Genomic DNA, 115343 nt, shown 5'->3' with positions numbered 1-115343 from the left:
GCGGCGCATGAACGGCAGGTACAGCACCGTGCCGGAAACGATCGCCACCACGAACAGAATCCCCATGAACGCCAGCAGCAACTTGCCCGGCAGCCCGGCGAACATGTCCACGTGCAGGCGCAGCATGGTCAGCATGAAACCGCCGTTGGCCGACGGCGTTTCCAGTGCTTCGCCGGTGCGAGCGTCGAGCATGAAGGTGTGGGACGAGTTCGGCTCGGTACCGGCGGTGGCGGCCATGATCGTCAGCACGGCATTGGGCTCATCGTCTTCGAAGCCGAAGTACTGCATGACTTCACCGGGACGGTGTTTTTCGGCCGCTTCTACCAACTGCTGCAAATTCAGGCGTGGAGTGTCCGCCGGCATCTCCTTCACTTGCGGCGCATCGCCCAGTAAGTGGTCGATCTCGTGGTGAAAGATCAACGGCAGGCCGGTCAGTGCCAGCAGTAACAGGAACACCGTACAAATCAGGCTGGTCCAGGTGTGGATCGTGGACCAGCGGCGGATTGTTTTACTTTTCATTTCAAAGCCTTCAGAAAAACCAAGGCCGTCCACGAAGGACGGCCTGGTCATTGGGCGTGTCAGCTCAACGCGTTACCACTTGTAGGTTGCACTGGCGACAACACTGCGCTGGTCGCCGTAGTAGCAGTAGAAGCTGTCGCAAGTCGAGATGTAGTCCTTGTCGAACAGGTTGGTCGCGTTAACGGCCAGCGAAGCGCCTTTGAGGCTGTTATCCAGGCGACCGAGGTCGTAGTGTACCGCGGCGTCGAAAACCGTGTAGGCGCCAGCCTTGCCCAGCCAGGTGTTGGCCTCATCGCCGTAGGTGTTGCCGGTGTAGCGCGCGCCGGCGCCGATGCCGAAGCCGTCGAGCACGCCGTTGTGCCAGGTGTAGTCACCCCACACCGATGCTTGCTGGTTAGGCATCAGTTGCAGGCGATTGCCCTTGAACGCGCCGTCTTGCACTTCGGATTTGGCCAAGGTGTAGGCCGCGGTGACCTTGAGGTTTTCGGTCACGTCGGAAACGGCTTCCAGCTCCAGGCCTTTGACTTTCACTTCGCCGGTCTGGCTGGTGACCGTCACGTTGCCCACGTTGTTGGTGACGGAAACGTTTTTCTGGGTCAGGTCATACACGGCCGCCGTCAGCAGGGTGTTGCTGCCCGGTGGCTGGTACTTGATCCCCAGTTCCCATTGCTTGCCCTCGGTCGGTTTGAACGAATCGGTCGGCGAGGCGACAGCATTGCTGGCCGGCTGGAACGATTCGGCGTAGGACAGGTAAGGCACGAAGCCCGAGTCGAACACATAGCTGATCGCTGCGTTGCCGCTGAAGTTCTTGTCGCGCTCGGTGTTGGTGGCATCACCCTTGTTGAAGAATTTGGTGCCTGTATGGACCCAGTCTTCACGACCGCCGAGTGTCAGGCGCCATTGGTCGAGGGCCATTTGGTCCTGGACGTACAGGCCGGTCTGGTGGGTCTTCTGGTCATAGTCATAAAACGCCGAGGAGCGTGGTGGCCGAGTGATCGGCAAGCCATAGACCGGGTTGTTGACGTTGATGGCCGGTGCGCCACCGAAGATCGAGGTGTAGTTGGTGTTGCTGCGCTGGTGGTCCAGGCCGATCAACAGTGTGTGTTGGATGTCGCCGGTGGCGAAGTCGCCCTGGAAGTTGTTGTCCACGGCGAACTGGCTGATGTCCTCATCGACATTGGTCGTGCCGCGCCCGGTGTTGCCTTCGTCGTCTACGACAAATCCGATAGAAGGAAAGTAGCTGTTGACGGTAACCGTCTGGAACGACAGGTCCGACTTGGTGTAGCGCAGGTTCTGGCGGAACTGCCATACATCGTTCAGGCGATGTTCGAAGGCATAGCCCAGTGCGTAGTAGGTGCGGTCGTAGAAGTCGTAGTCCGGATCACCCAGGTTCTTGTGGTGCGAGATCTTGCCGAACGGCATGTCGATCTTGGTGCCCTGAATCGGATAGAACTGGCTGGTAACGCCGGTATCGTCACGGGTGAATTGCGTCAGCAGGGTGAGTCTGGTGTCGTCGTCGATGTTCCAGGTCAGGCTTGGTGCAATGTTGTAGCGCTTGTCATCGATGTGGTCGATCTGGGTGCCACCGTCACGCACGACGCCACTCACGCCATAGAGAAACCGGCCTTCGTCGTCGATTTTGCCGGTGCTGGCGAAGTTGATCTGGCGATGATTGTCGCTGCCGTATTGCAGTTGGACCTCACTGCTGGCTTCGGCGCTCGGGCGCCTACTGACCATGTCCAGCAGGCCGCCTGGCGGGGTCTGGCCGTACACAGAGGAGGCCGGGCCGCGCAGCAACGCCAGGCGGTCGAGGTTCCAGGTCTCCTGTTTCGGGTTGGCGTACACGCCTTTTGGCAGTGGCAGGCCGTCGAGGAATTGAGTCGGTTCGAAACCACGCACGCGCAGCCAGTCGGCGCGGGTGTCGCTGCCGTAGCTGCTGGCGGTAATGCCCGGCAAGTAGCGCACGGCGTCATCGAGGGTATGTGCGTTGCGGTCGTCCATCTGCTCACGAGTGACGACCGAAATCGAGCGCGGTGCTTCGACCAGCGCGGTATCGGTCTTGGTGCCGGCGGCAGTGCGCTTGGCGACGTAGCCTTGTACCGGGCCCCAGGCGCTTTCAGCATCTTCCACGCCGATCACGCTGGTCGCTGGCAGGGCCATCACGCCCTCGGGCACGGCCACCAGGCTGTAGGTGCCTGCACTGCTTTGCTCCAGTTGCAACCCGGTGCCACGCAGGGCTTCGCGCAGGGCGCCGGTTGCGTCGAACTGACCGTTGACTGGCGCCGAGGTTTTGCCCGCCGCCAGGGATGGGTTCAACGACAAGGCCAGGCCGGCCTGGCTGGCGATCTGGTTCAGGGTGCTGGCCAACGGTGCGGCTGGCAGGTTGTAGGCGCGGACGCTGGATGCCTGTTCAGCGGCGAACAGTTGGCTGCTGGCCAAAGGGGTGCAAAGGGCAATGGCGACCGCCAGCAAACTGGGGCGCAACAAGGTGTCTAGCGAACGGGACATGACAGCGGCTCCTGAATGTAAATATTTCTCAATTGCCTGTGTGCCGAACGAAAATCAAAAAGTGATAGGGCTGGATGAAAATAATTTCGATTCAGTTATTCAATTGCGGCCAAACTACTTTCGGGATGCGCTTTTGTGGCGAGGGGGCTTGCCCCCGTCCGGCTGCGAAGCAGTCGTAAAGTCAGCGAACGCAGTCGGTCAGGAAAACCCAGAGGGCCGCTTCGCGACCCAACGGGGGCAAGCCCCCTCGCCACAGGGTTCTGTGTGGGGATTCAGGGCTTGGTATCGGCCTTGGCCACGACCTTCACCCACCATTGCGTGTGCTGTTCGATCTGCACCGGCAGGGTCGGTAGCAGGGCATTGAGCGCCAGGTCGGTGTCGCGCAGTGGGAAGCTGCCAGTGATGCGCAGGTCGGCCACTTCCGGCGCAACGCCGACGTAACCGCTTCGATAGCGACCGATTTCATGCACCAGGTCTTCCAGTCGCGTGTTATCCACCACCAGCATGCCGCGGGTCCAGGCATCCGCGCCGAGGTTGACGGCCAGAACCGGACCCAGGCCGTTATTGCGGATCAACACCTGTTGGCCTTCGCGCAAGATCTGTTCATCCGGGTTGGACTCGGGGTGAACCGCCACCGCCGACTGCAACACGCTCAGGCGCGTGCCTTCGTCTTCGCGCTTGACCAGAAACCGCGTACCCAGGGCGCGCATGCTGCCTTCACGGGTTTCGACGATGAATGGCCGGGGATCACCATGGCCGGTTTCAACCAGGATTTCGCCTTCTTGCAGCACGATGCGCCGCTGCTTCTCATCGAAGCGAATATCCAGGGCGCTGTGAGTGTTGAGATTGATCAACGTGCCATCGGTGAGGCGCAAAGTGCGTTGCTCGCCAACGGCGGTGCGCTGGTCGGCCAGCCAGTATTCGATCGGCAGGTAACGTGGTCCGGCAAATAGCGCCAGGCCGATAACTGCCACCACACTCGCCACGCCATTGCCGAGCTTACGCACCCGTCGGCGAATGCCTTCGCGCGATTGCAGCAGGGCTGTGCGGGCCGGGCCGCTGGCTACGCTGAAGCGCTGGTCGAGCATGCCCAGCTGGCGCCAGGCGCGGGCGTGCTCTTCGTGGGCAGCATGCCACTTGGCGAACTCTTCGCGCTCAACCGGGTTGGCGCCATCCATGGACAACTGCCAGGCAATCGCCGCGTCCAGCACGTTGGCCGATACCGGTTTGGAACTGAGCGGATTCATGTCGGCTCACCATACAGCGCGATGTAGCACTGGCGAATGCCTTGGGCCAGGTACTGACGCACCCGCGGCACCGACACGCCGAGGCGCTCGGCGATTTCTGCATGGCCGAGGCCGTCGAGGCGGTTATAGAGGAACGCCGCCCGGGCCTTGCTGGAAAGCTTGCCGAGCAAACGGTCAATGTTTTTCAGGTCTTCGAGGATCATTTGCTGTTCTTCCGCCGACGGTTGTTCGACTTCGGGAATCAGCATCAGCTCGGTGAGGTAGGCCTGTTCCAGCGCGGCGCGACGGAAATAATCGAACAGCAGGCCCTTGGCGATTGCCACCAGAAACGCCCGCGGTTCGCGTGGTTCCTTCAGTTCCTCGCGGCCCAGCAAGCGCACGAACGTGTCCTGGCTCAGGTCTTCGGCCCGCTGCGGGCAGGCGACGTTGCGTCGAAGCCAGGCCAATAGCCAACCGCGATGGTCGCGATATAACGCACCGACGAGCTCACTTTGAGGGCTTGGGACTGACGACACGCAACATCACCGCTTGGGAAGTGTTAACTAACGAGAATTGTTCGCGATTGTGGCAGAGGCGAGGGGGGGAAGCAATTGGCGTTGGTCGGGTGGGAAGTTGGTGACGGCCCCTGTAGGAGCGAGCCTGCTCGCGATGGACGTCAACGATAACGTTGGCTGCCTGACACCCAGCGGTGTCCTGGAGTTCATCGCGAGCAGGCTCGCTCCTACAGGGGGTGTGCGTATAGGTCAGAAGGAGGGCGCCTGCTGCCTCCGCTTCCACTGACTCAGGCGCTGCTGCAAATTCAACGGGCTATGAATCTGCTGTTGCCGCGCGCGGCTGAACAGGATCAACGCCAGTTCAGCGGTCGCCAGGGCGTCGGCGCTGGCGTGGTGGCGTTCGAAGACTTCGAGCTTGAACCAATCGATCCAGTCGTCCAGCCCGGCCTCGCGAATGTGCGCCTGCGGACACAGCAACGGTGCAATGTCCGCCACATCCAGAAACGGATGCTGCAACTTGCACCCCAGATGATCTTTCAGCGCACGGCCGAGCATGTGCTGGTCAAACGGCGCGTGGAAGGCCAGCACCGGACTGTCGCCAATGAACTCCATCAGGTCGAGCAGCGCTTCTGCCGGATCGCAGCCCGCCGCAATGGCGCTGGGGCCAATACCGTGGATCAGCACACTGGGGCCGAGTTTTACCTGCGAATATTGCAGGGTGCGTTCGAACTGCTGGCGAAAGTCGATGGCCCCGTCCTCGATCACCACCGCGCCGATGGACAGCACGTGATCCTTGTTCAGGTTCAACCCGGTGGTTTCCAGATCGAGTACCACCCAGCGCTGCTCGCGCAGGCTGCATTCGCTCAGGGCGGCGACGGTGGGCAAGCGTTCCAGGCGATGTTGCAGGTGGGCGGGCAGGGTGGGGCCCGGCGGGCGCAACCATGAAAACAGGCTCATAGCTGATACCGCAAAGCCAGGCTGCTTTGCAGGCGTTGTGCCTGGCGCAGGGATTCACGCAGGATGCGCCGGTCCAGATGATTGAGGCTGTCGGGGTCGACCCGGTTTGAGTAAGGAAAATTCTCCCGGGTCTGTAGTTGATGTTGCTGCATGCGGGTTTGCTGGATGAAGTGATAGGCCTCTTCGTACGCGGCGCCGTCCAAGGGCTCGATGACCTCTTTGATGACCAGCTGGCGAAAACGCTCCAGGGTGTTGTTCGCTTCGATACCGTGGGCCAGGGCCAGCAACCTGGCGCCGTCGACGAACGGTGCCAGGCCTTGGATTTTCAAGTCCAGAGTGGCCTTTTCGCCATTTTTGCGCGCCAGCACGAACTCGCGGAAACGTCCTACGGGGGGGCGATTGCGCAGCGCATTCTCGGCCATCATGCGCTGGAACAAACGATTGTCGCCGACCTGATCGAGAATGCCCCGACGCAACTGTTCGCAGCCTTGCTCGCTGCCCCAGACCACGCGCAAATCGAAATAGATGCTTGAACCCAGAAGGTTCTCCGGGGTTGCCTCGCGGATAAACGCCGCAAAGCGTCGCGCCCATTCGGCCCGGGACAGACACAGCTCGGGGTTGCCGGCCATGATATTGCCTTTGCACAAGGTGAAGCCACACAGTGCCAGGCTCTGGTTGATCTGCTGGGCGATGGGCAACAACCTGCCGCGAATCTCGGCGGCATGGGCTGCATCCCTGGCTTCGAACAGAATGCCGTTGTCCTGATCGGTGTGCAGGGTCTGCTCGCGACGGCCTTCACTGCCGAAACACAGCCAACTGAACGGCACGCCGGGGTCGCCTCTTTCGGCGAGGGTCAGTTCGATCACCCGGCACACGGTGTGGTCGTTTAGCAGGGTGATGATGTGGGTGATCTGCGTCGAAGATGCGCCGTGGGCCAGCATGCGTTCGACCAGTTGACCGATTTCGCCGCGCAGCGCCACCAGGTTTTCCACCTTCTGTGCGTTGCGGATAGTGCGCGCCAGGTGCACCAGGTCGATCCGCTGCAGGGAAAACAGATCGCGCTCGGAGACCACGCCGCACAAACGTTGGTCCTTGACCAGGCAGACATGGGCGATGTGCCGCTCGGTCATGGCAATCGCCGCGTCGAAGGCACTGTGATCCGGCGACAGGAAAAACGGTGCCCGGGTCATGTGCCCATCGATGGCTTCGTTGAAATCACTGCTGCCGTTGGCCACGGTCTGACGCAGGTCGCGCAGGGTGAAAATCCCCAGTGGCGCCTTGAGTTCGTCAACTACCACGATGCTGCCGACCTGTTGTTCGTGCATCAACGTCACGGCTTCGCGCAACGGCGTCAGCGGTCCGCACGTTACCGGGTGGCGCATGGCCAATTCACCCAGCCGGGTATTGAGCGAATACTGGGTGCCAAGGGTTTCCACGGCTTTTTGCTGCACTTGCTGGTTGACCTGATCCAGCAGACTGCTAACGCAGCGCAAAGCGAAGTTGCGGAAGGTGTCCGATAGCGAAAACAGGCGGATGAACGCCGGCTTGTTCAGTTGCAGGCAGAAGGTGTCTTCGCCTGCGAGGTGCTCGGTGCGGGTCGCCCGCTCACCCAGCAACGCCGCGAGAGGGAAGCACTCGCCGGTGGTGATCTCGAAGACTGTTTCGGTGCCGCCTTTGGCCGTATGCGGACGCTCGCCCACGACCCGGCCTTGTTTGACGATATAGAAGTGCTCGACCGGGCCGTCGGTGGGTTTGATGATGCTCTCGCCGGGAGCGTAAAAACGCAGTTGGCATTGCTCGACCAGATACGCCAGGTGAGCGTGTTCCATCTGATTGAAGGGCGGGAAGCGCTGGAGGAATTGCAACGTGCCCTGGATGTTCTGCAACACCGCGGTTTTCCCTGCCTGTGTGAAGGCGTCCGCTTTACTCATAACCATTACCGCTGTCTTTTTCGAATTGTTGTAGTCGGATGACGTGGACATGGTCGACCCCTGTGGCCGGGGTGCCCATTGGACGTAAGTCTAGGTAGGCAATCAGTGTGATGGAATGTCGGAAAAACCCTACGCAACTGTGAGAAAAACCTCCCTATTCTGCTATTGGAAAAATATCCGACGAGGTGCACATTGATGGTCTGCTTAGTGATGTCTCACCACTGTGCTAGGGAATTGAATTGAACATGTAGAGAAAGCCATGTCCGACCACGATATTTTGAGCGACGCCGAGCGCGAAGCGCTGAGTGCCGTCATGCTGGAACCTGACCTGCCGCTGCAACGGGTGCTCATCGTCGACGACGATAAAGACGCCCGTGAGCTGTTGTCAGAGATTCTCGCGCTGGAGGGCATTCGCTGCGTGACGGCAGCCAGTGGCGAAGCGGCACTCAAGATTCTGGTGACCGATGCAGAGATCAAAAAGCTCACCATCGGCTTGCTGATCACCGACCTGCGGATGGGCCATGTAGACGGGCTGGAACTGATCCGTCAGGTCCGCGAGTCAGTACGGGCAGCATTGCCGATCATCATTGTCTCGGGTGACGCCGACGTGAAGGATGCGATCGCCGCAATGCATTTGAGCGTGGTGGACTTTCTGCTCAAGCCGATTGATGCCAGTCATCTGCTGACACTGGTAAAACGCGAATTGGGTATTAAATAACGGGCCTCTTGTAATTGTTAGTTGCATGTTTTAATTGTTTTGGTGGATTTAACTTGTAATTAAGTTTGTGTCTCTGGTCTGCGAAAAAGCTACTCACAAATAGCCTGTTCTTTCTTTTGATTATTCAGCTATCGTCCAGTGCTTGAAAGCTGATGCAGGCATTATCCGATGTCGTGCTTTGTTTGATAATGCCTGTTATAGCACTGTCCAGGTTGCCGGTATGGCTCTCCAGTCTTAGTGGTTTGAGTATGTCGGTGGTTACCGTGTATTCAGTCTGCGGCCAGTTTCTGTAGATAACACTGATAAAGGTCAGGTCATTACTCTTCCTGGATTGTGTGGGTCTGTATCGCACTGAGGACGGAATGATGAAAAAAATGGAGTTTCGCGATCTAGTACTTATTATCGGTGTGACAGTCATGTGGGGCAGCAATTTTACGGTCATTGATATCAGTCTTGACGGTATCGATCCGTTCATATTGACAGCGTTGCGCTTTACTTTCTGTGCATTGCCACTGGTGTTCTTTATCCCGAAACCGAAAGGTGTCAGTACTTTTGTAACTATCGTCTACGGCTTGTTGTTTGGTATCGGAATGTGTTGGCTGATGAACTACGGCATGTTTCTCGGCGTCAGTGCCGGCGTGACATCCTTGCTCTTGCAGTTCAGTGCTTTTTTCACGGTCATCTGGGGAGTACTGCTGTTTGGCGAGAAAATGACGGCAATACAAGTGGCCGGAGTTCTCATGGCGCTGGTCGGGCTGATGTTCATTATTCATGTGACGCAAGGTGATGCCGAAAGCTTTGGTCTTTTTCTGATACTGCTCGGCGCATTGTTTTGGAGTCTTTGCAATGTGCTTGTCAAGAGAAGCAAAGTGGTTGATATATTTTCCTTTGTCGTTTGGTCCAGCCTGTATGCAACACCGCCTCTATATCTGATGACTTACTGGGTCAAGGGAGCAGCTCCTTTCCAGTCGTTGTTGACGGACATAACTGCTCCAGTGCTGGCATCTGTCCTGTTCCAGGCCTATGTGGCGACGGTGTTCGGGTATTGGGTGTGGAACCGAATGATTGAGAAGTATCCGGCGAGCCAGGTTGCACCCTTGTCAGTGATTGTTCCGATATCGGGTATCTTGACCTCGTGGTATGTACTCGACGAACCCATTGGTGGCGCAAAACTGTTTGCTCTCATCATCACTGTCCTTGGCATTGCCTTGTTCATGAATGCATCGAGAATAGGCCGCCACATCGCTGCCAACGCGTTGCGTTACAGGAGATAGTTGTGCATTTGCAGTAAGCAGAAACAAAAATCCCCCGGTTTTTCAACCGGGGGATTGCTGTGGAGAGCGCTGGTTTACAACCCGTTCTTCGCCTTGAACTCGCGACGACGACGGTGCAGGACTGGCTCGGTGTAGCCGTTTGGCTGTTTGGTGCCTTCGACCACTAGTTCGACCGCCGCCTGGAAGGCGATGTTGTTGTCGAAGTTCGGGGCCAGCGGACGGTACAGCGCATCGCCGGCGTTCTGCCGGTCAACCACGGGTGCCATGCGCTTGAGGCTTTCCATGACCTGCTCTTCAGTGACGACGCCATGGCGCAGCCAGTTGGCGATGTGCTGGCTGGAAATACGCAGCGTTGCACGGTCTTCCATCAGGCCGACGTCATTGATGTCCGGCACTTTCGAACAGCCGACGCCCTGGTCGATCCAGCGCACCACGTAACCGAGAATGCCCTGGCTGTTGTTGTCCAGTTCGTTCTTGATTTGCTCGGCGGTCCACTGCGGGTTTACCGCCAGCGGGATGGTCAGGATGTCGTCTACCGATGCATGGGCACGCTTGGCCAGTTCGGCCTGACGGGCGAACACGTCAACCTTGTGGTAGTGCAGCGCGTGCAGTGCAGCAGCGGTCGGCGACGGAACCCAAGCGGTGTTGGCACCGGCCAGCGGGTGAGCGATTTTCTGTTCGAGCATCGCTGCCATCAGGTCCGGCATGGCCCACATGCCTTTACCGATCTGCGCGCGACCTTGCAGGCCGGTGCTCAGACCGATATCGACGTTGGAGTTTTCGTAGGCACCGATCCATTTTTCTGCCTTCATGTCCGCCTTGCGTACCATCGGGCCGGCTTCCATGGAGGTGTGGATTTCATCGCCCGTGCGGTCGAGGAAACCAGTGTTGATGAACACCACACGCTCGCTCGCTGCCTTGATGCAGGCCTTGAGGTTGATCGTGGTACGACGCTCCTCGTCCATGATCCCGACTTTGAGCGTGTTGCGTGGCAGGCCCAGCACGTCTTCGATACGGCCGAACAGCTCGTTGGTGAACGCGGCTTCTTCAGGGCCGTGCATCTTCGGCTTCACGATATAGACCGAGCCGGTGCGGCTGTTCTTGCGTGAGCTGTTGCCGTTGAGGTTGTGGATCGCCGACAGGCAGGTCACCAGGCCATCGAGAATACCTTCCGGCACTTCATTGCCATCTTTGTCGAGGATCGCGTCGATGGTCATCAGGTGACCGACGTTACGCACGAACAGCAACGAACGACCGTGCAGGCTCAGTTCACTGCCATCGACAGCGGTGTAGGCGCGGTCGGCGTTCATGGTACGGGTAAAGGTCTGACCACCCTTGGCGACGCTTTCTGACAGATCGCCCTTCATCAGGCCGAGCCAGTTGCGGTAGATCACCACTTTGTCATCGGCATCGACAGCGGCAACCGAGTCTTCGCAGTCCATGATGGTGGTCAGCGCGGCTTCCATCAGGATGTCTTTGACGCTGGCCGCGTCGGTCTGGCCGACGGGGGTGCTGGCGTCGACCTGGATTTCGAAATGCAGGCCGTTGTTTTTCAGCAGGATCGCGGTCGGTGCAGCGGCATCGCCCTGGAAGCCGATCAGTTGCGCGTCGTTACGCAGGCCGGTGTTGCTGCCGCCTTTAAGGGCGACCACGAGTTTGCCGTCGACGATCTTGTAGCCGGTGGAGTCGACGTGGGAGCCGGCCGCCAAAGGCGCCGATTCGTCGAGGAAGGCACGGGCGAAAGCGATGACCTTGTCACCGCGCACCTTGTTGTAGCCTTTGCCTTTTTCCGCGCCGTCGGCTTCGCTGATGGCGTCGGTGCCGTAGAGCGCATCGTACAGCGAGCCCCAACGGGCGTTCGAAGCATTGAGCGCGAAGCGGGCGTTCATGACGGGCACCACGAGCTGTGGGCCGGCCATGCGGGCGATTTCGTCATCGACGTTTTGCGTCGTTGCCTGGAAATCGGCCGCTTCTGGCAGCAGATAACCGATGTCTTGCAGGAAGGCTTTATAGGCTTTCGGGTCGTGCACCTGGGCTGTCCCAAGAGCTTTGCGCTGTTGATGCCAGCCATCGATACGAGCCTGGAAATCATCGCGTTTGGCGAGTAGGGCTTTGTTCTTCGGTGCAAGGTCATGGATGACCTTGTCGGCACCGGCCCAGAACTTATCGGCGGTGAGGCCGGTACCGGGAATGGCTTCGTTGTTCACGAAGTCGAACAGGACTTTGGCGACCTGCAGGCCACCGACTTGAACGTGTTCAGTCATTGCTTGCCTCACTCTGCTCAGCTATTTCGCTTTTCAGCTCTTCAATTTAACAATGAAGCCTTTGGCCATTTAAACCACAAACCCCTCTACCAGTACATGCCCATGACGGGCGGCTGGGTTGGGACCAATCAACGGCTTAAGGCCTTGCTGACAGGGCTTTCAGGGTTGCGAACGTGCCTGCGGCAGACATCGATCCAACGTTATGTAGTGCGCGCTGCGGCATACTACATGATGAATTGCGGTTGTGAAAATTAGACTAATCACGTCGTTCTGCGACCCCATGACGCATTGCGGTCACGGCGCGGAACAGGATGTTCTCAAAAAACCAGTGGATTGTTCCAGTTAAATATCAAAAGTTGTACACGATTTGTTGGGTCAGGCAGATCGGCGGTGCACCCATTCGCGAGCAAGCCCGCTCCCACAAGGACGGCGCATGACCCTGTGGGAGCGGGCTTGCCCGCGAAGGGGCCAGCCGGAACACCTTTGATTCCGGATCTGCCCAGGCACCTCTCATCCCTTGCCTATACTTGATTCTCTATAACAAAAGTCATGACCAGAGGGCTGCGCCATGGACCACCTAGTACTCACTGTTTTTGCTCCGGACAAGCCCGGGCAAGTCGAGCGCATTGCCCAATGCATTGCCGAGCACGGCGGTAACTGGCTGGAAAGCCGTATGTCGCGCATGGCGGGACAATTCGCCGGGATTCTTCGCGTGGGCGTGCCGGCCGAGGCCTACGATGAATTGGTCGATGCCCTGCAAAGCTTGTCCGCCCATGGCATTCGCGTGTTGATCGCCGAAAGCGGCATCGAACAATCCTGCACCTGGAAGCCGATCGCCATGGAACTGGTGGGCAATGATCGCCCGGGGATCGTGCGGGACATCACCCGCTTGTTGAGTGAGCAGGGGGTGAACCTGGAGCGGCTGGTCACCGAAGTACGCCCGGCGCCGATGAGCAGCGAGCCGCTGTTCCATGCCGAAGCGATCCTTGCCGTCCCGCTGACACTGTCTCTGGACGTACTGCAATCACGTCTGGAAACCCTGGCTGACGATCTGATGGTTGAGTTGGTGCTGCGCAGCGACCCTTGATCAGGTTATCCAAGTTAAACGTGCACCGGCCTGTGGATAACCTGTAGAGACACCCCGCCAGGCCACGCCGGCCGGGGCTCTTGAGGATCTGATCAAAAAACCAGCAGTTTCAGCCACTTGCGCACAATCGGCGGGGATCACGCTGTGGATAACCTTGGGAAGGAATGATGCAGGCCACGGGAGACGTGGCCTGTAGATATTTGTGTGTTTTTTGATCAGTTGCGGCGACGCAAACTTATCCACGCATCGATGCTGTAAACCGCCAGACCGGCCCAGATAAAGATGAAGGCCACCAATGTGCTGGACGACAAGTGTTCGCCAAACAGCAGCACGGCTTGCAACAGCACCAGCGTCGGCGCCAGGTACTGGAGAAATCCGAGCGTGGTGTAGGGCAAATGCCGCGCGGCGGCGTTGAAACAGACCAGCGGCACCAGCGTGACCGGCCCGGCCGCCACCAGCCACCAGGCTTCTGACGTGGTCCAGAACTCGGCCTGGGCGCTGTGGGCGGTCGGATTGAACAGCAACCAGGCAATGGCGATCGGCACCAGCATCCAGGTTTCCACTACCAGGCCAGGCAATGCCTTGACTGGAGCCTGCTTGCGAATCAGCCCGTAGAAACCGAAGGTCAGTGCCAGCACCAGCGACACCCAAGGCAGACTGCCGACCTGCCACACCTGCTGCGCCACGCCGACGGCCGCCAGGCCCACCGCAATCCATTGCATGCGCCGCAGCCGTTCGCCAAGGATCAGCATGCCCAGCAACACGTTTACCAACGGGTTGATGTAGTAACCGAGACTGGCCTCGAGCATGCGGCCGTTGTTCACCGACCACACATAGGTCAGCCAGTTGGCTGCGATCAATGTACCGCTCAGGGCCAGGATCGCCAGCCGTCGCGGGTTCTCCCGCAACTCGCGCCACCAGCCCGGATGCTTCCAGACCATCAACAACAAGGCACCGAACAGCGCCGACCATAGTACGCGGTGGATGATGATTTCCACGGCGGGCACACTGGCGATGGCTTTGAAATAGAGTGGGAAAAGTCCCCAGATGATGTAGGCACTCAGGCCTAGAATGTACCCGCGGCGCGGGTTGGCGGCTTGCATGCAGAATCCTTGCTTAGGCAGCTAACAAAGAGGGGATTGTAAGGAGATTTGTCTACGAATGTCCTGACTGAATAGGTAGGTCATTTGTGAACATCGGTATCTGTAGGAGCGAGCCTGCTCGCGATGGACGTCAACGATAACGCGTGCTGTCTGGATAAACGCGTTGCCCTTGCGTTTTTCGCGAGCAGGCTCGCTCCTACAGGGGGGGCGGGTGGGTCAGAAGAGTTTTAGTGGCTCTTCTTGAAGTGCCGCCAGTTGCTCGCGCAACGCCAACACCTGATCACCCCAATAACGCTCGGTGCCGAACCACGGAAAGCTGCGCGGAAAGGCCGGGTCTTCCCAGCGGCGGGCGAGCCAGGCGCTGTAGTGCATCAGGCGCAAGGCGCGCAGCGGTTCGATCAAGGCCAGTTCACGGGGGTCGAAGTCGTGGAATTCGTTGTAGCCGTCCATCAGTTCCGACAACTGGCTCAGGCAATCCTGGCGATCGCCGGCAAGCATCATCCAGATGTCCTGTACCGCAGGACCCATGCGGCAGTCGTCGAGGTCGACGATATGGAACATCTCGTCGCGGCACATCATGTTGCCGGGGTGGCAGTCGCCGTGCATGCGGATGTTCTGGTGCGGCGTATTGCTGTAGGCATCTTCCACGCGCTTGAGCAGATCGCGGGCCACCGATTCGTAGGCTGGCAGCAGGCTGCGCGGGATGAAATTGCCGTCGAGCAAGGTGTTGAGTGAGTCGTGGCCGAAGTTTTTCACCGCCAGCGCTTCGCGGTGCTCGAACGGCCGGGTCGAGCCGACCGCATGCAGGCGCCCGAGCAACTGGCCCAGGCGATACAGTTGATCGAGGTTGCCAGGCTCTGGCGCGCGGCCGCCACGGCGAGGGAACAGGGTGAAACGGAAACCGTTGTGTTCGTGCAGGGTTTCACCGTTGTGGATCAACGGCGCCACGACCGGTACCTCGCATTCGGCGAGTTCGGCGGTGAACTGGTGCTCTTCCAGAATCGCTTCGTTGGTCCAGCGTTGCGGCCGGTAGAACTTGGCGATCAGTGGCTCGGCGTCTTCGATACCGACTTGATAGACGCGGTTCTCGTAGCTGTTGAGCGCCAGAATGCGCGCGTCGCTGAGAAAGCCAATGCTTTCGACAGCATCGAGTACGAGGTCTGGCGTGAGGGTTTCAAACGGGTGGGCCATGCTGACTCCTGCGCGCAGCAGGCTGCTGCGTCCGGCCAGGCATGGTAGCGCAGACGGCAGGGCTTTAGGGGTCGGGGTTTAGTTGTGTGGTGTTCGGGCTGACGTCTTCGCGAGCAAGCCCGCTCCCACATTGGATTGTCGGTGTGCATGCGATCGGCGGCACACCATGGATCTCCTGTGGGAGCGGGCTTGCCCGCGAAGAGGCCGGATCAGGCGCCGACGATCCCGCCGTCTTCCCGGGTAATCGCCATTACCGATGAGCGCGGCTTGCCATTGGGCAGATGCTCGGGGAAGGTCGAACCGCCGTTTTCGCCCGGATGCTGAATCCCGACAAACAGGGTTTTCTGGTCCGGCGAGAAGCTGACCCCCGTCACTTCACAACCTACCGGGCCAACCATGAAACGGCGAATCTCGCCGGTTACCGGGTCGGCACAGAGCATCTGGTTGTTGCCCATGCCGGCAAAGTCACCGGCGTTGCTCACATCACCGTCGGTGAGAATCCACAAGCGTCCGGCCTTGTCGAAGCCCAGGCCGTCCGGGCTGTTGAACATGTTCTGCGGGGTGATGTTCGACGAGCCGGCCTTTGGCGCGCCGGCATGCGCGGTCGGGTTGCCGGCCACCACAAACAGGTCCCAGGCAAAGGTGTGCGAGGCGTGATCGTCGCGTTCGGTGCGCCAGCGCAGGATCTGCCCGTAGACGTTCTTCTCGCGCGGGTTCGGCCCGCCCACCGGTTGCCCGTCTTCGCCGCGTTTGGCGTTGTTGGTCAGTGTGCAGTAGACCTGGCCATCCTTGGGGCTGACCACGATCCATTCCGGGCGGTCCATGCGCGTGGCTTTCACCACGCTGGCGGCGAGACGCGCGTGGATCAGCACTTCGGCCTGATCGGCAAAACCGCTGCTGGCGTCGATGCCGTTTTTGCCGTGAGTCAGTTCGATCCATTCACCCTGGCCTTTCGGGTGATCGGTATTGCCGTCCCCCGCATCGAAACGCGCCACGTACAGCGTGCCGTGGTCGAGAATGTCGCGGTTGGCCTTGGGGTTCTTGTGGTCGATCTTGTCGCGGCTGACGAATTTGTAGATGAACTCACCGCGCTCATCGTCGCCCATGTACACCACGGCATGGCCATCGCCGGTTTCGGCCAGGGCGGCGTTTTCATGCTTGAAGCGACCCAGGGCCGTGCGCTTGACCGGTGTCGACTGCGGATCGAACGGATCGATCTCCACCACCCAGCCGTGACGGTTGAGTTCGTTGGGGTTCTTGGCCAGGTCGAAGCGTTCGTCGTGCGGGTGCCAGTTGATCTCTTTGCTGGTGACCACCGCGCCGTAACGTTTTTGCGCCGGGTCGAATTTCTGCTCGGCGTTGCTGCTGCCGAAGCAGTCGGTGAAGTTCTCTTCACAGGTCAGATAGGTGCCCCACGGCGTCTTGCCGTTGGCGCAGTTCTGGAAGGTGCCGAGGACGTTCTTGCCGTGCGGATCGGCGCTGGTCTTCAGCAGGGCGTGACCGGCGGCCGGACCGCTCATGGTGATCGGCGCATTGCCGTGAATGCGGCGGTTGTAGCGCGAGCCCTGGACGAATTGCCATTGGCCATTCTTGCGCTGCACTTCGATCACCGACACACCTTCGCAGGCCAGTGCCTTGCGCACGTCTTCCGCCGATTGCGGCATGCCGCCGTGGGCGTAGAGGTAGCGGTAGTTGGTGTATTCGTTGTTGATCGCCATCAGCGCCCGGTCTTTTTCGCCCGGAAATTCGAACAGGCTCATGCCGTCGTTGTTGTCACCGAACTGGGCTTCCTGATGTTCGGCACTGCCGTTGCCGCTTGGGTCGAACGCCGGGCCGTCCTTGTGCAGGGGTTGGCCCCAGCTGATCAGCACCGAGGACTTGTAGCCCGCTGGCAGGGTGATGGCGTCGCTGGTGGCGGCGGCAATGCTGTCAAAACCCAGCAACTGGCTGTTACCGGCGCTGACGCTGGCGGCCATCACGCTGCGGCTCAGCAGATTGCCGCCGAGGAACATCGCGGCGCCGCACAGGGCACCTGCGCTGATGAAGCCGCGACGGCTGAGGCCGACCATGGTTTCGAGGTCGGTGGACTGGTTTTCTTCTAATAGGCTCATTTCAGGCTCCCTGCGGTTTTGCTGACACCTTAATGATGAGTAATGAACCTTTTGTTGCAGTTTGCTTAAAGCGGCGTACCCAGCAGAACCCTGGACGGCGAAAACTCCACGCGCACCGGTTTGCCGCAGGTCAGTCCCAATGCCTGCAGATGTTGAGGCTCGTCCAGGGCGCACAGTGTCAGACCGTTGGGCAGGGTAATGCGCACTTCGCTGGGGCCATCGTCGGCGTCGAGAATCTTCTCGATGGTGCCTTTCAGGCAATTGTTTCCCGGTGTTTCGGCGGAATTGATTTCCAACACATCAAGCCAGCCGGCCTTGATCAATGCCACGACTTCGGTGCCGATCTGCAGCTCCAGGCGCTCGGTGCTGTCGTGGGTGATTTGCGCGTCGACGATCACCCCTTCGGCGACTTCCAGGCGAATCAGGTCGTTGCGTCCCTGAGGCTCGATTGCGCTCACCTTGCCGTGCAACTGATTGCGCGCGCTGGTGCGCAGCATCAAACGCCCGAGCAGGTCCAGATCGCTCGCGTCCTCGGCGGCTTCCAGCACTTGAGCCTGCAAGGCTTGCAGCTTCTGGTACAGCCGCAACACCCGCTCACCTTCGATGGAGAGGCGGGCACCGCCGCCGCCCTTGCCGCCGACAATCCGCTCCACTAGAGGCTTCTGCGCAAGGTTGTTCAGCTCATCGATTGCATCCCAGGCGGCCTTGTAGCTCAGACCCGCGCTCTTTGCCGCGCGGGTGATCGAGCCCTGTTCGGCGATGTGCTGCAGCAGGGCGATGCGCTGCGGACGGCGGACAATGTGCTGGGACAACAAGGTTGGCAAAGACATGGCAAGTCGCTTTGGCTGGTAACGAGGGTGAGGACGTTGGCCGCTTGGGCCGCGTGAGTCAAGTCAGGGTGTCTCACCGGGTTTGGGTGTGCGGGCCAGGCAGTAGACGTCGACCCGTGCAGCACCGGCGTCCATCAGCAGGCGAGCCAGGGACTGGGCCGTGGCACCGGTGGTCAGGACGTCGTCGACCAGGGCCAGGTGCTGGCCTTTGACGACCGCACCGGGTGCGAGGGCGAAAGCGTTGCGCAGGTTCTTTCGGCGGGCTTCGGCGTTCAAGGCCTGTTGGGCGTCGGTGTCCTGGGTTCGTAGCAGCAACCGTTCGTCGCAAGAGATATCCAGACCGGCACCCAGCCAGTGAGCCAGCATTGCCGCCTGATTGAACCCGCGTTGGCGCAGGCGCCGGTTGGCCAGCGGTACCGGGATCAGCATATCGGGTCGCTGCAGATCGTTTTCGAAGCGATCTTGCAGGTATTGGACGAAAAGTTCGGCGAGTAGGCGGCCAAACGGCCACTTTGCGTTGTGTTTGAAGCGGGTGATCAGACTGTCTACCGGAAAGCTGTAGGTCCAGGGAGCAATCACTTGTTCGAAGGCCGGTGGCTGCTTCAGGCAATGGCCGCAGGTAAGGCCCGCGGCCGGAAGCGGCAGGGCGCAGGTCATGCAATGATCGCCGAGCCAAGGCAACTCGGTTTCGCAGGCCGTGCAGACAGGAGGGATGCCGTCGGCCGGCTCATCGCACAAAAGGCATGACTGTTTGTTTTTTAACCAGATGTAAACCTGTTCTGTGTATCGTGGTTGACAGCGCATCACTCTTCCTTAAATATGCCGAAACAACTGTGAAGCGGCTGTGAAATTTCATTACCCAGCCGCATGCCAAAGCATAATTCAAAGGAAACGCCCATGAGCGCCAGCACCACTGCAACCCTGCGTCATGACTGGACTTTGGCCGAAGTCAAAGCACTCTTCGTTCAACCATTCAATGACCTGTTGTTCCAGGCGCAGACGGTGCACCGTGCGCATTTCGACGCCAACCGCGTCCAGGTGTCGACCCTGCTGTCGATCAAAACCGGCGCTTGCCCGGAAGATTGCAAATATTGTCCGCAGTCCGGCCACTACAACACTGGCCTGGAAAAAGAAAAGCTGATGGAAGTGCAGAAGGTCCTCGAAGAGGCCGCTCGCGCCAAGGCCATCGGTTCGACCCGCTTCTGCATGGGCGCGGCGTGGAAGCACCCGTCGGCCAAGGACATGCCTTACGTACTGAAGATGGTCGAAGGCGTGAAAGCCCTGGGCCTGGAAACCTGCATGACCCTCGGTCGCCTGGATCAGGATCAGACCGAAGCGCTGGCTAAGGCCGGCCTCGACTACTACAACCACAACCTCGACACCTCACCCGAGTTCTACGGCAGCATCATCACCACCCGCACCTACGGCGAGCGCCTGCAAACCCTGGCCTATGTGCGTGAGTCGGGGATGAAGATCTGTTCCGGCGGCATCCTCGGCATGGGCGAGTCGCTGGACGACCGCGCCAATCTGCTGATCCAGCTCGCCAACCTGCCGGAGCACCCGGAGTCGGTGCCGATCAACATGCTGGTGAAAGTCGCCGGTACGCCGCTGGAAAATGCCGACGACGTCGACCCGTTCGACTTCATCCGCATGCTCGCCGTCGCGCGCATCCTGATGCCGCAATCGCACGTGCGCCTGTCCGCCGGCCGCGAAGCCATGAACGAGCAGATGCAGGCCCTGGCGTTCTTCGCCGGCGCAAACTCGATTTTCTACGGCGAAAAACTGCTGACCACCGCCAACCCGCAGGCCGACAAGGACATGCAACTGTTCTCGCGCCTGGGCATCCTGCCGGAAGCCCGCGAAGAGCACGCCGATGAAGTGCACCAGGCAGCTATCGAACAGGCGCTGGTGGAGCAGAAGAGCAGCGAGCAGTTCTATAACGCGGCCGTCTGAGTCTTTCACCGACTTCTCTGGTTGAAATGCAAAACACTTGTAGGAGCTGGCTTGCCAGCGATAGCGGTCTCTCAACTGATGGATATGTTGAATCTGACGCCCTCATCGCTGGCAAGCCAGCTCCTACAGGTTCGGTGTCTACCTTGATTGTTTGTCCGAGGCCTGCATGTCTTTCGATCTCGCCGCACGCCTTGCTGCCCGTCGTGCCGAAAATCTCTACCGTCAGCGCCCCCTGCTTGAAAGCCCGCAGGGGCCGCAAGTGGTGGTCGATGGCCAGCCGTTGCTGGCGTTCTGTAACAACGACTACCTGGGCCTGGCCAATCATCCGCAAGTGATCGAGGCCTGGCGCGCCGGCGCTTCGAAGTGGGGCGTGGGCGGCGGGGCATCACATCTGGTCATCGGCCATAGCGCCCCGCACCATGCCCTGGAAGAAGCGTTGGCCGACCTGACCGGTCGCCCGCGCGCATTGCTGTTCACCACCGGTTACATGGCCAACCTCGGCGCGGTCACGGCGCTGGTGGGGCAGGGCGATACGGTGCTCGAAGACCGGCTCAATCATGCATCGCTGCTCGATGCGGGTCTGTTGTCCGGTGCGCGGTTCAATCGTTACCTGCACAACGACGCTGCGAGCCTGGCCAAACGCCTGGAAAAAGCCACCGGCAATACGCTGGTGGTCACGGACGGTGTGTTCAGCATGGACGGCGATATCGCCGACTTGCCAGCGCTGGCTCGCGAGGCCAAGGCCAAAGGCGCCTGGTTGATGGTCGACGACGCTCACGGTTTTGGACCGTTGGGTGCCAACGGTGGCGGCATCGTCGAACATTTCGGTCTGAGCCAGGAGGACGTTCCGGTGCTGGTCGGTACCCTCGGCAAAGCCTTCGGTACGGCGGGTGCCTTTGTGGCGGGCAGCGAAGAGCTGATCGAAAGCCTGATCCAGTTCGCCCGGCCCTACATCTACACCACCAGCCAGCCACCGGCGTTGGCCTGCGCCACCCTGAAAAGCCTGGAACTGCTACGCAGCGAACACTGGCGCCGCGAGCATTTGCAGACGCTGATCCGCCAGTTCCGCCACGGCGCCGAACAGATTGGCCTGGAACTCATGGACAGCTTCACACCGATCCAGCCGATCATGATCGGTGACGCCGGGCGCGCGGTGCGCTTTTCACAAATGCTGCGCGAACGCGGATTGATGGTGACCGCGATTCGCCCGCCGACCGTGCCAGCCGGCAGCGCCCGACTCCGGGTCACGCTGACCGCCGCCCACAGCGAGGCCCAGGTACAGCTATTGTTAAACGGACTGGCCGATTGTTTTCAACAGCTGCAGCCGGAGCCAAGCCATGCGTGACCGTCTGATTCTGCTGCCCGGCTGGGGCCTTGGTGTTTCACCTTTGGAGCCCCTGGCAGCGGCCTTGCGCGGCCTGAATGAGCACCTGCGCGTCGAGATCGAGCCGTTGCCGGAGCTGGAGTCGAGCGATCTTGAAGAATGGCTCGATGAGCTCGATTCGACGTTACCGCAAGACGCCTGGCTGGGCGGCTGGTCATTGGGCGGCATGCTCGCCTGCGAGTTGGCGGCCCGACGCGGCGATCGCTGCTGTGGCGTGTTCACCCTGGCCAGCAACGTCTCTTTTGTCGCTCATGAACAATGGACGGCCGCCATGCCTGGCGAAACCTTCGATGCGTTTCTGACGGGATGTGCTGCCGACCCGCGTGCGACGTTGAAACGCTTTTCACTGCTCTGCGCCCAAGGCGCCGAAGACCCTCGCGGATTGTCGCGGTTGATGCTGGGTGGCGCTCCGAATACCGCAGCGCCGGTGCTGCTCAGCGGTCTGCAAGTGCTCGCACAACTGGATACCCGCCAGGCATTGCAATCGTTTCGCGGTCCGCAACTACATTTGTTCGCCGGCCTTGACGCACTGGTGCCGGCGGAAGCGGCGGGCGAGTTGCTGGCGATGCTGCCGGATGTCGAAATCGGTCTGATTGAACAGGCCAGCCACGCGTTTCTCCTTGAGGACCCCCACGGTGTGGCGGGGGCGATCCAGGCCTTTTTGCATGAGTGCGGCGATGACTGATTTATCCTTCCCCAAACTGCCCGGCGGCTTGCCCGACAAGCGTCAGGTAGCAGCGTCTTTCTCCCGCGCGGCGGCCAGCTACGACAGCGTGGCCGAGTTGCAGCGTGATGTCGGCAGCCAATTGCTCGCGCGATTACCGCAGGACTTCGTCCCGCAGCGCTGGCTGGATCTGGGCTGTGGCACCGGGCATTTCAGTCGTGCCCTGGGTGAGCAATTTGCGGGCAGTCACGGTGTGGCGCTGGACATCGCCGAAGGCATGCTCAACCACGCCCGGCCATTGGGTGGTGCCACGCATTTCGTGGCCGGCGATGCCGAGCATTTACCGCTGCGGGACTCGACCTGCGACCTGATCTTCTCCAGCCTGGCGGTGCAGTGGTGCGCGGACTTTGATTCGGTGCTCAGTGAAGCCTGTCGGGTGCTGAAACCGGGTGGCGTTTTCGCGTTTGCTAGTCTCTGTGTAGGGACGTTGTTTGAATTGCGCGACAGCTGGCGGGAAGTCGATGGCATGGTGCACGTCAACCGCTTCCGGGAGTTTGGTGTTTATCAGCAGTTGTGTGCGGCCAGTGGCTTGAGGGTCGTCAGTCTGCAAAACCTTCCCCACGTGCTGCATTACCCGGATGTGCGCAGCCTGACCCATGAGCTCAAGGCGCTGGGTGCGCACAACCTTAATCCTGGTCGACCGGGTGGCTTGACCGGCCGGGCGCGGATTATGGGTTTGATTGAGGCGTATGAGCAGTTTCGTCAGGCCCGGGGCCTGCCGGCGACTTATCAAGTGGTGTATGCCGTTTTGGAGAAACCCTTATGAGCGCAGCCTATTTCATCACCGGCACGGATACCGATGTCGGTAAAACCACGGTCGCCGCGGGCCTGCTGCATGCGGCGCGTTCGGCGGGTTTGAGCACGGCGGCGGGCAAGCCGGTCGCCTCCGGTTGTGATGTGACGCCCAAAGGCCTGCGCAACGCCGATGCGCTGGCGCTGTTGGCGCAGTGCTCGCTGCCGCTGACCTATGCACAGGTCAATCCGGTGGCTTTCGAACCGGCCATCGCCCCGCATCTGGCGGCACGCGAGGCGGGCGTGGCGTTGACGGTGCAGTCGTTGCTGGCGCCGATGCGGCAGATTCTGGGCATGCAGGCAGATTTCACCCTCATCGAAGGTGCCGGTGGCTGGCGCGTGCCGTTGGCGGATCAGGACAACCTGTCGGACCTGGCCATCGCGTTACAGCTGCCGGTGATTCTGGTGGTGGGCGTACGACTGGGGTGTATCAGCCATGCCCTGCTGACCGCCGAAGCGATTGCCCGGGACGGTTTGCAGCTGGCGGGTTGGGTGGCCAACATCATCGACCCGAAAACCTCGCGTCTGGAAGAAAACCTCGCCACCCTTGCCGAGCGCCTCCCGGCGCCGTGCCTGGGGCGAGTACCGAAACTCAAGTCAGTCACGGCGGAAGCAGTGGCAGAACACCTTCAGTTGGATCTGCTTGACTAGGCTTTGCCTATGACAAGGCACTGTGCCATTAGTGTTTTTGACGGGTGTTTTGCCGGTCACTCTGCTTCAATGACCGCTGTTGATCCTTTGAAAGGACGAGTTCTCCCATGGAAATCTCAGGTAACACCGCTTTTTATGCCGGTCTGAGCACCCTTCAGACAGGGCAGAACCGAGTCGATCTAGCCGCCGGGCAGATCGCCAACACCACGATCGAGCGTTCGGTCACCAGCCAGTCCTCCGAGGCGCAGGTCGATCGGCTGCGATCGGTTGATCGCAGCCAGCAATCGGATGTGGCCAGCAACATGGTCGAAATGGCCCAAGGCAAGATTCAGGCGGAGCTGGGCGTGAAAGTCGCCAAGGCCTCCGACGAAGTGCTCGGGACGTTGATCGATACCTACGCTTGATTCATTAAAGAATTTGCACCCTCCAGCGCCGCGCCTGTTCGCGGCGTTTTTCTGCGTAAGTCTTTCTTGTTCAACTAATCTTTTTCAGTGTGGCGGGCTGCTTCGCAAGCGCGGCTGCGTTGTCGCGTGCCTGTGTATCCAAGCCTGCGATGACGAACGGCAAAAGATCGACGCTTGACAAGATTTGGGCGTAAACGTATGTTTCAAACAACTGTTTGATCGCAACAACAAATCAATGCGGTCGTTCATTCCCGGTTACATCAGCAGAGGTTTATCGCTATGCCTGACTACAAGGCCCCCTTGCGTGATATTCGCTTCGTTCGTGACGAACTGCTCGGCTACGAAGCGCACTATCAGAGCCTTCCGGCTTGCGCCGACGCAACCCCGGACATGGTTGACGCCATTCTCGAGGAAGGCGCCAAGTTTTGTGAGCAGGTGCTGGCTCCGCTGAACCGCGTGGGCGACCTCGAAGGCTGCACCTGGAGCGAGTCCGGCGTTAAGACCCCGACTGGCTTCAAAGAGGCCTACAAGCAATTCGTCGAAGGTGGCTGGCCGAGCCTGGCTCACGACGTAGAGCACGGCGGCCAAGGCCTGCCGGAGTCCCTGGGTCTGGCCATCAGCGAAATGGTTGGTGAGTCCAACTGGTCGTGGGGCATGTACCCGGGCCTGTCGCACGGTGCGATGAACACCATCTCCGAGCACGGTACTCCTGAGCAACAAGAGGCTTACCTGACCAAGCTGGTTTCCGGTGAGTGGACCGGCACCATGTGCCTGACCGAGCCGCACTGCGGCACCGACCTGGGCATGCTGCGCACCAAGGCCGAACCTCAGGCCGACGGTTCCTACAAGGTTTCCGGCACCAAGATCTTCATCTCGGCCGGTGAACACGACATGGCCGACAACATCGTCCACATCGTACTGGCCCGCCTGCCGGATGCACCGGCCGGCACCAAAGGCATCTCCCTGTTCATCGTGCCGAAGTTCATGCCGAACGCCGATGGCTCGGTTGGCGCGCGTAACGCTGTGTCTTGCGGTTCCCTGGAACACAAGATGGGCATCCACGGCAACGCCACCTGCGTGATGAACTTCGACGGCGCCACCGGTTTCCTGATCGGCCCGGCGAACAAAGGCCTGAACTGCATGTTCACCTTCATGAACACCGCACGCCTGGGTACCGCGCTGCAAGGCCTGGCCCATGCCGAAGTCGGTTTCCAAGGTGGCCTGAAATACGCTCGCGACCGTCTGCAAATGCGTTCGCTGACTGGCCCGAAAGCGCCGGACAAAGCCGCTGACCCGATCATCGTGCACCCTGACGTACGCCGCATGCTGTTGACCATGAAGGCATTCGCCGAAGGCAACCGTGCAATGGTTTACTTCACCGCCAAACAGGTCGACATCGTCAAGTACGGCGTCGACGAAGAAGAGAAGAAGAAAGCCGACGCACTGCTGGCTTTCATGACTCCGATCGCCAAAGCCTTCATGACCGAAGTCGGTTTCGAATCGGCCAACCACGGCGTGCAGATCTATGGCGGCCACGGCTTCATCGCCGAGTGGGGCATGGAGCAGAACGTTCGCGACAGCCGCATTTCGATGCTGTACGAAGGCACCACCGGTATCCAGGCACTCGACCTGCTGGGCCGTAAAGTATTGATGACCCAAGGCGAGGCCCTGAAAGGCTTCACCAAGATCGTCCACAAGTTCTGCCAGACCAACGAAGGCAACGAAGCGGTTCAAGAGTTCGTCGCTCCGCTGGCTGCACTGAACAAGGAATGGGGCGAGCTGACCATGAAGGTCGGTATGGCCGCCATGAAAGATCGCGAAGAAGTCGGCGCGGCCTCCGTGGACTACCTGATGTACTCCGGTTACGCCTGCCTGGCCTACTTCTGGGCTGACATGGCGCGCCTGGCTGCCGAGAAACTGGCTGCCGGCACTTCCGAAGAGGCGTTCTACACCGCCAAGCTGCAGACTGCGCGCTTCTACTTCCAGCGCATCCTGCCGCGTACCCGCACTCACGTCGTAACCATGCTGTCGGGCGCCAACAACCTGATGGACATGAAAGAAGAGAACTTCGACCTAGGCTACTAAGCCTTAACGCAGTCCTTCAAAAAAACCGCCGCTTGTTTTCGCAAGCGGCGGTTTTTTTTGCTCTGTCACCAGACCCCGATCACCATGGCGTTGGAGCCAGAGGACCGACACCGCCGGGTGTACTGGCGCCTTCTCCGTTACGTATGAATGGCAGGTGCCAGAAGTCGTTCGGGACAACGGGATCACCAGGCTTGACGCCTTCCGGAAAGATGAACTCGAACACCGGTGCCACATACTGCCCAGCGACCAGCCCGTTGGCTACGGTCAGCCTGCTTGCGTTCTGGATGCAGCTGTCCACACCAGCCTGAGAGAGCGTTTGCTGTGGAACACACATCGAGCGCGCAACGACACGCAGGGTACGCGTTGGCTGGCTCAAGAGCCCGGCGGGTGCCTTGGTCGCCCGAACCCTGGCGCGTTGTGGCTGAGGACCCGTGTTCTGTGTGGTAATGCCACCCGTGGCGCCCAGGCAACTGGTCGCAAGGGCCAGCGCAGGATTGCACTCACCCGTCATCTCATAGGGTGTAATCCAGCGGTTGGTTTGTGCGCCAGTCGATGGGTTGACATCGATCAGATAAATGTCGACCGGGGTCTTGATGTCGGTGGTTGAAGCTTCAAGGAAAATCCGGTCCTGGGTTTCCTGGGCGACACCGCCGATTGCTGTTACCGCTGGGTCGGCAGTACCGACACCAAATTCCCCGATAGATAGATAGCTCGGTTGGGAGCCGGGCTGAGTGTAGATCCCTACGTTGGCCTCAATCGTGTGCGCAGAGATGAAGTCCGGGGCCCCCGTTGTCGCGGACTTGAACAAGGTGCCGGCCCAACTGATGAAGTCGCCGACTTCGAAGGGGGCCTGTTGAGACGGGTCGGGGTCCGTTGCCGTACGCGAAGCATCGCTGAGTCTCTTCATGACGAATTGGCTGCAATAGGCCTGTCCCGTCACCGGAGGAGAAAGGTCTCCGCTGGCCGGAGGCGTTACGCCGGCCTGGGCGAAGTTGCGGCAGTTGTTGGTCGTGGTCGGAGTGACCGCTTTTGGCCGGTTTTTTTGTGGGCAGAGCGCATCGTCCCCGGAAATCGTGCGCGGCACGCACATCGGGTACCCGGTTGCGGCGTGGATAGTCGGGTTTGCATCATCGACGGAGAAACGTGGGTCGGGGCTTTGAGCGCGGCCAAAACGTCCATTCGGGTCGTTGATCTGCAGGGTCGTGGGCAGCAGTGGATTACCGCTGTCAACTTCGATGTTGCCGTTGGTGTAGTCGATGCGGGTAATGACCCCACTCCCAGCATTCGCGGCTTGCTGGGAGACAAAAATCAGCCCGGCTATTTGTTTGTTGGACACAGAGTTACCCACCACGTGGATCTCGAACGACGGATATGACGTCGGTCCCTTGTTGAGCGCCAGCGTACCGCCCCTGACGAACTCGGCCCATGTCAGGGTATTGGCCGGCATTTGCAGGACCGTATTGCAAGGGACGGTAATCGTTACGCCGTTCAGTTGGACGGTACCTCCATAACGGCCAGGATCGGTGGTGCCAGGGCAATTCACATTGGTGGGATCGAGCGTCATGCTCTGGATAAAGCCTGTAACGTCGAACCCATGTATCGCAGTCGGGTTTGTGAAAACCGGATCGGGCAGTGTGGGAGTCGTGAATGGCGAGGTCGCCCCTGCTGGGGGCTTGGCAGTCCCGCCGCCACCACCGCCGCCACCTCCACCGCCAGCGCCGTTTTTGGCAAATGCATCCGCGCCACCACCAATGGCCAGTGCGACGGTAACGGCAGTGGCGAGCAGGGCATGACGACCGAAAATGCTGTTGAATCGCTTGTGGAGCAGCGGTATGGCGAGCGTTTTTTCGTACGAGGATAAGCTCATGGATCTCTCCAGAATATTGCAGGACCAGTGGCCGGCCAATCGACTCGCAGCTCTGCTGATGCGCTGAATCCTGCGCAAGAAAAGCGCAAAGCCGTGGGTGTCGAATTGGGGCTCGATCCACCGGGACAAGTGCCTGCGTCTGGCCCGACACTTCCCGCCTGGATGCTTTCAACCTGCGTTGCGCCGGCCGGTTACGGGCGCAATCGCGAGAGACATTTCCTTGAGCCTGAGGTGTACAAAGCAGTTGTCGTGCCTGTTACGAAATAATTTGATACAAGTCGCCGCCAATGCACTTGGAATGCGGGCTGCGCGGCCAGGGATGGAACTGCGCTCAACACTGCCGAATTAATATCCACCAACATAGGGGGGGATACATACCCAAGTTCGGGAGTGTGCGAAGTGAAGTTCAGATATTTGCGCGGTGCGTTCTGTCATAAGTACTGAATGAGAAATGTTTTCTATATCTACTCTGGGCGAAAAGACATCGCAAGAAAATGTATCGAAGTATTGGTCGTGTGGTTTTGTGTTGATATCAAATAAAATCCATAGCTCGCGCAGTGCAACTTGCGCACAAGCGGAGTAGTTGTGTTTTGTGATGGTTGACTCCTATTGGTTGTCTGGGCTTGCAGGCGATTATTGTAAGTGCGGTTAGCCCCGGCGAAGTATGAGTAAGCAATTGCTCTGCCAAACTCTCAAGCATTAATCTGTTCATATATTTTTCTTTAAAAACATGGGCTTAAGATTCTTGTGTGAGCCGGTATATGCAAGGCTTTGGGGGCGTTACCCAGTATTGGGGGAAAGTTCACCAAATGTGAGGTCAGTCTTTAGTCTTAGTTTTTTGTGTTGTCAGGTGTGTTTGCAAACACAGTTTTTAATTGTGCTGGCCTGGATAAAAAATTATTGTTTTTTTGCTGTTGAAATGTTTTGTTACAGCTAGAGTGTAGTTAAGCGCACCCGTCGGTGCGACAGAGCAATGTCTTAATCAAGCCTGAGCCAAGAGTGTACTTTTCCAGCCAAGCTTCGCCTTGCCCGAGCGATTTCGAGTAGGGGTAACTATTCGTGCAAGCAGCAAAGTTTCGGCGATGAGTTCATCTTCCAACAGGATAATTACGGAGTCTGGCGACTCCCTACTGAATCGAGAGTGTCATGATGGTCAAGTACTTGAGCCTCTTTCGAATCCCCCGTTTTACCTGTGCGATGGCGGGCGCTCTGCTTGTCATCGGTCTACCGGTCGCGAGTGCCTGGGCCGCTGACCCGGTAGTGGTCGAACCGGCCGTACCGTCCGTACCCGACGTGCCCACTCTGCAATCGCTACGTGGGCTGCTGCCGCCCGACCCTTCGGGAACCGAAGGCGGGCGCAAAGTCGACCTGATGACCGACTACGTGCTCAATCGCCCGGCGGCAGTGCTGCTGGGCAAGGCACTGTTCTGGGACATGGAGATCGGCAGTGACGGTTCTACCGCTTGTGCGTCCTGCCACTTCCACGCGGGTGCCGATCACCGCACCACCAACCAGATCAACCCGGGCCAGGCGAACACCAACGCGAACGTCTCGTCGATCTTCAACAAACCGTTCACCGCCTCCGACATTCCGGGCGATGTACCGACCTACACCACCAAATCCGGAGGCAAGGGCGGTCCGAACTACCAGCTGAAGAAAAGCGATTTCCCAACCCATGTGCTGGCCAATCCGCTGGATCGCAATTCGGCCATTCTCTTCTCGACTGACGATGTGATCGGTTCGCAAGGCGTGTTCGACGCCAACTTCGTCAAGCCCCATCAGGCGCGTTTCGACAAGTGCGTCCAGCAACCGGACGGCATCTTCCAGGTGGGCGGCATCAACGTTCGCCGCAGCACCGGGCGCAACGCACCGACGGTGATCAACGCCGCGTTCAACGTGCGCAACTTCTGGGATGGCCGGGCCAATAACGTCTTCAACGGTTTCTCACCGTTCGGCAATCGCGACCCTGACGCGGGGATTTTCGTGACCAGCGATCGCAGTGGCGTGGCGACCAAGGTCAGGCTGGCGCTCAAGGATGCCTCCGCCGCCTCGCAAGCGGTAGGGCCTCCCGGCAGCCCGGTGGAAATGTCCTGCGGCGGGCGTACCTTCGCTGATATCGGCCGACGCATGCTTGACACCTTGATGCTCAAGCAGCAACGGATCTCGTCCAGCGATTCGGTACTCGGGCCGGTTTCCGGTGCCCGTCGGCCGACTTACCGTGAACTGATCAAGAACGCGTTCCAGCCGCGCCTGTGGAATGCCACGCAGCAGGTCTCGCTGGGCGGCGCGCCATACACCCAGATGGAGGCGAACTTCCCGCTGTTCTTCGGGTTGGCGATTCAGTTGTATGAGTCCACGCTGATCTCGGACCAGGCGCCGCTGGATGCCTACTTACAGGGCGATCACACCGCCATGAATGGGCAGCAGGTCCAGGGCATGAACCTGTTCCTGGGCAAGGGCAAATGCATCAGTTGCCACGGTGGCGCGGAGTTGACCAACGCCGGCAGCCGCCTGCTCTTCCACCCGCGTGAGCGTATCGAGCGGATGGTCATGGCCGACAACCTGACCACGCTCTATGACAACGGCTTCTACAACACCGGGGTGCGCCCGACCTCGGAAGACCTGGCACTCGGCGGTACGGATGCCTGGGGCAATCCGCTGTCTTTCACTCGCGAGTACAACACCTTGCTCCAGGGCGGCCAGATCCCTGACCCGCTGGAAGTTGATGTGTGCACCTTCGAAGTGCCCTTGAGCCCGGCCATCCCTTGTGATGCGACGCTCAAGCCCAAAGTCGGTTTCCGCGACTCGGTCGATGGCGCCTTCAAGACGCCGACCTTGCGCAACATCGCGTTGACCGGGCCGTACTTCCACAACGGTAGTCGCGCAACGCTGCAACAGGTGATGGAGTTCTACAACCGCGGCGGCGACCGGCGTGGCGAAGATGCCAGCAACACCAGTGGCTTCGAGCACCCGGCGGTCAATCAGCACAACGGCTCCAATCTTGATCCGGACATGACCCAGCTGAACCTGACCCCGGATGAAGTGGATGCGCTGGTCAAGTTCATGGAGGTCGGGCTCACCGATCCGCGAGTGGCGTGGGAGCGGGCGCCGTTTGACCATCCTTCGCTGGTACTGCCACAGGGCGAAAAGGGTGATGAAAACTCGGTCGGGCAAAAACCGGCCAGTCCGAAGATCACTACCCGGCAGGCGCAGGACGCCGACATCCAGCTCAGACCGGTCGGTGCGGAGGGTCGCACACGTCTGGAGGGGCCGCTGCTACCGTTCAACAACGATCTGTAAGAGGATTTCCCCTTGCGCCACTGGCGGCTGATGGCCGCCAGTGGCGCCCTTTTTCAAATACCTCAGTATTTCACTCAGCAAATCGGGGTTTCTGCCGTTACAGTAGTGGGCACATTGCCATCTATTGGTCTGACGGGTCGGAGCTTTACCCTTGTTGCGTTCTTCCGCTGTGCGTTTCAGTCATTTCCTGCCGTCTTTACTGCTGTTGCTGGCGGGGCTTGCGGCTGCATACATCAAGGATCTGAACGTCTTCTTCACCTCGCTGTTCAACGTGCTGCCGACCCTGGTGTTATTGCTCGGTGGCGCCTATTGCGCGGTGTACCGACGTCAGCGTGAACTGTTTCTGATGGTCACGGTGTACATCGCCTACTTCCTGCTCGACACCCAGACTGACTACTACCGCGACAACGGCAAGGTGCGTGAAGATGCCGCCGTGGTCTTTCATTTGTGTTGCCTGCTGCTGCCGCTGCTGTTTGGTGTGTTCGCGGCGTGGCAGGAACGCACTCATCTGTTCCAGGACATGGTGGCGCGTTTCGCGGTATTGCTGGCGGTCGGCAGCGTGGCGCTGGGGCTTGAGCAAAGCTATCCGCACGCGCTGCTGATCTGGCTGTCGGAGATTCGCTGGCCCGCCTTGCATGGCGCCTGGATGAGCCTGATCCAGTTGTCCTATCCGGTATTCATTGCGGCGTTTTTGCTGCTGGCCTGGCAATACTGGCGCAACCCGCGACCGCTGCATGCCGCGCAATTGGTGGGACTGCTCGGGTTGTTCTGGATGTTGCCGAAAACCTTCATCCTGCCGTTCACGCTGAACATCATGTGCAGCCAGGTGATGTTGATGATCGCCGCCGCCGTTGCCCACGAAGCCTATCAAATGGCCTTCCGCGACGAACTGACCGGGCTGCCGGGCCGTCGTGCGCTGAACGAGCGCATGCAACGGCTTGGGCGCAACTACGTGTTGGCCATGAGCGACGTCGACCACTTCAAGAAATTCAACGACACCCACGGCCACGACGTCGGCGACCAGGTGCTGCGGCTGGTGGCCAGCAAACTGTCGAAAATCGGCGGTGGCGGTAAGGCGTATCGCTATGGCGGCGAGGAATTTGCCCTGGTGTTTGCAGGCAAGACCCTGGAAGAGTGCATGCCGCACCTGGAAGTCATCCGCGAGTCCATCGCCACTTACAACATTCAGCTGCGCAATCAGGAAAACCGACCGCAGGACGATAGTCAGGGACGCCAGCGGCGTGCCGGTTCCGGTGTGTCGAGCGTGTCGGTGACGGTCAGTATCGGCGTGGCCGAACGGATCGATCAACGCACCCCCGAAGTGGTGCTCAAGTCCGCCGACCAGGCGCTCTACAGCGCCAAGGGCGCCGGGCGCAACTGCGTGGTGGCGTTCGGGCAGAACCGACGTGGCGCCGTGCGCATGGACGCCGCTACGGTTGAGTGATGATGGCGCATTCAGCGAGCGCAAAGTGATTGTGAGGCAGGGTCGGCGGCAGTAGGTTGAAGAAATCTGCCGACGGAGAATGACCATGCCCGAGTACAAAGCTCCCTTGCGCGACATGCGCTTTCTGATTGACCACGTCTTCGACTTTCACGCTAACTACGCCGCACTGGGGGCCACCGATGCCAGCCCGGACATGGTCAATGCGATCCTTGAAGAAGGGGCGAAGTTCTGCGAAAACGTGCTGTCGCCGCTCAACCGCAGTGGCGATGAAGAAGGCTGCCATTTCGACAATGGCGTGGTCACCACGCCCGCGGGCTTCAAGCAGGCCTTCGCACAATACGTGGAAGGTGGCTGGCATGGTCTGGCGGCGGATCCGGCTTACGGCGGTCAAGGCTTGCCAATCTCTCTCGGTCTGGTCATCAGCGAGATGGTCGGTTCCAGCAACACCTCCTGGGGCATGTACCCCGGCCTGACACACGGTGCGATGTCGGCGATCCACGCCCACGGCACCGAGGAGCAAAAGCACACCTATTTGAAGAAGCTCACCGCTGGCCAATGGACCGGCACCATGTGCCTGACCGAAGCCCATTGCGGCACCGACCTTGGCATCATCAAGACCCGCGCCGTACCGGCTGCCGATGGCAGCTATGCGATTTCCGGCAGCAAGATCTTCATCTCTGCCGGCGAGCACGACATGAGCGCCAACATCATTCACCTGGTGCTGGCCAAATTGCCGGACGCACCAGCCGGGACCAAGGGCATTTCGCTGTTCATCGTGCCCAAGTTCCTGCCCGATGCGACGGGCGAGGCGGGCGAGCGCAATGGAGTGTCCTGCGGCTCGATCGAACACAAAATGGGCATCAAGGCCTCGGCCACCTGCGTGCTGAACTTCGACGAGGCCAAAGGCTTTTTGATCGGCGAGCCGAACAAAGGCCTGAACTGCATGTTCACCATGATGAACCACGCGCGGCTGGGCACGGGCATGCAAGGGCTGTGTCTGGGCGAGGCGAGCTTCCAAGGCGCGATCAAATACGCCAATGACCGTTTGCAGATGCGTGCGCTGACCGGACCGAAAGCGCCGGAAAAAGCCGCCGATCCGATCATCGTGCACCCTGACGTGCGGCGGATGTTGCTGACCATGAAAGCCTTCAACGAAGGCAATCGCGCACTGACCTACTTCACCGCGCAGTTACTCGACATTGCACACCTGAGCCCGGACGAAACGGCGCGCCAGGAGGCCGAAGACTTGCTGGCGTTCCTCACGCCGATCTGCAAAGCCTTCATGACCGACACCGGGCTGGAGGTGACCAACCACGGCATGCAGGTGTTTGGCGGCCACGGGTTCATTCGCGAATGGGGGATGGAGCAGCTGGTACGTGACTGCCGGATCGCGCCGATCTATGAGGGCACCAACGGCATTCAGGCGCTGGACTTGCTTGGGCGCAAGGTACTCGGCAGCCAGGGCAAGCTGCTGCGCGGGTTCACCAGAATCGTCCACAAGTTCTGCGCGGCGAACGCCGAACATCCGCAACTGGCCGGGTATGTGGCGCAGCTCAATCAACTGAATCAACAGTGGGGTGAGTTGACCACCAAGGTCGGTATGGCAGCGATGAAAAACCCGGACGAAGTTGGCGCCGCGTCGGTGGATTACTTGATGTACAGCGGCTACATCGTCCTCGGCTACCTGTGGTTGCGCATGGCGCTGGTGGCACAGGCGCAGCTCGATGCTGGCAGCGGCGATGGTGATTTCTGCCGGGGCAAACTGGCGACCAGCGAGTTTTACTTCAAGCGCTTGCTACCGCGCACCGCCGCTCATCGGGCGGCCATCGAAGCGGGTAGTGATTGCCTGATGCAACTGCCGGCGGAGATGTTTGCGCTCTGACATCGCCCTCTGTAGGAGCGAACTCTGCTCGCGATGGTCGTCAACGAAAACGCGTAAATCCAGATGCCCGCGGCGTCTTTGGGTTTTTCGCGAGCAAGCTCGCTCCTACACAATCAAATGACTAAAAATAACAAAACGGTCATGAGCTGACCCTATGTGTCACAAAAGTTGTTGAGGTACACTCCGACCCAACGAAAATACTCTTCCTGTGAATCACCTGTATAGATCTTGCGAGGTTTGCCATGGCTGACTACAAAGCGCCCCTGCGCGATATGCGCTTCGTCCTCAATGAAGTTTTCGAGGTCGCCAAACTCTGGGCCGAGCTGCCAGCGCTGGCCGAGACCGTCGATGCGGAAACGGTCGAAGCCATCCTGGAAGAAGCCGGCAAAGTCACCAGCAAAAGCATCGCACCGCTGAGCCGTGCCGCTGACGAAGAAGGTTGCCATTGGGCGGACGGTGCCGTCACCACGCCGGCAGGTTTCCCGCAGGCCTATCAGACCTACGCTGAAGGTGGTTGGGTCGGTGTCGGTGGCGATCCTGCCTACGGCGGCATGGGGATGCCCAAAGCCGTTTCGGCCCAGGTCGAAGAAATGGTCAACTCCGCCAGCCTGTCGTTCGGCCTGTACCCGATGCTGACCGCCGGCGCTTGCCTGTCGATCAACGCCCACGCCAGCGAAGCGCTGAAAGCCGCGTACCTGCCGAACATGTATGCCGGCATCTGGGCCGGTTCCATGTGCCTGACCGAGCCACACGCCGGTACGGACCTGGGGATCATTCGCACCAAGGCCGAGCCTCAGGCCGACGGTTCCTACAAGGTCAGCGGCACCAAGATCTTCATCACCGGTGGCGAACACGACCTGACCGAAAACATCATTCACCTGGTGCTGGCCAAGCTGCCGGATGCACCGGCGGGGCCAAAGGGCATCTCGCTGTTCCTGGTGCCGAAGTTCATGGTCAATGCCGATGGCAGCCTGGGCGCGCGCAACCCGGCAAACTGTGGCTCGATCGAACATAAGATGGGCATCCAGGCGTCCGCAACCTGCGTGATGAACTTCGATGAAGCCGTGGGTTACCTGGTCGGCGAGCCGAACAAAGGCCTGGCGGCCATGTTCACCATGATGAACTACGAGCGTCTGGGCGTCGGTATCCAGGGCCTGGCCACTGGCGAGCGCTCGTACCAGAATGCCGTGGAATACGCCCGTGACCGTCTGCAAAGCCGTTCGCCAACCGGCGCGCAGAACAAGGACAAAGTGGCTGACCCGATCATCGTCCACCCGGACGTGCGTCGCATGCTGCTGACCATGAAAGCCTCGAACGAAGGTGGCCGTGCGTTCTCCACCTACGTGGCGATGCAACTGGACACCGCCAAGTTCAGCGAAGACGCCGCCACCCGCAAGCGTGCGGAAGACCTGGTGGCCTTGCTGACCCCGGTGGCCAAGGCGTTCCTCACCGACCTCGGCCTGGAAACCACCGTGCACGGCCAGCAGGTATTCGGCGGCCACGGTTACATCCGTGAGTGGGGCCAGGAGCAACTGGTGCGCGACGTTCGCATCACCCAGATCTATGAAGGCACCAACGGCATTCAGGCGCTGGACCTGGTCGGGCGCAAGATCGTCGGCAGCGGCGGGGCGTTCTACAACCTGTTCGCCGACGAGATTCGTCACTTCACGGCGACCGCCAGTGCCGATCTGGCTGAATTCACCAAGCCGCTGAACGACGCCGTGACCACTCTCGACGAGCTGACAGCCTGGTTGCTTGACCGCGCGAAGAGCAATCCGAACGAGATCGGCGCGGCGTCGGTCGAGTACCTGCAAGCGTTCGGCTACGTGGCTTACGCCTACATGTGGGCCCTGATGGCCAAGGTGGCTTTCGGCAAGGAAGCGCAGGACGATTTCTATGCCAGCAAACTGGGCACGGCGCGCTTCTATTTCGCCCGCCTGTTGCCGCGCATTCACTCGTTGAGCGCATCGGTGAAGGCCGGCAGCGAGTCGTTGTTCCTGCTGGATGCCGGGCAATTCTGATGAAGTAACGTTTTGTAAGCATTCTCTTACATGACGTGCTGCTGTTCTCCCATAGAAGCAGATTGGATCCACAGCTAATCTACTTCACATGGACGTAGCGCAGGAAGCGCAAAGCAACAACAGGGACACGTAGGATTCTGCCAGGACGGCGGAGTGAAATGGATGTCAGGGAAACAGTCTGCAAAGCCCCGCTTCGGCGGGGTTTTCTTTTGCCCGAAGAAAAGTTTTAGCTATGTCCATCCAGAGCCTGCGCGCTGTTCAAGCGTCCATCCGGGCCATTTATCACGTCTTCCAGTAATGTCCGCAACAAAGCCAGCGAGGCCTGCTGCCTTTGTACATCCCGACAAACCAAACCGACTTTGAGCAGCACTCGCGGCTCGCTCAGGGGTTTCCACAACAGTTCGTGGTTGCCATGGGTCTTTTGTGAGCGACCGGGCAGAACCGTCGCCAGGCGCGTGTGCGGCAGGCTGTCGAGGATGCCGGCCATGTTGTTCAGTTCGGCTTGCACCTGTGGACGTCGCCCGAGGTTCGCCAGTTGGCTCTGCCAGATCTGCCTGATCTGGAATTCCTCGCCCAGCAGCAACATCGGCAGTTCGGCGGCCTGGCTCATGGAGACTTTCTTGAATTCTCGCAGCGGATGCTCCGCCGGGATGACCAGGGTCAGCTCATCTTCGTACAGCATCACGCCATGCAAACCTGGCTGGCGCGGCGGCAGGTAGCCGATGCCAATGTCCAGAGACCCGTTGAGCAGTCGCCGCTCGATTTCCAGGCCGGTCAGTTCATAGATCTGCACCACCAGATGCGGCTGCGCCTTGCGTACCCGCTCGAGCATCTGCGGCACCAGGCTGGTGTGCACGGTCTGCAATACACCAATGGCCAGGGTGCGCAGCGCCTGGCCCTTGAAGTTGCCGAGCGCCTCCCGTGCCCGTTGCAGGCCATCGAGCAAAGGCAGGGCATGGTTGTATAGCGTGTGGGCCGCGAGGGTCGGCAACAGGCGTTTGCTGCTGCGCTCGAACAGGCTCACATCGAGGTTTTGTTCTAGGTGGCGGATCTGCTGGGACAACGCTGGCTGGGAGATGGACAGACGCTCGGCAGCCCGGCCCACGTGGCCTTCTTCGTAGACCGCGACGAAATAACGCAGTTGCTTGAAATCCATAAGTGTTAGTTATCGAAAATGCTGGGAAATCGAAATGGCTCAACGCCTCGTCTGAGCCTAGTCTAACTGCATTCACAAGGCTTACAGGGCCACAGAGCGCGATGAATACCGTTTGTTTCGATGGTGTTTACATAGGTAAGGCAGAAAACCTCAAAAGAGGTTTTTCCAGATGAATCTGTTCAGTCTGCGCCGCAGTCCCCCCAGCCTCGATGATCTGGTCATGGACGCCTCCCTGCCATCCCAAGGCGATAACCTTTCCTGCGAGTACTTGATGCCCAGTGTCGAGCGGCCGAAACAAGTGTTTGTGCGTGGCCAGGGTTCATGGCTGTGGGACAGCGAGGATCGTGCGTATCTGGATTTTTCCCAGGGTGGCGGGGCCAACAGCCTTGGTCACAGCCCTTCGGTACTGGTCAATGCAATCACTGCCCAGGCTCAATCGCTGATCAACCCGGGTTTCGGCCTGCACAACCGCGGCATGCTCAGCCTCGCCGAACATCTGTGTGCCAGCACCGGTAGTGATCAGGCGTACCTGCTCAACACGGGCAGCGAAGCCTGTGAAGCGGCGATCAAACTGGCGCGCAAATGGGGTCAACAGCATCGCGCTGGCGCGTCGCGAATCATTGTCGCCAACAACGCTTGTCATGGCCGTAGTCTGGCGACGATTTCGGCGTCGGACAGTTCGACACTGGCCAACCGATTCGAGCCGCAACTGCCGGGCTTCAGTCATGTCCCGTTCAATGATCTGCCGGCATTGCATGCGGCCGTGGATGAGCGGACCGTGGCGATTATGCTCGAACCGATCCAGAGCGAAGCCGGCGTGATCCCGGCCACCGCGCATTACCTCAAGGGTGTCGAGCGCTTGTGCCGTGAGCTCGGCATTTTGCTGATCTTCGACGAAGTGCAAACCGGTGTTGGTCGTTGCGGCACTTTGCTCGCGGAACAGTCCTACGGCGTAAGGGCCGATATCGTCGTGCTTGGCAAAGGCCTGGGCGGCGGCGTGCCACTGGCGGCATTGCTGGCGCGGGGCAGGGCCTGCTGTTTCGAACCCGGCGAGATGGCCGGTACCCACCATGGCAATGCCCTGATGACCGCAGCGGGTCTTGCGGTGCTAGAGAGTTTGCAGGACAAGGGTTTGCTCAACCACATCGCGGAAACCGGCCAGCACATGCGCGAAGGCCTTGGGCGTTTGGCGCATCGTTACGGTCACGGCGAGTTGCGCGGACAAGGGCTGCTTTGGGGGCTGACGCTGTCGGACGATTCCGCTGACGCGGTGGTCAAGGCCGCGCTGTACGAAGGCTTGTTGCTCAATGCCGCGCAACCCGACTGCCTGCGCTTTACCCCGGCGCTGAATGTCAGCAACGCCAACATCGACGAAATGCTCCTGCGCCTGGCGCGCGCCTTCTCCCGAGTACGCACCGCGCAATTGCAGTGCCGCAAAGGGATTGCCGTCTGATCCGAGGCGCCTCACACAATTTCCAGAACCGTCTCGCGGTAAAACGCACGCCTCACGCCCGACACTTTTGGCGTGGGGCGTTTTTTTGGCTCGGGAGAAGAGGGACTGAACCCTGACAAACGGCACGGGTCGATTAGCTGTAGGGCTTGCATGAGCCCACCCCAATCAGGAGCTGCCCCATGGACTTTATTCGCATCATCATCGCCATTCTTTTGCCGCCGCTGGGTGTGTTTCTGCAAGTAGGATTCGGTGGGGCGTTCTGGCTGAATATCCTGCTGACGTTGTGCGGGTACATTCCGGGGATCGTGCATGCTGTGTACATCATCGCCAAGCGCTGAGTTTTTGTGGCGCTAGATAGATTGCTATCGCGAGCAAGCCCGCTCCCACAGGGTTTGTGCACGCCGCAGAACCTGTGGGAGCGGGCTTGCTCGCGAATGGGGCGGCACCGTTTCGGCAATGAACGCAGGCTTCAGTCCACTGAATCCATCACCCGCCGATAAAACAACCACTCCTGCTCCAGCGCATGGGCCTGGTTACCGGCCTTGCGAAAGCCATGGCGTTCGTCCGCATAGTAATGCGCTTCGACCAGGATGCCGTTGTCCTGCAGGGCCTCGACCATGTCGCGGGTCTGTTGAGGGACGACCACGGCATCCAGTTCTCCTTGAAAGAAGATCATTGGCACGCGGATATTTCCCGCATGCAAAAGTGGCGTGCGTGAGGCATAGCGTTCGACATCCAGCAACGGATCGCCGATCAGCCAGTCCAGATAGTCGCTTTCGAATTTGTGGGTCGCGCGGCCCAGCGCCACCGGGTCGCTGACCCCATACAGGCTGGCGCCGGCGCGGAACACGTTGTGAAAGGCCAACGCGCAAAGGGTGGTGTAGCCGCCGGCACTGCCGCCGCGAATGAACGCGTTGTCGCCATCGATCAAGCCACGCTCGGCGAGATGGCTGACCACCGCGCAAGCGTCTTCGACATCCACATCCCCCCAACTCAAGTGCAGTGCCTGACGATAGGCCCGGCCATAACCGCTGCTGCCGCGATAGTTAAGGTCGGCCACGGCGAAGCCCCGCTGTGCCCAGTACTGGATACGCGGGTCGAGCATCGGGTAGCACGCCGAGGTCGGGCCGCCATGGACGAACACCACCAATGGCGGTTTCGCCGCGCCGGTCATCGCCGGGTAGAAAAAGCCATGTGCTTCGCCTGAGCCACTGGGGTAGCGCAAGGTTTGCGGGCGGCTGATCTGTTCGGGAGCAAGCGGTGCAATACCGCCGGCCAGCACTTGCACTTGCCGGCTCTGGCGGTCGATGGCGATGACGGCGGTTGAACTGATGGGCGACGCGGCGATGCAATAGATGAACTGCTCATCCACGGCGAGATGGCGGAAGCGGCTGTAGTCGCCGGTGAAGTCGGCGCTGGAATCACCGCCTATGCCCAATCGGCCAAACCCGCCTTCGGTCCAACTGGCCAGAAAACGCTCGTCGCCCAGGGGCAACCAAGTGCTGCCGCCCAGTTGCCAGGGCGCGGGGCCATGGTCGGCGCTGGCACTTGGCAATGGACCCAGCCCTTTTTCAGTAGCTTTCCATGGCTGCCAGTAACCGGCGCGATCCGTCAGGCAATACAAGCGACCGTCGGCATCGAACCGCGGTTGTTGCACAGACTCTTGAGCGCCGTCGCCCGCCACACAACGAGCTTCGGCAAACCTGCCATTGGCGAGGCGTTCGGCAACCATCAAACGGGTCGCTGTCCATGGTTGATCCGGGCGACTCCATTCGATCCAGGCCAGGCGCCGGGCATCAGGACTGAGCGTCGGCGCCGCGTAGAAATCAGCCCCTTCGACCAGCAGGTGACGTGCGCCATCGAACAGGTCGATTGCCACCAGTCGGTGTTGATTGCGATGCTCCTCGACCGCCAGCACCTGCCCGTTGGCGAACTGCAGATCGCCATAACGGCACGCACCGGATGTCAGCTTTTCCGGCGCTTCGCCTTGCAGTGATTGCCGATACAGTTGCTGGTCGGCCTCGTTGACGAAAACGATACTGTCGTCCGTCAGACAAAATGCGCCACCGCCATATTCGTACACCCGGCTGCGCACGCTGAACCCCGGTGGCGTCAGGCATTTCGCTGCGCCGTCACGCCAGTGCCAGATCCGGCATGCCGCGTCTTCGGGGCGGTACTCGTTCCAGAACAGGCCCAACCGACCGGCCTGCAGTTCGGCAAAATCGATACCGGCAGCGACGGCTTTGGCAGCACTGAAAGGTTCAGCTTTTGGCGATGAGGCGTGAGTTTCGTTCATTGCGAAAGGCCAGTTGGTCGATGGTCTGGGTCGCGTGTTCGGCTTCTTCGCGAGCCTTGAGGATCACGCCGTGTTGTGGCGACTTGCTGCACACCGGGTCGGCGTTGCTGGCGTCACCCGTGAGCATGAACGCCTGGCAGCGGCAGCCGCCGAAGTCTTTTTCTTTCTCGTCACAGGAGCGGCACGGCTCGGGCATCCAGTCATAACCGCGAAAGCGGTTGAAGCCGAACGAGTCGTACCAGATGTGCTGCATGCTGTGGTCGCGCACGTTGGGAAACTGCACCGGCATCTGTCGGGCACCGTGACAGGGCAGGGCGGTTCCGTCTGGCGTGACCGTCAGAAAAATACTGCCCCAGCCATTCATGCAGGCTTTCGGGCGTTCTTCGTAATAGTCCGGGGTGACAAAAATCAGCTTGCACGGATGCCCTTCGGCTTCGAGTTTGGCGCGGTATTCGTTGGTGATGCGTTCGGCGCGCACCAGTTGCTCTTTGGTCGGCAATAGCCCAACGCGATTGAGTTGCGCCCAGCCGTAGAACTGGCAGGTGGCGAGTTCGACGAAGTCCGCCTCCAGGGCGATGCACAGCTCGATGATGCGGTCGATCTGGTCGATATTGTGCCGATGGGTCACGAAGTTCAGCACCATCGGATAGCCGTGGGCCTTCACCGCTCGGGCCATTTCCAGTTTCTGCGCGAAGGCCTTTTTCGAACCAGCCAGCAGGTTGTTCACCTGCTCGTCGCTGGCCTGGAAACTGATTTGGATGTGATCGAGGCCGGCCTTCTTGAAGTCGCTGATTTTCTGCTCGGTCAGGCCGATGCCGGAGGTGATCAGGTTGGTGTAGAAACCCAGCTGGCGGGCTTCGCGAATCAACTCTGCAAGATCCTGGCGCACCAGCGGTTCGCCACCGGAAAAGCCCAGTTGCGCCGCGCCCATTTCCCGCGCTTCACGGAACACCTTGATCCACTGTTCGGTGCTCAGCTCCTTGCCTTGTTCGGCGAAATCCAGCGGATTTGAGCAGTACGGGCATTGCAGCGGGCAACGATAGGTCAGCTCGGCCAGCAGCCACAGCGGCAAGCCGACTTCAGGTGTGGGCGGCACTTGCCTTGATGAATCAGGCAAGTTCGATCCAGTGCTGTGCACGGGCAACCTCCATGAATTGCTCGATGTCGTCACCGAGCTCGGGCACGCCGGGGAATTGTTGGTCGAGCTCGTTGATGATCGCCGCGACATCCCGTTCACCGTCGATCAAACCGCCGATCAGCGCGGCACTTTCGTTGAGCTTGATCATGCCTTCGGGGTACAGCAGCACATGGCCTTTCTGCGCCGGTTCGTACTGGAAACGGTAGCCGGTGCGCCAGGTCGGGGTCTTGCTGCGATCGAAACTCATAAGGTGATTCCTTTGTGCCAGACCCGTTCCCCGGTCACGCTGTGATACGGCGGGCGTTTCAGTTCGTAGGCCATGCTCATGGCATCGAGCATGCTCCAAAGAATGTCCAGTTTGAACTGGAGAATTTCCAGCATGCGTTCCTGGCCTTCACGGGTAGTGTAGTGCTGCAGCGTGATCGCCAGACCGTGCTCGACATCACGCCGTGCCTGGCCCAGGCGGGTGCGGAAATACTCGTAGCCGGCGGGGTCGATCCACGGGTAGTGCTGGGGCCAGCTGTCCAGGCGCGATTGGTGGATCTGCGGGGCGAACAGTTCGGTCAGCGAGCTGCTCGCGGCTTCCTGCCAACTGGCGCGGCGGGCGAAATTGACGTAGGCGTCGACGGCGAAACGCACGCCGGGCAGTACCAGTTCCTGGGAGCGCAGTTGATCCGGGTCGAGGCCGACGGCCTGGCCCAGACGCAGCCAGGCTTCGATGCCGCCGTCTTCACCCGGTGCGCCGTCGTGGTCGAGCAGGCGTTGAATCCACTCGCGGCGGATCTCGCGGTCAGGGCAATTAGCGAGGATTGCCGCGTCCTTCAGGGGAATGTTCACCTGATAGTAGAAGCGGTTGGCGACCCAGCCCTGGATCTGTTCGCGGGTGGCCCGGCCTTCGTACATCGCCACGTGGTACGGATGATGGATGTGGTAGTAGGCGCCCTTGGCGCGCAAGGCCGCTTCGAATTCGGCGGGGGACATCGGGGTGTCGGTCATTGCGGTTCTCCGGGGAACAACCGTTGAAATCTTTGGTGTCTGGTCGGACGTCTTCGCGGGCAAGCCCGCTCCCACAGGGGAATACGGTCAACTGTGGGAGCGGGCTTGCCCGCGAAGGGGCTCTCAGCTACAACACAATACTCATGCCGTCATAAGCCACTTCAACCTGGCGCCGATCCAGCTCCGCGCGCTGTGGTGAATCCTCATCGAGAATCGGGTTGGTGTTGTTGATGTGGATAAGTACTTTGCGCTGGTTGGGCAATTGCTCAAGCACTTCGAGCATGCCGCCGGGCCCGTTCTGCGCCAGGTGGCCCATCTCCCGACCGGTGCGGGTGCCGACCCCGCGACGCTGCATTTCGTCGTCATCCCACAAGGTGCCATCGACCAACAGGCAATCGCTGTCGGCCATGATCTCAAGCAGCGGCGCATCGACTTTGCCAAGTCCCGGTGCGTAAAACAGTTTGCCACCGGTGTTCAGGTCTTCAACGATCAGGCCGATGTTGTCGCCCGGATGCGGGTCGAAACGGTGCGGCGAGTAGGGCGGCGCGGCGCTGCGCAGTGGCAGCGGAGTGAAGCGCAGGTTCGGGCAAGCCGGGACGCTGAAGCTTTGATCGAGTTCGATGCGGTTCCAGTTCAGCCCGCCATTCCAGTGCGTCAGCATGGTGAACAGTGGGAAGCCACTGCTCAGATCCTCGTGGACCATGTCGGTACACCAGACCTGATGAGGGCAACCTTCGCGCAGCATGAGCAGGCCGGTGGTGTGGTCGATCTGGCTGTCCATCAGGATGATCGCACCGATCCCGGTATCGCGCAGGGCGCGACCCGGCTGCATCGGGGCGAAGCTCTGGAGTTGCGCGCGGATGTCCGGGGAGGTGTTGCACAGCACCCAGTTCACGCCGTCATCGGAAATTGCGATGGACGATTGTGTCCGAGCCGTGGCCCGCAGGCTCCCGTCGCGAAAGCCTGCGCAGTTCACGCAGTTGCAATTCCACTGGGGGAATCCGCCGCCGGCGGCGGAACCTAGAATCTGGACGAACATGGGCGCTCCATCATTTCAACGCTGAAAATAAAACGCCTCGGATAACCGAGGCGTTGTGCTGCACATCTGCCAAGGCAGAGATTAGCGGCTGGCGAAGTACATGGTGACTTCAAAGCCGATACGCAGGTCGGTGTAGGCAGGTTTGGTCCAGGCCATAAATTGAACTCCTTCGGTTGGGGTAGGACAGCGCTATCTATAGGTATAGGCCACCTCAAAGTCAAAGAGGTTCCAGATAGTTAGGTTGCTATGTTACTCAAAATTTCAAAGAGATTGCCCGTGAAACTTTGAGAAAGCTCCTTACAGCCCCGGTAATGATCATTTTGCCGCTTGCCATGGCGCGTCGGGTACAGCGCTGTTGGCAAGGCACCGCCGGCCACCTTCGGCCTGATTCAGGCGTTGGGCCGCAGCCAGTAGAGCGGTCTGGTCAATGCGCACAATGGCCTCGGGCAAGTGCATCAGATAATCCGACGAACGGCCGGCCAGCTTGCCCTGCCAGAGCAATTCGGCCGCTTGCCCCGTGGTAAGCGCAGCGCTGGAAAACTGATCCGCCAGGGCCTGGCGTTGAGCGTTGAAGGTGCTGTCGTCGAGCGAGTGGATCAGCTCCGGCAATGAATCCAGGAATTGCTCGATGTGTTGCAGCAGCTCCACAGGTGCAACGCTTGGCGATTGCACGCCGAACAGCAACCCGGTTTGCCCGTGGATTTGCCGCAGGGCGCTGAACACCGCATAGCCGAGTTGCAACTCCACCCGCAGGCGTTGGTAGAACGGCGTCTGGCAGACATGCGCGAGCAACCGCCACGCGGCTTCGTCGGCCATTTCCTGAGTGGCTGTCGGACAGAACAGCAGCAACGCGTGCTCGCTGGAAGTGGTATCGACAGTGCTCCACAGATGCTGTGCAAGGATCGAAGAGGGCGGCGTCGGTTGATTGTCCGGCGTGCCGGGTATGCGGCTCAAGGCCAGGCCCATGGCCGCTTGAGTCTGAGCCGATAACCCGATGGCCAGCCCATCCCAGCGTGCACTCGACCAGAGTTGCTGCACGTCATCCGAGTTCGCGGTGTGCCCGTGGCAGTGATCGGGCAATGTTTTGAGCAGTTGTCGAATCGGTATCAACGCAACGCTGGTCGATGCGGTTTGTGAGACAGCGGCATCGGGTTTTGTCAGTTCTTTCAGCACATGCTCGAGGACGGCGGACATCGGCTCCTGTAGCCCATTTAGTTTGAGCAGCCATTCGTTGCCCGACGCACTGAAGGACAAATCCACACCGGCCTGCCGCGCGTCTTCGCGCAACGGCTGCAAGCTACTTTCCAGCCGTGACTGGAGGCTGCTGCCGGGAGCCGAGTCCAGGCGCCAGCGCAGATAAATTGCGCCTTCGGCGCTGTTGTCCGGCCATGCCTGGCTGAATTGCATCGGCGACCGTTCACGACGGCTGCGCGAACGGTCCTGGGCAAAAGTGCGCAAACCACGATGGGCGCTGGTCTGGCCGCGAATCAATCCGGCGTTGGGCGCCGGTGCTTCGGTACGCAGGAACGGGTTGGGTGCGGGCAATTGCCATGGCCCGCTGAAGTTATCCACAGCGCCGATTTGTTTGAGGATTTGCTTGAGGGCTGTAACGCCTTGCCCGGACAACCCGACTTCGTGTTGCTCGCTGTCCAGTCGGACCAGTTGCAAGGCGCTGCTGACTTGCTGCTGGCGCTGGAGCAGGGCGACGTACTCTTCGCGCAGCGGGCTCCAGTCTTGCCGGGCGAAGAAGCCCAGCCAATCCATCAGCCGCTCGCGAATCCCGGTTGCGACGGAGTTGGCGGGCAAGGTGAACTCGACGTGCAGCAAGGCTTGCCCGGCGAATTGATACAGCGACTCGGCCTTGAGCTGTTCCGCCAATCCACGCTCACGCAAATCCGCCAGCAAACCACCCGGCTTCTCGGAGTTCAGCGAGTGACACAGGAACAGCAGTGCTTCGGTGGAAGATTCGGGCAGGGCCTCGAGGGCAAACAGCAGATCCAGTCGTTGTTCGCCAGCCTGTTGATAACTTGAGTCTGAGCTCGTCATCAGCGGCGCGGGGGATTGTTGTGGGGTGGTTTCACCTTGGGCAAGGGCTTGGCCAAATGCCTCGGCCATCGCTCTCAATTCATCGACACTTTGCGGACCGGCCAGGCTCAAGGTCATCTGCCCTGTCCGATAGAACCGCTGATAAAAATCCTGCAATGCCTGCTGAAATTCGGGTTGCGGCACCGGCAGGCTATCGCGATTGCCCGCGTGGAAACCTCGCAGCGGATGAGCCTCAGAAAGCCCATCGAACAATGCCCGCTGTTGTTGCGCCGCTGGATCTTGTGACCACGCGACAAACTCCGCCTGCAACACTTCCCGTTCTCGCTGCTGATCGTCGGGATTCATACGTGGATGGGCGAGCATGTCTGACAGACGCTCCAGCCCACCGGCAAACGCCTGGGGTGACAGTTCGAAAAAGTAATCCGTGGTGCGTTCGCTGGTCCGCGCATTCACTTGCCCGCCATGACTCTGGACGTAGGCCATCAGCCCTTGTCCCGCAGGAAAACGCACGGTACCGAGAAACAGCAGATGCTCAAGAAAATGCGCCAGGCCAGGCCACGCCAGCGGCACATCATGGCTGCCCGCGGCGACCCGCAACGCGGCTGCGCAGCGCTTCAAATCAGGGGCATGACGCAGCGTCACCCGCAAGCCATTGGCCAGGGTTTCAGTGTGGGGGCGAGGGTGATTCAGCGCGGGCATGGGCACTTCCAGAACAGTGAAGTGCCCATGCTAGCGGATTAGAGTGCGTCAGCGCTTGCTCAGGTCGCCGTAAAGCTCGGGACGACGATCGATCAGGTAGCGATTGGCGGCGCGGGAGTCGACCATCAATTGACGATCCAACTCACCGACAATCAATGCTTCATCAAGTCCTGCCTGGGCGATGCGGCTGCCATCCGGCGCGGCGATGCTGCTCTGGCCGCAATAGTGGATGTCGCCTTCGTGGCCGCAATAGTTGGCGTAGGCCACATAGCATTGGTTTTCGAAGGCGCGGGAGCGCACGGTGACATCGGCGACGAAATCGAACGGAATCATGTTCGCGGTCGGCACCAGGATCAGCTCGGCACCGGCCAGGGCCAGGCGCCGGGCGTTTTCCGGAAATTCCAGGTCGTAGCAGATCAGGAAACCGAGCTTCCAGCCATTGAGCTCAACGATAGGAAACTCATCGGAACCTGCGCTGAACATCGAGTGATCGAGGTCGCCGAACAAGTGAGTCTTGCGGTAGTTGCACACACGCTCGCCACTGGCGTCGATCAACTGCACGGCGTTGTAGATCTGCCCGTCGGCGGTGCGCTCGGGATAGCCATACAAAATGGCGATCCCGGCCGCCTTGGCAATGCGCGCGATCTGCTGCGCCGACTCACCGTTATGCACCTCAGCCAGCACACTGACGGCATCGACACCGATGTTGTAGCCGGTCAGGAACATTTCCGGCAGCACCAGCAGGTCGGCACCTTTTGCCTCCAGCGCAAGCTGGTGCAAGCGTTGCAGGTTGCCAGCGACATCCAGAGGCAGCGGTGGGCATTGGTAAAGGGCTACGCGCATTTCGGATTCCTCTTACTCGGGCAGGGCGATCGGTCCGATCTCGTTGAATACATCTCCTGGACCCGGATTCTCGGCGTGAGTTGCACCGCCGAAGTGTTTCATGATGCCCCATACCGCGTTGAGCGATGTCTGCACCGCGCCCTCGACCCAGGCCGGCGTCCACGAAACGTCGTCACCGGCGATGAAGATCCCGCGCTGTTCGGCCGGCATGTCGTCCTGCATGAAGTGCGCGTACATGCGCTGGTTGTAGCGGTAGTGGCCGGGCAGGGCGCCTTTGAACGCGCCGAGGAAATGCGGGTCGGCTTCCCACGAAACGGTGATCGGGTCACCGATGATGCGCGCGGCGATGTCGACTTTCGGGTAGATCTTCTTCAACGCATCCAATGCCAGCTTCACGCGTTTTTCCACCGGCTGCGGCAGCATTTTCAGCGCGTCGCTCATCCACGAGTACGACAGGCAAATCACCCCTGGCTTGTCGTCGCCGTTGTCGAACAGATAAGTGCCACGGGTCAGGCGGTCGGTGAGGGTCATGCTCATCAGATCGCGGCCGGTTTCCGGATCCTTGTCCTTCCAGAACGGGCGGTCGACCATCACGAAAGTCTTCGACGACTGCATGTAGCGGGTGCGGTCCAAAGCCATCCACATCTTTTGCGAAAACAGGCTTTCGTCGCATTCGATTTGAGTGGTGAGCAGCCAACTCTGGCAGGTGGTCAGCACGGCTGCGTATTCGCGGGTGTCGCCCCAGTTGTCGGTGACGGCGAAACGGCCGCCCGGTGCGTGGGCAATTTTCTTCACGCCGGTGCGCGGTGCGCCGTTGTGCAGCGAGCTGAGGCTGGTGCCGGCCGGCCAGTGTGCGCAACGCTCCGGCACGTGGCGCCAGATGCCCTGCGGAACCTGTTCCACGCCGCCGACCACCAGGTGCTGGTGATCGTCGCAGTTGGTCATGACGACGCGGAAGATTTCCAGCATCGAGTTCGGGAAGTCCGAATCCCAGCCGCCGGTGCCGAAACCGACCTGCCCGAACACTTCGCGGTGATGGAACGACAGCTTGGCGAACGCCTTGGAGGTGGCGACGAAGTCGTAGAAAGTGCGGTCGTCCCACAGCGGTACCAGGGTGTTCCACAGCTCTTTGAGGCGTGGCACGTCGCGGTCGCGAATGGCTTGCTGGATATCCGAGAACTGCGAGCCGGCCTCCAGGGCATCGGCCCAGGCGTCAGCCACTTCCTGGAACAGTGCAGGAAGGTCCGACAACTTCTGTGCGTAATGGGTCTGACCTTCGAGGTCGATCACCGTACTGCCCGACGCAGGCGTCAGCGGGTTGGGGAAGGGTTTGGTTTCCAGGCCGAGCTTGTCGACATAGTGATAGAACGCAGTGGACGACACCGGAAAGCGCATCCCGCCCAGTTCGGCAACGATGCCTTCGGCACCATTGAACGCCTGGGAGCGCAAGCGGCCGCCCATTTTCGAGGCTTCGTAGACGACCGGTTTCAGACCCAGTTTCATCAGTTCGTAAGCAGCCACCAGCCCGGCGATGCCGCCGCCGACAATCGCCACTTCGGCACCGTGATTGTGCTCTGGAATGCTGCCCAGGCCAGCCGGGTGTTCGATCCAGTCGTCGAAGGCAAAAGGAAAGTCCGGACCGAAAATGGTGACTGGTTTCTTACCGTCTGCAGGATGGCGATTGTTCTTGTTCATGGCTGACCTTGCTGGCGACCCGACGCGGAATGTGCATCTGAGTATAGGAAAAGATGCCAGCCATTCTAGAGAGCACAGAGCACGTTAATAAGACGCAAAGTGTCGTCGTTTTGCTATTGGATTGATCAATGTGACGATCTATAAATACACACTGAGCACTGTGGGAGCGGGCTTGCTCGCGAAAGCGGTGTATCAGTCGCAAGTAGAATCGACTGACACGACGCATTCGCGAACAAGCCCGCTCCCACATTGGATAGCGTTCAAACCGGCTGCCCCCGATCAATCTTGCTACTCAAGATGATCGACGTCGTAGTCTTCTCTACCCCATCCACACTGCCAATCTGATCCAGCAACTGATCCAGCTGCTCCGGCGAATCGGTGCGCAACCACGCCACATAATCAAATTCGCCACTCACCGCACACAACTGCTGCACCTGCGCCATCGCGCTCAGGCGTCGCAACACCTCCTTGCCGGAACGCGGTTGCACGGTAATCCCCACATACGCCTGCAACCCGCCATCCACCACCCGCTGCCCAAGGCGCACGCCGTAGCCGGTGATCACCTTGGCCTTTTCCAGCCGCGCCAGGCGCGAGGTGACCGTGGTGCGGGCGATGCCCAATTGCCGGGCCAACATAGCCACACTCTCGCGGGCGTTGATCTGCAGGGCCGCGATCAACTGGCGGTCGATTTCGTCGAGAACGGGTGGGCGAATGTCAGGCAAAGGGGCTGTCTCCAACGGTACGGATCAATGGCCAAGCATGTTACAGGCACATCCGGCGCAGCGCTCGCGGCGGATATTTGATCTAGCCTCAGTACCGTTCATGACATTTCTGCCTGCGACAAATTGCCATAAGTAACTAGGTAGTACATTATTCCGCCCTTGTCACAAATGGGGAAAACTTCCGACATGAACAATTCTGGGGCTGCCGCCGGCAGCAAATGGTTGCTGGCGGGGCTGGGTGTGCTGATTGCACTGATCGGGCTCGGCCTGGCCGGTGGCGGCGGTTATCTGATCGCGCTCGGCGGTAGTGGGTACTTCCTGTTGATGGGCCTGGCCATGCTGGTGTCCGGGTTGATGATTGCCCGGCGTAAGCCGCTCGGCGCCTGGTTGTATGGTGTGGCGTTGGTCCTCACGGCGATCTGGGCCGTTTGGGATGCCGGCCTCGAATACTGGCCGCTGGTCTCTCGGGTACTGACTTTCGCCGTGATCGGTCTGGTTGTAGCGCTGATCTACCCGACCCTGGTCCGCGCTTCGGGCGCGACCGGCGGCCGTGGTGCTTACGGTTTGGCCGGTATTCTGGGCGTGGGCGTCGTTGCGACGATGGCCTACATGTTCGTGCCGACCCACGTGGTCAAAAACACCACTGTACCTGCGGTAACGCCGGTCACTCCGGGCACCGAACAGAAAGACTGGGCCCACTGGGGCAACACCACCGCCGGCAACCGCTTTGCCGCGCTGGACCAGATCAACAAGGGCAATATCGACAAGTTGCAGGTGGCCTGGACCTTCCGCACCGGCGACATCCCGCAAAGCACCGGCGCTGGCGCCGAAGACCAGAACACCCCGCTGCAAATCGGTGACACGGTCTACACCTGCACCGCCTACGGCAAAGTCTTCGCCCTCGATGCCGACACCGGCGCCCAGCGCTGGAAGTTCGATCCGCAAGGCACCGCGCCGAACTGGCAGCGCTGCCGTGGGCTGGGCTATTCCGAAACCCCAGTGGCTGCAGACAATCAGCCAACCGCCTGTACGAAACGTCTGTTTCTGCCGACCGGCGATGCACGCCTGATCGCCATCAATGCCGACACCGGCAAGCCCTGCGAAGAGTTCGGCAACAAGGGCACTGTCGACCTGACCACCGACATGGGTGAAGTGAAGCCCGGTTACTACCAGCAAACCTCGACTCCATTGGTCGCAGGTGACGTGGTGATCGTCGGCGGTCGCGTGGCGGATAACTACTCCACTGGCGAACCGCCGGGCGTGGTGCGTGCCTACGACGTGCGCAGTGGTGAGCTGGTGTGGGCGTGGGATCCGGGTAATCCGAACACCACCAAACGTCCGCCGGCCGGTGAGACTTATACCCGTGGTACGCCGAACGTGTGGTCGGCCATGTCCTACGACGCCAAGCTCGGTCTGGTCTACCTGCCAACCGGCAACGCGACGCCTGACTTCTTCGGCGGTCAACGCACCGAGTTCGACGACAAGTGGAACTCGTCCATCGTCGCCATCGATGTGAAGACCGGCCAGGTGCGCTGGCATTTCCAGACCACCCACCACGACCTGTGGGACTTCGACCTGCCAGCACAGCCGCTGCTGTACGATGTGCCGGACGACAAGGGCGGCATCCAGCCAGCCCTGGCGCAAGTCACCAAGCAGGGCGAGATCTTCCTGCTCAACCGCGAAACCGGCGTGCCTATCGCCCGCGTCGAAGAGCGTCCGGTGCCGCAAGGCAAGGTGCCCGGCGAGCGCTACTCGCCAACCCAGCCGTTCTCGGTGGACATGCCGTCAATCGGCAACAAGACCCTGACCGAATCCGACATGTGGGGCGCCACACCGTTTGATCAGTTGATGTGCCGCATCCAGTTCAAAGGCATGCGCCACGAAGGCGTCTACACCCCGCCGGGCATGGACCGCGCCCTGCAATTCCCGGGCTCGCTGGGCGGCATGAACTGGGGCAGCGTCTCGGTCGACCCGAACACCCACTACATGTTCGTCAACGACATGCGCCTGGGCCTGGCCAACTACATGATCCCGCGCGACAAGATCAAAGCCGGGGCCAGTGGTATCGAAATGGGCGTGGTACCGCAGGAAGGCACTCCGTTCGGCGCCATGCGCGAACGCTTCCTCTCGGCAGGCGGCATTCCGTGCCAGAAACCACCGTTCGGCACCATGTCGGCCATCGACCTCAAGACCCACAAACTGATGTGGCAAGTCCCGGTCGGCACCGTGCAGGACACCGGCCCGCTGGGCATCCGCATGCATCTGCCGATCCCGATCGGCATGCCGACCCTCGGCGCATCGCTCGCCACCCAGTCCGGCCTGCTGTTCTTCGCCGGCACCCAGGACTTCTACCTGCGCGCCTTCGACACCGGCAACGGCAACGAAATCTGGAAATCGCGTTTGCCGGTGGGCAGCCAGTCCGGGCCGATGACTTATGTGTCGCCGAAAACCGGCAAGCAGTACATTCTGCTGACGGTGGGTGGTGCGCGTCAGTCGACGGATCGTGGGGATTATGTGATTGCCTACGCTTTGCCCAAATAAGGCACGGTGAACCTTTGTAGGAGCGAGCTCGCTCGCGATGGACGTCAACGATTACGCGTGCTCGCTGAGTAAACGCGTCGTACTTGAGTTCATCGCGAGCGAGCTCGCTCCTACAGAAGGCGCCTGATGCCTTGATTGCTCAGCACTACGCCGTTGCGCGACGTCGGCTAGCATTGAGGTAATCAAGGGGGGCGAGGCGAAAGACATGACGACAAAACTGCCTGCCGCTGTACGAGACCACGCCTTGCAGATCGCCCATCACGAAATGGGTCACTACATAGTGGCCCGCACGCTGGGGTTTGAAACAGGTGGTGTGACCTTGACCGTGACGATGGATCTGCGGCATCAAGGTGGCGCGTCCGTTTCCCTGGTGCGGCCAATCGCTTCGATGGACACCATGAAGGAATATCTGGAAGCCCGGATGATGGTCCTTCTGGCTGGCGCAATGGCGCAGACACTCCCTTCAAAACCTTCAGCCGCCAAACGCGTCGATAAAGCGAAAGCCACGGCCATCCTCAAAGGTGAGCAGGGGGCGGAGCAGGATTACGCGAAAGTTAGAGAGTTACAGCATCTGCTACGCAACATCACCCATCCAGATACCGATCCCACGTCGGGTGAGCGCATAGCAGTGCAGCTTAAAACGATGACAGATCGGCTGTGGCTTCGGACTCAAAAAATCATAGAAGATCAGGCCGAGACGATTGCCGAATTGGCTGTGGCGCTGGTGGACGGCATGGTCATCGTGGAGCAGTGGGGACGGCCCGCAGATACGTATGAGGGCATGCTGACGGGGCAGGTGCTGGAGCGGCGGCTGGTCGTGCAGGCCATGCCTTCATGATGTGTTTGAACTGAAGAACCGAAGCATCTGGCTCTAATCAGTCCCAAAAAGGGAACGCTCGGTCCCTGTTTGGGAATGTTCAGGCTCTGTTTGTTTTATTGATCTGCATGCGTTCTCGTTTGAGCAGGTTTGCGCGTCAACACCTTCACTACATCATCAATAACCGCTTTGCTCATCGTCGTCAGGTAATGCGCGGCCCAGGCGTGACGGTCGGAGTCTTGGGCGTAGGCGGCGTCCACGGTGAGGGACTTGGCGAGGAAGAGCAGGTCGGAGGCTTGGGCCAGAGCGTCGGCGATGGGGACGTCGCGGCAGACGTGGAATAGGGGTTGGTTCGAGAGATAGAGGAAGGGGGTGAAGCCGACGGTTTTTAGTTCTGATGCTGACGGTGGGTTTGATTGAGGCATGTTGTTGCTCCCTGTAGTTCGATAAACCGCCACATTCGTTTCCAAGCGAATGGGTGGCGGCTGTGCGCAGGTTGGAAAACCGGGAACCAGGGAAACCGGCACGCCCGAAGGCGTCCCACGCACAGCTGCCATAACACGGGAACAAAGTCTTAAGACTTCTGCAGTCGTGATGGGGAGCGGTTGCGTTACGGTTCGACGGGTTTCCAAGCCCGATCGCTGAATGGTCAGCGACGGTCGGAGACTATCCCGTCGAAGAAAAGCGTAACAAGGCGGCAAAGTGCCCAACAGCAAGATTCGGAGTTTGCCTACAAGGTCCCAAGGCGTCATCCGATAAAACGAGACCTCAAGTAAACAAAACTAAACGTCAGACACGAAAAAGCCGCGTAAAAACGCGGCTTTCTTGTTTGGTGGGCCCACACGGACTTGAACCGTGGACCAAAGGATTATGAGTCCTCTGCTCTAACCAACTGAGCTATAGGCCCTCAGTAGGTCGCGGATTATAGCGACGGTTTCGCGGCTGTGCTATCCGAAAAAGCCATTACTGTTGTACGAAGAAACGTTGCGGCAAATTCGTCGGCGGGCAGGGGCAGGCTGACGATGTAGCCCTGGATTTGCGAACACCCCTCATAGGCCAGGAATTGCTGCTGCGCCTGGGTCTCGACTCCTTCGGCAATGACGGTGAATTGCATGCTGCGGCCAAGGGCGATGATGGCGCGGACGATCGCCGCGTCGTGGGGATCGTCTGGCAGGCCGCGGACGAAGGACTGGTCGATCTTGAGGATATCCAGCGGCAGGCGCTTGAGGTAACTCAAGGAGGAGTAACCGGTGCCGAAGTCATCGATGGCCAGTTGTACGCCCAGATTTTTGAGTTGATGCAGTACCGCCAGCGCTTCTTCGGCCTGGCTCATGATGAAGTTTTCGGTGATTTCCAGTTGCAGGAAACCCGGGTTGAGACCGTTGTCCTTGAGCAACTGTTCGATACGACCCAGCAGGTTGGGCTGGCGCAATTGGGCGCCGGCAAGGTTGACCGACAGCGGTCCGGGACTTTCGTACAGCCGGTGCCATTCGGCCATCTGCCGGCAGGCGGTTTCCAGGACCCAGTCGCCGATCTGCAGGATCATGCCGTTTTCTTCAGCCAGCGGGATGAAGTGTTCCCGCGGCACGTCGCCAAAGGTCGGATGACGCCAGCGGATCAGGGCTTCGGCGCCGACCAGGCTGTAGTCTTCGAGGCTGATTTTCGGTTGGTAGCACAGGTGCAACTCGTTGCGTTCGATGGCGCGGCGCAGTTCGTGTTCCAGCGCCACGCGTTCGCTGGCCTGGGCGGTGAGGTCGCGGGTGTAGCTTTCGACGCGGTTGCGACCCTTGGCCTTGGAGCGGTACATCGCGGCGTCGGCGTTCTTGATCAGTGTGGCAACGTCGCAGCCATCTTTCGGATAGAGGCTGGTGCCGATGCTGGCACTGATGAAAAACTCGTGTTCGCCGGCCTGGAACGGCGCGGCGAAACAATTGAGCAGTTTGGTGGCGATATTGTCGGCATCACTGGGTTGTTGCAGGCCCGGCAGCAGGATAATGAACTCGTCACCGCCCAGGCGTGCCACGGTGTCGATGTCACGCAGCTGCTCCCGGAGACGTACGGCGATGCCCTTGAGCAGCAGGTCGCCGACCGGGTGGCCGAGGCTGTCGTTGATGTGTTTGAAGCGGTCAAGGTCGAGGAACAGCACGGCGCCCTGGCCGCCATGTTCCTGCTGGCTGGTGAGTGCCGTCAGCAGGCGGCTTTCGAACAGCGTGCGGTTCGGCAGGCCGGTCAGCGGGTCGTGGTGCGCCTGGTAGTCGAGTTTGGCCTGAGCATGCTTGAGGCTGGATATGTCGGCGAACACCGCGACAAAGTGGGTGATGAACTTGTCGCGGTTGCGCACGGCACTGATGGTCAGCCAGCTCGGGTACAGCTCGCCATTCTTGCGCCGATTGGAAATTTCGCCCTGCCAGTGACCTTCAGCGGTCAATTGATGCCACATGGCCGCATAGAACGCGCTGTCATGCAGGCCCGAGGCGAGCAGGCGCGGTGTGTGGCCCAGCGCTTCGCTTTCGCTGTAACCGGTGATTTCGGTGAAGGCCCGGTTGACTGCGCTGATGTGCTGCTGAGTGTCGGTGATCAACACGCCTTCGGCGGTGCTTTCGAACACGGTGGCGGCCTGCTGCAGTTTTTCCTGCATCAAGTGCCGCTCGGTGATGTCCCGGGCGATGGTCAACATGCAGTCCTCATCGCCAATCGGCAGCGGACGGCTGGACACTTCGCAGAGGCGGATCTGTCCGTCGCTGCGGCGGATATGGCAGCTGAAGTCACGGACAAAACCGTCCCGGTGCAGCAGGTCGAGCATTTGCTTGCGTTCATTGAGGTTGACCCAGATCCCCAGTTCCAGCACCGAGCGATCCACCGACATGGCGCTATTGAATCCGGTGATGCGGCTGAAACCCTCGTTGACCTCCAGCAGCAAACCGTCACTTTGCCGCGACAGCAGCAGGCCGTCGGGGGATGCATGGAAGGCCTTGGCGAACTTTTCTTCGGACGTTTGCAGTTGTTGCTGGGTTTCCTTGAGCTGGGTGATGTCCCGCACCACGACCACCAGCGCCGGTGTCATGTCCAGGTCAAAGGGCTCGGCGGAGATCAGGCCGGTAAACACCTGGCCGTTGCTGCGCCGAAAGGGCATTTCCAGGTTGCGGATGCTGCCGGCCTGCAAGCGTTGCAGCAGGCCTGGCCCGACACCGGGAATCCCCCAGATGTTCAGGTTGGTGGCGGTCTGGCCAATGACGTCCTCGGCCTTCAGGCCGATCTGTTCTTCGAACGCTTCGTTGACCTCCAGCAGGCAACCGTCGCTCAGGCGCGCGATCACCAGAATGTCAGGGCATTGCTGGAACACGGAAGCGAATTTCTGTTCCGACAGGCGCAGCGCTTCTTCGGTGCGCTTGGCCTCGGTGATGTCGATCATCAGCCCGCGCATCACCGGCTCATGCCCGTGTTCGATCAGGCTGACGATATCGCGTACCCACAGGCAGCGGCCGTCGGCGGTGATCACCCGGTAATCGAGGCTGTGATCGCGTCCGGCCAGCACTTCGTGATCACAGAAAGTCTGGGCGCGGATCAGGTCGGCGGGGTGAATGATGTTGCGCCAAAAGCCCGGAATCAGCCAATGGGACAGGGGATAACCGAGAAGGTCTTCGGCGTGGGGCGATACATAGCTGTAGGTGTAGTCGGTGACTTTGGCTTCCCAGGCGATGGCTGACAGGCTCTCCACCAGGCCGCGGTAGTGGTACTCGCTGCTGCGCAGTTCCTGTTCAAGATCGACCCGGCGGGCGATTTCTGAACTCAAGCGGCGGTTGATGCGGATAACTGCCGCCAGCACCATGGTCAACAGCAGCAATCCGGGCAGGCCATACACCAGCAGGTCATTCCAGAATGTTCGATGATCGAGGACGTTGCCGACCCAATGCTCCTGAATGGCGCTGATTTCGGCGGGACTCATGTCCGCCAGGACTTTGTCGAGAATGCCAACGAGTATTGTGTTGTCGCGTGGCACAGCCATGGCCATTTGATAGCGATAGGGGGTTTCACCGCTGACATACAACCCGTCGAGCTTGAGTTGGCGCAGGCTCCAGACGCTGGACGCCAGATCGCCCACCACGGCATCCACTGCGTCGGTGGCCAGCGCCTGCAACGCCGAGCTGACGTTGGGCATCGCCACCAGGTTCAGGTCGGGATTATGGGTGCGCAACAGTTCGTGGGGGGCGTAGTTTTCCACCACGGCGATTTTCAGGCCGTACAAGTCTTCCAGGTTGTGTGGCTGGGGGCCCCCGACGTGGGCCAGGATGACAATCGGAAAGTCCAGGTAGGGGCGGGTGAATGACAGGTAGTTCTGACGCTCTGGGGTCGACATGATGCCGGGCAGCAGGTCAATTTTGCCCTTTTTGGCTTGCTCCAGGACGACGGTCCAGCTCACCGGCTCGATGGGCGTAAGCCGGGTCGCCAGCCTTTTGCGGATGACCTCGATGTAATCCGCGGCAAGGCCCTGGTAGCGGCCTCCATCGTCACGAAACTCGAAAGGCGGCCACGACGCATCGACACCCAGGCGCAAGTCCGGGTGAGCCGCCAGCCAGCTACGTTCATCGTCAGTGAGAGTCAGAGCGCCAGCCGTTGCGGTCCAGGTCATCAGCGACAGCAAAAAAAGCACGGTCGGCAGTCTGGGCATAACGGTCTCGTTATGGCTCGGGGGAATGTTTCGAGTGTAGACGGGCTACGAGGCGGAGGGGAGGTGCTGAGATATTAATCTGCCATAAAACAAAACCCCCGGCTTGGGCCGGGGGTTCTGGTATCACTCGTCGAGGAAGGAGCGCAGATGCTCGCTTCTCGTCGGGTGGCGCAGCTTGCGCAGCGCCTTGGCTTCGATCTGACGAATCCGCTCACGGGTAACGTCGAACTGCTTACCAACCTCCTCGAGGGTGTGGTCGGTATTCATGTCGATACCGAAGCGCATGCGCAGTACCTTGGCTTCACGGGCAGTGAGGCCGGACAGCACTTCGCGAGTCGCTTCTTTAAGGCTCTCAACGGTTGCAACATCGATTGGCGACTGCATGGTCGAGTCTTCGATGAAGTCACCCAGATGGGAGTCTTCGTCATCACCGATCGGGGTTTCCATGGAGATCGGCTCTTTAGCGATCTTCAATACCTTGCGGATCTTGTCCTCAGGCATTTCCATGCGTTCGCCCAGCTCTTCCGGGGTCGGTTCGCGACCCATTTCCTGCAGCATCTGCCGGGAAATGCGGTTGAGCTTGTTGATCGTCTCGATCATGTGCACCGGAATACGGATGGTGCGGGCCTGGTCGGCGATCGAGCGAGTGATCGCCTGACGGATCCACCAGGTGGCATAAGTCGAGAATTTGTAGCCGCGACGGTATTCGAACTTGTCTACCGCTTTCATCAAGCCGATGTTGCCTTCCTGGATCAGATCAAGGAATTGCAGGCCACGGTTGGTGTACTTCTTGGCGATCGAGATCACCAGACGCAAGTTCGCTTCAACCATCTCTTTCTTCGCGCGGCGGGCCTTGGCCTCACCGATCGACATGCGACGGTTGATGTCCTTGATTTCAGCGATGGTCAAACCGGTTTCGGTTTCCAGCGCGGTCAGCTTCTGCTGGCAACGGATGATGTCCGGCTGCAGACGACCAATGGCTTCAGCGTATTTGCCTTTGCCTTTGGCCAGGGCATCACTCCAGCTTTCGTCGACTTCGTTGCCCGGGAACTGGCGCAGGAAGTCTGCACGCGGCATGCGCGCATCACGAACGCAGAGCTGCATGATTGCGCGCTCTTGCTGACGCAGGCGATCCAGGGCACTGCGAACACGCTCGACCAGGCCTTCGAATTGCTTCGGCACCAGTTTGATCGGCATGAACAGCTCGGCCAGGGCCAACAGTTCGGCAATCGCTGCCTTGTTGTTGCGACCGTGCTTTTTCAGCGCCTTGCGGGTGATTTCCATCTGATCGGCCACAGCGCCAAAACGCTGGGCAGCGATGATCGGATCCGGGCCGCTTTCGGCTTCTTCTTCGTCATCGGAAGATTCGGCTTCATCGTCGTCGGAGTCGTCATCCGCTTTTACGGCTTTCGCGTCGATCGGCGGCGGCACTTCTGCCGCAGGCGGCGCGATGCCGTCGTCCGGGTCGATATAACCGCTCAGGACGTCGGACAGGCGACCACCTTCGGTGGTGACGCGGGTGTACTCGGAGAGAATATGATCAACCGTGCCAGGGAAGTGCGCGATTGCGCTCATCACCTCACGGATGCCCTCTTCAATACGCTTGGCGATTTCAATTTCGCCTTCACGAGTGAGGAGCTCCACCGTACCCATTTCGCGCATGTACATGCGCACCGGGTCGGTAGTGCGACCAATGTCGGTCTCGACCGCAGCCAACGCTGCAGCGGCCTCTTCGGCTGCGGCTTCGTCGGTATCGGCGTCGGCCAGCATAAGGGAATCCTTATCTGGCGCAACCTCGAATACGTTGATCCCCATGTCATTGATCATGCGGATGATGTCTTCCACCTGTTCCGGATCTGAAATATCCTCCGGCAGGTGGTCGTTGACCTCCGCGTAAGTCAGGTAGCCCTGCTCACGACCAAGTGTGATCAACTCTTTGATACGAGACTGCTGTTGCGCTTTTCCGGACATAACACCCTATCCACTGAAGGTCTTGGCGGGCAAAAAACAAGCCGAGGATTATACCTGAGCTATGACCTCACGCGCCAGTTGAGGTCGGGTTTGATGCGGAAACATTGCGACTCAAGAGGTCGCGCAGTTGATTTTTCTCTTCGCTGGTCAATTCGCTTTGACGCGCTTTTCTGAGAAGTTGTTCCAGGTTTCGCTCGCGTTGGCGGGCTGACAAGCTAGTAATGGTGTCGAAAAACTGTTGTTCAAGGTTATCTCCATCAATCAGCCATTCCTTTTCCGCCAGGGCCTTGAGCAGGCGGCCTTGTTCTGTGCCGTGCCAACGGGCAATCAGCTGAATTGAGTTTAGCTTGGGATTCTTCTGCACGGCTTCGAGCAGCGCCACCAGCAATTGTGTGTTGGTGTGATCCTCGGCGGCGAAGTGCCCGGCATCCTCGACTTTTTCGGCCAGTTGCGGGTGATGCAGCAACGTGCGCAAGGCGGCGAGGGTTGGCGGTTCTACGGCGGCGGGCACCCGTGGCGCGCGGGGTTGATCACGATCACCGCCCCGTTTGCCATTCTTGTCCCACGGTTTCTTGTCCCATTTCTTGCCTCCTGCACCGGGCTTCTTCGGCGTCCATTCCTGCTGCGGCACATACATTTCCTGTGCCTGCGGCTGATGATAGTCGCTGTAATCGGGCATTGCGTCGTAATCGATGCCCGGGTCGTAGGCCGGCGGTGCTTCCTGCGGGGCGCTTTGTGCCAACTGGCTCACCGCTTCGCCACTAAGGCCGGTGATTTCGCTCAGGCGCTGACGCATCAGGGTGCGCAGGTTGGCGCCCGGGACTTTGTCGATCAGCGGCGCGGCGAGGGTGGCCATGTGCGCCTTGCCCTCGAGCGAGCGCGGATCGGCTTCTTCGGTCAATTGCTGGAAGAAGTAATCGGCCAGAGGCTGCGCATGCTGGTTGATCCGTGCGCGGAAGGCGTCGGTGCCTTCGGAGCGCACCAGGGTGTCCGGGTCTTCGCCTTCGGGCAGGAACAGGAAACGTGCACGGCGACCGTCCTGCAAGCTCGACAGTGTCGCCTCCAGCGCCCGCCATGCGGCATTGCGGCCGGCCTGGTCACCGTCGAAACAGAACAGCACGCTCGGTACGACACGAAACAGTCGCTTGAGGTGCTCCTCGCTGGTGGCGGTGCCCAGGGTCGCGACGGCATTGCGCAGGCCTTGCTGGGCCAGGGCAATGACGTCCATGTAGCCCTCGACGACGATGATCTCGTCGAGGTTGCGGTTGGTCTTGCGCGCTTCGTACAGGCCGTAGAGTTCCTGGCCTTTATGGAAAACCGGGGTTTCCGGGGAGTTCAGGTATTTCGGCTTGTCGTCGCCCAATACCCGGCCGCCAAAGGCGATGACGCGCCCGCGACTGTCGCGGATCGGAAACATCACGCGGTCGCGGAAGCGGTCGTAGCGTTTACCGCTTTCGGCGTTTTCGATCAGCAAGCCGGCATCGATCATGGCTTTTTGTTGCAGGGTATCGCTGCTCAAGTGCTTGAACAGGTTGTCCCAGCCAGGTGGCGCAAAGCCGAGGCCGAAGTCCCGGGCGATTTCGCCGGTCAGCCCGCGACCTTTCAGGTATTCCACGGCGGCCTTGCGCGATGGATGGCTTTTCAGGGCCTGGCGATAAAAGTCGGCAGCGGCGCTCAGGAGCGGGTACAGCGGCGAATCGGTCGGCTGCCGTGGTTTATGCGGTCGGCCGCTTTCTTCGCGGGGGATTTCCATGCCGGCGGCTTTGGCCAGTTCTTCGACAGCCTGGACGAAATCCAGGTTGTCGTGGTCCATGATGAAGCCGAGGGCGTTGCCGCCAGCGCCGCAGCCGAAGCAGTAATAGAACTGCTTGTCGGGGCTGACGCTGAACGACGGAGTCTTTTCTTTATGGAACGGACAGCAGGCAGTGTGGTTCTTGCCGGCTTTTTTCAGTTGCAGGCGCGAGCTGACCACGTCGACGATGTCGGTGCGGTTCAGAAGGTCGTCAATGAAGCTCTGGGGAATTAACCCGGCCATGGCGTTCTCGTCATCTGCGCTGAAAGGGACCCGAAACGTACGGCGACCGAACGCGGTCATTGCTTGAGGCGCGCAAAGTGTGCGGCTCGACCAGTGTCGTCTGCGTAATCGCTGTCGGGAAGTGTATCTGCCGAAAATCCACTGACGTTAATGCCATCAGTATTCGACTGTTCGAATGTGTTGCGCTGAATCCGGCTGCGGCCAGTAACAGGCCTCGGATAGCTCATCATTTGGCACGCAAGCAGGCGCCTTGGGCTGATCGTCGTGAGAGGAATCAGTGGGTGTGCTCGTCAGTAGCCTTGAAAGGCTCGTCAGAAAAGACGTGCACCGCTGGCAAAAGAGCCAGGTCTGACGCGGTGAAGCAGATTTGTCTCGGTCGCGTCTGCGGCTTCGACAGTGAAGCATCAAGCGTTTTACGCAAATGCCATAAGCCCGGCTGAGGGCCGGGCTTGGCAGAAGCTTGCTACGATCGTCTGTGTATTAGTACAGACGAACGGCGCGGCGCTGTTCGCGCTGAACTTTCTTGGCGTGACGCTTAACAGCGGCTGCTGCTTTGCGCTTACGCTCAGAAGTTGGCTTCTCGTAAAATTCGCGGCTACGAACTTCAGCCAGTACACCGGCTTTTTCGCAGGAGCGCTTGAAACGACGCAGAGCTACGTCGAAGGGTTCGTTCTCTTTTACTTTGACGGCTGGCATCCAGAGCTACCTTCATTCATTACCGGGGTCAACATCCTCGCGGCAAAAGAGCACTTGAAGACGTCGGTTTTTAAGGGTTGCGGATGTTAACCCCTCATCGCTCGGAATGCAAAGCCTCTGATCGAAAACCGCTGGTCGGGGCATCACGCGACGACTATTATGCGCGCCTTCGAATTCAGCCTAAACAAGGCGCAAACCCATGCTAGTACTGGGATTAGAAACCTCCTGCGACGAAACTGGTGTCGCATTATATGACAGTGAACGCGGCCTGCTGGCCGACGCGCTGTTCAGTCAGATCGACCTGCACCGCGCCTATGGTGGCGTGGTGCCGGAGCTGGCTTCACGCGATCACGTCAAGCGCATGCTGCCCTTGATTCGTCAGGTGTTGGCCGAGGCCGACTGCGTGCCGACCGAGATCGATGCGATCGCCTACACCGCGGGTCCTGGCCTGGTCGGTGCCTTGCTGGTAGGGGCTTCCTGCGCCCAGGCGCTGGCCTTTGCCTGGGGCATTCCAGCCCTCGGCGTGCATCACATGGAAGGCCACTTGCTGGCGCCGATGCTGGAGTCGCAACCGCCAGAATTCCCGTTCGTCGCTTTGTTGGTGTCCGGTGGCCATACGCAACTGGTTCAGGTCGACGGAATTGGTCAGTACACGCTCTTGGGCGAGACCCTTGATGACGCTGCCGGCGAAGCTTTCGACAAGACGGCCAAGATGATGGGCCTCAATTATCCGGGCGGACCGGAGATCGCTCGCCTTGCAGAGCAGGGCGTTGCAGGACGTTTCGTCTTCCCGCGTCCGATGTGCGACCGCCCGGGCCTGGATTTCAGCTTCAGTGGCTTGAAAACCTTTGCGTTGAACACCTGGCAACAGTGTGTCAGCGCTGGGGACGACGGCGAGCAAGCCCAATGCGACATCGCGCTGGCGTTCCAGCAGGCCGTGGTGGAGACTTTGACCATCAAGTGCAAGCGTGCCCTGAAGGCCGCCGGCATGAAGCGCCTGGTGATCGCTGGGGGCGTCAGTGCCAACAAGGCGTTGCGCACTTCCCTGGAAAAAATGCTCGGCGATATGAAGGGCGATGTTTTTTATGCCCGTCCGCAGTTCTGCACCGATAACGGCGCGATGATCGCCTTTGCCGGCTGCCAGCGCTTGCAGGCCGGCCAGCAGGAAAGCCTGGCGATCAGCGTACAGGCGCGCTGGCCGATGGAGCAGTTGTCGGCGTTGTGATGAGCGGTGCTCGTGTCTGGTCGCTAGAAATGCCGTTCGCGCCCGGCGAACAGGTCGCGTAGATTGCCGCGATGACGCCAGACGATCAGCCCGGTGAGCGTGCTCATGGGCAGCAGGGCGGCCGGCTCTTGCCAGGCCAGCAACGGCAGGGTCAGGGGCGTGGCGATCAGGGCGGCCAGGGAGCTGGTGCGGGTCAGGTAGAACGTCAGGAGCCAGGCGCAGACCGCCAGAAGGGCTGCGGGCGGGTATAGCCCCAGCAGCATGCCGGCCGCGGTGGCGACACCTTTGCCGCCGCGAAAGCGGAAGTACAACGGAAACAGATGGCCGATAACGGCATAGACGCCGATCCAGGCCTGTTCCTGCTGCGAAAGACCGGCAAGACGCGCAATCAATACCGGCAGCAGGCCTTTGCAAAGGTCGCCGAGCAGGGTCAGGATGGCGAGTTTCTTGCCGGCCAGGCGCAACATGTTGGTGGCGCCGGCATTGCCCGAGCCACTCATTCGCGGATCGGGGTTACCGGTCAGGCGGCTGAGCAAAATGGCAAAGGACAGAGAGCCGAGCAGGTAGGCGAGGATCGCCAGTAACCAAAACATGCTAACTATTCCGGGCGAGGACGCCCTGATTCTAACGGCGCATTGCGCCCTTGTCGTGTAGCGGAGAGAAGTGCTTGGACAGAGTGTTTATCGAGGGCCTGGAAGTCGACACGGTGATCGGTGCCTACGACTGGGAGCGAGGCATCCGACAGTGCTTGCGTCTTGATCTGAGCTTCGCCTGGGATAATCGCCCGGCCGCAGCCGGTGATGACCTGACCCTGGCGCTCGACTACGCCAGTGTTTCCTCGCGCATCCAGGCATTTGCCGAGCAGGCGCAATTCCTGCTGGTCGAAACCTTCGCCGAACGCCTGGTTGAAGTGCTGATGAGCGAATTCAAAATCACCTGGATGCGCCTGAAGCTGACCAAGCCCGGTGCCGTCCCGGCTGCCATTGGCGGTGTGGGTGTGGAGATCGAGCGCGGATGTCGCTGACTCAGGTGTACCTCGGGCTCGGTAGCAATATCGAGCGTGAAACCCATTTGCAGGCTGGGCTCGATGCATTGGCGGCGTTTCTTGTGGATATCCGTTGTTCCGCGGTGTTCGAAAGTCAGCCTGTGGGCATCAAGAGCGGGCCGTTCTTCAATTTCGTGGTGTCGGCTTATACCGATCTGCCGCTGATTGAGCTTGATCGTCGATTGAAGTTCATCGAGGCGGATAACGGTCGTTATGCACCTGATCGCCGAGGATTGCCTCTGGATATCGACGTGTTGTTGTTCGGTGACCTGGTGGGCAACTTCGATGGCCTGGTCTTGCCTCGGGCAGAAATCCTGAAAAATGCGTTCGTTCTGTGGCCGTTGTCGTTGATAGCGCCGGATCGCGTGCACCCGGGCGTAGGCAAGAACTTTGCGACCTTGTGGAGTGAAGCGCAGATTGATCAGGTGCTGGCGCCGGTAGCTTTCGAGTGGCGTGGCGAGCAATTGACGCCTTCAGATTTGTTGTGACCTGACCGGCCTCTTCGCGAGCAAGCCCGCTCCCACAGGTACGATGCGATCCCTGTAGGAGCGGGCTTGCCCGCGATGGCGTCAGTCAGGTCGACGCAGTCTCTTTGTAAGCCTTCAAGGCTTTTAGCCGCTCACGCTTGATCGCCTCACCCAACTCCGGCCCCTTGAAGCCTTTCTCCAGCAAGGGCTGAACCGCCACGCTACGAGCCGCAGTTGCCGCGCCGCGCAAATAATCCGCCTGTGGATAACTTCTTTCTTCCAGCCCTTCGCGCCCACGCGCATCCATCTCGCATGCCGCGATGAACTCCTCAAACCGTTGTGGCCGACGGTAAATGTCGAAGCTCTGCAGCAACTCCAACAGCGTCGATGGCTTCAGCTCAAGGGCGCGATGGCCATGGGTGTGATACTCGCCCACCAGCAGCGCCAGTTCCTGGCAGTCCCTCGGCACCTTGAAGCGTTCATTGACCGCTTTGATCAGCTTCAGGCCCTTGAACTCGTGGGCAATGTGTCGCGGCCATTCTTGCTCTGGCGTCAGGCCTTTGCCCAGGTCGTGCAGCAGGCAGGCCCAGCGCACGGTCAGCGGTTGTTTGTGAGTGGCGGCTTGCTGCAACACACCCAGGGTATGCGCGCCTGTATCGATTTCGGGGTGATGGGCGGGTGGTTGCGGTACCCCAAACAGTGCATCTACCTCCGGCATCAGCACCTTGAGGGCGCCGCAGGCGCGCAAAACCTCAACGAATACCTGCGGCTGATCTTCCATCAGGGCGCGGGAGATTTCCTTCCAGCTGCGCTCCGGGGTCAGTGCTTCAAGCTCGCCTGAGTCGCTGAGTTGGCGCATCAGTTCCAGGGTTTCCGGGGCGACGGTAAAGCCCAGCGCCGCATAACGCGCCGCAAAGCGGGCAACACGCAGGACACGGAGTGGATCTTCGGCAAATGCCGGGGAAACATGGCGAAGCAGACGTGCTTCGAGATCCCGCTGGCCGTGGTACGGGTCGGTCAGGTTCTGCTGATCGTCTTCGGCCATGGCATTGATGGTCAGGTCGCGACGGATCAGATCTTCTTCGAGGGTGACCTCAGGGCTGGCGTGAAAGGTGAATCCGCCGTAACCGCGTCCGCTTTTGCGCTCGGTGCGGGCAAGGGCGTATTCCTCACCGCTTTTTGGATGAAGGAACACCGGGAAATCCGCACCTACCGGGCGGAAACCCTTGGCGAGCATTTCTTCGGTGGTGGCGCCGACCACGACCCAGTCGATATCGGTAACCGGTTTGCCCAGCAGGCGATCACGAACCGCGCCACCGACTTTATAAATACGCATAAAAAACCTCCGTTAGCTCGACAGGATAACCGTTGCATCGAGCTTTCGGAGGTACAAGCCGGATCAAAGATGGATGACAGCCAGGTCCAGGCGCCCGTAATCACCTTCGCTGTGCTCGTTTCTGGGTGGTACATGGTGGGTTTTCATCACGGTTTCCCCTTGCAGGGTTTCCAGGTGAATGTCGAATCCCCACAAGCGGTGCAAGTGTTTGAGTACTTCTTCGGTCGACTCCCCTAGCGGTTTGCGGTCGTGTTGCTGGTGACGCAGGGTTAGGGAGCGGTCACCACGCCGGTCGATGCTGTAGATCTGCACGTTGGGTTCGCGATTGCCCAGGTTGTACTGCGCCGCGAGGGTTTCTCGGATGATGCGGTAGCCACCTTCGTCATGAATGGCGGGTACCAGCAGGTCGTCCTTCTGGTCGTCATCGAGAATGCTGAACAGCTTCAGGTCGCGGATCACCTTGGGCGACAGGTACTGCAGGATGAAGCTCTCATCCTTGAAGCTGCTCATGGCGAACTTGATGGCTGCAAGCCAGTCGGTACCGGCAATGTCAGGGAACCAGCGGCGATCTTCTTCCGTAGGTTCTTCGCACATGCGCCGGATGTCGCGGTACATGGCAAAACCCAAGGCGTAGGGGTTGATACCGCTGTAGTAAGGGCTATCGAAGCCCGGCTGGAACACCACGCTGGTGTGGGACGTCAGGAACTCCATCATGAAGCCGTCGGTGACCAGGCCCTCGTCGTACAGGTCGTTCATCAGGGTGTAGTGCCAGAACGTGGCCCAACCCTCGTTCATCACCTGGGTCTGACGCTGTGGATAAAAATACTGGGCGATCTTGCGCACGATGCGCACGATTTCCCGTTGCCATGGCTCCAGCAGCGGTGCATGTTTTTCGATGAAATACAGGATGTTTTCCTGAGGTTCGGCGGGGAAGCGTGCGTTGTCCTTGTCGCTGTACTTGTCCGCGCCCTTGGGAATGGTGCGCCACAGATCGTTGATCTGTTTCTGTAAATGCTCCTCCCGGTCCTTTTGTCGGCGACGTTCTTCTTCCGCAGAGATCGGATAGGGGCGTTTGTAGCGGTCGACACCATAGTTCATCAGCGCATGGCAGGAGTCGAGCAGGTCCTCGACCGCGTCGATACCGTGGCGTTCTTCGCACTGCATGATGTACTGCTTGGCAAAGACCAGGTAATCGATGATTGAGCTGGCGTCGGTCCAGGTGCGGAACAGGTAATTGCCTTTGAAAAAGCTGTTGTGGCCGTAGCAGGCATGGGCCACCACCAGCGCCTGCATGCAGATGGTGTTTTCTTCCATCAGGTAGGCGATGCACGGGTCGGAGTTGATCACGATCTCGTAGGCCAGCCCCATCTGGCCGCGGCTGTAGGACTTTTCAGTGCTGAGGAAGTGTTTGCCGTAGGACCAGTGGTGATAACCCAGCGGCATACCGACCGAGGCGTAGGCGTCCATCATCTGTTCGGCGGTGATCACTTCGATCTGGTTGGGGTACGTATCGAGGGCATAACCGGCCGCAATACGACTGATTTCGCGGTCGTACGCCTGGATCAGCTCGAACGTCCATTCGGAGCCGGTGGAAATGGGTTGGCGCTTCTGCTCTTTGGCGGTCATGTCACTAACCTGCGCTGGAAGAGTTCACGGAAGACCGGATAGATATCCCCGGCCGAGACCAGTTGTTGCTGGGCAAACGTGTCGGAAAAGGCTTCGGCGATGCGCTCGTATTCGAACCATAGGGCCTGGTGTTCGCGCGGGGTGATCTCAACGTAAGTGTAGTACTGCACGAACGGCATGATCTGGTTGATCAGGATGTCACGGCAGATCGGCGAGTCGTCGTTCCAGTTGTCACCGTCGGAAGCCTGGGCGGCGTAGATGTTCCACTCGTTGCTCGGGTAACGCTCGGCCATGATTTCCTGCATCAGTTTCAGGGCGCTGGAGACAATGGTGCCGCCGGTCTCCCGGGAGTAGAAAAACTCCTCTTCATCCACTTCGCGGGCACTGGTGTGATGGCGGATGAATACGACGTCGATTTTGTCGTAGTTACGCTTGAGAAACAGATACAGCAGGATAAAGAAGCGCTTGGCGATGTCCTTGGTCGCCTGGGTCATTGAGCCGGACACGTCCATCAGGCAGAACATCACGGCCTTGGAGCTGGGATTGGGTTGTTTGATCAGCAGGTTGTACTTGAGGTCGAACGTGTCGAGGAACGGGATGCGATGAATGCGCGCACTGAGTTTTTCGATTTCTTCTTCGACTTTCTGAATATCGCCGAAGTTATCGGGTTCTTCCTGCTTGAGTCGCAGAAGTTCTTCCTTGGCTTCGCGCAGTTTTGCCCGGCTGCTGCCGGACAGGGCGATCCGTCGGGCATGGGCTGAACGCAGGGTACGGATGATGTTGATCCGCGACGGGTTGCCCTCGCTGCTGATCCCGGCACGTACGGTCTTGAAGGTATCGGTGCCGGTCAGGTTGCGCTTGACCAGGTTTGGCAGCTCAAGGTCCTCGAACATGAATTCGAGGAACTCTTCCTGGGTGATCTGGAAGACAAACTCATCCATCCCTTCGCCGGAATTGCCGGCCTTGCCGGGACCTCGACCGCCACCACCTCCCGGTGGGCGGGCGATATGTTCGCCGCTGGTGAATTCCTTGTTGCCCGGGTGCACGACCGTTTGCTTGCCGCCGCGCCCGTGGTGGAGCACCGGCTCGTCGATGTCGCGGCCGGGAATGCTGATTTGTTCGCCGTGTTCCATATCGGTAATGGAACGCCGACTGACCGCCTCTTCGACAGCCTTCTTGATGTGATCACGGTAGCGTCGCAGAAACCGCTGGCGGTTTACCGTGCTCTTGTTCTTGCCATTGAGACGTCGGTCGATCACATAGCTCATGACTGCTCCTTAGAAGCTGTCCTGAAAGGGGCGAGCGGTGATACAGCATCGAACCGAGAGCCGAGGGATATTGAACGCTCCCCCAAGCGCTTTGGATGCTGCCTGAACTCGCTACCGACTTTCGAACACCTTCCAGAGGCCTGTGTAACAGAAAAAGCGCACACAGGTCTCTGGCTGACGACAACCGGTCTGACCGGCAGCGGGTTATTGTGATTTTCTGACCCGCAAGTACCACTCGGACAGCAGTCGTACCTGTTTGTCGGTGTAGCCCCGCTCGACCATCCGTGTGACGAAGTCGTTGTGTTTCTGCTGGTCCTCTTTGCTGGCCTTGGCATTGAAGCTGATGACTGGCAGCAGGTCCTCGGTGTTGGAGAACATTTTCTTCTCGATAACCACCCGCAGTTTTTCGTAGCTGAGCCAGGTAGGGTTCTTGCCGTTGTTGTTGGCCCGGGCACGCAGGACGAAGTTGACGATTTCGTTGCGGAAATCCTTCGGATTGCTGATGCCGGCCGGTTTCTCGATTTTCTCCAGTTCTTCGTTCAGGGCTACGCGGTTGAGGATTTCGCCGGTTTCCGGATCGCGGTATTCCTGGTCCTGGATCCAGAAGTCGGCGTACAGCACATAACGATCGAAGATGTTCTGGCCGTACTCGCTATAGGACTCGAGGTAGGCGGTCTGGATCTCCTTGCCGATGAATTCGATGTAGCGCGGTGCCAGGTACTCCTTGAGGAAGCGCAGATAGCGTTCGCGGGTCTCGGCCTGGAACTGTTCCTGTTCGATCTGTTGCTCCAGCACATAGAGCAGATGCACCGGGTTGGCGGCGATTTCGTGCGGGTCGAAGTTGAACACCTTCGACAGGATCTTGAACGCGAAGCGGGTGGAGAGACCGTTCATGCCTTCGTCGACACCGGCGTTGTCGCGGTATTCCTGGATCGACTTGGCTTTCGGATCGGTATCCTTGAGGTTCTCACCGTCGTACACGCGCATTTTCGAATAGATGTTGGAGTTTTCCGGCTCCTTGAGGCGCGAGAGCACGGTGAACTGGGCCAGCATCTTCAGGGTGTCCGGCGCGCAGTGCGCCTTGGCCAGCGAACTGTTGAACAGCAGCTTGTCGTAGATCTTCACTTCGTCACTGACCCGCAGGCAGTACGGCACCTTGACGATATAGATCCGGTCGATGAAGGCTTCGTTGTTCTTGTTGTTGCGGAAGGTGTGCCACTCCGATTCGTTGGAGTGAGCCAGCAGGATCCCGGTGAACGGAATCGCGCCGAGGCCTTCGGTACTGTTGTAGTTACCTTCCTGGGTGGCGGTCAGCAGTGGGTGCAGCACCTTGATCGGTGCCTTGAACATCTCCACGAACTCCATCAGGCCCTGGTTGGCCCGGCACAGGGCGCCCGAGTAGCTGTAGGCGTCGGCGTCGTTCTGCGGGAACTCCTCCAGTTTGCGGATATCGACCTTGCCCACCAGCGCCGAGATGTCCTGGTTGTTTTCGTCACCAGGTTCGGTCTTGGCCACAGCGATCTGGTTGAGGATCGACGGGTAGAGTTTCACCACGCGGAACTGGCTGATGTCGCCACCGAATTCGGCCAGGCGCTTGGTCGCCCATGGCGACATGATGGTGTTGAGGTAGCGCCGTGGAATGCCGAAATCTTCCTCGAGGATCGCTCCATCTTCAGTGGAGTTGAACAGACCCAGGGGCGACTCGAACACCGGCGAGCCCTTGATCGCATAGAAGGGCACTTTTTCAATCAGTTGTTTCAGCTTCTCGGCCAGGGACGATTTACCGCCACCGACAGGGCCGAGCAGGTAAAGGATCTGTTTCTTCTCTTCCAGACCTTGAGCGGCGTGGCGGAAATACGACACGATCTGGTCGATGCATTCTTCCATCCCGTGGAAGTCTTCAAAGGCCGGATAGCGGCGGATGACCTTGTTGGAGAAGATGCGCGACAGTCTCGAGTTGGTCGAGGTGTCGAGCAGTTCCGGTTCACCGATGGCCAGCAGCAGACGCTCGGCGGCGGATACGTAGGCGCTGCGGTCCTTTTTGCACAGCTCAAGATACTCCTGCAGAGAGAGTTCTTCCTGGCGTGTGGACTCGAAGCGTTGTTGGAAGTGGCTAAAGATACTCATGACGTCACCTCGCTCGATACGTGGAGCCGACGCCGGATCACTCAGTCGATGCTGGCAGCAACCGTACAGGCGATTGCTGTTTACCCCCCAGAACTCTCCCGGAGCTGACGACTCCGAAAGCTACTCCCGATGACCCGTGCGCCGGTGTACCGGCTCTCCCCTGTTTTGGATGGCCTGGGCTTAAGGATAGTTGGGAATTCGGGAGGTAAAGGCGAGATACGTAATTAGTTGTGGCAGACCGTTCGTCTGCCACCGCGCTAGCCCGCGGGAGCCGGGGCCTGCAACGTTACAAAAAAATTATTCGGAAGTGGCTTGCGCCGTTTCCGCAGGATAGGTCGTACGCCACAACTCGAATCCGCCATCCATGCTGTAGACGTCGGAGAAGCCCTGGCTGATCAGGTAGGCGGCCGCACCCTGGCTGGAATTGCCGTGATAACAGACCACTACGGTCGGTGCATCGAGGTCGGCGCCTTGGATGAAAGCGTGCAGGGAATGATTGTCCAGATGCTTGGAGCCTGCGATGTGCAGGGCGGCAAAAGTGGCCGGGTCGCGGACGTCGACCACCACTGCGCCTTGTTCGCGCAGGGTCTGGGCCTGTTCCGGGGGGATACGTTTGAATTCGCTCATGGCGGGCTCCTGTGGCTCGGCTGAATGGGCAGTCTAGCGCGGCGCGCTGGCTGGCGATGTTTGGGAAATGGATGAGGCGACTGGCGGCACGGCATGGCCGTGTTCGTCGCATTTGCAGGACAGGCGCTCAAGGCTGTCGACGTCCATCAGGGTCAGGGCGCCGCCCCAGACGCAGCCGGTGTCGAGGGCCGAGATACCCGGCTCATGGACGTTACCTTCAAGCGCGGCCCAGTGGCCGAAGATGATTTTCACATCCTTGGTCTTGCGATCCTTGTGCTGGAACCAGGGCTTGTACCCAGGTGGCGCGGTATCGAGGCCTTCCTTGCTCTTGAGATCGAGTTTGCCTTCGGCGGTGCAAAAGCGCATGCGCGTGAAATAGTTGGTGATCACTCGCAGGCGCGTCACGCCTTTGAGGTCGTTGTCCCATTTCGCCGGGTCGTTGCCGTACATGCCATCGAGGTAGGGTGGCAACAGGTTGTCGTCACGCAAGGCAGTCTCGACTTCGGCGGCACATTTCAAGGCTTTGCGCAACGACCACTGCGGTGGAATGCCGGCATGGACCAGTGCAACGTTGCGCTGTTCGTCGTAGTGCATGAGCTTTTGCTGGCGCAGCCATTCGAGCAGTTCGGCGCTATCGGGCGCTTCAATGATCTCGCGCAGGGTGTCGGCCTTCTTCAGGCGTTCGATGTTGCGTCCGGCCGCCAGCAGGTGCAGGTCGTGGTTGCCGAGCACGCAAACCAGCGATTCGCGGATGCTATAGAGGAAGCGCAGGGTTTCCAGCGACTGCGGGCCGCGGTTGACCAGATCGCCCACCAACCACAGGCGATCCCGTTGAGGGTCGAACGCCACTTGCTTGAGCAGGCATTGCAGGGCTTGAAGGCAGCCTTGCAGGTCGCCGACAGCGTACGTTGCCATCAGTGCAGGGCTCCGGGCACCGCCAGGCGGAAGGGCGCAATGATGGCATCGAAATGTTTGCCGTCGTCGGAAAGCATCTGATAGGTGCCTTGCATGGTGCCGACCTTGGTGGTCATGACCGTGCCGCTGCTATAGGTATGGCTCTTGCCGGGGTCGATCAATGGTTGCTGGCCGACTACGCCTGCGCCGCGCACTTCTTCGACATGCCCGTCACCATCGGTGATGACCCAGTGCCGTGAAAGCAGTTTGGCGGGCATTTCGCCATTGTTTTGCACGGTGATGGTGTAGGCGAAGGCAAAGCGGTCGTGCTCGGGTTGCGATTGTTCTGCCAGATAGCGGGTGACGACGCTGACGTCGACCTGATAGCGAGGATCGGACATGCAAGGGGCCTTAAAAACGAAGCGGGACGCGGGGCGTAGCTGATGGAGTTCAGTCTAGGCCAAGTATCGGGTAGTAGACCAGAGTGGCGTCCTACCCGATAGCGCTCATCGCTTGTCAGTCAGTGGCAGGCTTTTGTGGCGCTTGCTCGCTGAGCTTGTCGGCCAGGCGCACGAAGGCGGCCAGGTCGAGCTGCTCGGGACGCAGGCTGCCATCGACGCCAGCGGCTTCGATTTCGGCATTGCTCAGCAGCAGCTTGAGGGTGTTGCGCAGGGTTTTGCGGCGCTGGTTGAACGCTTCGCGCACGACGCGCTCCAGCAAGCGGTGATCCTTGGCCGGGTGCGGCAGTACCGCGTGGGGCACCAGGCGCACGATGGCCGAGTCGACTTTCGGTGGCGGGTTGAACGCGCCCGGGCCAACGTTGAACAGGTGCTCGACCCGGCAATGGTACTGAACCATGATCGACAGGCGGCCCCAGTCACCACCGCCCGGGCCGGCAGCCAGACGCTCGACCACTTCCTTTTGCAGCATGAAGTGCATGTCGCGAATCAGGTGCGAGTTATGCAAAAGGTGAAAAATCAGCGGCGTGGAGATGTTGTACGGCAGGTTGCCGACCACTCGCAGGCTGCCTGGCGCGGCGTTCAGGCTGTTGAAGTCGAACTTCAGCGCATCGCCCTGATGCAGGTTGAAGTTGCTCTTGCCGGCAAACTGCTGGTTGAGGATCGGGATCAGGTCCTTGTCCAACTCCACCACGTCGAGTTGCGCGCCGCTGCTGAGCAGGCCCTGGGTCAGTGCGCCCTGGCCAGGGCCGATTTCCAGCAGGCGGTCGTCGCTCTTGGCATGGATGGAGCGCAGGATGCGGTCGATAACGCCGGCATCGTGCAGGAAGTTCTGGCCAAAGCGCTTGCGCGCCTTGTGTTGGTATTGCTCGGTCATAAACGGGTCTCGGCCATCTGGTAGGCGGTTTCCAGGGCGACTTGCAGGCTGCCGGTGTCGATCTTGCCGCTGCCGGCCAGGTCCAGGGCTGTGCCGTGGTCGACCGAGGTGCGGATGATCGGCAAGCCGAGAGTCACGTTGACTGCCGCGCCGAAGCCTTTGTACTTCAGCACCGGCAGGCCCTGGTCGTGGTACATCGCCAGCACCGCATCGCAGTGCTCCAGATATTTGGGGGTAAACAGAGTGTCGGCGGGCAGGGGGCCACGTAGGTCCATGCCCTCGCCGCGCAAGCGCTCTAATGTGGGTTCGATGATATCGATTTCTTCATGGCCCAGGTGTCCGCCTTCGCCGGCATGCGGGTTGAGCCCGCACACCAGGATGCGTGGCTGGGCGATGCCGAATTTGTTTTGCAGGTCGGCGTGCAGGATCCGCGTGACGCGCTCCAGGCGCTCTGGCGTGATCGCATCGGCAATCTCGCGCAGGGGCAAGTGAGTGGTCACCAGGGCCACGCGCAAGCCGCGAGTGGCTAGCATCATCACCACTTGCGCGGTGTGGGTCAGGTCAGCGAGGAATTCGGTGTGCCCGGAAAAGGCGATGCCGGATTCGTTGATCACGCCTTTGTGCACGGGGGCGGTGATCATGCCGGCGAAATCCCCGTCCAGGCAGCCTTGGCCGGCGCGGGTCAGGGTTTCGAGGACAAAGGCAGCGTTGGCCTTGTCCAGTTGCCCGGCGACGACCTTGGCATTGAGCGGTGTATCCCAGACATACAGGCTGTTGGCGGGCGCGGGTGCATCCGGCCAGTTGTCCGGGGAGACCGGCAGCAAGTCGACAGCCACGCCCAGTTGCGCGGCCCGCTCGATGAGCAGGTCGCGGCTGGTAATGGCAATCAGGGGGTGGGGCTGGGCTTGCGAGGCGAGCAGCAGGCACAGGTCGGGACCTATGCCGGCTGGTTCACCGGGTGTCAGCGCGAAACGTTGGGGTTTCACTGCGCTGCCTGGTCGGCGCCAGGGAGTTTGATTTCCACGTACGCTTCGTCACGGATCTGACGCAGCCAGGTTTGCAGCTCTTCGTCGTATTTACGGTTACGCAATACGGTCATGGCTTGCTGCTCGCGAGCCTGGGAGGTGCTGTCGGTGGCGCGACGGCCAAGGACTTCCAGAACGTGCCAGCCGTATTGAGTCTGGAACGGCTTGGACAGCTGACCTTGCGGGGTCTTGGCCATCACTTCGCGGAACTCGGGCACCAGCGCGTTCGGGTCGATCCAGTTCAGGTCGCCGCCGTTGAGGGCCGAACCCGGGTCTTCCGAATAGCTTTTCGCCAGCTCGCCGAAGTCTTCGCCAGCCGCGATACGGCTGTAGAGCGATTCGGCCAGGGCCTTGGTTTTCGCTTCGTCGCGGATCGGGCTCGGTTTGACCAGGATGTGACGCACATGCACTTCATCGCGCATCTGGGTCTCGCCGCCACGCTTGTCGAGGATCTTCAGGATGATGAAGCCGCCCGGGGTACGCATTGGCTGGGTGACGTCACCCACCGGCATGGTGCTCAGCAGGCGATCGAACGGCGGAGGCAGTTGAGCGGCTTTACGCCAGCCCATGTCGCCACCTTCCAGTGCGGTTTCGCTGGCGGACTTGGCGATTGCCAACTGACCGAAGTCAGCGCCTTGCTTGAGCTGCTGGTAAATCGCATCGGCCTGTTTGGCTGCATTCTGAATCGCTTCGGAATTGGCGCTTTCCGGCGTTGGAATCAGGATGTTGGCAAGGTGAAACTCTTCGGACAGCTGCATCTTGCCAAGGTCCGATGCCAGGAAGTTCTTCACTTCCTGCTCGGAGACCTGAATGCGTTCGGCGACCCGACGCTGGCGCACGCGGCTGATGACCATTTCGCGGCGAATCTGCTCACGTGCGTCGTCGTAGGACAGGCCGTCGCGAGTCAGGGCGGCGCGGAACTGCTCGACCGACATGTTGTTGCGTTGGGCAATGGTGCCGACAGCCTGGTTCAGCTCTTCATCGGTAATGCGGATGCCGGAGCGCTCGCCGATCTGCAATTGCAGGTTTTCGACGATCAGGCGTTCAAGTACCTGCTGCTCCAGCACGCTGGACGGCGGCACGGCAGAACCACGCTTGGCAATGGTTTGCTGAACTTCACGGACACGGTGGTCCAGTTGGCTCTGCATGACCACGTCGTTGTCGACGATGGCCACCACTTTATCGATGGACTGTACGGCAGCACTGGCCGCCGTAGTCAGGAACAGCGCGCCCAGCATCAGCGGGCGCAGACAATCAGAAAGCTTGGTCTTCACGTTCACGATAACCTTGAATGCCTTTGTCGAGGAAGCTCTCTACCTTGGCGCCAGTCACGCCGCCGAGTCCCTTCAGAACAATTTGGAGGAAGACGCCATGGTCGCCTTTTTCGTTTTGCGGTGCTTCCTGGCTGAACTCGTCGTAATCAACGAAGTAGCGGTTGATCAGGCGCAGCTTCCAGCAGCAGTTGTCGTACTCGAAACCACCGAAGGCTTCCAGGGTACGGTTGCGGTTGTAGTCATACTGCCAACGGCTGATAGCGCTCCATTGCGGCACGATCGGCCAGATCACCGAGAAGTCGTGCTGTTCGATCTTGTAGTAATCCTTCACATAGCCAGGCTGGCCAGGGGTGCCGTAGTCACCGCCGCCCACAGTCCATTGACCGGTGTTCTGGTCGTAACGGATCTGGTCGTTGCGATAGCGATAGCCGACGTTGACCACCTTGTTCGGGTTGTCTTCAGGCTGGTAGTGGAACATCGCGCTGCCCGAGCGAGGGCTGCGGCTGTCCGGGTCCCAGTTGTAGTCGGCCGTGGTACGCCAGTCGCGGTTCCAACGATACTCGTATTCCAGGGCGTAAGGTGAAACGCTGGCTTGCGTATCCTTGCGGGTCTTTGCATCGATACCCGGCAACTGAACTTCGCGGTCCTTGAAGTACAAGGCCTGGCCGACACTGATGCGTTGACGCTCGAAACCGTCGTCTTCGATCCAGCGGCTGGTCACGCCCAGGGACAGTTTATTCTCGTCGCCGACACGGTCGGAACCGGAGAAGCGGTTGTCACGGAACAGCGACGCATAGTTGAAGGTGTATTCGCTGGTATCGAATACCGGGATGTCTTCCTGGTCGACCTCGGGCACGTACAGGTAGAACAGGCGCGGCTCGAGAGTCTGGCGGTAGTTCTTGCCGAAATACTGGGTATTGCGATCGAAGTACAGGCCGCTGTCGATGCTGGCGATCGGTACGCCGCGGTTCTGGTTGCTGTCGAACTGGCCGTTGAGGTTTTGAGTCCCGTTTGCAGCTGCGGCTTGATTCTGAGCCGCGATCTGGCTTTTGCCGAGGCCGTCCAGGTCCAGTTGGTACTGGGTGTACTGGTACTTGAGCTTCGGCGTCAGGAAACCGTACGTCGTGTTCATCGGCAGGCTGATGGCGGGCGCGAGATTCAGGCGGTCGCCGTTGGCGCGAGCCAGGCCTTGAACGTTGTTATCGAGGCGAGGACTGCCGACGCCGTCCTCGTCAAAGTATGTCCCGCTCTGCAGATCGCGATCAAACCGCACAAGTTCGGTGTTGTAAGTGAAATCCAGGCCTTCCGGATGGTAAGGCAGCATGCCGTCGAGGGTGAGCTGCGGCAGGCGGTCGTACGGCGTAATGTTCGATACGCTCGCCAATTCGTACGCCTGGGCATTCGCGCGAGCGGTATAGCTCTCGCCGCGATAGGTCACGGAACCCTGCTGGTTCACGTAGTCGTTGTTTTTTATGCCAATCTGGTCGGTCTGCAGATCCTGGAAGTAATACGGATCGCTGATCTTGGTGTAGTCGACTTGCGTGAGCACTCGCGAGTCGAGACCACCCTTGTGCTGCCAGTTGTACATGTAGCGGGTTTTTTCGGCGTCGCTCTGCTTGTCGCGATCGTTGCTTTCGTCGTTGAGGTACGCCGCACCGAACTGGCCTTCGCTGGACTTGGTCAGGTAGCGGAATTCGCCTTCCATCAACAAGCCGTGCTTTTCCATGTAGCGCGGGTACAACGTGGCATCGTAGTTCGGCGCCAGGTTGAAGTAGTACGGGGTGACCAGCATGAAGCCGGTATCGCTGCCGGTGCCAATGGTCGGCGGCAGGAAGCCGGACTGGCGACGGTCATCGATCGGGAAATAGATGTACGGCGTGTACAGGACCGGAATGTCCTTGACCCGCAGTGTCACGTTGGTCGCCGTACCGAAACCGGTGGCCGGGTTCAGCGTGACGTTGTTGCCCTTGAGTTGCCAGGCGTTGCTGTTCGGTTCGCACGTGGTGTACGTACCATCCTTGAGGCGGATGATCGCGTTCTCGGCACGTTTGGCGTACAGCGCATTACCGCGGATGCGTGATTTGTGCATCACGTATTCGGCGTTGTCGACCTTGGCTTCACCGGTGTCGAGCTGCACGTCGGCGTGGTCGCCGACGATCAACGCGCCATTGTCGCGAATGCGCACGTTGCCGCTCAGTTCGCCACGGCTCTCGGCCTGGTAAAGGTTGGCTTCGTCGGCTTCGACCTGCATGCTGCCCTGACGCATGACAACGTCACCGGCCAGGGTCGCGACCTGCTCATCCTGCTTATAGCGGGAGGCTTTTGCGCCGATAAAGGTAGGTGCGTCACTTTTATTCGTCTTGTCATTCATGCCAGGACGAATCGGTTCGATATAGGAACCAGAGCAATAAGGACCGGTTTCGGCCAATTGTGCGGCGGTGAGCTGCTCGCGGGGAACCCAGTCGAGGTGACTGTAGTCTGCGCTACGCGACTTCAGGCCACGGCCTTTGGATTCGGTGACCAGTACCGGCTTGGCGCCAGTGTCTTCACTGGAACCATTCTCGGCCGGGGCTTCGCCGGTGGCGGAAACTGCGCTGCCGTCATGCACGGGACGCGGTGGCAATGCAGCCGCCGGCGCCTTTGGCGCACAGTCCCAGGAACCCGAAGCAGAGACTGAGCAGTCAAACTGTTCCGCGGCGACCACATAGGAAGTGGCGAGGGGTTGCAGGGCCAGCAAACTGCCGGTAACCAACAACGGAAATTTTTTACGAAACGCGGGGGATTTCAATGCCATCTTATTAGTCCGGGCTTCCTGCGTGCCATCTGCCCGCGGTGTGGGCCGCACGCCTCTCGATGGTCTGAAAAAGATGCTGGATAATAAAGCATGACCCGCTTGACGGCTAGCGCCGTCGGAGACCCTTGCAATGCCTGATCAAGATGTACGCTTGCAACACCTGAAAGTTTGGCTCGATGAACAATTGGCGACCCTTTTTGCCGAGCAGGGCTGGGGCGCCGTCCCCCCGGCCACATTGACTGCGGCCAGTAGCGACGCGAGTTTCCGGCGGTATTTCCGTTGGGAAGGCGGTGGCAAAAGTTTCATCGTGATGGACGCGCCGCCGCCCCAGGAAAACTGCAAACCCTTCGTGGATATCGCCTTTTTGCTGGCGAAATCCGGAATAAATGTGCCGAAAATTTACGCCGAAGACCTCGAGCGCGGTTTTCTTTTGCTCAATGACCTGGGCAACAAGACCTATCTGGACGTCATCGACAGCGAAAACGCCGACGATTTGTTCAAGGATGCCCTGCAAGCGTTGCTGGCTTTCCAGCAGTTGCCGATGGTTGCGCCACTGCCGAGCTATGACGTGGCGTTGCTGCGTCGTGAACTGGAGCTGTTCCCCGAGTGGTACGTGAAGCGCGAATTGGGCATCGAGTTCGACGCGGCGCAGCAAGTGCTCTGGCAGCAGGTCAGCGATCTGTTGATCGACAGCGCCCTGGCACAGCCAAAAGTCCTGGTGCATCGCGACTACATGCCGCGCAACCTGATGCTCAGCGAGCCCAACCCCGGTGTGCTGGATTTCCAGGATGCGGTGTATGGCCCGGTGACCTACGACGTGACCTGCCTGTTCAAGGACGCCTTCCTCAGCTGGCCCGAAGAGCGAGTGCACGCCTGGCTCGAAAGCTACTGGCAACAAGCGGGCGCCCTCGGAATTGCGGTTCAACCCGAGTTCGAGGACTTCCTGCGTGCCAGCGACTTGATGGGCGTGCAACGTCACCTGAAGGTCATCGGTATTTTCGCGCGCATCTGCCATCGCGACGGCAAACCGCGTTATCTGGGTGATGTGCCGCGTTTCTTTGCCTATATAGAGGCGGTAATTGCTCGCCGCCCTGAACTGGCCGAGCTGGATGTACTGCTGGCCAGTCTGCGTGCCGGAGTGAAAGCATGAAGGCAATGATTCTGGCCGCGGGCAAAGGCGAGCGCATGCGCCCGCTGACCCTGACCACGCCAAAACCGTTGGTGCGTGCCGGTGGCGTACCGCTGATCGAATATCACCTGCGAGCGCTGGCCGCCGCCGGGTTCACCGACATCGTGATCAATCATGCCTGGCTGGGCCAACAGATCGAAGACTACCTGGGCGATGGTTCGCGCTATGGCGTGAGCATTCAGTACTCGGCGGAAGGTGAGCCCCTGGAAACCGGCGGCGGGATTTTCCGCGCGCTGCCGTTGTTGGGGGATGAAGCGTTTGTCGTGGTCAATGGCGACATCTGGACCGATTACGACTTCAGCGTGCTGCATCAGCCCATCAATGGCTTGGCGCATCTGGTCCTGGCCGGCAACCCGCCGCATCATCCGGCGGGGGACTTCAGCCTGGTCGGAAACCAGGTGCACGACGGTCAGCCGCAGGCCGCCACCCTGACCTACAGCGGTATCGCCGTGTTGCATCCGCAATTGTTCGACGGTTGCACGGCGGGGGCCTTCAAGCTCGCACCGCTGTTGCGCAAGGCCATGGCCGACGGTCAAGTGACCGGCGAGCAATTGAGGGGGCACTGGGTGGATGTCGGCACCCACGAGCGTCTGGCCGAAGTTGAAGCATTAATAGAAGCGAGCCGCTGACATGCTGTGGCCAGGGACTCTGATCGGAGCCGGAGCGGGTTTTGCCATAGCCAGCATTCCGGGGGCCATTCTTGGCGCGTTGTTGGGGCAGGCGCTGGATCGGCGCTTGCACCTGCAGAGCTGGGGGCAGTTGCGGGAAAAGCTGGGCGGTCGCCCGGTATTGCGTAACGATGAATTACTGTTTGTCTTGTTGGGGCGCCTGGCCAAGTGCGACGGCCAGGTGATGGCCGGGCACATTGATCAGGCCCGGGCGGAAATGCGCGCGCTGGACATGTCCGGGCCGGCCCAGCGTCGTGCGATTGCCGCGTTCAATCGCGGCAAGTCGGGCCGCGACCGGTTGCGCGGTTATCTGCGTCGCCTGAGTGCCCAACCCCATGCGGCAGAAGGCGTGTTGCGCGCCTGTTGGCGGATGGTATGGGCCGATGGTCGGGCCGGTAGCAGTGAGCGCGAGCTGATCGGCCAATGGGGCCAGTGGCTGGGCTGGACGACCTATCAGGTACAGGCGCTGGCTCATGACTATGAACCGCAGAAGCGGCCCGTGGGCAACAGTGTGCCAAGTTATCAGGACGCCTTGAGGCTTCTGGGGGTGTCGGCCACCACTGAACCGGCGCAGATCAAGCGTGCTTACCGGCGCCTGCTCAGTCGCCATCACCCGGACAAGATTGCCGGCAGTGGGGCGACGGCTTTGCAGGTTCGTGAGGCGACAGAGCGAACGCGTGAGCTGCATAGCGCCTATACGCTGATTCGGGAGCGGCGGGATTTTCGCTAGTCAGGAATGTATGCGTTGGATGTGATGGCCCCTTCGCGAGCAAGCCCGCTCCCACACTGGATCTTGGGCGTTAGAAGTTTCAGTGTGGGAGCGGGCTTGCTCGCGAATGAGGCGACTCGGTCTATCAGTCCGCCGTGTTCTGCGGATTCAACCAGCCCCGCACCCGCCGGAACAATTGTTCCTGCTCTGCCTTGTTGTCCGGCAACGCCTTGAGCGAAACCTGGCTGAATGCCGATGACTTCAAGCGCTTGCTGGCCTGCAGACGGGCCAGCGCCGCGTTGCGATCCAGCACTTTGTCGTTATAGAAGATATCGGCGGTCGGCAGCTTCAAAGTCGGGGTCAGCTCCGCCAGTTCCGGTTTCGCCGTCACCGGTGTCTGCGCGGCAACCATCATCAGCTTTTCGACTTGCGACGGCTGTTTCTCGCTCAGGTAGCGCGCCGCCCAGTAAGCGCCCGTGCCATGCCCCAGCACCACGATGCTGCGTGCGCTTTGCTGTTCAGCGAACGCGATCGCGGCGTCGATCCGGGAAAAAATGCGCTCGGCATCTGCCTTGGACTGTTCTTCGGTACTTTCGACGATGGCCTTGTCGGCCACATCGGCCTCGCCACCGGCCACCTGTTCGATGGGGGCCGCGGTGGTCGAGTCTTTGCTCGCGGTCTCGGGGGCCTTGGGCGCCGGCGCGGCCTCCACGACTCGTGGTGCAATGGCATCGCTTTGCAGGTCGGGCAAGGTGATACTCAGGCTGCTCCACTCGGCGTCCGGCAATTTACGCCGCAAAGGACCGACTGCTTGCGGCCAGTCAACGCTTTCGCCGGCGCCCGGGATGATAATCACCGCGCCTTTGGGTTCGGCGCTATTGGCGGGTTTCCACAAGGCCAGAAACGTGTCGGTGCCCGCTTGCAGTTGCTGCTGTTCCTGAACCGGGATTTTTCGCTCAAGTGCAGTCGCTTCTTCCTGACTACGCTCAGGCAGCGGCTGACGTTCGAGCGGTTTTTCTTCGGTGGTTTTGTCCGCTGCGGCAGGCGCCGGGTCGGCCGCCTCGACGGAAAAAGCGCAAGGCAGGATCAACGACAGGCACAATGCTGGCAGTGCCAGGCGATAGACAGGGAGCATCGGATATTCCAGGCCAGAAGTGGTTCCGGCAGCCTAATGGGTTGGTCAGTGTTTGTCAGTGTGTGAGAGTTCAATGATGCGTTTTCGCTGCCTGTGGGTTATCGGCTGTTTGTGGTTTCCCTTGATGGGCTGGGCGGCGGCCGTGCCCCCGGCGCACGTTGCCCAGTTGACCCCGAAGCAACAGCACTGGCTGGCGCAACAGAGCGAGTTGCGCGTCGGCCTGGTGTTGCAGGCGCCCTATGCGCAATACGATCGCCGCTTGCAGCGCCTGTCCGGGGTGAATGTCGACTTGATGAAGTGGCTGGCAAAGACTCTCAACGTCGAACTGAGCTGGCGCAACTTTCCCGACCTTGAACAACTTGAGGCGGCTGCACGCGAGGGCGAAATCGACATTGCCCCCGGGCTGACCCAAACCCCTGGCGGGTTGCGCCTCTGGCAATTTACCGACCCCTACATGCGAGTACCGCAACTGGTGGTCAGCGACCAGAAAAGCGCCGGGGCGGTCGAACTGGAAAAGCTCGACAGCCAGACCCGCGTCGCCGTGCGCATGCCCAGCGCCATCGCCGATTACCTGCACAGCAACTATCCGCACCTGAATTTGCAAGGCGTCCCGATGGAACGCCAGGCATTGCAATTGTTGGCTGGCCAGCAGGCGGCTTATGCGGTGGTCGATGAGGCGCAATTGGGGCGCCTGTCCGTCGAACCGGAGTTCACCGGATTGGTAGTGGTGGGGGATGTCGGCTTGCCGCAGCTGTTGCGGGTGGCCACGCGGCGTGACAAACCGGAACTGGCGGGCATCGTCGAAAGTGCTTTGCGGGCGATCCCGGCCAAGGATCTGGAGCAACTGCACAATCAATGGCTGCAACCCAAGTATCCGCGGCTCACCGAGTCCCCGGGGTTCTGGCAGAACCTCTGCCTGTTGCTGGTCGTGCTGGCGTTGAGTTGCATGGCCATCGTGTTCTGGCAGCGTCGCCAGCAGCACAACCTGGAGCAGCGCTTGATGGCTGCGCAGGAAGACATTGCCTTGCGCGCCGCCAGCGAAGAGGCGTTGCGGCTCACCCAGTTTTCCATCGATCAAAGCACCGTCGGCATCCTCTGGGTCAACTGGGACAGTCACGTGCGCTACGCCAACCGTGCGGCGGAAGGCATGCTCGGCTACCCGCCCGGCGGGATCATCGATCGGCCCTTGATCGATTTCGAACCCGGCCTGCACATGGACCGCTGGCTCAATCTGTGGAAGCGCGCCCGATCCAGTGAGGACGGTCCGCAAAGCTTCGAAACCAACTGCGTGCGCGCCGATGGCAGCATTCTGCCGGCCGATGTCTCGTTGAGCTTTCTGCGCTTTCGCGATGGCGAATACCTGGTGGTTTACCTCAACGACGTCACCGAGCGGCGCCGCGCCCTGGCGGCCTTGCAGGAAAGCGAGGCACGGCTGCAAGGCATCGCCGCCAACGTTCCGGGGTTGGTTTTCCGGCTGGAACGGGCGCCGGTGACCGGCCAGATCGACTTTGCCTACATCAGCGAAGGCAGCGAAAGCCTGGTGGGTTACTCGCCGGCCACGCTGGCGCATCGCGACAAAGGGCTGCGCAGCCTTGTGCATCCGGATGACAAGGCCAGCTATCACCAGACCCAGGATCATGCGCTGGATACCGACAGCGACTGGTCGTGGCAGGGGCGAATCCTTACGCGTCAGGGCGAGCAGCGTTGGGCGGAAATCAAGGCCATCACCCGTCAGCTGGAAGACGGCGCCTATGTCTGGGACGGCATCGTCTGGGACATCAGCGAGAGCAAGCGCGTCGAACTTGAACTGGCCAGCTCCCGGGCACAACTGCGTGAGTTGTCCGCGCACCTGGAAAGCGTGCGCGAAGAAGAAAAAGCGCGCATCGCCCGGGAAGTTCACGATGAACTGGGCCAGATGCTGACCGTGCTCAAACTGGAAACCTCCATGTGCGAACTGGCTTACGCACAACTGGATCCCGGCCTTAACGAGCGCCTTGGCAGCATGAAGCGCCTGATCGCTCAACTGTTCCAATTGGTTCGCGACGTGGCGACCGCATTGCGCCCACCGATTCTCGATGCCGGTATCGCCTCGGCCATCGAATGGCAGGCTCGGCGTTTCGAGGCGCGTACGCAGATTCCGTGCCTGGTGCAGGTGCCGGACAATCTGCCGGTGCTCAGCGACGCCAAGGCCATCGGCCTGTTCCGAATCCTTCAGGAAGCGCTGACCAATGTCATGCGCCATGCCCAGGCGCATACTGTCGAACTGACACTGGCGCTGGAAGGCGACGAGTTGTGCCTGACTGTTGCCGATGATGGCGTAGGATTTGTCGCTGCGCCTGGCAGGCCAACGTCCTTTGGGATTGTCGGAATGCGTGAGCGGGTGTTGATCATGGGTGGTGAGTTGTCGCTGGAGAGTGAGCCGGGTGAGGGCACGAGCCTGAGTGTGCGAGTGCCGCTGGATGCTGCCTGAACAGGTTGGGTTGACTGTACCGACGCTTTCGCGAGCAAGCCCGCTCCCACATTGGCGTTGAGTTGCTCACAAATCCCCTGTGGGAGCGGGCTTGCTCGCGAATGATCTTGAATCTGGAGAAGAACGTGATCCGTGTACTGGTAGCCGAAGACCACACCATCGTCCGTGAAGGCATCAAGCAGTTGATCGGCCTGGCCAAGGACTTGCTGGTGGTGGGGGAGGCGAGCAATGGCGAGCAGTTACTCGACACCTTGCGTCATGTGCCCTGCGAAGTGGTGTTGCTGGACATCTCCATGCCGGGCGTCAACGGCCTGGAAGCCATTCCGCGGATTCGCGCCCTGAACAATCCGCCGGCGATCCTGGTGTTGTCGATGCACGACGAAGCACAGATGGCTGCCCGGGCACTCAAGGTTGGGGCGGCGGGTTATGCGACCAAGGACAGCGACCCGGCGCTGCTGCTGACGGCCATTCGCAAGGTGGCGGCAGGCGGGCGTTACATCGACCCGGAACTGGCCGACCGCATGGTTTTCGAGGTCGGCCTGACCGACTCGCGTCCATTGCACTCGTTGCTCTCCGAGCGCGAATTTTCCGTGTTCGAGCGCCTGGCCCAGGGCGCCAACGTCAACGACATAGCCCAGCAACTGGCGCTGAGCAGCAAGACCATCAGCACCCACAAGGCGCGGCTGATGCAAAAGCTCAACATCACCTCGCTGGCGGAACTGGTGAAGTACGCGATGGAGCACAAACTCCTCTGATACCGCTGATCCCCTGTAGGAGCCGGCTTGCTGGCGATGGCGTTCTTGAGGTCGCTATCGCCAGCAAGCCGGCTCCTACAGGGATAACGCGACGCCATATCCATTTACGACATGCCGAACAACCGCTTTTGCCATTACTTACGGCTTGTAGCTGAGCGCTGCCCGTGCATTTGCCAAAACGCGCCATCCTTGTAGGGCAATCCCTACCCCCAGCCTTCCATCCGGCTGAGGCGAATCTCTCTTGCCCCCCGATTTGCGCGGTCCCCAGCGTCCACTAGGCTTAATCCCACAGCAGTCATCAATAACAAAGGTGTGGGTATGAGCCAGGTTGATTCAAGCGCAGGGGCCAATGATGTTCTGGTCAGCTTTCGTGGAGTGCAGAAGAGCTACGACGGCGAGAACCTGATCGTCAAGGACCTCAACCTGGACATTCGCAAAGGCGAATTCCTCACGTTGCTCGGGCCGTCCGGTTCCGGCAAGACCACCAGCCTGATGATGCTCGCCGGCTTTGAAACGCCGACCGCGGGCGAGATCCTGTTGGCCGGGCGCGCCATCAACAACGTGCCGCCGCACAAGCGCGACATCGGCATGGTGTTCCAGAACTACGCATTGTTCCCGCACATGACGGTGGCCGAGAACCTGGCGTTCCCGCTGACCGTGCGCGGCATGAACAAGAGCGACGTCAGTGCGCGGGTCAAGCGCGTGCTGAGCATGGTCCAGCTCGATGCCTTTGCCCAGCGCTACCCGGCGCAGCTTTCCGGCGGTCAGCAACAGCGTGTGGCATTGGCCCGCGCGCTGGTGTTCGAGCCGCAACTGGTGCTGATGGACGAACCCCTCGGCGCACTCGACAAACAACTGCGTGAACACATGCAGATGGAAATCAAGCACCTGCACCAGCGCCTGGGCGTCACCGTGGTCTACGTGACCCACGATCAGGGCGAAGCCTTGACCATGTCCGACCGTGTGGCGGTGTTCCATCAGGGCGAAATCCAGCAGATCGCGCCGCCGCGCACTCTCTATGAAGAGCCGAAAAACACCTTCGTCGCCAACTTCATCGGCGAGAACAACCGCCTCAATGGCCGACTGCACAGCCAAACCGGCGACCGTTGCATTGTCGAGCTCGGACGCGGTGAAAAAGTCGAAGCCCTGGCGGTCAACGTCGGCCAGACCGGCGAGCCGGTGACCCTGTCCATTCGTCCGGAGCGAGTGAGCCTCAATGGCTCCAGCGACCAATGCGTCAACCGCTTCTCCGGGCGGGTCGAGGAATTCATCTATCTGGGCGACCACGTCCGGGTGCGCATGGAAGTCTGCGGCAAGACCGACTTCTTCGTGAAACAACCGATTGCCGAGCTTGATCCCTCGCTTGCGGTCGGCGACGTGGTACCGCTTGGCTGGCAGGTCGAGCACGTTCGTGCACTCGATCCGCTTCTAGAGGCGAACTGATCGCCCCGGCAATACCAACACCAACCCTGCACGTGGAGAGAACAATAAATGTTGAGATCCCTGAAATTCACCGCTTTGGCACTGGGCATGATGGGCGCGGCACACGCAATGGCGGCCGGCCCGGACCTGACCGTGGTGTCCTTTGGCGGGGCGAACAAGGCGGCTCAGGTCAAAGCCTTCTACGCACCGTGGGAAGCGGCAGGCAACGGCAAGATCGTGGCCGGTGAGTACAACGGCGAAATGGCCAAGGTCAAGGCCATGGTCGACACCAAGAGCGTGTCCTGGGATCTGGTAGAGGTTGAATCGCCAGAACTGTCCCGTGGTTGCGACGAAGACATGTTCGAGCAACTGGACCCTGCGTTGTTCGGCAAGACCGAAGACTACGTCAAGGGCGCCATCCAGCCTTGCGGCGTGGGCTTCTTCGTATGGTCGACCGTGCTGGCCTACAACGCCGACAAGCTGAAAACCGCGCCGACCAGCTGGGCGGATTTCTGGGATACCAAGCAGTTTCCGGGCAAGCGTGGCCTGCGTAAAGGCGCCAAGTACACCCTGGAATTCGCACTGATGGCCGACGGCGTTGCGCCCAAAGACGTCTACAAAGTGCTGGCCGGCAAAGACGGTCAGGACCGCGCGTTCAAGAAGCTCGATGAACTCAAGCCGAACATCCAGTGGTGGGAAGCCGGCGCACAACCGCCGCAATACCTCGCCTCCGGTGACGTGGTCATGAGCTCGGCGTACAACGGTCGTATCGCAGCCGTGCAGAAAGAAAGCAATCTGAAAGTGGTGTGGAACGGCGGCATCTACGACTTCGACGCATGGGCCATTCCAAAAGGCCTGGACGCCAAGCGTGCTGAAGCGGCGAAGAAATTCATCGCTTACTCGGTACAGCCACAGCAGCAGAAGACCTACTCGGAAAACATCGCCTACGGCCCGGCTAACACCCAAGCCGTACCGTTGCTGGCCAAGGATGTCCTGAAAGACATGCCGACCACCCCGGAAAACATCGCCAACCAGGTGCAGATCGACGTCAGCTTCTGGGCTGACAACGGCGAGCAACTGGAACAGCGCTTCAATGCCTGGGCTGCGAAATAAGCAAAACCTTGTAATGGTGGGCTTGCCCCACCTGTGAGAGCGGGCTTGCTCGCGAAGACGTCAGCACCTTCAGCATCATTGTTGACTGACACTCCGCCTTCGCGAGCAAGTCCGCTCCCACAATAACGATCGAGGTGGTTTCCCATCTCTGTAACGATCAAAGATTCCCGGAGTACGTCATGGCTATCGCCGTTCCCCTGAACGAGGGCACCAGCCCCACCTTGAAGCAGCGGCTCAAGCACGCCGAGCGGGTCAACCGCTGGAAGGCCCAGGCGTTGATCGCGCCGCTGGTGCTGTTTCTGTTGCTGGTGTTCCTGGTGCCGATCGTGGCGCTGCTCTACAAAAGCGTTGGCAATCCGGAAGTGGTCGGCGGCATGCCGCGCACCGTGACGGCCATCGCCAGTTGGGACGGCCGCGGCCTGCCCGCTGAACCGGTTTACAAAGCAGCGGCCGAAGACCTCGCCGAGGCTCGCAAGAATCAGACCCTGGGCGATCTGTCCAAGCGCCTGAACATGGAACTGGCCGGCTACCGCAGCCTGCTGACCAAAACCGCCCGCGCCTTGCCGCTCGCCACTGAGCCGGCTTCTTATAAAGAAGCGCTGGAAGGTCTCGATGAGCGCTGGGGCGACCCGGCCTACTGGCAAGCGGTGCGCCGCAACACCAGCAGCATCACTCCGTATTACCTGCTGGCGGCCGTCGATCATCGCATCGACGACCTCGGCGAAATCGCCCCGGCCACCCCGGATCAGGCGATCTACCTCGACATCTTCGCTCGCACCTTCTGGATGGGCCTGATCATCACCGTGATCTGCCTGGTGTTGGCGTATCCACTGGCTTACCTGCTGGCGAACTTGCCGTCGCGGCAGAGCAACCTGCTGATGATCCTGGTGCTGTTGCCGTTCTGGACCTCGATCCTTGTTCGGGTCGCGGCGTGGATCGTGTTGCTGCAATCGGGCGGGTTGATCAACAGCGGCCTGATGGCCATGGGCATCATTGATAAGCCGATCGAGCTGGTGTTCAACCGCGTCGGTGTCTACATCTCGATGGTGCACATCCTGCTGCCGTTCATGATCCTGCCGATTTACAGCGTGATGAAAGGCATTTCGCCGACCTACATGCGCGCCGCGATTTCCCTCGGCTGCCATCCGTTCGCCAGCTTCTGGCGGGTGTACTTCCCGCAGACCTATGCCGGTGTCGGCGCCGGTTGCCTGTTGGTGTTCATCCTCGCCATCGGCTACTACATCACCCCGGCTTTGCTGGGTAGCCCGAACGATCAAATGGTCAGCTACTTCGTCGCCTTCTACACCAACACCAGCATCAACTGGGGTATGGCGACCGCACTCGGTGGGCTGCTGTTGCTCGCGACAGTCGTGCTTTATCTGATTTACAGCTGGCTGGTGGGCGCGAGCCGCCTGCGCCTGAGCTAAGGGGAGAACGAAATGCTGAGTCCTTATATGTCGCCCATCGAACGGGTGTGGTTCTACAGCTTGCGGATTCTCTGCGGCTTGATTCTGTTGTTCCTGATCCTGCCGGTGCTGGTGATCATTCCACTGTCGTTCAACTCCGGCAGCTTCCTGGTGTACCCGCTGCAGGGCTTCTCGCTGCAGTGGTATCACGACTTCTTCGCTTCGGCGGAATGGATGCGCGCCCTGAAGAACAGCATCATCGTCGCCCCGGCGGCCACGGTGCTGGCGATGGTCTTCGGTACGTTGGCGGCCATTGGCCTGACCCGTGGCGACTTCCCTGGCAAGGCGCTGGTGATGGCGCTGGTCATTTCGCCAATGGTGGTGCCGGTGGTGATCATCGGTGTGGCCAGTTACTTGTTCTTCGCACCGCTGGGGTTGGGCAACAGCTTCTTCTCGCTGATCGTGGTGCATGCGGTGTTGGGTGTGCCGTTCGTGATCATTACCGTGTCGGCGACCTTGCAGGGGTTCAACCACAATCTGGTACGGGCCGCCGCGAGCCTGGGCGCTTCGCCGCTGACTACGTTCCGCCGGGTGACCTTGCCGCTGATTGCCCCGGGCGTGATCTCGGGGGCGTTGTTTGCCTTCGCGACGTCGTTCGATGAGGTGGTGGTGACGCTGTTCCTCGCAGGTCCCGAGCAAGCGACCCTGCCACGGCAGATGTTCAGCGGTATCCGCGAGAACCTCAGTCCGACCATCGCCGCCGCCGCGACGCTGCTGATTGCCTTCTCGGTGATCCTGCTGCTGACCCTGGAATGGCTGCGTGGGCGTAGCGAGAAACTGCGTACCGCGCAGGTCTGAAGCCGAACCCGGTAAAAATGTGGGAGCGGGCTTGCTCGCGAAAGCGGAGTGTCAGTTGATGTATCAGTTGAATGACACACCGCCTTCGCGAGCAAGCCCGCTCCCACATTGGATCTCGGTCATTCACGACCTGAATGGCAGACAAACCCCATTCCCCAGCTACTATTGTGCCCAGCTCCCCTACCTATAAGAGGCTGCGCACATGAGTCTTTCCTCTTTCAAAATTGCTCACAAACTGATCACCGGCGCAGGTGCCATCGAGCAGCTGTCCGCCGAACTGACGCGCCTGGACATCGACCACCCGCTGATCGTCACCGATGCCGCCCTGGTCAAATCCGGCACGGTAGAACTGGCACTGGCACAGCTGGGGGATCGGACTTACGAGATCTTCGATCGGGTACTGCCCGATCCGGAAATCGCCATCGTCGAAGACTGCATGCGGGTCTACCGCGAAGGCGGGCATGACGGCCTGATCGGCCTGGGCGGCGGCAGTGCCATCGACATCGCCAAGAGCGTGGCGGCCTATGCCGGCTACCACGGCGCGCTGGAGGATCTGTTCGGTATCGATCAGGTGCCGCGCAAAGGTCCGCCGCTGATTGCCATCCCCACCACAGCCGGCACCGGTTCGGAAGTGACCAACGTCGCCATCCTTTCCGACAAGGTCGCGCAATTGAAGAAGGGTATCGTCAGCGACTACCTGTTGCCGGACGTGGCGCTGGTCAGTCCGCAAATGACCCTGACCTGTCCGCGCAGCGTCACGGCGGCCAGTGGCGTCGATGCGCTGGTACATGCCATCGAGTCCTATCTGTCGGTCAACGCTTCGCCGATTACCGATTCACTGGCCATCGGCGCCATCAAGCTGATCGCCAAGGCGCTGCCCAAGGCCTACGCCAACCCGTCGAACCTGCAAGCCCGGGAAGACATGGCCACCGCCAGCCTGATGGCCGGCATGGCGTTCGGCAATGCCGGGGTTGGCGCGGTGCATGCGCTGGCGTATCCGTTGGGCGGGCGTTTCAATATTGCCCACGGGGTCAGTAATGCCTTGCTACTGCCCTATGTCATGACCTGGAACAAGATGGCCTGCATCGAACGCATGCAGGATATTGCCGAAGCCATGGGGGTGAAGACCGCTCATCTGAGTGTCAATGAAGCGGCCGACAAAGCCGTGGAGGCCATGACCGAATTGTGTGCGGCTGTGGAAATTCCTCAGGGCCTGCGCAGTTTTGGGGTTCCCGAAGACGCCATCCCCGCCATGGCAGTGGAAGCCGCGGGCATTGAGCGCTTGATGCGCAACAATCCGCGCAAATTGAGCGCGATTGATATCGAGAAGATCTACCGCGCTGCCTACTGATCATCGCGCTCACGGTGCGCGCGTCAAAGCATGAGGTATACAATGCGCGCCATCGTGATTCTGCTCAGAAAAGGTGCGTCATGCAGCCCTTCGTAATTGCTCCGTCGATTCTCTCCGCCGACTTCGCCCGCCTGGGTGAAGAAGTGGACAACGTCCTGGCCGCCGGCGCCGACTTCGTGCATTTCGATGTCATGGACAACCATTACGTACCGAACCTGACCATCGGCCCGATGGTCTGCTCGGCATTGCGCAAGTACGGCGTTACCGCACCGATCGACGCGCACCTGATGGTCAGCCCGGTGGACCGCATCGTCGGTGACTTCATCGAAGCCGGCGCGACCTACATCACCTTCCACCCGGAAGCCTCGCAGCACGTTGACCGTTCCCTGCAATTGATCCGCGAGGGCGGCTGCAAGTCGGGTCTGGTGTTCAACCCGGCGACCCCGCTGGACGTGCTCAAGTACGTGATGGACAAGGTCGACATGATCCTGCTGATGAGCGTCAACCCGGGCTTTGGTGGGCAGAAGTTCATCCCCGGTACCCTCGACAAGCTGCGCGAAGCGCGGGCACTGATCGATGCTTCGGGCCGCGACATTCGCCTGGAAATCGACGGTGGCGTGAACGTGAACAACATCCGCGAAATCGCTGCGGCCGGTGCTGACACCTTCGTCGCCGGCTCGGCCATCTTCAATGCACCGAACTATCAGGAAGTCATCGACAAGATGCGTTCCGAACTGGCGCTGGCTCGCCCATGAGTGGCTTTGAGCAGCTGTTCCCGGGGCAACTGCCGCGGCTGGTGATGTTCGATCTGGACGGTACTCTGATCGACTCGGTCCCGGACCTGGCAGTGGCTGTGGACAAGATGCTGCTCAATCTCGGTCGCCAACCCGCCGGTCTGGAAGCGGTGCGCGAGTGGGTCGGCAATGGCGCGCCGGTACTGGTGCGTCGTGCGCTGGCTGGCGCTATTGATCATTCGGCGGTCGATGACGCCGAGGCCGATCGGGCGCTGGAGTATTTCATGCAGGCTTATGGCGAGAGCCATGAGTTGACCGTGGTTTACCCCGGCGTGCGCGACACCCTCAGATGGTTGAAAAAGCAGGGTGTCGAGATGGCACTGATCACCAACAAGCCGGAGCGTTTCGTCGCGCCGCTGCTGGATCAGATGAAGATCGGCCGCTATTTCCGCTGGATCATCGGCGGCGATACCTTGCCACAGAAAAAACCCGATCCGGCCGCGCTGTTTTTCGTGATGAAGATGGCCAACATTCCGGCTTCGCAGTCGTTGTTCGTTGGTGACTCGCGCAGCGATGTGCTGGCGGCGAAAGCGGCGGGGGTCAAGTGCGTGGCCCTGAGCTACGGCTATAACCACGGCCGGCCGATAGCCGAAGAGTCGCCGGCGCTGGTCATCGACGACTTGCGCAAACTAATTCCCGGTTGCCTGGATCCGGCCGCTGAGATAACGTTGGCCGACGCTGTCCAACCCCCTTCTGGAAACGCCATCGTGGTGGTCACTCGCAAACTCTGGATGAAAGTCATCAAGGCCCTGGCCCGCTGGCGTTGGCGCGCCTGACTTGATCCTGGCCGGTTATCCGGCGCGTTTGCATACCTGACTGTTCGACCCTCAAGCCACGAGGCACCTCATGATCCGCGAAGAATTCCTGCGTTTGGCCGCTGCCGGCTACAACCGCATTCCGCTTGCCTGCGAAACCCTGGCCGACTTTGACACACCGCTGTCGATCTACCTGAAGCTGGCTGACGAGCCCAATTCCTACTTGCTGGAGTCCGTACAGGGTGGCGAGAAGTGGGGCCGTTACTCGATCATCGGCCTGCCGTGCCGCACCGTGCTGCGGGTTCACGACCATCACATCAGCGTGACCGTCGATGGCGTCGAGACCGAAAGTCACGACGTGGAAGACCCGCTGGCCTTCGTCGAGGCCTTCAAGGCTCGCTACAACGTGCCGACCATTGCCGGCCTGCCGCGCTTCAACGGTGGCCTGGTAGGGTATTTCGGCTATGACTGCGTGCGTTATGTGGAAAAGCGCCTGGGCAAATGCCCGAACCCGGATCCGCTGGGCGTGCCGGACATTCTGCTGATGGTCTCCGATGCCGTCGTGGTGTTCGATAACCTGGCTGGCAAGATGCACGCCATCGTCCTGGCTGACCCGGCTCAGGAAGATGCTTTCGAGCAAGGTCGCGCCCGCCTGGAAGAGCTGCTGGAACAACTCCGTCAGCCGATCACCCCGCGTCGTGGCCTGGACTTCAGCAAGCAACAAGCGGCAGACCCGGTGTTTCGCTCCAGCTTCACCCAGGACGATTACGAAAAAGCCGTCGACACGATCAAGGAATACATCCTGGCCGGTGACTGCATGCAGGTCGTGCCGTCCCAGCGCATGTCGATCGACTTCAAGGCGGCGCCGATCGATCTGTACCGGGCGCTGCGTTGCTTCAACCCGACGCCTTACATGTACTTCTTCAACTTCGGCGACTTCCACGTCGTCGGCAGCTCGCCGGAAGTGCTGGTGCGGGTCGAAGACAACCTCATCACCGTGCGCCCGATTGCCGGCACCCGTCCGCGGGGCGCCAGCGAAGAGGCTGACCTGGCGCTGGAACAAGACCTGCTGTCGGATGACAAGGAAATCGCCGAACACTTGATGCTGATCGACCTCGGTCGCAACGACACCGGGCGGGTATCGGAAATCGGCTCGGTGAAGCTCACCGAGAAAATGGTCATCGAGCGTTACTCCAACGTGATGCACATCGTGTCCAACGTCACCGGGCAACTGAAAGCCGGACTGACGGCGATGGATGCACTGCGGGCGATTCTGCCGGCGGGCACCTTGTCCGGTGCGCCGAAAATCCGCGCGATGGAAATCATCGACGAACTGGAACCGGTCAAGCGTGGCGTCTACGGCGGTGCCGTCGGCTACTTCGCCTGGAACGGCAACATGGACACCGCCATTGCGATCCGCACGGCGGTGATCAAGAACGGTGAGCTGCACGTGCAGGCCGGTGGCGGCATCGTTGCCGACTCGGTACCGGCACTGGAATGGGAAGAAACCCTGAACAAGCGCCGCGCGATGTTCCGCGCCGTTGCCCTGGCCGAACAAACCCCGGAAAGCTGAGCTCACGTGGTGAGGGAGCTTTTGTGGCGAGGGGGCTTGCCCCCGTTCGGCTGCGAAGCAGTCGCAAACCTCGCACTCGGTGTACCTGATACACCGCGACTGCAGATCTTGGGGCCGCTTCGCGACCCAGCGGGGGCAAGCCCCCTCGCCACAAAAGTATTCACCCCAATAAAAAACGCGGCGCCTGTAAGGGCGCCGCGTTTTTTATTGCCTGCACATCAGAAGTCCAGCGCAACACCTACGTTGATGCCCTGTTGGGTGAAGTCGTCGTCCTTGCGGATGTTGTAGCTGGCGCGCAATGCCAGATCGCGGGTGAGGTTATGGCTCACGCCCAGGTTCACCCGCTGCAAGTGGCTTTGCGGGGTGTAGCCTTCCAGAGTGAACTGGTTGTTCGGCAAGGTGTTGAGGTTGATGCCCACATCCTGGGTATCGTCGTTGTACTCACGCTCGATTGCCGCTTCGCCGAACACCTGGGTTTGCGGGGTAATCTGGTATTTACCCTGCAGGCCAGCGCCCAGGCGTCGGGAAATAACCTCCTGATCGGCAAAGGTCAGCGCCGTGGAATTGTTGCCGTCCTCCGAGTAGCCGTCGACTTTCGCCTTGGAGAAATCAGCGCTGATAAACGGCGACACATGCCAAGGGCTGCTGGCTTGTTGCGCAATGTCGTAACCCAGGCGAGCGCTGAAGGCCTCGACGTAGCCACTGGTATCGCCTTTTTCACCGCGTTCGTTGACGCCCAGCTGGAACTTGCGCTTGAGGCTGTCGTAATCCAGATGCCCTGCCGTCAATGCCACGTCAGCCCAGACACGGTTTTGCTGGTATTGGGCGAATGCCGTGCCCAGGTAGGTGTTGAGCTTGTAGTCGGAGTCGTTGCTGCCGGCCTCGAGCTTCTGGTTATAGAACCCGGCCGCCAAGCCGACGCGCCAGGCATCATCGATACGGTAGCTGCCACCGATGTTCAGGTTGGCTCCGTTGCCGTCGGCACTGACCGCGCTGTCCTGACTGTCAAAGTCCTGGTGCTGTCCGCCCCCCGAAACAATGGCTCGCCATTGACCGACGCCCTGCCAGTTTTCCCAATCGGCCAGCCATTGATTGCGCAGTTCATCCTGGTGCGCGCGTACAGTGCCCTGGGCCATTTCCGGCAGCAGGGTGAGCTCCCACGGCGCCGCCAGCAGGGAATACGCGTAATCGGCAATCAGGCGCTGTCCGGCTTCGGTGGGGTGCACCGAGTCGTTGAAGATCAGCTTGGTCGGGTCCGGCGTGGCGCTGTTGATGCCGAAGCGGGCATTCTCGGTACAACCGTTACCGCTGAAGCAGGTGGCGATGAGGTTCTGGTCGGTGGCCAGGCCAAACTGCGCCGGGTTGGCGAACGTCTCTTTGAGCAGTACCGGAATGTTGAGCGGGATGACTTCGGCATTGATGTTCTGCAGTCGGCTCACCAGTTCAGTGTTGAACTGGGCGCTGAGCTGGGACGTGAAGGCTTGCAGCGGGGTGCCGTTGAACGCCGGGGTAAAGCCGATATCGGGCAGCAACCAGACCATGACGTATTTGGCGCCTGCGGTTTGCAGAGTCTGCACGCTGTCGGCCAGGCGGTCGGCGGCGGCACTGGCCTGGGGCAGGCTGGTGACGCGACCTTGCAGGAAGTCGTTGCCGCCACCCGACAGGTAATACAGCGCGTTCGGGTCGGCGCGGAAGTTATTGGATGGTAGATAGCCGGCCCGGGTGCGTTCGCCGGTGGCGGAGGTGCTGGTGATCGAATCCAGAATCTGGTCGGTACGGTAGCCACCCACAGCCCAGTTGTTACCATCGGGCTGGCCGTTGCTGACGCGCACCGCCGACGATGAAGATGCGGTCTGGTCCGCCGAGAACCCCAGTTTTCCGCCCAGTATCTGTGTGGAGTTGAGCGAGCGGACTTCGCCGCTGCCATCCAGGTACACCGGCCCCGTCCGGTTGGTAAAGCGCTGCGTCGACCCGGCAGGCCCGCCGGTGTCGGCAAAGGTCCCGGCATCGTTGAGGCTGTCCCCGAAGACCACGAAGCTTGTATAAGGATTGGGTGCGGCGTTCGCCTGGGCGCATGCCATCGCGAGCAAGCATCCTGCGAGCGGTACAAACAACGACTGTTTGATCATGAGCAAGTCCGTTTATTTATTGTTTTAGTGAACGAAACGACAGTACCAAAAACGTTCGGCCTTTTGCCATCTGTCGCGAAGCCTTTAAGAGTTTCGCGGGCAGTACCCCCGGCGATATTGCACGCTCTGCCCAGCTAAGTTACTGTGCCGGGACGTACGAACGAGACCTTCCCCGTGTTGATCATCAGTAAACTCCTGGATCAAGTCATCAAGGCACACGCCCGCTGGCGTTGGCGCGCCTGAATTCTTTTGCCGGCTTCGCCGGACCTGTACCGCTTCGCCTTCTTCACCCGTTTGAAATGCCGCTTTGCTGGCGCTACTCCAGCACCTGACAAAGCGCAGCGCTCTGCGGGTCAATCATTCGAAGGCCATCTTAAAAGTCAGTGAATTCAAGAGGTTCTAAACGCCATGTTGCTGATGATCGATAACTACGACTCCTTTACCTACAACGTTGTGCAGTACCTGGGCGAGCTCGGCTCCGAGGTCAAGGTCGTGCGCAACGATGAACTGACCATCGCTGAAATCGAAGCCCTCAACCCCGAGCGCATCGTTGTGTCCCCCGGTCCTTGCACCCCGACCGAAGCCGGCATCTCGATTGAAGCGATCAAGCATTTCGCCGGCAAGCTGCCGATTCTTGGCGTCTGCCTCGGCCACCAATCCATCGGCCAGGCCTTTGGCGGTGATGTGGTGCGCGCCCGTCAAGTGATGCACGGTAAGACTAGCCCGGTATTTCACGAGGACAAGGGTGTCTTCGCAGGCCTGAATCGTCCGCTGACGGTGACCCGCTATCATTCATTGATCGTCAAGCGCGAAACCCTGCCCGATTGCCTGGAGCTGACGGCCTGGACCCAACTCGAAGACGGCTCGGTCGACGAGATCATGGGCCTGCGTCACAAGACCCTGAACATCGAAGGCGTGCAGTTCCACCCTGAGTCGATCCTCACCGAGCAGGGCCACGAGCTTTTCGCCAACTTCCTCAAACAAACCGGCGGCACGCGCTAAGGACTTATCATGAACATCAAGACAGCCCTGAGCCGTATCGTCGATCACCTCGACCTCAGCACCGATGAAATGCGCGATGTCATGCGCGAAATCATGACCGGGCAATGCTCGGACGCGCAGATTGGCGCGTTCATGATGGCCATGCGCATGAAGAGCGAAAGCATCGACGAGATCGTCGGCGCGGTGTCGGTGATGCGCGAGCTGGCGGACAAGGTCGAGCTCAAGACCCTCGACGGTGTGGTCGATGTGGTGGGCACCGGCGGTGACGGTGCCAACATCTTCAACGTGTCGACCGCTTCCGCTTTCGTGGTTTCGGCGGCCGGCTGTACGGTGGCCAAACACGGCAACCGTGCTGTTTCGGGCAAGAGCGGCAGCGCCGACCTGCTGGAGGCGGCTGGCATCTACCTGAACCTGACGCCGGTGCAAGTGGCGCGCTGCATTGACAACGTTGGTATTGGTTTCATGTTTGCCCAGACGCATCACTCTGCGATGAAATACGCCGCAAGCCCGCGTCGTGACCTGGGCTTGCGCACCTTGTTCAACATGCTCGGCCCGCTTACGAATCCGGCCGGTGTGAAGCATCAGGTAGTTGGCGTATTCACCCAGGCCTTGTGCCGACCGCTGGCGGAAGTGTTGCAGCGTCTGGGCAGCAAGCATGTGCTGGTGGTGCATTCGAAGGATGGCCTGGATGAGTTCAGCCTGGCAGCACCGACCTTCGTGGCAGAACTGAAAAACGACCAGATCACCGAGTATTGGGTCGAGCCGGAAGACCTCGGCATGAAGAGCCAGAGCCTGCATGGCCTGGCGGTGGATAGCCCGGCGGCGTCCCTGGAATTGATTCGCGATGCCCTGGGCAAGCGCAAGACCGAGAACGGTCAGAAGGCGGCCGAGATGATCATGCTCAATGCCGGTGCCGCACTTTACGCGGCGGACCATGCCAGCAGCCTGAAAGAAGGCGTTGCCTTGGCGCACGATGCGCTGCACACCGGCCTCGCTCGAGAAAAGCTCGAGGAGCTGGGTGCGTTTACCGCGGTATTCAAAGTGGAGAATGAAGGATGAGTGTGCCGACGGTTCTGGAAAAGATTCTGGCGCGCAAGGTCGAGGAGGTCGCCGAGCGTAGCGCTCGCGTGAGCCTTGCCGAGCTGGAAAACCTGGCCAAGGCGGCCGATGCACCCCGTGGTTTTGCCAAGGCCTTGCTGGCTCAGGCCAAGATGAAGCAGCCGGCAGTCATTGCCGAAATCAAGAAAGCCTCGCCGAGCAAAGGCGTGATCCGCGAGAACTTCGTTCCCGCCGATATCGCCAGAAGCTACGAGAAGGGCGGCGCGACTTGCCTGTCGGTACTCACCGACATCGACTACTTTCAGGGCGCTGACGCCTACCTGCAGCAGGCCCGCGCGGCGTGCCAGCTACCGGTGATCCGCAAGGACTTCATGATCGATCCGTACCAGATCGTCGAAGCCCGAGCCCTGGGTGCCGATTGCGTGTTGTTGATCGTGTCCGCGCTGGATGACGTGAAAATGGCCGAACTGGCAGCCGTGGCCAAAAGCGTCAACCTGGACGTGCTGGTTGAGGTCCACGACGGCGACGAGCTGGAGCGGGCCCTGAAAACCCTCGACACTCCGCTGGTTGGCGTGAACAACCGCAACCTGCACACCTTCGAAGTCAGCCTGGAAACCACTCTCGACCTGTTGCCGCGTATTCCGCGTGATCGTCTGGTCATCACCGAGAGCGGCATTCTCAATCGCGCCGATGTCGAACTGATGGAAATCAGCGACGTCTACGCATTCCTGGTCGGCGAGGCATTCATGCGCGCCGAAAGCCCGGGTACCGAGTTGCAGCGTCTGTTCTTCCCTGAGCGCGGCGTGCCTGTCAGCGGTTCGACCCTCGACTGATCGCCCGCAGACCGAGGCGACTCCTTCGCGAGCAAGCCCGCTCCCACATTAGACCGCGATCAAATGTGGAAGCGGGCTTTTTCGCGAAGGGGCCCGAAAATTCCCCAAAGACCTCATGCCTGTCGGAGTTCTTCATGTCACTGCCAACCGCCCTCACCATCGAAGCCGGCCTGCAAGCCGAACAGGATCTGTTGGCCTCGGTCTGCGCTGGCAATGGGGAATTCGGCCTGCTGTTCTGGCAACCCAGTGACCAGGCACTCGTGATGCCCCGTCGCCTGAACCGCTTGCCAGGCTTCGAAGCCGCCTGCGAAGTGTCGGCTGCGGCGGGTTGGCCTGTGTTGTTACGCGATACCGGCGGCGAACCGGTGCCGCAATCCGCCACCACGATCAACATCGCGCTGGTTTATGCGCCGCCCCGCAGCGAAGGCGACCTGAACCGCATCGAGTCCGGTTACCGTCGTCTGTGCGACCCGATTTGCCAGTTGCTGGATGAACTGGGTGGCACTTCGTCGCTGGGTGAAATCGAAGGTGCTTTCTGTGACGGTCGCTTCAACGTCAATCTCGATGGGCGCAAGATGGTCGGTACCGCCCAGCGCTGGCGTCAGAGTCAGGGGGGGCAGCGTCCGGTGGGACTGGTACATGGGGCGATGCTGGTGGATAACGAGCGAGAGGCGATGGTCGCTGCGGTCAATCGTTTCAACGAGGCCTGCGGTCTGGAACAACGAGTACGCGCCGAAAGCCATATTGCCCTGCATGAGAAGTTCGCCGCGCCCGATGCGCTGGCACGTCTCGACGAACTCTACCGGTTGATGCTGGCGCAGATGTTCAGCGGCTAGGTTTGCGAGCTTATCGCGTACCGAAGACCACCATGGTCTTGCCTTTGACGTCCACGAGGTTGCGCTCTTCCAGATCCTTGAGCACCCGACCGACCATTTCCCGGGAACAACCGACAATCCGCCCGATTTCCTGACGGGTTACCTTGATTTGCATGCCGTCGGGATGAGTCATGGCGTCTGGCTGTTTGCACAGCTCCAGCAGGCAGCGGGCGACGCGACCGGTCACGTCGAAGAATGCCAGGTCACCGACCTTGCGCGTGGTGTTGCGCAGGCGCTGTGCGATTTGTCCGCTGAGGACGTAAAGAATGTCCGGATCCTGCAGGGATAACTCGCGGAATTTTGCGTAGCTGATTTCCGCAACTTCGCATTCAACCTTGGCCCGCACCCAGGCGCTGCGCTCTTGCTCCAGACCGGCTTGCTCAAACAGGCCCAGCTCACCGAAAAAGTCCCCGGCGTTCAGGTAGGAAATGATCATTTCCCGGCCATCGTCATCTTCGATCAGGATGGTGACTGAGCCTTTGATGATGAAGAACAGCGTTTCCGAGCGGTCGCCGGCGCAAATAATGTTGCTCTTGGCCTGATAGCGGCGGCGCTGGCAATGCATCAACAGCTTGTCGAGGTTCTTGATCTTGGGGGTGGGGGCAATAGCAACCATGGTTGTATCCCGAAAAGACTGCACGGTATGTTTGGTTTTTATAAATAGTGAACGCTGGAGTGAGGCTGGCCATGCGCCATTGAATTGGCGTCAGCTTACCAGACACTTCCTGAAAAATTCGAGCATTTACCTACAAGGCTGTGGGATATGTCCTAGGACGCCGGGCGCTGTCAATCACGGGGCCTGTGCTAAGCTGGCGACCCTTTTTTATACAGTGGAGTCTTGGCGATGAAGGCACGCATCCAATGGGCTGGCGAAGCCATGTTCCTCGGCGAATCCGGTAGTGGTCATGTCGTGGTCATGGACGGGCCGCCCGATGCCGGTGGACGTAACCTGGGTGTCCGGCCGATGGAAATGCTGCTGCTGGGTGTTGGTGGTTGCAGCAATTTCGATGTGGTCAGCATCCTCAAGAAGTCCCGCCAGGCGGTCGAGAGCTGTGAAGCTTTCCTTGAAGCCGAGCGTGCGAGCGAAGATCCAAAGGTTTTCACCAAGATCCACATGCATTTCGTGGTCAAGGGTCGCGGGCTGAAAGAAGCCCAGGTCAAGCGCGCCATCGAATTGTCTGCCGAAAAATATTGCTCGGCCTCGATCATGCTCGGCGCGGCAGGCGTGGCAATTACCCACGACTACGAGATCATCGAACTCGGTTGAATCGACATTCAACTATCATAAAAGCAGTGCAGACTCTGGCGAACCCAAGCTGACGTCTGCATAATGCGCCACTTTTTTCAGGGTAGTGGCCCGTCAACCGACAGGCCGCGCACCCGAACAGACAACCAAAATCGCCATCGCGAAGAGGTGTTAACCGTCCTACGCAGGTGCGTTGTTCGCATCTGACGGGCATGCTTGATCACGCGGCCGGGCCGCAAGCACATAGAGAGTTTTTAACGGTGAAAAGCAAACTCAAGCTCCACGGGTTCAATAACCTGACAAAGACCTTGAGCTTCAACATCTATGACATCTGCTACGCGGAAACCCCGCAAGACCAGCAGGCTTACGTTGAGTACATCAATAAAGAGTACAACGCGAAACGCCTGACGCAGATCCTCACGGAAGTTGTCGATATCATTGGTGCCAATATCCTGAACATCGCCAGTCAGGATTATGAGCCGCAGGGCGCCAGCGTAACGATCCTGATCTCGGAAGAGCCGGTCACCCCGACCGACAGTCAGATCGAAGAGTCCCCGGGCCCGCTGCCCGAAATCATTCTGGCCCACCTCGACAAGAGCCACATCACGGTGCACACCTACCCGGAGATCCATCCGGTCAGCGGTATTGCAACTTTCCGTGTGGACATCGACGTGTCGACTTGCGGGGTCATTTCACCGCTTAAAGCGCTCAACTTCCTGATTCACCAGTTCGATTCGGACATCGTGACCGTGGATTACCGTGTGCGCGGCTTCACTCGTGACGTTGAAGGCAAAAAGCACTTCATCGACCACGAGATCAATTCGATCCAGAACTACCTCTCCGAAGACACTCGCGACGCGTACCAGATGACCGACGTGAACGTGTACCAGGAAAACCTGTTCCACACCAAAATGCTGCTGAAGAACTTCGAACTGGATAACTACCTGTTCGGCGACGCCACCAGCAGCCTGTCCTCTGAGCAACGTGCCCAGGTGACCGAGCGGGTGAAACACGAAATGCTCGAAATCTTCTACGCGCGCAATATGGCGTAAAATTTTCGAACACAAAAAAGGCGACTACCTCACGGCAGTCGCCTTTTTTATTGCCAATTACATTCCTGGTAGGAGCTGGCTTGCCAGCGAAGAGGCCCTATCAGGCGACCTGGAAATCAGATCCGATAAGTACTCTTGGTCATCACCTTGGCCATCAAACTCATCCCGAATTTCACCGGTGCCGGAAAGCGGAACCCGCCAGCCTTCAGCGCACTTTCGGCATGCTGTTCTTCATCGATGCGCATCTGCTCAAGAATTGCCCGGGATTTCTCGTCCTCGGCGGGCAATTGCTCCAGGTGTTCGTTCAAGTGTTTGCACACCTGGTCTTCCGTTGCCGCGACGAACCCCAGGCTGACCTTGTCGCTGATCAGGCCGGCCACTGCGCCAATCCCGAACGACATGCCATAAAACAGCGGATTGAGAATGCTGGTGTGGCTGCCCAACTGATGGATGCGTTGTTCGCACCAGACCAGGTGGTCGATTTCTTCTTCGGCGGCATGTTCCATCGCGGCACGTACCTGCGGCAGTTTGGCGGTCAGCGCCTGCCCCTGGTACAGCGCCTGGGCGCAGACTTCGCCGGTATGGTTGATGCGCATCAGGCCGGCAACGTGGCGCGTGTCTTCATCGCTCATTTTCGCATCCGGCTGCACGATGGCGGGCGACGGACGGTACGGCTGGCCACTGAAGGGCAGCAGGGTGCGCATCGCGGCATCGGCTTGCAGCAGAAGGCGGTCAATCGGCGAGTAGTGACGTTGGGTAGTCATGCTGACCTCCGGGGGAATTTCGGTGGCCAGTTTAACCCAATCGGCCAGGGAAGGTTTGCGCTGGGTCATTGTGAAGCAGAGGTTGTGACAGTGCTGTGAAGCCATTCTTTTTGTGGGAGCGGGCTTGCTCGCGAAGACGGAGTATCAGTCAACAAAGATGTTGAAGGTGAGACCCTCTTCGCGAGCAAGCCCGCTCCCACAAAGGGGAGGGGGTAATCAGCCCGGCGGCCAGTGCATCTGGCGCTGACCCAGTACGTGCATATGAATGTGGTAGACGGTTTGCCCACCTTCTTCATTGCAGTTCATGACGACGCGGAAGCCTTTTTCACAGCCCAGCTCCAGTGCCAGGCGCTGGGCGGTGAACAGAATGTGCCCGGCCAATGCCTTGTCGTCCTCGGTCAGGTCGTTCAAGGTGCGAACCGGCTTCTTCGGGATCACCAGAAAATGTACCGGTGCCTGTGGGGCAATGTCGTGGAAGGCCAGTACCTGGTCGTCCTCGTAAATGATCTTTGCCGGGATTTCCCGGTTGATGATCTTGGTGAACAGAGTATCCACAGCTTTTTTCTCCGTTGTTTGAGCTGGGCTGAGTGTACTCATGGCGTATGCCAGCGCCCAGCCTTTTACCTTGAGTTGGATCAGCGCGGGCAGTAGGCCTTGTTGACCATGCCGGCGATTGTGCGAGTCAGCCAGCGCGAGCCGAGCCTTGGCAGGAAGGCGAACCAGCGGTTGCGCCGTCCGGGAATAATGATCGCTTGATTCTTTTCCAGTGCGCGCACGGTGTAGAGCGCCACTTCCTCGGGGCTCATCAGCAGTTTGCTGTTGGTCAGTTTTTCGCTGTTGAGTTGCGCGGTGCGGAAAAACGCCGTGCGGGTCGGTCCAGGGCAGAGCACGGAAACCTTGACCGCGCACTTTTTCAGCTCGACGCGCAATCCTTCGGAAAAGTGCAGCACATACGCCTTGCTGGCGTAATAGGTGCTCATCCACGGCCCCGGTTGAAACGCCGCCATCGAGGCCACATTCAGAATCTGCCCGCCGCCTTGCAGGGCCATGCTGTTGCCGATGGCGTGGCACAGGCGGGTGAGGGCGAGGATGTTGACTTCGATCAGATCTTGCTCGGTCATCCAGTCCTGGGCCAGAAACGGGCCGCATGTACCGATACCGGCGCAGTTGACCAGCAGATCGATCTGCCTGTCGCCTTCTTCCAGCTCCAGCAGGAATCCGGACAGGCGCAGCGGTTCGCCCAGGTCGCAGGCACGGAACAACACTTCCACGCCGAACCTTTGGGTCAGTTCAATCGCAATACTTTCCAGCTGATCACGCTGTCGGGCCACCAGAATCAGGCTGCGGCCGCGCCGGGCCAGCGCTTCGGCCATTGCCAGGCCGATGCCGCTGGAGGCACCAGTGATCAGAGCGTAACGGGTCATGCAGTTCTCCATCGCAACAGCTCCGCGCCGCGACGCAGGTGTCACGGGCCAGGAGCGCTGTTCATTCTTTCGCAGAGTCTACAGGGGGCTGGGCCTTTTCGGCTGCATCGTCGGTGGAATTTGGCGCCGGTTCGGCCTCGACGTCGATTTCATCGGTGATGACCGAGCTGCTTTCGTAACTGCTCTGTGCGGCGTTTTCGTATTCTTCCTGTATCGCCGAGAGGCCACCTGCCATCGCGCCAAACAGAATCAGCGCAATAACGACCAGCCAGAGCGAGGACAATACCTTGACTGCGGTGCTGTTCGGTGGAGGCGGCGGACCGTAGCGGTTGGCCAGTTCGTTGCCCGGCACGGCCATGACCACAAACGGAAAGAAACTGCCAACAAACGGCACCAGGTTCAACAGCCACAGCCAGCCGGACCAGCCAGCATCGTGCAAACGTTGAACGGTGATCTGGATGCTGACGAAGGCAAATCCGACAAACAGGATCAAGGCCAGCAAGCCGCCCAATATCAGGCCGGCGGTAGAATCCGCGCTGATGAGGGCCAGGGCAACCAAGGCAAACACCCCGCAAACTGCCGAGAGCACAAGCGTCAGTACCAGGGTCCAGGCAAGGTAACGCAAGCGGCCGATACGGCCATCGAAACTGAATGGCTTGAGTGTGGCGAATTCCGCCACGGCTTCGCCGACGGGGGCGCGAGGCGGGGCGTAAGGGGACTGCGGATCTGCCGGTGTGGCCTGGCTGCTGGCCGGAATGTGGTCATGCACGTCGGCGAGGTTCAACTCGATCGGTGTTTCGGCTTCGATGCGGGCATCGATACCGGTTTTACTCAGCGCCTGGAGGTAGGTCTGGGCATCGGCTTGCGACAGGTTGCGTTTGAGCGCTACCGGACGCCCGGAGAACAAGCGCTCGATGGCCGAGACATCACTTTTGAACAACTCGGCGAGATTGAGTTTTGCCGTGGTGATGTCGACACCGGGCAGCAAGGCGCCTTCGAATACGATCTTGAAATGATTTTCGCCCATGTGCGAAGCATCCTTGTCGCGAGAGGTTGAAAGAAGAAGGTTGTGCCCGGGCGACTGTAAGGTCAGTCGGGCGAGACTGGGCAAGGTTTGCTGTCAGCGTGGCCAGCGTTTGGTCAACCGGGCGGCATCTTCCAGGGCCTTGCGGTACTCCTCGTCGAGACGGGCAATCAACTGCTCGACACTCGGCAAGTCCTCGATTTCTCCTACACCCTGACCTGCAGACCAAACGGTTTTCCAGGCTTTGGCCTCATCGCTCACAGGTTTGAGTTTGGAACCGAAGTTGATCTCGCCCTTGCCTTGCAAGGCGGCCATGTCGAAACCGGCGGCTTCCAGGCTCTGGCGCATGAAGCTCGCGGGAACACCTGACACCGCTGGAGTATGGATGATGTCTGCCGCTTTGGATGTCAGCAGCATTTCTTTATAGGCGTCGGGCGCGTGACTTTCGGTTGTGCCGATAAATCGTGTGCCAAAGTAGGCCAGGTCCGCGCCGAGCAATTGAGCGGCAAGAATTTCGTGGCCATGGTTGAGGCAGCCGGCCAGCAACAGGGTCTTGTCGAAGAATTGGCGAATTTCGGCAATCAGCGAGAACGGGCTCCAGGTCCCGGCATGTCCACCGGCCCCGGCAGCCACGGCAATCAAACCATCGACGCCTGCTTCGGCCGCTTTTTCGGCATGACGACGAGTTGTCACATCATGGAACACCAGGCCGCCATAGCTGTGCACCGCGTCGACCAGTTCTTTCACAGCGCCAAGGCTGGTGATCACGATCGGCACTTTGTGTTCGACGCAGATATCCAGATCCGCCTGCAACCGCGGATTGCTGTTGTGCACGATCAGGTTCACGGCATAAGGCGCGGGGTTTTCCAGTGTCGCCAGTCCGGCTTCGATTTCTTCCAGCCAGGCCTTGAAACCGCTGCTTTCACGCTGATTCAGCGCCGGAAAGCTGCCGACCACGCCCTGACGACAACAGGCGAGTACCAATTGCGGATTGGAAATCAGGAACATCGGTGCTGCCACCACGGGCAGACGCAAGCGTTGTTCGAGCAGAGCGGGCAGCGACATTGGAAGTACCCCGGTGAGTTGTGCCTGTTGGATTTAGAACGGCCGAACGACGACCAGAATTACGATTGCCAGCAATATCAGAACCGGCACTTCATTGAACCAGCGAAAAAAGACATGGCTGCGGGTGTTTTCGCCACGGGCAAAACGTTTTACCTGCGCGCCGCACATATGGTGGTAGCCGATCAGAATCACCACCAGCGTCAGCTTGGCGTGCATCCAGCCACCCTGGGTGAAATACGCACTCGGATTGAGGCTGATCAACCAGCCGCCAAAGATCAGCGTGGCGATCATCGCCGGCCCCATGATGCCCCGATACAGCTTGCGCTCCATGACGCTGAAGCGTTCCTTGCTGATCGTGTCTTCACTTTGTGCGTGATAAACGAACAGTCTTGGCAGGTAGAACAGGCCGGCAAACCAGCACACGACGCTGACGATATGAAACGCTTTGAGCCACAGATAGAGCATTTTTAGTTATTCCCCAATTCACGGTAGCCGGAATAGTAGAGGCTTGACGCTCCGCACGTCACCTTGCCGGTTGTCGCAGGGGCGCGCGGGCCCTATTATCGACGGCTTTCCAGTGGGTTCGTTGAGGGCAGGTTTATGGTCAAGGTCGGTATCGTCGGCGGCACGGGTTACACCGGTGTCGAACTGCTGCGTCTGTTGGCACAGCATCCGCAAGCTGAAGTGGTAGTCATCACTTCCCGATCCGAGGCCGGCCTGGCCGTAGCCGACATGTACCCGAACCTGCGAGGCCATTACGACGGCCTGGCATTCAGTGTTCCGGACATCAAGACCCTGGGCGCTTGCGATGTGGTGTTCTTCGCCACGCCGCACGGTGTTGCCCATGCGTTGGCGGGCGAATTGCTGGCGGCCGGGACCAAAGTCATCGACCTGTCGGCCGACTTCCGTCTGCAAGATGCAAATGAGTGGGCCAAATGGTACGGCCAGCCGCACGGCGCGCCGGAACTACTGGACGAGGCGGTCTACGGCTTGCCGGAAGTCAATCGCGAGCAGATCAAGAAAGCACGCCTGATTGCCGTGCCTGGCTGCTACCCAACTGCGACGCAATTGGGTTTCCTGCCATTGCTCGAAGCGGGCCTGGCTGATACTGCGCATCTGATTGCTGACTGCAAATCCGGCGTCAGCGGTGCTGGCCGTGGTGCTTCCGTAGGCTCGCTGTACTCCGAGACGTCGGAAAGCATGAAGGCCTATGCGGTCAAAGGGCACCGTCATTTGCCGGAAATCCGCCAGGGCCTGCGTCGTGCAGCGGGCAAGGACGTCGGCCTGACCTTCGTTCCGCACCTGACGCCAATGATTCGCGGCATTCACTCGACGCTCTACGCAACCGTTGTTGATCGCTCGGTGGACCTGCAGGCGCTGTTCGAAAAGCGTTATGCCAACGAACCGTTCGTTGACGTCATGCCGGCCGGCAGCCATCCGGAGACGCGTAGCGTACGGGGTGCCAACGTCTGCCGTATTGCCGTGCATCGCCCTCAGGATGGTGATCTGGTGGTTGTGCTGTCGGTGATCGACAACCTGGTCAAGGGCGCTTCGGGTCAGGCTGTGCAGAACATGAATATTCTGTTCGGGCTGGATGAGCGTCTGGGCCTGTCCCACGCCGGCATGCTGCCGTAAGCGTAATCGCGTACAGCAAAAGGCCCGTCTGACGGGCCTTTTTGCATTTCGGGCCAGCGATTGGATTGGTTGATATACCATAACAATAGTTGACCGCTTTTCTAGGAGAAGCGGATAATGCGCGTCATCACGCAATATGACGGCGTAACGCCGGGAGATAGTCAGCATGAGCGTCGAATCCTTCACCCCCACGGCTTTGCAATTCACCCACGGTGCCGCGCACAAGGTGAAGAGCCTGGTCGATGAAGAGGGGAATGATCGCTTGAAGCTGCGCGTATTTGTTACGGGCGGCGGTTGTTCAGGTTTTCAGTACGGCTTCACCTTCGATGAAGAAGTGGCCGATGACGACACCATCGTCGAGCGCGAAGGTGTGAGTCTGGTGGTCGATCCGATGAGCTACCAGTATCTGGCAGGTGCCGAGGTGGACTACCAGGAAGGCCTGGAAGGTTCGCGTTTCGTCATCAAGAACCCGAATGCGACCACCACCTGTGGTTGCGGTTCTTCGTTCTCGATCTGATCAGCGCATCTGTTTCACAGAACGCCGCACAGCCTCAGGGCCGTGCGGCGTTTTGCTGTCTGGAGGGTTTACGCGGGGTAGATGGCGCCGAGTACGCGCAGGCCGCGGGCACCTGTAACGCTCGGACGGTTGGCTGCGATGCCTTCGAGGCAGCAATGAGCCAGCCACGCGAAGGCCATGGCTTCGACCCAGTCGGGGTCTACACCGTAAGTAGCGGTGCTGCTGACACTCGTGTTTGGCAACAGGCTGGCCAGGCGATTCATCAACGCAGTGTTGTGGGCGCCGCCACCGCAGACCAGTAGTTCCTGCGTGTCCGCCTGGGCGCTTTGCAGTGATTCGATGATGGTCTGCGCGGTCAGCTCAAGCAGCGTTGCCTGAACATCTTCGGTGGCGAAGGCTGGCAGTTGTGCGAGGTGTTGTGTCAGCCAAGGCAGGTTGAATACTTCCCGGCCGGTACTCTTTGGGCCCCTGGTTACAAAGAACGGATCACTGAGCAGCTCATTCAATAGAACCGGTTGAACCTTGCCACTGGCAGCCCATTGGCCGTCACGGTCATAGTTGTCGCCACGTTGCTGATGTATCCAGGCGTCCAGCAGGACATTGCCTGGGCCGCAGTCAAAGCCGGCGACAGGCTTGCCGGGCTCAATCAGGCTCAGATTGCTGAAACCACCGACATTCAGCACGGCGCGATGGCCGGCCCGTTCTTCAAACAGTGCTTCGTGGAAGGCGGGAACCAGTGGTGCGCCTTGTCCGCCGGCAGCGACGTCGCGGCTGCGGAAGTCGCTGACCACGGTGATGCCGGTCAACTCTGTCAGCAAGGCCGGATTGCCAATCTGCACGGTAAAGCCGCGTGCCGGTTCGTGGCGGATGGTCTGGCCATGGCTGCCAATCGCACGAATGTCGTCAGGTTTCAGTTGCTGCTGAGCGAGGAGGGCATGAATCCCTTGGGCGGCCAGTTTCACCCAGTTTTGCTGGGCGATGGCGGAGCGGGCAATTTCGTCCGGGCCGCTGGCGCACAAGCTGAGCAGCTCGGCGCGCAGGGAATCGGGCATGGGGATGTAGTGGGAGGCGATCAGCCTGATCGCCGGGGCTTGCTCGATCAGCGCGATGTCCAGGCCATCAAGGCTGGTTCCGGACATCACACCTATATAGAGCGCCATGCTTAACGCTTGCTCGAAGCTAGCAGAGTGGCTTTTTCCTGTTCCATGCGCGCCATCAGTGGCTGGCTTTGGGCGAGGAAGCGTGCGCGTTCGGCCTTGGCAATCGGATCGGCCATCGGCAGTTTCTGGCCCAGTGGGTCGACGTGCACGCCATTGACCTGGAACTCATAGTGCAGGTGCGGGCCGGTGGAGAGGCCGGTGGTGCCGATGTAGCCAATCACCTGGCCCTGTTTCACCGTGCCGCCAGTCTTCACGCCTTTGGCGAAGCCTTGCATGTGGCCGTAGAGCGTGGTGTAGGTATTGCCGTGCTGCAGAACCACGGTATTGCCGTAACCGCCACGGCGACCCGCCAGCAATACCTTGCCGTCACCGGCAGCCTTGATCGGCGTGCCGCGTGGCGCAGCGTAGTCGACGCCTTTGTGGGCGCGGATCTTGTTCAGGATCGGGTGCTTGCGGCCCATGGAAAATTTCGAGCTGATGCGGGCGAAGTCCACCGGTGTGCGGATGAACGCCTTGCGCATGCTGTTGCCGTCAGCGGTGTAGTAGCTGCTGTTGCCTTGTTTGTTGGTGTAACGCACGGCGGTGTAGGTCTTGCCGCGGTTGGTGAAGCGCGCTGACAGGATCGGGCCGTTGCCGACAGCCTTGCCGTTGACCACCTTTTGCTCGTAGATCACGTCGAACTCGTCACCCTGGCGAATATCCTGGGCGAAGTCGACGTCGTAGCCAAACACACTGGCCATGTCCATGGTCAGGCTGTGAGACAGGCCAGCACGCGCCGCGGATTGCGACAGCGAGCTGTTGATCACGCCGTGAACGTAAGCGGAGCGCACGGTCGGTTTCGCAGTAATGCGGTTGAACGTGTAGCCCTTGTCGTTCTTGGTCAGGCTGATGCTTTCGAGGTCGTTGAGCTTGCTGTGCAAGTTGGTCAACTGGCCATCCGGGCTCAGTTCGAATTCGAGTTTTTGCCCATGCTTGAGCTGGCTGAACTGCTTGGCCTGCTTGTCGCTGGCCAGTATTTCATGCACTGAAGTGGCGGGGAGGCCGACTTTCTCGAACAGCGTGGAAAGGGTGTCGCCCTTGGCAACGATCACTTCCCTGTGGCTTGCCGGCTTCTTTTCTTCGACGACCGGCACCGGCTCGGCTTGAACGGCTTGCTGGGTGTCCTCGGCGCTGTTGTCGATCTGCGCGAAGGGGGAAGTTGCTGGTTCATTTGTGGCTTGAACGACGTCAGCAGCGTCTTGATCTTGTGTCAGTTGTTCAGCAGGACTTTCCAGTTCAAGACTAAGGGTCGTCTTTTTGGCTTCAACATCGCTGGAAGGGAATACCAGGAGCGCCAGACTGAGAAGGGCGGCGATGCCACTTGCGGCAAGCAAGTGGGTTTTCGGGTAAAGCGGCGGCGCTTTAGACGATTCTGTGGTCATAAGTGGCTTTGACTTTGAAAAAGGATGAATTGGAAAAGATGAATGACATGATGAAGATGAAATAACTGTATAAAATATAACCAAATCATCTCTGAAGCAAGTCCATAGGTGCTCTGCCTGCGGATTGGCGTCCGTGCGCCGGGCAAACCTTGTATTTGACGTGCGATCTTGTATGGTTGGTTCCCTTTGAATCTGAGCCTTGCAGGTTGGTTATGAAGTCGGTTGAAGAGCAGCTAGCGCTGATCAAACGTGGTGCGGAAGAACTGTTGGTCGAGTCCGAGCTGATTGAAAAGCTCAAGCGTGGCCAGCCGCTACGTATTAAGGCAGGCTTCGATCCAACGGCTCCGGATCTGCACTTGGGTCACACCGTGCTTATTAATAAGCTGCGCCAGTTCCAGGAGCTGGGGCATCAGGTGATCTTCCTGATTGGTGACTTCACCGGGATGATCGGTGATCCGAGCGGCAAGAGTGCTACGCGTCCACCGCTCACTCGCGAGCAAGTCCTCGAGAACGCCGAGACCTACAAGACTCAGGTCTTCAAGATTCTGGATCCGGCAAAAACCGAAGTGGCCTTCAACTCCACCTGGATGGATCAGATGGGGCCGGCTGACTTCATTCGCCTGACCTCGCAGTACACCGTGGCTCGCATGCTCGAGCGCGATGACTTCGACAAGCGCTACACGACCAATCAGCCGATCGCCATTCACGAGTTCCTGTATCCGCTGGTTCAGGGTTACGACTCTGTAGCCCTGCGCGCAGACGTCGAGCTCGGCGGCACCGATCAGAAGTTCAACTTGCTGATGGGGCGTGAACTGCAGCGTGGTTATGGCCAGGAAGCCCAGTGCATTTTGACCATGCCGCTGCTTGAGGGTTTGGATGGCGTGAAGAAGATGTCCAAGTCCTTGGGCAACTATGTCGGTATCCAGGAAGCGCCGGGCGTGATGTACAGCAAGCTGGTTTCCATTCCGGATGCGCTGATGTGGCGTTACTTCGAGTTGCTCAGCTTCCGCTCCATGGATGAAATCAATGCGTTCCGTGCTGATGTCGAAGCAGGTGCCAACCCGCGTGATATCAAGATCAAGCTGGCCGAAGAGATCGTTGCGCGCTTCCATGGTGAGGAGGCTGCTGCCAATGCTCATCGTGCCGCCGGTAACCGCATGAAGGATGGTGAGCTGCCGGATGATCTGCCGGAAATCGAATTGACTGCTGCCGAGGATATGCCGATCGCTGCTGTCCTTAATAAGGCGGGGTTGGTCAAGAACTCGGCGGTGGCTCGTGATCTCCTCGGTTCCGGTGGTGTGCGTATAGATGGTGAGGTTGTCGATCGCACCTTTATATATGCG

At 59.9% G+C, this 115343-nt stretch carries 95 protein-coding genes and 1 tRNA gene (2 of these 96 cut by a window edge); 43 read left to right on the top strand and 53 right to left on the bottom strand.

The window, feature by feature from the left end; all coding sequences use genetic code 11:
- The 6 genes from QMK54_RS28610 to QMK54_RS28585 form a co-directional block, all read right to left on the bottom strand.
- Positions 1-519 carry the beginning of a PepSY domain-containing protein gene (locus tag QMK54_RS28610; protein ID WP_320401690.1) on the bottom strand. 612 nt of this gene lie to the left of the window's left edge, so 519 of the gene's 1131 nt are visible here — the first part of the coding sequence; the start codon lies at positions 517-519; its stop codon lies beyond the left edge, outside the window.
- A 72-nt stretch (positions 520-591) separates the two neighbouring features.
- The gene (locus QMK54_RS28605; RefSeq protein WP_320401689.1) at positions 592-3027 is read right to left on the bottom strand and encodes a TonB-dependent siderophore receptor; all 2436 of its coding nucleotides are present in this window, start codon (positions 3025-3027) and stop codon (positions 592-594) included.
- 272 nt (positions 3028-3299) lie between these two features.
- Entirely contained in the window at positions 3300-4274 is a 975-nt protein-coding gene (locus tag QMK54_RS28600; protein ID WP_320401688.1) for a FecR family protein, read from the bottom strand.
- On the bottom strand, positions 4271-4789 hold the full coding sequence (locus QMK54_RS28595; RefSeq protein WP_320401687.1) for an RNA polymerase sigma factor: 519 nt from the start codon (positions 4787-4789) through the stop codon (positions 4271-4273). Before QMK54_RS28595 ends, QMK54_RS28600 begins: the two co-directional genes overlap by 4 nt.
- A 228-nt stretch (positions 4790-5017) precedes the next feature.
- Positions 5018-5725: a 3'-5' exonuclease gene (locus tag QMK54_RS28590; RefSeq protein WP_320401686.1), complete on the bottom strand. Its 708-nt coding sequence runs from the start codon at positions 5723-5725 to the stop codon at positions 5018-5020.
- Positions 5722-7662, bottom strand: coding sequence for a putative nucleotidyltransferase substrate binding domain-containing protein (locus QMK54_RS28585; protein WP_320402951.1), 1941 nt, complete (start codon positions 7660-7662; stop codon positions 5722-5724). Before QMK54_RS28585 ends, QMK54_RS28590 begins: the two co-directional genes overlap by 4 nt.
- Before the next feature lie 253 nt (positions 7663-7915).
- On the opposite strand from QMK54_RS28585, the gene QMK54_RS28580 reads away from it, so the two are divergent.
- Together QMK54_RS28580 and QMK54_RS28575 are read left to right on the top strand one after the other, a co-directional pair.
- Entirely contained in the window at positions 7916-8374 is a 459-nt protein-coding gene (locus QMK54_RS28580; protein ID WP_320401685.1) for a response regulator, read from the top strand.
- Positions 8375-8736: 362 nt separating this feature from the next.
- The gene (locus tag QMK54_RS28575) at positions 8737-9648 is read left to right on the top strand and encodes an EamA family transporter (RefSeq protein WP_223589852.1); all 912 of its coding nucleotides are present in this window, start codon (positions 8737-8739) and stop codon (positions 9646-9648) included.
- A gap of 74 nt (positions 9649-9722) precedes the next feature.
- Here the strand turns inward: QMK54_RS28575 and QMK54_RS28570 are convergent, their stop codons facing one another.
- Positions 9723-11912, bottom strand: coding sequence for a malate synthase G (locus QMK54_RS28570; RefSeq protein ID WP_110661081.1), 2190 nt, complete (start codon positions 11910-11912; stop codon positions 9723-9725).
- Between the two features lie 568 nt (positions 11913-12480).
- Between QMK54_RS28570 and QMK54_RS28565 the strand changes: the two genes are divergently transcribed.
- Positions 12481-12999: a glycine cleavage system protein R gene (locus QMK54_RS28565; RefSeq protein ID WP_110661080.1), complete on the top strand. Its 519-nt coding sequence runs from the start codon at positions 12481-12483 to the stop codon at positions 12997-12999.
- Positions 13000-13214: 215 nt separating this feature from the next.
- Here QMK54_RS28565 and rarD read toward each other — a convergent pair whose 3' ends face one another.
- The 5 genes from rarD to QMK54_RS28540 all read right to left on the bottom strand — a co-directional run bounded on the left by rarD (position 13215) and on the right by QMK54_RS28540 (position 19038).
- Complete coding sequence (gene rarD, locus QMK54_RS28560) at positions 13215-14102, bottom strand: EamA family transporter RarD (RefSeq protein ID WP_103396660.1); 888 nt, start codon at positions 14100-14102, stop codon at positions 13215-13217.
- A 216-nt stretch (positions 14103-14318) separates the two neighbouring features.
- A complete protein-coding gene (locus tag QMK54_RS28555) occupies positions 14319-15293 on the bottom strand; it encodes a serine/threonine protein kinase (protein WP_110663225.1) in 975 nt (324 codons plus the stop codon).
- Between the two features lie 209 nt (positions 15294-15502).
- On the bottom strand, positions 15503-17404 hold the full coding sequence (locus QMK54_RS28550; RefSeq protein ID WP_320401684.1) for a PhoX family phosphatase: 1902 nt from the start codon (positions 17402-17404) through the stop codon (positions 15503-15505).
- A 65-nt stretch (positions 17405-17469) separates the two neighbouring features.
- Positions 17470-18234 carry a TOBE domain-containing protein gene (locus QMK54_RS28545; RefSeq protein WP_320401683.1) on the bottom strand — a complete coding sequence of 255 codons (765 nt, stop codon included), beginning with the start codon at positions 18232-18234 and terminating at the stop codon, positions 17470-17472.
- Positions 18235-18297: 63 nt separating this feature from the next.
- Positions 18298-19038 carry a ComF family protein gene (locus tag QMK54_RS28540; RefSeq protein WP_320401682.1) on the bottom strand — a complete coding sequence of 247 codons (741 nt, stop codon included), beginning with the start codon at positions 19036-19038 and terminating at the stop codon, positions 18298-18300.
- A 93-nt stretch (positions 19039-19131) separates the two neighbouring features.
- Between QMK54_RS28540 and bioB the strand changes: the two genes are divergently transcribed.
- From bioB to QMK54_RS28505, 7 genes are all read left to right on the top strand, one after another.
- Positions 19132-20187 (top strand): biotin synthase BioB, encoded by a 1056-nt coding sequence (gene bioB / locus QMK54_RS28535; protein ID WP_110659825.1) that lies wholly within the window; start codon positions 19132-19134, stop codon positions 20185-20187.
- A 166-nt stretch (positions 20188-20353) separates the two neighbouring features.
- Positions 20354-21532, top strand: a complete 1179-nt coding sequence (gene bioF, locus QMK54_RS28530) for an 8-amino-7-oxononanoate synthase (protein WP_110659824.1) — start codon at positions 20354-20356, stop codon at positions 21530-21532.
- A complete protein-coding gene (locus QMK54_RS28525; RefSeq protein WP_320401681.1) occupies positions 21525-22256 on the top strand; it encodes an alpha/beta fold hydrolase in 732 nt (243 codons plus the stop codon). Before bioF ends, QMK54_RS28525 begins: the two co-directional genes overlap by 8 nt.
- On the top strand, positions 22249-23061 hold the full coding sequence (bioC, locus tag QMK54_RS28520; RefSeq protein WP_320401680.1) for a malonyl-ACP O-methyltransferase BioC: 813 nt from the start codon (positions 22249-22251) through the stop codon (positions 23059-23061). Before QMK54_RS28525 ends, bioC begins: the two co-directional genes overlap by 8 nt.
- Positions 23058-23738: a dethiobiotin synthase gene (bioD, locus tag QMK54_RS28515; RefSeq protein ID WP_110659821.1), complete on the top strand. Its 681-nt coding sequence runs from the start codon at positions 23058-23060 to the stop codon at positions 23736-23738. Before bioC ends, bioD begins: the two co-directional genes overlap by 4 nt.
- Positions 23739-23845: 107 nt before the next feature.
- Positions 23846-24142: a pyrroloquinoline quinone biosynthesis protein PqqE gene (locus QMK54_RS28510; RefSeq protein WP_320401679.1), complete on the top strand. Its 297-nt coding sequence runs from the start codon at positions 23846-23848 to the stop codon at positions 24140-24142.
- Between the two features lie 279 nt (positions 24143-24421).
- Positions 24422-26227 (top strand): phenylacyl-CoA dehydrogenase, encoded by a 1806-nt coding sequence (locus QMK54_RS28505; protein ID WP_095944826.1) that lies wholly within the window; start codon positions 24422-24424, stop codon positions 26225-26227.
- A gap of 79 nt (positions 26228-26306) precedes the next feature.
- Here the strand turns inward: QMK54_RS28505 and QMK54_RS28500 are convergent, their stop codons facing one another.
- The gene (locus QMK54_RS28500) at positions 26307-28094 is read right to left on the bottom strand and encodes a hypothetical protein (protein WP_223589871.1); all 1788 of its coding nucleotides are present in this window, start codon (positions 28092-28094) and stop codon (positions 26307-26309) included.
- Between the two features lie 1149 nt (positions 28095-29243).
- Between QMK54_RS28500 and QMK54_RS28495 the strand changes: the two genes are divergently transcribed.
- The 4 genes from QMK54_RS28495 to QMK54_RS28480 all read left to right on the top strand — a co-directional run bounded on the left by QMK54_RS28495 (position 29244) and on the right by QMK54_RS28480 (position 36741).
- Positions 29244-31394: a cytochrome-c peroxidase gene (locus tag QMK54_RS28495; RefSeq protein WP_320402950.1), complete on the top strand. Its 2151-nt coding sequence runs from the start codon at positions 29244-29246 to the stop codon at positions 31392-31394.
- 151 nt (positions 31395-31545) lie between these two features.
- Positions 31546-32838, top strand: a complete 1293-nt coding sequence (locus QMK54_RS28490) for a GGDEF domain-containing protein (protein WP_320401678.1) — start codon at positions 31546-31548, stop codon at positions 32836-32838.
- An 85-nt stretch (positions 32839-32923) separates the two neighbouring features.
- Entirely contained in the window at positions 32924-34720 is a 1797-nt protein-coding gene (locus tag QMK54_RS28485) for an acyl-CoA dehydrogenase C-terminal domain-containing protein (RefSeq protein ID WP_320401677.1), read from the top strand.
- A gap of 242 nt (positions 34721-34962) precedes the next feature.
- A complete protein-coding gene (locus QMK54_RS28480; protein ID WP_320401676.1) occupies positions 34963-36741 on the top strand; it encodes an acyl-CoA dehydrogenase C-terminal domain-containing protein in 1779 nt (592 codons plus the stop codon).
- A gap of 226 nt (positions 36742-36967) precedes the next feature.
- Here the strand turns inward: QMK54_RS28480 and QMK54_RS28475 are convergent, their stop codons facing one another.
- Positions 36968-37897 (bottom strand): LysR family transcriptional regulator, encoded by a 930-nt coding sequence (locus QMK54_RS28475; protein ID WP_320401675.1) that lies wholly within the window; start codon positions 37895-37897, stop codon positions 36968-36970.
- Positions 37898-38066: 169 nt separating this feature from the next.
- Between QMK54_RS28475 and QMK54_RS28470 the strand changes: the two genes are divergently transcribed.
- On the top strand, positions 38067-39350 hold the full coding sequence (locus tag QMK54_RS28470) for an aspartate aminotransferase family protein (RefSeq protein ID WP_320401674.1): 1284 nt from the start codon (positions 38067-38069) through the stop codon (positions 39348-39350).
- A gap of 179 nt (positions 39351-39529) precedes the next feature.
- A complete protein-coding gene (locus QMK54_RS28465) occupies positions 39530-39688 on the top strand; it encodes a YqaE/Pmp3 family membrane protein (protein ID WP_003228885.1) in 159 nt (52 codons plus the stop codon).
- 131 nt (positions 39689-39819) lie between these two features.
- On the opposite strand, the gene QMK54_RS28460 is transcribed toward QMK54_RS28465, so the two are convergent.
- The 10 genes from QMK54_RS28460 to QMK54_RS28415 all read right to left on the bottom strand — a co-directional run bounded on the left by QMK54_RS28460 (position 39820) and on the right by QMK54_RS28415 (position 50824).
- Positions 39820-41646 (bottom strand): S9 family peptidase, encoded by a 1827-nt coding sequence (locus tag QMK54_RS28460; RefSeq protein WP_320401673.1) that lies wholly within the window; start codon positions 41644-41646, stop codon positions 39820-39822.
- Positions 41612-42784 carry a pyrroloquinoline quinone biosynthesis protein PqqE gene (gene pqqE, locus QMK54_RS28455; RefSeq protein WP_223589880.1) on the bottom strand — a complete coding sequence of 391 codons (1173 nt, stop codon included), beginning with the start codon at positions 42782-42784 and terminating at the stop codon, positions 41612-41614. Before pqqE ends, QMK54_RS28460 begins: the two co-directional genes overlap by 35 nt.
- The gene (gene pqqD / locus QMK54_RS28450; RefSeq protein WP_103396641.1) at positions 42756-43031 is read right to left on the bottom strand and encodes a pyrroloquinoline quinone biosynthesis peptide chaperone PqqD; all 276 of its coding nucleotides are present in this window, start codon (positions 43029-43031) and stop codon (positions 42756-42758) included. Before pqqD ends, pqqE begins: the two co-directional genes overlap by 29 nt.
- On the bottom strand, positions 43028-43780 hold the full coding sequence (gene pqqC, locus QMK54_RS28445) for a pyrroloquinoline-quinone synthase PqqC (protein ID WP_007993179.1): 753 nt from the start codon (positions 43778-43780) through the stop codon (positions 43028-43030). Before pqqC ends, pqqD begins: the two co-directional genes overlap by 4 nt.
- 127 nt (positions 43781-43907) lie before the next feature.
- The gene (gene pqqB / locus QMK54_RS28440) at positions 43908-44819 is read right to left on the bottom strand and encodes a pyrroloquinoline quinone biosynthesis protein PqqB (protein ID WP_320401672.1); all 912 of its coding nucleotides are present in this window, start codon (positions 44817-44819) and stop codon (positions 43908-43910) included.
- 81 nt (positions 44820-44900) lie between these two features.
- The gene (pqqA, locus tag QMK54_RS28435) at positions 44901-44975 is read right to left on the bottom strand and encodes a pyrroloquinoline quinone precursor peptide PqqA (RefSeq protein WP_003444522.1); all 75 of its coding nucleotides are present in this window, start codon (positions 44973-44975) and stop codon (positions 44901-44903) included.
- A 159-nt stretch (positions 44976-45134) separates the two neighbouring features.
- Positions 45135-47564 (bottom strand): pyrroloquinoline quinone biosynthesis protein PqqF, encoded by a 2430-nt coding sequence (gene pqqF / locus QMK54_RS28430; RefSeq protein WP_320401671.1) that lies wholly within the window; start codon positions 47562-47564, stop codon positions 45135-45137.
- A gap of 48 nt (positions 47565-47612) precedes the next feature.
- On the bottom strand, positions 47613-48407 hold the full coding sequence (locus tag QMK54_RS28425) for a carbon-nitrogen hydrolase family protein (RefSeq protein ID WP_110660726.1): 795 nt from the start codon (positions 48405-48407) through the stop codon (positions 47613-47615).
- 12 nt (positions 48408-48419) lie between these two features.
- Positions 48420-50102, bottom strand: a complete 1683-nt coding sequence (locus QMK54_RS28420; protein ID WP_103396636.1) for a flavin monoamine oxidase family protein — start codon at positions 50100-50102, stop codon at positions 48420-48422.
- Positions 50103-50362: 260 nt separating this feature from the next.
- Complete coding sequence (locus tag QMK54_RS28415) at positions 50363-50824, bottom strand: Lrp/AsnC family transcriptional regulator (RefSeq protein ID WP_046029956.1); 462 nt, start codon at positions 50822-50824, stop codon at positions 50363-50365.
- A gap of 186 nt (positions 50825-51010) precedes the next feature.
- Between QMK54_RS28415 and QMK54_RS28410 the strand changes: the two genes are divergently transcribed.
- On the top strand, positions 51011-53365 hold the full coding sequence (locus tag QMK54_RS28410; protein ID WP_320401670.1) for a glucose/quinate/shikimate family membrane-bound PQQ-dependent dehydrogenase: 2355 nt from the start codon (positions 51011-51013) through the stop codon (positions 53363-53365).
- A 205-nt stretch (positions 53366-53570) separates the two neighbouring features.
- The gene (locus tag QMK54_RS28405; protein WP_320401669.1) at positions 53571-54203 is read left to right on the top strand and encodes a peptidase M41; all 633 of its coding nucleotides are present in this window, start codon (positions 53571-53573) and stop codon (positions 54201-54203) included.
- A 95-nt stretch (positions 54204-54298) separates the two neighbouring features.
- On the opposite strand, the gene QMK54_RS28400 is transcribed toward QMK54_RS28405, so the two are convergent.
- The 6 genes from QMK54_RS28400 to rpsU all read right to left on the bottom strand — a co-directional run bounded on the left by QMK54_RS28400 (position 54299) and on the right by rpsU (position 63553).
- A complete protein-coding gene (locus QMK54_RS28400; protein WP_320401668.1) occupies positions 54299-54607 on the bottom strand; it encodes a DUF3077 domain-containing protein in 309 nt (102 codons plus the stop codon).
- A gap of 405 nt (positions 54608-55012) precedes the next feature.
- Positions 55013-55089, bottom strand: a tRNA-Ile gene (locus tag QMK54_RS28395).
- A gap of 15 nt (positions 55090-55104) precedes the next feature.
- Entirely contained in the window at positions 55105-58851 is a 3747-nt protein-coding gene (locus tag QMK54_RS28390; RefSeq protein WP_223589894.1) for a bifunctional diguanylate cyclase/phosphodiesterase, read from the bottom strand.
- Between the two features lie 123 nt (positions 58852-58974).
- Positions 58975-60822, bottom strand: coding sequence for an RNA polymerase sigma factor RpoD (rpoD, locus tag QMK54_RS28385; protein WP_110658301.1), 1848 nt, complete (start codon positions 60820-60822; stop codon positions 58975-58977).
- 67 nt (positions 60823-60889) lie between these two features.
- The gene (gene dnaG / locus QMK54_RS28380; RefSeq protein ID WP_008051597.1) at positions 60890-62857 is read right to left on the bottom strand and encodes a DNA primase; all 1968 of its coding nucleotides are present in this window, start codon (positions 62855-62857) and stop codon (positions 60890-60892) included.
- 480 nt (positions 62858-63337) lie between these two features.
- Positions 63338-63553: a 30S ribosomal protein S21 gene (gene rpsU, locus QMK54_RS28375; RefSeq protein ID WP_002551877.1), complete on the bottom strand. Its 216-nt coding sequence runs from the start codon at positions 63551-63553 to the stop codon at positions 63338-63340.
- 199 nt (positions 63554-63752) lie between these two features.
- On the opposite strand from rpsU, the gene tsaD reads away from it, so the two are divergent.
- Positions 63753-64778, top strand: a complete 1026-nt coding sequence (gene tsaD / locus QMK54_RS28370; RefSeq protein WP_102700179.1) for a tRNA (adenosine(37)-N6)-threonylcarbamoyltransferase complex transferase subunit TsaD — start codon at positions 63753-63755, stop codon at positions 64776-64778.
- A 23-nt stretch (positions 64779-64801) separates the two neighbouring features.
- On the opposite strand, the gene plsY is transcribed toward tsaD, so the two are convergent.
- Positions 64802-65371, bottom strand: coding sequence for a glycerol-3-phosphate 1-O-acyltransferase PlsY (gene plsY, locus QMK54_RS28365; RefSeq protein WP_007993197.1), 570 nt, complete (start codon positions 65369-65371; stop codon positions 64802-64804).
- Between the two features lie 74 nt (positions 65372-65445).
- On the opposite strand from plsY, the gene folB reads away from it, so the two are divergent.
- Positions 65446-65802 carry a dihydroneopterin aldolase gene (gene folB, locus QMK54_RS28360; RefSeq protein WP_110658300.1) on the top strand — a complete coding sequence of 119 codons (357 nt, stop codon included), beginning with the start codon at positions 65446-65448 and terminating at the stop codon, positions 65800-65802.
- Complete coding sequence (folK, locus tag QMK54_RS28355) at positions 65793-66311, top strand: 2-amino-4-hydroxy-6-hydroxymethyldihydropteridine diphosphokinase (RefSeq protein ID WP_320401667.1); 519 nt, start codon at positions 65793-65795, stop codon at positions 66309-66311. Before folB ends, folK begins: the two co-directional genes overlap by 10 nt.
- Before the next feature lie 85 nt (positions 66312-66396).
- Here the strand turns inward: folK and QMK54_RS28350 are convergent, their stop codons facing one another.
- The 11 genes from QMK54_RS28350 to QMK54_RS28300 form a co-directional block, all read right to left on the bottom strand.
- A complete protein-coding gene (locus QMK54_RS28350) occupies positions 66397-67626 on the bottom strand; it encodes a multifunctional CCA addition/repair protein (RefSeq protein ID WP_320401666.1) in 1230 nt (409 codons plus the stop codon).
- 63 nt (positions 67627-67689) lie between these two features.
- A complete protein-coding gene (locus QMK54_RS28345; RefSeq protein ID WP_110658297.1) occupies positions 67690-69252 on the bottom strand; it encodes a SpoVR family protein in 1563 nt (520 codons plus the stop codon).
- A complete protein-coding gene (locus tag QMK54_RS28340) occupies positions 69249-70520 on the bottom strand; it encodes a YeaH/YhbH family protein (protein ID WP_110658296.1) in 1272 nt (423 codons plus the stop codon). Before QMK54_RS28340 ends, QMK54_RS28345 begins: the two co-directional genes overlap by 4 nt.
- Before the next feature lie 204 nt (positions 70521-70724).
- Positions 70725-72647: a PrkA family serine protein kinase gene (locus tag QMK54_RS28335; RefSeq protein WP_053162938.1), complete on the bottom strand. Its 1923-nt coding sequence runs from the start codon at positions 72645-72647 to the stop codon at positions 70725-70727.
- Positions 72648-72944: 297 nt separating this feature from the next.
- Positions 72945-73274, bottom strand: coding sequence for a thiosulfate sulfurtransferase GlpE (gene glpE, locus QMK54_RS28330; RefSeq protein ID WP_320401665.1), 330 nt, complete (start codon positions 73272-73274; stop codon positions 72945-72947).
- A gap of 33 nt (positions 73275-73307) precedes the next feature.
- Positions 73308-74189, bottom strand: coding sequence for a symmetrical bis(5'-nucleosyl)-tetraphosphatase (locus QMK54_RS28325; RefSeq protein WP_320401664.1), 882 nt, complete (start codon positions 74187-74189; stop codon positions 73308-73310).
- A complete protein-coding gene (gene apaG / locus QMK54_RS28320; RefSeq protein ID WP_007980214.1) occupies positions 74189-74569 on the bottom strand; it encodes a Co2+/Mg2+ efflux protein ApaG in 381 nt (126 codons plus the stop codon). The genes QMK54_RS28325 and apaG overlap by 1 nt, the downstream gene beginning before the upstream one ends.
- Before the next feature lie 115 nt (positions 74570-74684).
- Positions 74685-75503 carry a 16S rRNA (adenine(1518)-N(6)/adenine(1519)-N(6))-dimethyltransferase RsmA gene (rsmA, locus tag QMK54_RS28315; RefSeq protein WP_110658292.1) on the bottom strand — a complete coding sequence of 273 codons (819 nt, stop codon included), beginning with the start codon at positions 75501-75503 and terminating at the stop codon, positions 74685-74687.
- The gene (gene pdxA, locus QMK54_RS28310; RefSeq protein WP_320401663.1) at positions 75500-76489 is read right to left on the bottom strand and encodes a 4-hydroxythreonine-4-phosphate dehydrogenase PdxA; all 990 of its coding nucleotides are present in this window, start codon (positions 76487-76489) and stop codon (positions 75500-75502) included. The genes rsmA and pdxA overlap by 4 nt, the downstream gene beginning before the upstream one ends.
- On the bottom strand, positions 76486-77802 hold the full coding sequence (surA, locus tag QMK54_RS28305; RefSeq protein WP_411740835.1) for a peptidylprolyl isomerase SurA: 1317 nt from the start codon (positions 77800-77802) through the stop codon (positions 76486-76488). The genes pdxA and surA overlap by 4 nt, the downstream gene beginning before the upstream one ends.
- On the bottom strand, positions 77783-80596 hold the full coding sequence (locus QMK54_RS28300; RefSeq protein WP_110659298.1) for an LPS-assembly protein LptD: 2814 nt from the start codon (positions 80594-80596) through the stop codon (positions 77783-77785). Before QMK54_RS28300 ends, surA begins: the two co-directional genes overlap by 20 nt.
- 130 nt (positions 80597-80726) lie before the next feature.
- Between QMK54_RS28300 and QMK54_RS28295 the strand changes: the two genes are divergently transcribed.
- From QMK54_RS28295 to QMK54_RS28285, 3 genes are read left to right on the top strand one after another with little or no spacing between them, the layout of a single operon-like run.
- Positions 80727-81746 (top strand): aminoglycoside phosphotransferase family protein, encoded by a 1020-nt coding sequence (locus QMK54_RS28295; protein ID WP_110659297.1) that lies wholly within the window; start codon positions 80727-80729, stop codon positions 81744-81746.
- Positions 81743-82414, top strand: a complete 672-nt coding sequence (gene murU / locus QMK54_RS28290; protein WP_320401662.1) for an N-acetylmuramate alpha-1-phosphate uridylyltransferase MurU — start codon at positions 81743-81745, stop codon at positions 82412-82414. The genes QMK54_RS28295 and murU overlap by 4 nt, the downstream gene beginning before the upstream one ends.
- A gap of 1 nt (position 82415) precedes the next feature.
- Complete coding sequence (locus QMK54_RS28285; RefSeq protein WP_110659295.1) at positions 82416-83183, top strand: DnaJ domain-containing protein; 768 nt, start codon at positions 82416-82418, stop codon at positions 83181-83183.
- A gap of 124 nt (positions 83184-83307) precedes the next feature.
- Here QMK54_RS28285 and QMK54_RS28280 read toward each other — a convergent pair whose 3' ends face one another.
- On the bottom strand, positions 83308-84297 hold the full coding sequence (locus QMK54_RS28280; protein WP_320401661.1) for an alpha/beta hydrolase family protein: 990 nt from the start codon (positions 84295-84297) through the stop codon (positions 83308-83310).
- Positions 84298-84370: 73 nt separating this feature from the next.
- On the opposite strand from QMK54_RS28280, the gene QMK54_RS28275 reads away from it, so the two are divergent.
- The 10 genes from QMK54_RS28275 to trpE all read left to right on the top strand — a co-directional run bounded on the left by QMK54_RS28275 (position 84371) and on the right by trpE (position 96794).
- Positions 84371-86767, top strand: coding sequence for a PAS domain S-box protein (locus QMK54_RS28275; protein WP_320401660.1), 2397 nt, complete (start codon positions 84371-84373; stop codon positions 86765-86767).
- A 101-nt stretch (positions 86768-86868) separates the two neighbouring features.
- Positions 86869-87522, top strand: a complete 654-nt coding sequence (locus QMK54_RS28270; RefSeq protein ID WP_181432025.1) for a response regulator transcription factor — start codon at positions 86869-86871, stop codon at positions 87520-87522.
- A 318-nt stretch (positions 87523-87840) separates the two neighbouring features.
- Positions 87841-88965, top strand: a complete 1125-nt coding sequence (locus QMK54_RS28265) for an ABC transporter ATP-binding protein (protein ID WP_008051639.1) — start codon at positions 87841-87843, stop codon at positions 88963-88965.
- Positions 88966-89013: 48 nt separating this feature from the next.
- Positions 89014-90057 carry a polyamine ABC transporter substrate-binding protein gene (locus QMK54_RS28260; protein ID WP_223589918.1) on the top strand — a complete coding sequence of 348 codons (1044 nt, stop codon included), beginning with the start codon at positions 89014-89016 and terminating at the stop codon, positions 90055-90057.
- A gap of 179 nt (positions 90058-90236) precedes the next feature.
- Complete coding sequence (locus QMK54_RS28255; protein ID WP_007980201.1) at positions 90237-91484, top strand: ABC transporter permease; 1248 nt, start codon at positions 90237-90239, stop codon at positions 91482-91484.
- A 12-nt stretch (positions 91485-91496) separates the two neighbouring features.
- Positions 91497-92321 carry an ABC transporter permease gene (locus tag QMK54_RS28250; protein ID WP_007980200.1) on the top strand — a complete coding sequence of 275 codons (825 nt, stop codon included), beginning with the start codon at positions 91497-91499 and terminating at the stop codon, positions 92319-92321.
- A 202-nt stretch (positions 92322-92523) separates the two neighbouring features.
- On the top strand, positions 92524-93672 hold the full coding sequence (locus QMK54_RS28245) for an iron-containing alcohol dehydrogenase (protein ID WP_110662000.1): 1149 nt from the start codon (positions 92524-92526) through the stop codon (positions 93670-93672).
- Between the two features lie 80 nt (positions 93673-93752).
- Complete coding sequence (gene rpe / locus QMK54_RS28240; protein WP_110662001.1) at positions 93753-94427, top strand: ribulose-phosphate 3-epimerase; 675 nt, start codon at positions 93753-93755, stop codon at positions 94425-94427.
- Positions 94424-95242 (top strand): phosphoglycolate phosphatase, encoded by an 819-nt coding sequence (locus tag QMK54_RS28235; protein WP_110662002.1) that lies wholly within the window; start codon positions 94424-94426, stop codon positions 95240-95242. Before rpe ends, QMK54_RS28235 begins: the two co-directional genes overlap by 4 nt.
- A gap of 70 nt (positions 95243-95312) precedes the next feature.
- On the top strand, positions 95313-96794 hold the full coding sequence (gene trpE / locus QMK54_RS28230; protein WP_320401659.1) for an anthranilate synthase component I: 1482 nt from the start codon (positions 95313-95315) through the stop codon (positions 96792-96794).
- A gap of 218 nt (positions 96795-97012) precedes the next feature.
- Here the strand turns inward: trpE and estP are convergent, their stop codons facing one another.
- On the bottom strand, positions 97013-98923 hold the full coding sequence (gene estP / locus QMK54_RS28225) for an esterase EstP (RefSeq protein ID WP_320401658.1): 1911 nt from the start codon (positions 98921-98923) through the stop codon (positions 97013-97015).
- Between the two features lie 408 nt (positions 98924-99331).
- On the opposite strand from estP, the gene QMK54_RS28220 reads away from it, so the two are divergent.
- The 4 genes from QMK54_RS28220 to QMK54_RS28205 all read left to right on the top strand — a co-directional run bounded on the left by QMK54_RS28220 (position 99332) and on the right by QMK54_RS28205 (position 102653).
- Positions 99332-99925, top strand: a complete 594-nt coding sequence (locus QMK54_RS28220; protein WP_085727855.1) for an aminodeoxychorismate/anthranilate synthase component II — start codon at positions 99332-99334, stop codon at positions 99923-99925.
- Between the two features lie 9 nt (positions 99926-99934).
- Complete coding sequence (trpD, locus tag QMK54_RS28215; RefSeq protein WP_110662005.1) at positions 99935-100984, top strand: anthranilate phosphoribosyltransferase; 1050 nt, start codon at positions 99935-99937, stop codon at positions 100982-100984.
- Positions 100981-101817, top strand: a complete 837-nt coding sequence (gene trpC / locus QMK54_RS28210) for an indole-3-glycerol phosphate synthase TrpC (RefSeq protein WP_223589924.1) — start codon at positions 100981-100983, stop codon at positions 101815-101817. The genes trpD and trpC overlap by 4 nt, the downstream gene beginning before the upstream one ends.
- 134 nt (positions 101818-101951) lie before the next feature.
- A complete protein-coding gene (locus QMK54_RS28205) occupies positions 101952-102653 on the top strand; it encodes a lipoyl protein ligase domain-containing protein (RefSeq protein WP_320401657.1) in 702 nt (233 codons plus the stop codon).
- A gap of 10 nt (positions 102654-102663) precedes the next feature.
- Here the strand turns inward: QMK54_RS28205 and crp are convergent, their stop codons facing one another.
- A complete protein-coding gene (gene crp / locus QMK54_RS28200) occupies positions 102664-103308 on the bottom strand; it encodes a cAMP-activated global transcriptional regulator CRP (RefSeq protein WP_223589929.1) in 645 nt (214 codons plus the stop codon).
- Positions 103309-103536: 228 nt separating this feature from the next.
- Between crp and QMK54_RS28195 the strand changes: the two genes are divergently transcribed.
- Both QMK54_RS28195 and speD read left to right on the top strand, forming a co-directional pair.
- Positions 103537-103959 (top strand): OsmC family protein, encoded by a 423-nt coding sequence (locus QMK54_RS28195; RefSeq protein ID WP_092277352.1) that lies wholly within the window; start codon positions 103537-103539, stop codon positions 103957-103959.
- Positions 103960-104198: 239 nt separating this feature from the next.
- Entirely contained in the window at positions 104199-104990 is a 792-nt protein-coding gene (gene speD / locus QMK54_RS28190; RefSeq protein ID WP_103396606.1) for an adenosylmethionine decarboxylase, read from the top strand.
- Between the two features lie 116 nt (positions 104991-105106).
- On the opposite strand, the gene coq7 is transcribed toward speD, so the two are convergent.
- From coq7 to hemJ, 6 genes are all read right to left on the bottom strand, one after another.
- Positions 105107-105754, bottom strand: coding sequence for a 2-polyprenyl-3-methyl-6-methoxy-1,4-benzoquinone monooxygenase (gene coq7 / locus QMK54_RS28185; protein WP_110659913.1), 648 nt, complete (start codon positions 105752-105754; stop codon positions 105107-105109).
- 216 nt (positions 105755-105970) lie between these two features.
- Positions 105971-106309, bottom strand: coding sequence for a histidine triad nucleotide-binding protein (locus QMK54_RS28180; RefSeq protein ID WP_008027110.1), 339 nt, complete (start codon positions 106307-106309; stop codon positions 105971-105973).
- Between the two features lie 80 nt (positions 106310-106389).
- A complete protein-coding gene (locus QMK54_RS28175; RefSeq protein ID WP_110659906.1) occupies positions 106390-107178 on the bottom strand; it encodes an SDR family NAD(P)-dependent oxidoreductase in 789 nt (262 codons plus the stop codon).
- A 61-nt stretch (positions 107179-107239) separates the two neighbouring features.
- Positions 107240-108205, bottom strand: a complete 966-nt coding sequence (locus QMK54_RS28170) for a DUF805 domain-containing protein (protein WP_110659907.1) — start codon at positions 108203-108205, stop codon at positions 107240-107242.
- Between the two features lie 93 nt (positions 108206-108298).
- On the bottom strand, positions 108299-109267 hold the full coding sequence (locus QMK54_RS28165) for a nitronate monooxygenase family protein (RefSeq protein ID WP_320401656.1): 969 nt from the start codon (positions 109265-109267) through the stop codon (positions 108299-108301).
- A gap of 33 nt (positions 109268-109300) precedes the next feature.
- Complete coding sequence (hemJ, locus tag QMK54_RS28160) at positions 109301-109732, bottom strand: protoporphyrinogen oxidase HemJ (protein WP_223589935.1); 432 nt, start codon at positions 109730-109732, stop codon at positions 109301-109303.
- 135 nt (positions 109733-109867) lie between these two features.
- Here hemJ and argC point away from each other — a divergent pair, with 135 nt between their 5' ends.
- Together argC and erpA are read left to right on the top strand one after the other, a co-directional pair.
- A complete protein-coding gene (argC, locus tag QMK54_RS28155) occupies positions 109868-110902 on the top strand; it encodes an N-acetyl-gamma-glutamyl-phosphate reductase (protein WP_110659910.1) in 1035 nt (344 codons plus the stop codon).
- 166 nt (positions 110903-111068) lie between these two features.
- Positions 111069-111419, top strand: a complete 351-nt coding sequence (gene erpA, locus QMK54_RS28150; protein ID WP_027617200.1) for an iron-sulfur cluster insertion protein ErpA — start codon at positions 111069-111071, stop codon at positions 111417-111419.
- 68 nt (positions 111420-111487) lie between these two features.
- Here the strand turns inward: erpA and QMK54_RS28145 are convergent, their stop codons facing one another.
- Both QMK54_RS28145 and QMK54_RS28140 read right to left on the bottom strand, forming a co-directional pair.
- Positions 111488-112579 (bottom strand): anhydro-N-acetylmuramic acid kinase, encoded by a 1092-nt coding sequence (locus QMK54_RS28145; RefSeq protein WP_320401655.1) that lies wholly within the window; start codon positions 112577-112579, stop codon positions 111488-111490.
- A gap of 2 nt (positions 112580-112581) precedes the next feature.
- Positions 112582-114000: a peptidoglycan DD-metalloendopeptidase family protein gene (locus QMK54_RS28140; protein WP_320401654.1), complete on the bottom strand. Its 1419-nt coding sequence runs from the start codon at positions 113998-114000 to the stop codon at positions 112582-112584.
- 212 nt (positions 114001-114212) lie between these two features.
- On the opposite strand from QMK54_RS28140, the gene tyrS reads away from it, so the two are divergent.
- Positions 114213-115343, top strand: partial view of a tyrosine--tRNA ligase gene (gene tyrS / locus QMK54_RS28135; RefSeq protein WP_110662979.1) — the 5' portion only. Its footprint extends 69 nt past the window's final position; 1131 of the gene's 1200 nt are visible here — the first part of the coding sequence; the start codon lies at positions 114213-114215; its stop codon lies beyond the right edge, outside the window.

The sequence above is a fragment of the Pseudomonas sp. P5_109 genome (assembly GCF_034009455.1).
Taxonomy (GTDB): domain Bacteria; phylum Pseudomonadota; class Gammaproteobacteria; order Pseudomonadales; family Pseudomonadaceae; genus Aquipseudomonas.
The sequence above is the reverse complement of the archived record's forward strand: the minus strand, read 5'-3'. Positions and strand labels throughout refer to the sequence as shown.

Bases quoted from the DNA above. Each gene is read 5' to 3' on its own strand.
- QMK54_RS28605 (WP_320401689.1), bottom strand. From the start codon at position 3,027: ATGTCCCGTTCGCTAGACACCTTGTTGCGCCCCAGTTTGCTGGCGGTC.
- QMK54_RS28600 (WP_320401688.1), bottom strand. From the start codon at position 4,274: ATGAATCCGCTCAGTTCCAAACCGGTATCGGCCAACGTGCTGGACGCG.
- QMK54_RS28590 (WP_320401686.1), bottom strand. From the start codon at position 5,725: ATGAGCCTGTTTTCATGGTTGCGCCCGCCGGGCCCCACCCTGCCCGCC.
- QMK54_RS28585 (WP_320402951.1), bottom strand. From the start codon at position 7,662: ATGGTTATGAGTAAAGCGGACGCCTTCACACAGGCAGGGAAAACCGCG.
- QMK54_RS28580 (WP_320401685.1), top strand. From the start codon at position 7,916: ATGTCCGACCACGATATTTTGAGCGACGCCGAGCGCGAAGCGCTGAGT.
- QMK54_RS28575 (WP_223589852.1), top strand. From the start codon at position 8,737: ATGATGAAAAAAATGGAGTTTCGCGATCTAGTACTTATTATCGGTGTG.
- QMK54_RS28570 (WP_110661081.1), bottom strand. From the start codon at position 11,912: ATGACTGAACACGTTCAAGTCGGTGGCCTGCAGGTCGCCAAAGTCCTG.
- QMK54_RS28565 (WP_110661080.1), top strand. From the start codon at position 12,481: ATGGACCACCTAGTACTCACTGTTTTTGCTCCGGACAAGCCCGGGCAA.
- rarD (WP_103396660.1), bottom strand. From the start codon at position 14,102: ATGCAAGCCGCCAACCCGCGCCGCGGGTACATTCTAGGCCTGAGTGCC.
- QMK54_RS28555 (WP_110663225.1), bottom strand. From the start codon at position 15,293: ATGGCCCACCCGTTTGAAACCCTCACGCCAGACCTCGTACTCGATGCT.
- QMK54_RS28550 (WP_320401684.1), bottom strand. From the start codon at position 17,404: ATGAGCCTATTAGAAGAAAACCAGTCCACCGACCTCGAAACCATGGTC.
- QMK54_RS28545 (WP_320401683.1), bottom strand. From the start codon at position 18,234: ATGTCTTTGCCAACCTTGTTGTCCCAGCACATTGTCCGCCGTCCGCAG.
- QMK54_RS28540 (WP_320401682.1), bottom strand. From the start codon at position 19,038: ATGCGCTGTCAACCACGATACACAGAACAGGTTTACATCTGGTTAAAA.
- bioB (WP_110659825.1), top strand. From the start codon at position 19,132: ATGAGCGCCAGCACCACTGCAACCCTGCGTCATGACTGGACTTTGGCC.
- bioF (WP_110659824.1), top strand. From the start codon at position 20,354: ATGTCTTTCGATCTCGCCGCACGCCTTGCTGCCCGTCGTGCCGAAAAT.
- QMK54_RS28525 (WP_320401681.1), top strand. From the start codon at position 21,525: ATGCGTGACCGTCTGATTCTGCTGCCCGGCTGGGGCCTTGGTGTTTCA.
- bioC (WP_320401680.1), top strand. From the start codon at position 22,249: ATGACTGATTTATCCTTCCCCAAACTGCCCGGCGGCTTGCCCGACAAG.
- bioD (WP_110659821.1), top strand. From the start codon at position 23,058: ATGAGCGCAGCCTATTTCATCACCGGCACGGATACCGATGTCGGTAAA.
- QMK54_RS28510 (WP_320401679.1), top strand. From the start codon at position 23,846: ATGGAAATCTCAGGTAACACCGCTTTTTATGCCGGTCTGAGCACCCTT.
- QMK54_RS28505 (WP_095944826.1), top strand. From the start codon at position 24,422: ATGCCTGACTACAAGGCCCCCTTGCGTGATATTCGCTTCGTTCGTGAC.
- QMK54_RS28500 (WP_223589871.1), bottom strand. From the start codon at position 28,094: ATGAGCTTATCCTCGTACGAAAAAACGCTCGCCATACCGCTGCTCCAC.
- QMK54_RS28495 (WP_320402950.1), top strand. From the start codon at position 29,244: ATGGTCAAGTACTTGAGCCTCTTTCGAATCCCCCGTTTTACCTGTGCG.
- QMK54_RS28485 (WP_320401677.1), top strand. From the start codon at position 32,924: ATGCCCGAGTACAAAGCTCCCTTGCGCGACATGCGCTTTCTGATTGAC.
- QMK54_RS28480 (WP_320401676.1), top strand. From the start codon at position 34,963: ATGGCTGACTACAAAGCGCCCCTGCGCGATATGCGCTTCGTCCTCAAT.
- QMK54_RS28475 (WP_320401675.1), bottom strand. From the start codon at position 37,897: ATGGATTTCAAGCAACTGCGTTATTTCGTCGCGGTCTACGAAGAAGGC.
- QMK54_RS28470 (WP_320401674.1), top strand. From the start codon at position 38,067: ATGAATCTGTTCAGTCTGCGCCGCAGTCCCCCCAGCCTCGATGATCTG.
- QMK54_RS28465 (WP_003228885.1), top strand. From the start codon at position 39,530: ATGGACTTTATTCGCATCATCATCGCCATTCTTTTGCCGCCGCTGGGT.
- QMK54_RS28460 (WP_320401673.1), bottom strand. From the start codon at position 41,646: ATGAACGAAACTCACGCCTCATCGCCAAAAGCTGAACCTTTCAGTGCT.
- pqqD (WP_103396641.1), bottom strand. From the start codon at position 43,031: ATGAGTTTCGATCGCAGCAAGACCCCGACCTGGCGCACCGGCTACCGT.
- pqqC (WP_007993179.1), bottom strand. From the start codon at position 43,780: ATGACCGACACCCCGATGTCCCCCGCCGAATTCGAAGCGGCCTTGCGC.
- pqqB (WP_320401672.1), bottom strand. From the start codon at position 44,819: ATGTTCGTCCAGATTCTAGGTTCCGCCGCCGGCGGCGGATTCCCCCAG.
- pqqF (WP_320401671.1), bottom strand. From the start codon at position 47,564: ATGCCCGCGCTGAATCACCCTCGCCCCCACACTGAAACCCTGGCCAAT.
- QMK54_RS28425 (WP_110660726.1), bottom strand. From the start codon at position 48,407: ATGCGCGTAGCCCTTTACCAATGCCCACCGCTGCCTCTGGATGTCGCT.
- QMK54_RS28420 (WP_103396636.1), bottom strand. From the start codon at position 50,102: ATGAACAAGAACAATCGCCATCCTGCAGACGGTAAGAAACCAGTCACC.
- QMK54_RS28410 (WP_320401670.1), top strand. From the start codon at position 51,011: ATGAACAATTCTGGGGCTGCCGCCGGCAGCAAATGGTTGCTGGCGGGG.
- QMK54_RS28405 (WP_320401669.1), top strand. From the start codon at position 53,571: ATGACGACAAAACTGCCTGCCGCTGTACGAGACCACGCCTTGCAGATC.
- QMK54_RS28400 (WP_320401668.1), bottom strand. From the start codon at position 54,607: ATGCCTCAATCAAACCCACCGTCAGCATCAGAACTAAAAACCGTCGGC.
- QMK54_RS28390 (WP_223589894.1), bottom strand. From the start codon at position 58,851: ATGCCCAGACTGCCGACCGTGCTTTTTTTGCTGTCGCTGATGACCTGG.
- rpoD (WP_110658301.1), bottom strand. From the start codon at position 60,822: ATGTCCGGAAAAGCGCAACAGCAGTCTCGTATCAAAGAGTTGATCACA.
- dnaG (WP_008051597.1), bottom strand. From the start codon at position 62,857: ATGGCCGGGTTAATTCCCCAGAGCTTCATTGACGACCTTCTGAACCGC.
- rpsU (WP_002551877.1), bottom strand. From the start codon at position 63,553: ATGCCAGCCGTCAAAGTAAAAGAGAACGAACCCTTCGACGTAGCTCTG.
- tsaD (WP_102700179.1), top strand. From the start codon at position 63,753: ATGCTAGTACTGGGATTAGAAACCTCCTGCGACGAAACTGGTGTCGCA.
- plsY (WP_007993197.1), bottom strand. From the start codon at position 65,371: ATGTTTTGGTTACTGGCGATCCTCGCCTACCTGCTCGGCTCTCTGTCC.
- folK (WP_320401667.1), top strand. From the start codon at position 65,793: ATGTCGCTGACTCAGGTGTACCTCGGGCTCGGTAGCAATATCGAGCGT.
- QMK54_RS28350 (WP_320401666.1), bottom strand. From the start codon at position 67,626: ATGCGTATTTATAAAGTCGGTGGCGCGGTTCGTGATCGCCTGCTGGGC.
- QMK54_RS28345 (WP_110658297.1), bottom strand. From the start codon at position 69,252: ATGACCGCCAAAGAGCAGAAGCGCCAACCCATTTCCACCGGCTCCGAA.
- QMK54_RS28340 (WP_110658296.1), bottom strand. From the start codon at position 70,520: ATGAGCTATGTGATCGACCGACGTCTCAATGGCAAGAACAAGAGCACG.
- QMK54_RS28335 (WP_053162938.1), bottom strand. From the start codon at position 72,647: ATGAGTATCTTTAGCCACTTCCAACAACGCTTCGAGTCCACACGCCAG.
- glpE (WP_320401665.1), bottom strand. From the start codon at position 73,274: ATGAGCGAATTCAAACGTATCCCCCCGGAACAGGCCCAGACCCTGCGC.
- QMK54_RS28325 (WP_320401664.1), bottom strand. From the start codon at position 74,189: ATGGCAACGTACGCTGTCGGCGACCTGCAAGGCTGCCTTCAAGCCCTG.
- apaG (WP_007980214.1), bottom strand. From the start codon at position 74,569: ATGTCCGATCCTCGCTATCAGGTCGACGTCAGCGTCGTCACCCGCTAT.
- rsmA (WP_110658292.1), bottom strand. From the start codon at position 75,503: ATGACCGAGCAATACCAACACAAGGCGCGCAAGCGCTTTGGCCAGAAC.
- QMK54_RS28300 (WP_110659298.1), bottom strand. From the start codon at position 80,596: ATGGCATTGAAATCCCCCGCGTTTCGTAAAAAATTTCCGTTGTTGGTT.
- QMK54_RS28295 (WP_110659297.1), top strand. From the start codon at position 80,727: ATGCCTGATCAAGATGTACGCTTGCAACACCTGAAAGTTTGGCTCGAT.
- murU (WP_320401662.1), top strand. From the start codon at position 81,743: ATGAAGGCAATGATTCTGGCCGCGGGCAAAGGCGAGCGCATGCGCCCG.
- QMK54_RS28285 (WP_110659295.1), top strand. From the start codon at position 82,416: ATGCTGTGGCCAGGGACTCTGATCGGAGCCGGAGCGGGTTTTGCCATA.
- QMK54_RS28280 (WP_320401661.1), bottom strand. From the start codon at position 84,297: ATGCTCCCTGTCTATCGCCTGGCACTGCCAGCATTGTGCCTGTCGTTG.
- QMK54_RS28275 (WP_320401660.1), top strand. From the start codon at position 84,371: ATGATGCGTTTTCGCTGCCTGTGGGTTATCGGCTGTTTGTGGTTTCCC.
- QMK54_RS28270 (WP_181432025.1), top strand. From the start codon at position 86,869: ATGATCTTGAATCTGGAGAAGAACGTGATCCGTGTACTGGTAGCCGAA.
- QMK54_RS28265 (WP_008051639.1), top strand. From the start codon at position 87,841: ATGAGCCAGGTTGATTCAAGCGCAGGGGCCAATGATGTTCTGGTCAGC.
- QMK54_RS28260 (WP_223589918.1), top strand. From the start codon at position 89,014: ATGTTGAGATCCCTGAAATTCACCGCTTTGGCACTGGGCATGATGGGC.
- QMK54_RS28255 (WP_007980201.1), top strand. From the start codon at position 90,237: ATGGCTATCGCCGTTCCCCTGAACGAGGGCACCAGCCCCACCTTGAAG.
- QMK54_RS28250 (WP_007980200.1), top strand. From the start codon at position 91,497: ATGCTGAGTCCTTATATGTCGCCCATCGAACGGGTGTGGTTCTACAGC.
- QMK54_RS28245 (WP_110662000.1), top strand. From the start codon at position 92,524: ATGAGTCTTTCCTCTTTCAAAATTGCTCACAAACTGATCACCGGCGCA.
- rpe (WP_110662001.1), top strand. From the start codon at position 93,753: ATGCAGCCCTTCGTAATTGCTCCGTCGATTCTCTCCGCCGACTTCGCC.
- QMK54_RS28235 (WP_110662002.1), top strand. From the start codon at position 94,424: ATGAGTGGCTTTGAGCAGCTGTTCCCGGGGCAACTGCCGCGGCTGGTG.
- trpE (WP_320401659.1), top strand. From the start codon at position 95,313: ATGATCCGCGAAGAATTCCTGCGTTTGGCCGCTGCCGGCTACAACCGC.
- estP (WP_320401658.1), bottom strand. From the start codon at position 98,923: ATGATCAAACAGTCGTTGTTTGTACCGCTCGCAGGATGCTTGCTCGCG.
- QMK54_RS28220 (WP_085727855.1), top strand. From the start codon at position 99,332: ATGTTGCTGATGATCGATAACTACGACTCCTTTACCTACAACGTTGTG.
- trpD (WP_110662005.1), top strand. From the start codon at position 99,935: ATGAACATCAAGACAGCCCTGAGCCGTATCGTCGATCACCTCGACCTC.
- trpC (WP_223589924.1), top strand. From the start codon at position 100,981: ATGAGTGTGCCGACGGTTCTGGAAAAGATTCTGGCGCGCAAGGTCGAG.
- QMK54_RS28205 (WP_320401657.1), top strand. From the start codon at position 101,952: ATGTCACTGCCAACCGCCCTCACCATCGAAGCCGGCCTGCAAGCCGAA.
- crp (WP_223589929.1), bottom strand. From the start codon at position 103,308: ATGGTTGCTATTGCCCCCACCCCCAAGATCAAGAACCTCGACAAGCTG.
- QMK54_RS28195 (WP_092277352.1), top strand. From the start codon at position 103,537: ATGAAGGCACGCATCCAATGGGCTGGCGAAGCCATGTTCCTCGGCGAA.
- coq7 (WP_110659913.1), bottom strand. From the start codon at position 105,754: ATGACTACCCAACGTCACTACTCGCCGATTGACCGCCTTCTGCTGCAA.
- QMK54_RS28175 (WP_110659906.1), bottom strand. From the start codon at position 107,178: ATGACCCGTTACGCTCTGATCACTGGTGCCTCCAGCGGCATCGGCCTG.
- QMK54_RS28170 (WP_110659907.1), bottom strand. From the start codon at position 108,205: ATGGGCGAAAATCATTTCAAGATCGTATTCGAAGGCGCCTTGCTGCCC.
- QMK54_RS28165 (WP_320401656.1), bottom strand. From the start codon at position 109,267: ATGTCGCTGCCCGCTCTGCTCGAACAACGCTTGCGTCTGCCCGTGGTG.
- hemJ (WP_223589935.1), bottom strand. From the start codon at position 109,732: ATGCTCTATCTGTGGCTCAAAGCGTTTCATATCGTCAGCGTCGTGTGC.
- argC (WP_110659910.1), top strand. From the start codon at position 109,868: ATGGTCAAGGTCGGTATCGTCGGCGGCACGGGTTACACCGGTGTCGAA.
- erpA (WP_027617200.1), top strand. From the start codon at position 111,069: ATGAGCGTCGAATCCTTCACCCCCACGGCTTTGCAATTCACCCACGGT.
- QMK54_RS28145 (WP_320401655.1), bottom strand. From the start codon at position 112,579: ATGGCGCTCTATATAGGTGTGATGTCCGGAACCAGCCTTGATGGCCTG.
- QMK54_RS28140 (WP_320401654.1), bottom strand. From the start codon at position 114,000: ATGACCACAGAATCGTCTAAAGCGCCGCCGCTTTACCCGAAAACCCAC.